The organism is Pseudomonas sp. 2995-1, from assembly GCF_002742505.1.
In the GTDB taxonomy this organism is placed as follows: domain Bacteria; phylum Pseudomonadota; class Gammaproteobacteria; order Pseudomonadales; family Pseudomonadaceae; genus Aquipseudomonas; species Aquipseudomonas sivasensis.
On the sequence record NZ_LJSA01000432.1, the window covers coordinates 115344 to 230686 of the forward strand.

The following is a 115343-nucleotide window of genomic DNA, read 5'->3' on the forward strand; positions in this document are numbered from 1 at the left end:
CCTTCGAGAAAACCAATGGGCGCATACACCGCGGCCAACGTGATGGTCATGGACACCACCGGCAGGGCAATTTCCCGCGCGCCTTCCAGCGCCGCATCCAATGGCGTCTTGCCTTCCTCGATATGCCGGTGGATGTTCTCCACGACCACGATGGCATCGTCCACCACCAGGCCGATGGCCAATACCATCGCCAGCAGCGTCAGCAAGTTGATCGAATAGCCCATCAATTGCATGAAAAACAGCACGCCGATCATCGACAGCGGGATGGTGATCACCGGGATCACCACCGAGCGCAACGCGCCGAGGAACAGGAACACCACCACGATGACGATCAGTACCGCCTCAAACAGGGTCTTGACCACTTCGTTGATGGAGGCCTGGATAAATAGCGTGGCGTCGTAGGCAATTTCTGCCTTGAGGGTAGGCGGCAACTGGGCTTCCAGCTCTGGCATGATCTTGCGCACTTCCTTGATCACCTCCAGCGGGTTGGCGCTGGGGGTAGCCTTGATGCCGATGTACACCGAGGGCGTGCCGCCAAACGAGCTGATGGCGTTGTAGTTTTCCGCGCCCATTTCTACGCGGGCCACGTCCCGCAGCAGCACACGGCTGTCACCGTCGGTTTTAACGGCGATGGCGCCAAAGGCTTCAGCGGACTTGAGGTCGGTGTTGGCGTTGATGCTGGTCACCACGAACTCACCCTTCACCTCGCCGGCGGCGGACAGGAAGTTGTAACGGCGCACGGCGTCGGTGATGTCGCTGGCGCTGAGGCCGAAACCGGCGAGCTTGACCGGGTCCAGCCAGATACGCATGGCGAACACCTGATTGCCGAGGATCTCCGCTTCTGCCATGCCCGGCAGGGTGGCGAGCTTGGGCTGGATGACGCGAGACAAGTAGTCGGTGATCTGCGGGTTGCTCAATTGCTGGCTGGAGAAACTGATGTACATCAGCGCCGAAGCGTCGGCCGCCTCTTTGCTCAACACCGGGTCTTCGGCGTCTTGTGGCAGTTTGTTTTTTACCTCATTGGCTTTGGCCAGCAACTCGGTAAACAAGCGGTCACTGTTGGCGCCGATGCGCGCGTAGATGGAAATCACCGAAAAGTTCTGGCGACTCACCGACGTCATGTAGTCGATGCCCTCGGCGCTGGCCAGGCTTTGCTGCAATGGCTGAGTGATATAGCCCTGGATGGTTTCGGCGTTTGCACCGGGGTAGGCGGTGGTCACCGTTATCAGGGCGTTTTCCATGGTCGGGTATTGGCGCAGCGGTAACTTGCTGTAGGCCTGCAAACCCAGTAGCACGATGAGCAGGCTGACCACCATGGCCAGCACCGGACGGCGGATAAAGGCATCTGTGAACTTCATGGCTCAGTGCCCTGCCGGCAGGTTTTTGTCCGGACTGATGGCGATGGGCGTGCCGTTATCCAGCTTGAGCTGACCGGCGCTGACCACCTGTTCACCGGCGCTCAAGCCCTTGCTCACCAGCACCAGGCCGCCGCGTCGTTCGCCGGTCTCGACAAAGCGTCGCTCGGCGACCAGCAGCGGTTGGCCATTGGCGTCCTTTTCCAGCGCGCCGCTTTCGTTCTTCTTCTCGGCCACGGCGTACACCGAGTTGCCGTAGAGGGTGTAGGTAATTGCGCTTTCCGGCACCACGATCTGTGCGGTGGGGTTGGGCAGCAAGACGTCGAGGCTGGTGAACATGCCGGGCAGCAATGTGTTGTCCGGGTTGGCCAGGGTGGCGCGCACCAGGACATTGCGTGTGCTGTCCTCGACCTTGGGGTTGATCGCGCTGATGCGACCGGGGAATTGCTGCCCGGGGTAGGCTGAGACCTGCACCTGCACGGTTTGGCCGATGGCGACCTTGGGCACCGCGTGCTCGGGGATATAGAAGTCGACATACAGGCTGCTGATGTCCTGCAAGGTGGCGATCACCGTGCCGCTGGCCAGGTAGTCGCCCACGTCCACCTGGCGAATGCCGATGGTGCCGCTGAACGGCGCGACAATATGCTTCTTCGCCAGCGAGGCCTTGAGCTGGTTGACCGTGGCTTTGTTCTTTTGCAGTTGCGCGGACAGGCGGTCGAACTCGCCTTTGGAAATCGCCTGGCTGCCCACCAACTGGCTGCCGCGTCCGTAATCCAACTGGGCCAGGCCTAAGTCGGCCTGAGCGGTTTCCAGCAGCGCGCTTTCTACGGCGCTGTCCAGTTGCACCAGGGGTTGCCCGGCCTTGACCTTCTGCCCGGATTCGAACTGCACGTCTTTGACCGTTCCCGCAATTTCCAGGCTCAGGTTGACGCCTTGCAAAGCCTTGAGCGTGCCCACCGACGGTAGGCGTTGCTGCCATGGCTGTTCGACAGCGGTGGCGACGGCGACACTCACGGGCGGCTTGGGTTTGGAAAAGACCTGGATCTGCTGATAGATGGAAAAGGCTTTATAGCCCGCCAGCAGCAGGACGATTAACAGGACGACACCCAACATGATCAGCATGCGACGGCGCAGCATATTCCGGTTCCTTGGAAAAACTGAGACAGACGAAAACAGACAAGCTCGAAACATTACTCCGAGTGTAGTGGGGATTCCAGACGGTATTTTTGACAGGTCAACGGCCCTGTAATAGCCCGACTTGCCGGCGACTACAGGGGGATGTCAGATCAAGTGGAGATGGTTGTCCCAGAGCCCTGCTGGTAATTCCAGCGGTTTGGCGACCAACTGTTTCTGGCGGCAATCGTAGTAGCGGCAACGGCCTTGGCCGGAGGTGACGACAAACCCATCCTCTACTGCACCGACCCCTGCGCAATCGGGTAACGGACCATCAAGACGCAGTTCGCCGCTGTCCATGTCCCAGATAAAGAAGCGATTGCCACGTGGCGCCGTCAATGCCACCAGGCGCAACTCGCTGTGCACCGCGACGCTGGCGGTGTAATGCCCCATGGCCTGCAATTGCTCGTCTGCCACTGGAAACGCCACGAACGGTTGCCCCGGACGCTTGATCGCCAGCAACTCGGAACGCTCCTGGGACGGCCCCATGAACTGCTGCCCGGTAAGGATGGTGCCATCGCTGGCGATGCCCATATGGCGCACGCTGTTCATCTGCTGGGCCAGGGTTTCCTTGCTGATGAGCGTGCCATCGCGCTGCATCAACACCAGGCTCGGCTCCATGGCATTGAGGTTCATCTCCACGCGGCTTTCGGCTTCGGTGCGAATGCCGCCATTGGCCACGATCAACGTCTCGCCGTCGGGCATCCACGACACCTGGTGCGGGCCAATGCCGTGGGTGGAAAGTTCGCCGCTGTGCACCAGCCGCTCGCCTTCGAACTTATACACACCGAGCAAGCCACGGCCGGGGTCTGACGTATCGTTCTCGGTGGCGTACAGCCAGTCGCCGCTCTTGTGAATCACCGCATGGCCGTAGAAGTGGCGATTGGTGTTCGAGGTGATGGTTTGCAGCAGCGCGCCATCACGCAGGTCGATCAGGTAACTTTCGGTGCCTGGGCGACGGGCGACGAACAGCGCAATCGGCAGTGTCGGGTGGTTGATGATGTCGTGGCAGCGCTGGCCGACCTGAGTGGCAAACACTTGCTTGCCGTCCAAGTGATAACCCACGGCGTAGTGCTTGCCGTCTGCATCATCGCGCGCCGACAGCAGCAGCGGACCCTTGTCTTTCTGCTTGAACAACGTCCAACCACCCAGTGTGAGTGCGCTGAGCAGTACGCTGCCAACCGCCAAAGCCTGTCGCCTGAGCATCATCAGTCACCGTCGTTGGCGTTAAAGCCCAGTTGGATGCCCAGCGCCTTGGCCAGTTCGCCTTCGTGCAGGCGGTGGACGACGTTGAGGCTGTCATAGATGTCGTTGAGTTGCTGGCGACCGGCGTCATCGTTCAACAGTTCGTTGAGGGTGCGCTGGTTGCTGGCGAACAGTTTCAGGGACGCGGCGTAGGCGGCGTCGATTTTGTCGGCCAATGGTTTCTGATCCGACGGCAGCAGGCCACGCAGGCCTTTGTTGTCGACGCCGACCCATACGGTCTGGGCGGCAGCAAGGCTGGCCTCCAGGCTTTGCAGGGACGACTGGCTGCGCCAAGCGTCGGCCTGGAACGGCTGCGGGATGCCCTTGGTCTGGCGGCCCATGGGCGTGCCGAGTTTTTTCTTCAGGCTGTCCAGGGCGGTCACTTGGACGCGCAGCAGGTCGGCGATGGCTTCGTGGGAATCGGCGTAGCGCTGGTTCGGAAACTTGGTCATCTGCGCGAGCATGCCATCGGTGCTGTTCCAGCTGGCTAGGATCTCTTCGGCCAGGGTTTTCTGACGCTCGCCGATGGCCACCAACAGTGGGCAATAACGGGCTTTGTTCGCATCGTCGGCGATGTCGGTCTTGGCGTCGTAGAGGATGTATTCGTAGGCCGACAGGCCTTGCACGACTACGCTGGACTTGGCCAGGGCGGCGCCGTCGATCTGCGGCTGGCTGGTGACCAATTGCTCGACCTGGCGCCCGACCAGGTTTTTCTTGTCCGGCCAGAACTGTATTTGCCATGCACGGTTGCCCTCGGCCAGCGGGCCGATCAGCAGCGGTTGCAACTCGGCCCAGGCTTTTTGCGCATGGATGAAGTCGGCGCGGGCGGTGTCCAGGCTTTCCTTGCCCTGGCAGTAGGCGAGGGCGCTGACGGCCAATTGACGGTCGGCTTCGACCCAGCGGCTGTAGGTCGGCAGGATCACTTGTTTGGCGATCGCTGCAGAGGTCACAGCTTGCGGGTCTTGTGGCGAGCAGGCGCCCAGGGCGAGGGCGGCCAGGCTGGTGAACAACAACTTGGGACGGAACATGTCGAGCTCCCTTCTGTAAGTGGGGCGAAGCTTATAAAGAATTCAGGAACGCCAGCAACGCAGCGCGCTGTTCGGCATTAAAGGACAACACATGCTGCTGCGCCGCTTGTGCCTCACCGCCGTGCCAGAGCACGGCTTCCAGCAGGTTGCGGGCGCGGCCGTCATGCAGAAACTGGGTATGGCCACTTACGGTGTGTGTCAGGCCAATGCCCCACAACGGCGGCGTGCGCCAGTCGCGGCCACCGGCCTTGAATTCGCTGCGGTTGTCGGCCAGGCCATCGCCCATGTCGTGCAGCAGCAAATCGCTATAGGGGCGGATCACTTGGTTGGCCAATTCAGGCTCGGCGGCATTGGCTGAGGTGGTGAACGTCGGCTTGTGGCACCCCTGGCAACCGGCCTGGAAGAACAGGTTTTTCCCGGCCAGGACTTGCGGATCGTTGACCTGGCGGCGCACGGGCACGGCAAGGTTACGGGTGTAGAACAGCACCAGGCGCAGAATGTTATCGCTGACTTCCGGCTCGCCATCGGCGCCATTGCCGTTGGGCGCCTGTTTGCAGGCCACTTGGGCTTCGGTGCAGTCATCGAAGGGTCTCAGGGACGTAGTGAGGCCCATATCACCAGAAAACGCGTGAACATTTTGTTGATTGAGGTTGGGTTGTCCGGCTTTCCAGCCAAAACGCCCGAGCACGGTTTTTTGCTGGGCGTCATCCCACACCTGATTGGCCCGGCCGACGATGGCTTCTTTATCGGCGGTTTTGGGGTCGGTATTGCGCAGGATGTCCGCGTCGCTGATGGCTTCAAGCAGGCCAAGGCCGATCATCGGCGGGGCGATGCGCGCCGAAAAACGGGGGTCGGGGGGCATTGGGCCATAGCCGAGTTGGGTGATCTGCAGGTCCGGCTTGCGCAGTTCGACGACGGTGCCGTCCTTGAAGGTGACGTTGACCGGTGTGTAGTCGACCCGCACTTTGCCTTCCGGAGTGACGCCGGGCACGGCCATGTCCTGCAATTGCCCGCCGTATGTCGGCTCTGGCACCACGCCTGCTTGCTCGATGAGTTTGGCGTAGGGTTGCTGATCCTGAGTTGGCGGGGCGATCGACAGGCGCACCAGCATCGAGACCGCATTGGCTGCGTCGGGCAACGGCGGGTGGCCACGGCCGTCCTTGATGTGGCAGTTCTGGCAAGCGTTGGTGTTGAACAACGGGCCCAGGCCATCACGGGCGGTGGTGGTGGACGGCGCGATCACCCAAGGACTGCGAAAGAAACTGTTGCCGACGCTGAAGTCCAAGCGGCGCGTCGGCGACAAGTTGGCCGACGGCAGGGAAAACGCGTTCTGGTCGCGCTTATTCACCGTCGTCGCGCCGCCTGCCCGCGATTCACCCGGCTCGGCCTTGGTGAACCTGGGGGCGTCATCGCACGCAGTCAGGCCCAAGGCCATGCATACGACGGACAGACGAAGAAGCGAACGGAACATCGAGTTTCCTGAACGAGCGTGAAAAATATGGTCGCAAAGTCTAACAGGGCCGGGGGGAATGAATAAGAGCAATTATCGTTTGGTGGTCGCCGGTTTATTCCCGCTAGAATGACCGCACATTTTTTCTGGAGGTGGCCAATGCAGGCTCTCGACGCTTTGCTCAACCGTGTTTCCGTGCCGCGTTTGCTGGAGCCGGCACCGACCCAGGAGCAGCGCGACGTGCTGTTCGCCGCTGCTATGCGTGCACCCGACCACGGTCAATTGCGCCCTTGGCGTTTCCTCACCGTAGAAGGCGCCGCCCGTGAGCAGATGGGGACGCTGCTGGCCGAGGCTGCACGCCTGCAAGACGCCGACGCCCCGCAAGCCGCCATCGACAAGGCCCAGAACGGCCCATTGCGCGCACCGTTGGTGGTGGTGGTGATCGCCCGTTTGCAGGAGCACTTCAAGGTACCCAAGTCTGAGCAACTGCTGGCGGCGGCCTGTGCGGCCCACGGCATTCTGTTGGCGGCCTATGCCCAGGGGATTGGTGCGGTGTGGCGTACGGGTGAGTTGTCCTACTCGGCCCACGTTGCCAAAGGCCTGGGGCTGACGGCGGATGAGGAAGTGATTGGCTTCCTCTATTTGGGTACCCCGCAGAACCCGCCGCGTACGGCACCGAAGGAAGATGTGGCGGCGTTTGTGCAGGCTTGGACGGGTCTCTAAGCAGTACGCGATCAAAATGTGGGAGGGGGCTTGCCCCCGATAGCGGTGTCTCAGTCAATGAATCTGCTGAATGACACACTGCTATCGGGGGCAGGCCCCCTCCCACATTTCACCTGTGGTGTTTCTTAAACCTTGAACTGATCCATGAGTTTCATCTGCTGGCTGGCCAACGCATTGAGTTGGCTGCTGATAGCCGCCGATTCGGTGGCCTGGCCGGTGAGGGTTTCGGTCACGGTGCGGATCGCCGAGACGTTACGGTTGACCTCTTCGGCCACCGCGCTCTGTTGTTCGGCGGCGCTGGCGATTTGCAGGTTCATGTCGCTGATCACCGTCACGGCGTCGCTGATCTTGCCCAAGGCCTGCACGGCCTGATGGATCTGTCCGGCATTGCTCTGGGCCTGGTTTTGGCTTGAGTGCATCGTCGCGACCACGCCACGGGTGCCGCTCTGGATGCGTTCGATCACCAGGCGGATCTCCTCCACGGAATCCTGGGTGCGCTTGGCCAAGTTACGGACTTCGTCGGCCACCACCGCAAAGCCGCGGCCGCTTTCGCCCGCGCGTGCCGCTTCAATCGCCGCGTTCAGCGCCAGCAGGTTGGTCTGTTCGGCAATGCTGCGGATCACTTCCAGCACCGAACCGATTTGCTCGCTGTTGACTGCCAGGGCTTCGACTTCGCCCACGGCCCTGCTGACTTCTTCGGCGAGGATCGTGATATCCCGCGTACTCTTTTCAATGATCTGCATGCCTTCGCGCGCCGACTGATCGGCACCGCGTGCCGCGCTGGCGGCATTCGAGGCGCTGTTGGCGACGTCATGGGCGGTGGCGCTCATTTCGTTGGACGCCGTGGCCACTTGGTCGATTTCACGGAACTGCACCTGCATGCCTTCGCTGGTCTGGCGGGCGATGGCCGAGGACTGGTCCGCCGTGCCGCGGGCCTCGGTGATGCTTTGCTTGATCTGGGCGATAGTCGGTTGCAGCTTGTCGAGGAAGCGGTTGAACCAGTTCACCAGTTCGCCCAGTTCATCCTTTTTACTGTAGGCCAAGCGTTGGGTGAGGTCGCCGTCGCCGCTGGCGATGTCCTTGAGCATCGCGGCCACGCTGTTGATCGGGCGGGTTACGCCGGTGGCGGTCAGCCAGATCAGCAGCAAACCCAGGAGCCCGGCGGCAGCGCCCACCAGCAAGGCCTTGAGGGTGCCGGTCGCCTGGGCTTTGTCGAGGACCTCCTGCAGTTTTACGGTGTCGGCCAGCATCACGTGTTTGGGCAGTTTAATCACCACCCCCCAGGCTTTGGCATCGGCGATCGGCTTGACTGCGTAGACCGCACGAATCGTATCGCCCTGCTCAAGATTGACGTGGCTGTCATTGGCCAGCAGTTGCACGATCTCATTGCCCTCGGCGCCCAGCGTATCGATCAGATTTTTGCCGACCCGCGCAGGCTCGCCGCTGTAGGCGGCAATCAGACCGGTGCTGGAGATAACCTCCAGGTGCGCGGCGCCATCGAACAGCGTCTTTTGGGCCGCATCAGCCAGGGTTTGCAGGCTGTTGAGCGCAATGTCCACACCCACCACACCAATCACTTTTCCATCCACCAGCAGCGGTTGGGAAATGGTGGTCATCAGTACCGGTTTGCCGGCCACAGTGTCTTCGTACGGATCCAAGAGGCAGGTGCTGCGGGTGTCACGCGGGCAGGTGTACCAGATGTTGTAGGGTGTGCCGTTTAGGTTGGGGGTGGTCTTGGTCAGGTCTTCCTCGACCATGATGGTGTTCAGGCCTTCACCCCCGGCACGGCTCCAGTAGCTGGAAAAGCGGCCTTTTTCATTGGAGACGCGGGCCTTGTCGTTGATGAATTCGCTGTCCTTACCGTCCAAGCCATCGGGCTCGAACGACAGCCAGATTCCGAGCACCTTGTTGTTGCGTTCAAAGGCGGTTTTCAGGCTCTGATTGAGTTCTTCGCGAAGGGCTGCGGGCTCCAGAGCACGTTTGGCGGCGAGGTTGCGCAAGTCTTTGACTTGGTCGGCCAGGGCGGTGACCGCGGTTAGATTTTCGCCGAAGGTTTTCTGCAACTGCACCGCTTGTTCAGCGGCCCTTGCCTGCAACAGGCTTTGCACGCTGCTGGTGAGCATGCGTGAACTTGAATCGCTGATCAGATGGTCGTTCTGGTCCGTTTCGTACAGATTGATGCTCACGATCAGCGTAATCACCCCCAGCAGGCAAAGGCCGGACAGCAGCACGATTTTCAAGCGGATAGAGAGGGTGTCGAACATAGGTTCACTCACGAATGGTCTTGTTGGAATGCACAGCACGGCCAAGTCCATTCAGCGCTATATCCGGAGCATCGGCGCGGTAGGGGCTTTCATGAGCAGAAGGCGATGGGCGGTAGGAAAACGCCTACAGGTAGGGTTATACGGGCTGTGCGAGCCGTTCGGGGCGTGACCAGATCCACAGATTGCCCAGGCTCATCCCGGCAATCGCCAGGTAGATGGGCCAGCCATGGTCGAGCATCACCAGCATCAGGATCGCGCACAACAGCATGCTCACGGTGGCGCTGACTTTGGCCCGGCGCGCGATGATCTTGCCGTTGCGCCAGTTGAACAGGATCGGCCCAAACAGGCGGTGGTTTTCCAGCCAGGCGCTGAGGCGTGGCGAGCTTTTGGTCGCGGCCCAGGCGGCCAGCAGGATGAACTCGGTGGTGGGCAAACCGGGTATCACAATCGCCACCAGCCCGATGCCCAGGCTGACATAGGCCAGCAGGCCGAACAGGATCTGTGCGATTTTCGAGGTGGATTGGGTTTTGCCAGTCATGGTGAAGCTTTTCTTGGGGAAGGTTACAAAAAAGTCCGAACTTAAATGCGATCAAAATGTGGGAGGGGGCTTGCCCCCGATGGCGGTGGGTCAGTTACCTATTTGTTGGCTGATGCACCGCTATCGGGGGCAAACCCCCTCCCACATTGGGTTGCATTTCAATTTGCGGGATCAGGCCAGTTCAGGGGCGCTAGCGTACGCCTGTTCCAGCAACACGGTGAAGCGCACAAACGCATCCACCGCGCCTTTTTCTACTGCGGCCTCTTCCTCGGGGCTGAATTGCAGGCCGTCGAGGGTGCGGGTGAAGCGCTTCCAGCCTTCGGCACGACCGCCGGCTGGCTCACCCAAGTGGCGGGCCCCAAAGGTTTCGCTCAAGCCGAGGCCTACGGCGCGCTTGATCAGGAACGCGGCGCCCAACTTGGAGCCTTCCGAGACGAACAGCCAGCCCAGGGCTTCTGCTTTGCTCGGGTTGCTCACTGCACCGGCCACCGCAGCCGGCACTTCGGTGTCCAGGTCGGCGAGGTCCAGCTTGACGGCTTCGGCGCGGCAGCGTGCGGCGAGGTCAGGCACGATCTTGATCAGTTCGGCGTCGTTGTACAGGGCCACCAGTTCCGACTGGAACAGGTACTGCGCCACCACGAAACGGGCAAAGTTGGCCTGGGTTTCGAACGGGGCATGAGCCTTCACCAGTGCATCCAGCTTGGTGTGCGGCTCGTTGGTGATCTGGTTCAGGCGCTGGGAGCGCAGGCTTGGACGTTCTGCGTTAGGAGAAGCGGTCATGAAAAAGTCCTTGAGAAGGGGAGCGCCTTGGTGCCCGAAAGAGAGCGGTTATCAACTAGACGAACAAGAAGACGCGGCACAGTAAAAAATCCTCACCTCGTCGTTGATATTTCGACGAGGTGAGAAGGGCTTGGTCAGATATCCCAGATCACGTTAATCGCAAAGTTGCGGCCGGGCTGGGTCAGGCGGTCGAGGTTGGCCGGGCCGGTTACCGCGGCTTCGCCGACGCTGTCGTAGCTGCGTACGTCATCCCAGTTCCAGTACTTCTTGTCGGTGAGGTTGTAGAGGCCGCCGTTGATGGTCACGTCGTTGGTGACTTTGTAGTAGGCGGTCAGGTCGACAACGCCGAAGCCGGGGGTTTTGAATGGGCCGCTGGTGTCGCCGTCCGGCGCGTGGAAGGTGGAGCTGTCTACGCGATTCTGCTTCTTCACCAGGGTCCAGCTCAGCAGGCCGCCGTAATTGTCCTGGTCGTAGCCCAGGCCGAACACGCCCTTGAGCGGGTTGACGCTGTTCAGCGGTTCGCCGTTTTGGTCGTTGCGACCGTAGGCATAGGAGACCGCACCCTGGGTGTATAGGCCTTGTGGGGCACCGAATGCATCCAGGTTCAGGCGGCCCTTGGCTTCGGCGCCCTTGACGCTGGCGCGCTTGATATTGACGGCTTGGAACTGCTCGGCAGTGCCGCCGACCACGACGTTGTCTTCGTCGATAAAGTCGCGGTATTTGTTATAGAACACCGCCACCTCGAAGGAACCCTCGTCGAACTTGCCGCGAATCCCGGTTTCGATGCCTTTGCTGGTCTCCGGCTTGAGGTCCGGATTGGGTTCGACGGTGTAGCCCAGGTTCAAGTTTTCAAAGCGGCCGTACAGCGACTTGGCGGACGGCGTGCGGAAACCTTCGGCGTATTGGCCGAACCAGGTGTATTGGTCCGTCAGCGCGTAGGTCAGGCCAAACTTGGGCGTCACGCGGTGCCAGGTTTTCTTCTTGTCGCTCACCGTTTCCGCACCTGTCGGGTTGACGGTGTTGAGGAATTCCTGGGTCAGCTTGGGTTTGAGCTGGGTGTAGTCATAGCGCACGGCGGGGAGGAAGGTCCATTTGTCCCAAGTGATCTGGTCCTGTGCGAACAGCGAATAGGTGTTGATGGTCGGGTCGGGGAAGTCGCTGGCCTTCTTCACGCTATCGGAGGCCATCGGGCTGGGCGCGCCGATGGCGGTGCAACCGCTGCCGACGGCCACGCAGGTGGCGCTGCCCTCGCGCGAGCCGGTGACTTTCTGCTGCTTGAGGGTGGTGCCGTAGGTCACTTGGTGATCGGTTTCACCAAGGCTGAACGCTTTGTCCAACTGTGCATCGAAAACCCACTGTTTTTCCTGGTAGAGCGTGTCGCGTGTGCGCAGGACGCGACGACCGGATTGATAGATTTCGGCGGTGGTCTGGTCGGTCTTGGCGATCTGGTAATTGACGCTGGTCTTGATGCGGTCGGCAATCGGCGACTCAAGGGCGAAGCTGTTTTCCAGGCCGAAACGTTCACGGGTGATGGTGTCGTTACCACGACGATCACGGTAGAGGTTGAAGCCTCGGCCGCCGATGAACGGGCCGCCCACCGCGTTCTTCAGGTTGACGTCGCGATCATCCTTGTACTTCTCGTACGTCAGACCCAGGCGGTTGTCATCGCCATAGTTCCAGCCGAGCTTCGCCAGGATGTTAGTGGTGCGCGCTTCTTCCGGGTTGGCGCCTGTGCGATCCAGGCCGGTGGCGTTGTTGCCGTCGTAGGACTCAGTTTCGTGACCGTTGCGCTGGCTCAGGTGCAGCAAACCGTCGAAGTCTTGAACGCGGCCGGCGAAGGTGCCAGAGGTCAGCCAACTTTCGTCGGCGGAGCTGTAGCCGGTCTTCAGGCGGGCGCCGAAGTCTTGGCCTGGCTTGATGATGTCAACCGGGTCGAGGGTGAAGTAACTGACGGCGCCGCCGATGGCGCTGCTGCCGTAGAGGGCCGACGCCGGCCCGCGCAGGATTTCCACGCGCTTTACGATTTCCGGGTCGACGTAGTTGCGGCGGGTCTTGGCGTAGGGACCGTTGAAGAAGTTGCCCGGCACTTCCACACCGTCCACTTGGGTAAGGATACGGTCGCCATCGATGCCTCGAATGTTGAAGCCGGCGTTACCTGCGCGGGTGCCTGCGCCGCCTACCGAGACGCCGGGCTCGTAGCGCACCAGTTCCCGGATGTTGTTGACGTTCTGGCGGTCCAGTTCCTCACGCTCATGCACGCTGACGGTGCTCGGCACGCTGTTCACATCCTGCGCGTTACGGGTTGCGCTGATGGTCACCTGTTGCAGATTGAGGGTGCTGCCCGCTGCGCGCTTTTCCAGCACGATGTTGTTATTGCCCAGTTTGCGGTAGCTCAGGTTGGTCCCCACCAACAGCCGGTCTAACGCTTTTTCTGGCGACAACGGGCCGCGTGCGCCAGGAGACGACACGCCCTGGCCCAGCTCTGCGGGCAGGCCGACTTGCCAGCCGGTCACGGCGGTAAAGGCGTTGAGCGCCGAGACCAGCGGCTGCTGTTCGATGCTGAAGGTGTAGTTGCCCTGGCTGCGCGAAACCGGTTCGGCAGCGGTGGCGGCCATGGCCGGCGCGCCGGCCAGCAGGATGGCGGCAGTCAACAAGGACAGGACGGGCGAAGAAGACCGGCGGTTGAAACGAGAGGACATCGAAAGCGCTCCGGGGGACGAATCTTATAGTTGCGAACCGAATCAAATAGGAATCAGTTGCATTGGCTAAGACGAGACGTACCGCCGAAGGTTATCGAGTAAAAATAATTCTCATTTAGTTCAGGATGACCAGCGCCGGGTATTCCGAGAGCTTGGCAGAGGTGATGTGCGCCAGTGAGCGCACGACGTCCAGGGGTTGATCGAGCCGGTAATTGCCGGTGACCGCGACGCTGGCGAGTTGGTCGTTGGTGTTGACGATCCAGCCGGGGTAATAGCGGCGCAACTCGGCGAGCACTTCGCTCATCGGGCAGTTTTCAAAAATCAGCCGGCCTTGCACCCAGGCCAGGTCCTTATTGGCGTCCAGCTTGGCCGGTTGGCCGAAGCCTTTGGGGCCGATGCGGATACTTTCGCCGGCGCGCAGGCGTACGCGGGCATCGTCGAAAGTGTTGCTGAGGTCGACATCACCGCGCTGCACTTGCACCTGGGCCTCCCCATTGAGGTAGCGCACGGCGAAGGCGGTGTCGCGCACGCTGGCGCGCACCGGGCCGGCGTCGATTTCCAGGGGCTGGCCATGGTTGGGCACAACCTCGAAAAAAGCCTCGCCCTGGTACAGGCGGGCGATGCGCTGGTGGTCCTTGATGCTGCTGGAGAACGCCGAGTTGGTGTTCAGCAATACTTTCGAGCCGTCGTCCAATTGCAGACGTTGTCGTTCGCCCACCACGGTGAGGTGGTCGGCCTGCAGGCGCACCGGCAGGTTGCTGAAGCTGAACAGCCCGATCAGCAACACCGCGGCGGTGGCGAGCGGTTTCCAATGGGGTTTGATTCGGCGCCAGGCGCTGGGCTTGCGCGGCGCGGCCAGGGCCACCGCGGCGCTGTGAACCGGCGCGCCACCCCAGGCGGCCTGGGCCTTGGCGAAGGCGTTGACGTGGGCCGGGTCGCGGGCCATCCAGGCTTCAAACTCGGCCTGCTGCCCAGCTTGCGGGCACTGCAAGGCAATCAGCCAATCCAGGGCCTGGTCCATAGCCGTGTCTTGCAGCACCTCATGAGCCAGCTCATGAGGGCGCAGTTTATTGGGGTCCGTCACGGTGTTCCTCGGGTCTTCGCCACGTTCTATTCATTATTCCTACAGCTCGGGTCGACATTTCTGTCGCGTGCAGCTTAAGGCCGATCCAGCCGGTCGGCCACACCTACGCAGATGGCCATGATCAATTTCAGTTCCTTTTGCACCGTGCTCAGGGACACGTCCAACTGATCGGCAATCTCCTGGTAGCTGCACCCGTGCAGGCGGCTGAGGATGAAAATCTGCTGCTGGCGGGCACTCAATTGGCCCAGGCTGACGCTCAGGTGTTCAAGCAGTTGCTCGGCCTGAGTCGCATCTTCGGGGGTGCTGATAGGGGCGGCGACGCTTTGCAGGATGTCCAGCGGGACATCTTCCTGCAGCGTGCGGGCCTGGATTCTGCGTGAGCGCAGGTGGTCCAGCGCGAGGTTACGTGCGGTTTGATAAACGAAGGGTTCAAGGTGATCGATCGGCCGCTCGCTGAGGGCCCGTGTGACGCGCAGGTAGGTTTCCTGCAGCAGGTCCTCGGCGGTGCTGTGGTTATTCACCATCCGCTGCAAGGTGCGTAGCAGAATCACCCGTTGGGTGAGAAAGACTTGGTTGAAGCGAGATTGGCTCACAGTGATACCAGACCGATTTGCAGCAAATGATAATGCTTATCATCAACTCAAATGGCAAGTGGCTATTTCTCTGGGCCTACTTAGAACAATGTGGGAGGGGGCTTGCCCCCGATAGCGGTGTGTCAGTCAACACATTCCTGACTGATACACCGCCATCGGGAGCAAGTCGAATCGCCCCTCCCAAAGCATCGCATTATTCGGCGTTACACAATGCCAGGCAGTTATCCAGCATACGGTTGGAGAAGCCCCACTCGTTGTCGTACCAGGCCAGTACTTTGAGCAACTTGCCGCTGACCTTGGTGTGATTGGCGTCGAAGATCGACGACAGCGGGTTGTGGTTGAAGTCACTGGAAACCAGCGGAAGGGTGTTGTAACCGAGGATCTTCGAGTGCTGGCTGGCTTCCTTGAGCAGCGCGTTGACCTCTTCGGCAGTGGCTTCTTTCTTCAGCGTTACGGTGAGGTCTACCAGGGACACGTTGATTACCGGCACGCGCACGGCCATGCCGGTCAGCTTGCCCGCCAGTTCCGGCAGCACCAGGCCCACCGCTTCGGCAGCGCCGGTCTTGCTTGGGATCATGTTCTGGGTGGCGGAGCGCGCGCGGTACGGGTCGGTGTGGTAGACGTCGGTCAGGTTCTGGTCGTTGGTGTAGGCGTGGATGGTGGTCATCAGGCCACTCTCGATGCCCAGCTCGCGGTGCAGCACCTGGGCGACCGGCGCCAGGCAGTTGGTGGTGCACGAGGCGTTGGAGATGATCTGGTGGGACTGACGCAGAATGTCGTGGTTCACGCCATACACCACAGTGGCGTCCGCGCCTTTGGCCGGTGCCGAGATGATCACCTTGCGTGCGCCGGCGGTAATATGGGCGGCGGCCTTGTCACGGTCGGTGAACAGACCGGTGCATTCGAATACCACGTCAATCTTGTGTGCAGCCCATGGCAGGTCAGCCGGGTTGCGAATGGCACTCACGGCAATCCGGTCACCGTTGACGGTCAGGCTTTCCTGATCGTGGGCGACCTCTGCGTCGAATGTGCCATGTACGGTGTCGTATTTGAGCAGGTGGGCATTGATCGAGCTGTCGCCCAGATCGTTGATGGCGACGATCTGCAAATCCTGGCGGTAGCCTTGGGTATACAGTGCGCGCAGGACATTACGGCCAATACGGCCAAAACCATTGATTGCGATACGAAGAGTCATTGGAGAGTGCCTGTCGTCGATTTGTTGTAAGAATTACAAGATTATTCGCATAAAAATAGAAAACAAGCCTTTTTAGTGGCAATATTTTGTTCAATCTACAACGAGTGACCTGAATCAACTGGTCCGATGATTCAAACGACACCCTGCCATCCCATGCGCTGCGGGCGTTTGATCAGCATAGACACTCAGGTCGCCACATCCGTTAGCCTGGAGTTCTACACATGCATCCCCGCGTTCTTGAGGTCACCGAACGGCTTATCGCCCGCAGCCGCGCCACCCGCGAGGCTTACCTTGCGCTCATTCGCGGCGCCGCCAGCGACGGTCCGATGCGCGGCAAGCTGCAATGCGCCAACTTTGCCCACGGCGTGGCCGGTTGCGGCACCGAAGACAAAAACAGCCTGCGCATGATGAATGCCGCCAACGTGGCAATTGTTTCCTCATATAACGACATGCTGTCGGCGCACCAGCCGTACGAACATTTCCCTGAACAAATAAAGAAAGCTCTGCGTGAAGTCGGCTCGGTCGGCCAGTTCGCTGGTGGTACGCCTGCAATGTGCGACGGTGTGACCCAGGGCGAGCCAGGGATGGAGCTGAGCCTGCTCAGTCGTGAAGTCATTGCCATGTCCACGGCGGTGGCGCTGTCCCACAACATGTTCGACGCCGCACTGATGCTGGGCATCTGCGACAAGATCGTCCCCGGCCTGATGATGGGCGCGCTGCGCTACGGTCACCTGCCGATGATCTTCGTACCGGGCGGCCCAATGCCGTCGGGTATCTCCAACAAGCAGAAAGCCGACGTGCGCCAGCGCTACGCCGAAGGCAAGGCCACTCGCGAAGAGCTGCTGGAATCGGAGATGAAGTCCTACCACAGCCCCGGCACCTGCACCTTCTACGGCACTGCCAACACCAATCAACTGTTGATGGAAGTGATGGGCCTGCACTTGCCGGGCGCTTCATTCGTCAACCCGTACACGCCGCTGCGTGACGCGCTGACCCGTGAAGCCGCGCATCAGGTTACGCGCCTGACCAAGGCCAACGGCAACTTCACGCCGATCGGCGAGATCGTCGACGAGAAATCCATCGTCAACTCCATCGTCGCCCTCAACGCGACCGGCGGGTCCACCAACCACACCCTGCACATGCCGGCCATCGCCATGTCGGCAGGCATCATCCTCACCTGGGACGATATGGCTGACCTCTCCGAGGTGGTGCCGACCCTGTCCCACGTGTATCCAAACGGCAAGGCCGATATCAATCACTTCCAGGCGGCGGGCGGCATGTCGTTCCTGATCCGTGAGCTGCTGGAAGCGGGCCTGCTCCACGAAGACGTCAACACCGTGGCCGGCAAGGGCCTGAGCCGATACATCCAGGAACCGTTCCTGGTCGACGGCGAGCTGGTTTGGCGTGACGGTCCTATCGAAAGCCTCGACGAAACCATTCTGCGCCCCGTGGCCCGTGCGTTCTCGCCGGAAGGTGGTCTGCGCGTGATGGAAGGCAACCTCGGCCGCGGTGTGATGAAAGTCTCTGCGGTAGCCCCAGAGCACCAGATCGTCGAAGCGCCGGCGGTGGTGTTCCAGGATCAGCAGGATCTGGCCGATGCGTTCAAGGCTGGTCAGTTGGAAAAAGATTTCGTCGCGGTGATGCGCTTCCAGGGCCCGCGCTCCAACGGCATGCCCGAGCTGCACAAGATGACGCCGTTCCTGGGTGTGCTGCAGGACCGTGGTTTCAAGGTGGCATTGGTGACAGACGGGCGTATGTCCGGCGCGTCGGGTAAGATTCCCGCCGCGATTCACGTCAACCCCGAAGCCCAGAGCGGCGGGCCGCTGGCGCGAGTGCGCGATGGCGATATCATTCGTGTGGATGGCGTTACCGGCACCTTGGAGCTTAAGGTGGACGCCGAAGAATTTGCAGCGCGCACGCCTGCCACGGGCCTTCTGGGCAATAACGTGGGGGCCGGCCGCGAGCTGTTTGGATTTATGCGCTTGGCCGCAAGCTCCGCAGAGCAGGGCGCCAGCGCCTTTACCTCTGCCTTGGAGACGCTTAAGTGAAGTTAGCGCTGGTCGGTGATATCGGGGGTACCAACGCCCGTTTTGCAGTGTGGCGGGATTCGGCACTGCATTCGATTCGGGTGCATGCCACGGCGGATTACCCAACCCCTGAAGAGGCGATCAAGGTCTATCTGAAGGAAGAGGGCCTGGAAATCGGGGACATCGGCGCGGTGTGCCTGTCGGTGGCCGGGCCGGTGAGTGGCGATGAATTCAAATTCACCAACAATCACTGGCGCCTGAGCAAGACGGCGTTCTGCAAGACCTTGCAGGTGGATGAACTGCTGCTGGTCAATGACTTCTCCGCCATGGCCCTGGGGATGACCCGCCTGCAACCCGACGAATTTCGCGTGGTTTGTGAGGGCACGCCGGAGCCGTTGCGCCCGGCGGTGGTGATCGGGCCTGGCACTGGCCTGGGCGTCGGCACACTGCTGGATCTCGGCGCAGGTCGTTACGCGGCGTTGCCGGGGGAGGGCGGCCACGTCGACCTGCCCCTGAGCAGCCCTCGGGAAACCCAGTTGTGGCAACACATTTACAACGAGATTGGCCACGTCAGCGCTGAAACGGCGTTGAGCGGTGGCGGCTTGCCGCGTCTGTACCGCGCGATTTGTGCGGTGGACGGTCACGCGCCTGTGCTCGACACGCCCGAGGCCATCACGGCTGCAGGCTTGGCCGGCGACCCGGTGGCGATGGAAGTGTTGGAGCAGTTCAGCGTCTGGCTGGGCCGAGTGGCGGGCAACAATGTGCTGACCACCGGTGGACGCGGTGGTGTGTATATCGTGGGTGGGGTGATTCCGCGGTTTGCCGACTTTTTCATCAACAGCGGCTTTGCCAAGAGTTTCAGCGACAAAGGCTGCATGAGCGACTACTTCAAAGGTATTCCGGTGTGGTTGGTGACCGCGCCGTATTCCGGGTTGACCGGGGCGGGTGTGGCGTTAGAGCAGGCATTTGCTTAGGCAGTGACCTGCCCCCGATGAGGCCATAAAGAACACCCCATAACAACAAGGAGGACCCCGTGAGCGTAATCAGTAAATCGATTCTCCTCGTCGACGACGACCAGGAAATCCGCGAATTGCTGCAAACCTACCTCAGTCGCGCCGGTTTCCAGGTGCGTGGCGTGCCGGATGGCGCGGGGTTCCGCCAGGCGATGAACGAGGCGCCGTGCGACCTGGTCATCCTCGATGTGATGTTGCCGGACGAAGATGGCTTCAGCCTCTGCCGTTGGATCCGCCAGCACCCGCGCCAGGCGCAGGTGCCGATCATTATGCTTACCGCCAGTTCTGACGAAGCCGACCGCGTGATCGGCCTGGAACTGGGCGCCGATGACTATATCGGCAAGCCGTTCAGCCCTCGCGAGTTGCAGGCGCGGATCAAGGCTCTGTTGCGGCGCTGCCAGTTTGGCCAGGAGCGCAGTGGGAGTGGCGATGTGCTGGTGTTCGATGAATGGCGCCTGGACATGATCAGCCATCGGCTGTTCCACGTGGACGGCGAGGAAGTGATTCTCTCCGGTGCCGACTTCGCACTGCTCAAGTTGTTTCTCGACCATCCGCAACAAATTCTCGATCGCGACACTATCGGCAACGCCACCCGTGGCCGCGACCTGATGCCGCTGGACCGCATCGTCGACATGGCGGTCAGCCGCCTGCGCCAACGCCTGCGCGACACCGAAAAGCCCCCGAGGCTGATCCGCACCGTACGTGGCAGCGGTTATCAACTGGCAGCCAGCGTGGTTGCCGGCAATGTCCACTGAACCGGTGACCGAACGCCGGCGCCGCTTCCCGGTACCGCGCTCGCTGCTGGGGCGCATGCTGCTGCTGACCTTGCTTGCGGTGTTGTTCGCCCAGGCGTTGTCCAGCGTGATTTGGGTTTCGCAGTTGCGTGCTACCCAGCTTGAGGGCCTGGTCACCAGCGCTCGCAGCCTGGCCCATTCGATGACCGCCAGTGTGAGTTACTTCCGTTCGTTGCCGGTGGCCTATCGTCCGCTGGTTCTCGACCAATTGCGTAGCATGGGCGGCACCCGGTTTGTAGTCACCCTTAATGACCGTCCGCTGGACATGCAGGTATTGCCCGAAACCCCACGCAAGCAGGCGGTGCTGGTGGCCGTGGACGAAGTGCTGCGCCAGACCCTGGGCGCCGACGTGCACATCTCGGTGGAATTCGTCAGCGCCGAAGACCTGCGCATCTTCAACGCCGGCCTCAAGCTCGATGAGTTGCCGCGCTCTTGGGCCCATTACGCCCTGACCCTGGAACCGGTAAACCCGCCGGTGCTGGTGACCCAGATCCAACTCGCCCCCGGCGAATGGCTGTACATCGCCTCGTTGCTGCCTGAGCCCTACACCAGCCTTGAAGAACAGGGCCTACCGTCCCAGCAGGTGTGGTTTATCGTGTTGACCAGCGGTTTTCTGCTGTTGTTCATTGGCCTGCTGGTGCACTGGCAAAGCCGCCCCCTCAAGCGCTTGGCGCGGGCGGCGCGAGACATGTCTCTCGGCGCCGATGTGGAGCCGGTGGCCGAAGGCGGCGGCAGTGAAGTGGTGGAAGTGGGCCGCGCGTTTAATGCCATGCGCGAGCGCATCAGCCGCTATTTGACCGAGCGCAGCCAACTGTTCAGCGCGATTTCCCACGACCTGCGCACACCGATCACCCGCCTGCGTCTGCGTGTGGAACTGCTCGAAGACGAAAACCTGCAAACCAAATTCGGCCGTGACCTGGATGAATTGGAGTTGCTGGTGAAGGGCGCGCTGCAATGTGTGAAAGACACCGATATCCACGAGAACATCCAGCCGGTCGATCTCAACCATGTGCTCGAATGCCTGGTAGAGCCTTATGTGGCGCCAAACGGTAACGGCCGTGTGACCCTGGATGGCGCTGCATTGGCGACCTATCCGGGCAAGCCGCTGGCGCTCAAGCGGTGTATCGGCAACCTGATCGATAACGCGTTGAAGTACGGGCAGAACGCGCATTTGCATATCGAGGATGATGGTGCGCAGTTTGTCCTGCACGTCGACGATGAAGGTCCCGGCGTTCCGGAGCAGCGTTTGGAACAGGTATTCGAGCCGCACTTCCGCCTGTCCGGGCAGCAGCAGGGCTATGGGTTGGGCCTGGGGATTGCGCGCAATATTGCCCACAGCCATGGCGGTGAAGTGAGTTTGCAGAATTTGCGGGAGGGGGGCTTACGGGTGACCCTGCAACTACCGCGCACCCTGGATTGAATGCTCGCGGCCCCATGTGAGAGGGGGCTTTCCCCCGATGGCAGTGTCTCAGTCTGGTATCTAAAGCAGACCCACCGCTATCGGGAGCAAGCCCCCTCCCACATTTTGATCTTCATTCGGTCAGATGCTTTGGCGCAGGCGGGCCAGATCCCGCAGCGGCGGCGCCCCAAACAATCGGCTGTATTCCCGACTGAACTGCGACGGGCTTTCATACCCCACCCGATAGCCCGCCGCTGATGCTTCCAGCCCTTCGGCGATCATCAATCTGCGTGCTTCCTGCAAGCGCAACTGCTTCTGGTACTGCAAGGGGCTCATGGCGGTGATTGCCTTGAAGCGGTGGTGCAATGTCGAAACGCTCAGGTTCACTTCCTTGGCCAGATCATCAATGCGAAGCGGTTGTTCGTAGTTGCCATTGAGCCACTTGATCGCTTGGCTCACCCGATGGCTCTGGCTGTTGGCCACGGCAATTTCATACAGGCGATAACCCTGCGGCCCACGTAGCAAGCGGTAAAGAATTTCCCGGTTGATCAGTGGGGCCAGCATGGCGATGTCTTTGGGCGTATCCAGCAAGCGCGCCAGGCGCAGCACCGCGTCGAGCAATTGGTTGTCAATCCGGTCCACGTACATGCCGCGTGATGTCGGGCGTGTGGGTACGCCCATGGGGCCGGCTTCAGCGATCAGGGCGGTCAGCTGCGCCGGGTCGATATTGATCCGCACCGACAGGTTCGGATCGTCGGGCGTGGCGTCGATGATCCGCCCGGCCACCGGCATCGCCACCGAGAACACCAGGTAATTGAGCGGGTCGTAGGCAAAGATTTCATCCGCCAGGCGCACTTCCTTGCTGCCGTTGGCAAGGATGCACAGCGCGGGTTCCACCAGCACCGGCATAAAGTCGCGTGGCGTGTTGTGGCGGTTCAGGTAGAGCGACGTGATCGCGGTACCGTAGGAGCCATCTTCCCAAGTATGCCTGTGCACGATACTGGCCAGTTCGGCACGCTGCTTTTCCATCTCGGCATCGAGAGGAATGGACTGATATTCGGGCAACGACATGAAGCGTCCTCTGCAGGCGGCTTTGATGGGGTCAGCTTAGCGGCGGCTTTTCAAATAGTGTTAGGTCGATTCTGCACAATCCTTGCCTGATCCTGCGGCGTATCGCCAATCAGGCAAGCGTGAGGCCTGTCATCTCCCTGAAATACTGCGTTTGTGCATGGCGCAAAACCAGTGAGCCGAGTACCCGGTTTACGCTTCTCGCAGGATTGTGCAATAAGCCGGCAGGAATCGACTAACCGCGCCTACCTGCGCGCCGTTATCTTTGATCCTGTGGCAGCACACCCTCACCGTGTTTGCCGAGCATCACTTCTCAACGGGAGAGTCGAACATGTCCACCCCCATTCCCGCGAGCCATATGGCCTTTATCCGCGCCCGCACCGGGTGCAGCACCGAACTCGGTGCACGCTTGAGCAGTTTGATCGAACCGGGTCGCCAGGCTCAGGGTTGTCTGCAATTCTCGTTGCAGCATTCCCAGGTCGATCCCGATGTGTGGTTGGTCTCGGGTTTCTGGAGCAGCGAGCAGGCGATGAGTGCCTACTTCAGCTCGCCGGCCCTGATGATCTTTACCGAGCTGTTGAACGACATGGTGGTGCGCAGCATGGATTTCCAAACCTTCACCGACGCATCCGCCACCAACGCCTATGGCGAGTACCTGCAACTCGCTGGGTGAACAGGTTTAGAATGGCCGCCTTTCCATTGGCCAGGACCTGCAACATGGCACGTAAACAATTTACCCACCACGAAGCCGTATCCGCCGTAGTACCGGGTGAAGGGGGCTACAGCGCCGCCGTCGCCGTCAAGGCACTGGATGGTATGGGGGCACCGAAGTTTCACAAGATCCTGGATGGACAGACGTTCAAGACCGCCTCCGACGCCGATGATGCAGCCACCGTGCAGCTTGAGCGGTTGATCGGTGTGGATGAAGAGGGGCAGCTGACCTGGGCGAGCGCCGCCATCTGAACAACGCCGACAATCTAATGTGGGAGGGGGCTTGCCCCCGATAGCAGTGTGTCAGTCAACAAAGATGTTGAATGTGCCATTGCCATCGGGGCACGCCCCCTCCCACATTTTTGTTGTATTTCAGTCAGGGTTTGCTGGCGCCTGGGCGATACATCTTGAACAGCGCCTCCGGCCCCAGCTGGAAGTAATCCGCCGGGCCGCCACCACGCAGGATCGGCTCGGCGGCGGCGGTGTCGTAGATGCCATCCTTGAGCAGCCACTTGGCAATGTGCACCGCGACCACCTCGCCCAGCACCAGCCAGCTCGGCACCAACCCTTTGTCGGCGCGTTGCAGCTGGATAATCTGCGTCACCTTGCATTCGAATGACACCGGGCTTTCGCCCACCCGTGGCACGGCGATGATTTTCGAGGCCACGGGCGTCAGGCCGGACAACTCGAACTCATTCACCTCCGGCGAGACCGCCGCGCAACTCTGGTTCATCTGCTCGGCCAGCGGGCGGGTAGCCAGGTTCCACACGAACTCGCCGGTCTGTTCGATATTGTTCAGGCTGTCTTTGCGCCCGACACTGGAAAACCCAATGATCGGCGGAATGTAGTTGAACGCATTGAAGAAGCTGTAGGGCGCCAGGTTCAGGCGGCCTGCGCTGTCGTGCGACGAGATCCAGCCGATTGGCCGTGGACCAACGATGGCGTTGAACGGGTCATGTGGCAGGCCGTGGCCGTTGGCGGGTTCGTAGAAATGGATATCGTCAGACATGAGCCGGGGTTCCTGCTACGCAATTCTGGGAGGCGCTCATAGTGCAACCCGTGGCAGCGAATTTCCATCAAGCCATGGAATTTTCATTCATCGCCCACCTATTTTTCACAGCGGCCCGTTCAGTCTGCGCACAAGGTCGACACCCCTATAAGTCGGCCATCGAAAGACTGAGCTTCGGAGCCTTCTACCTTATGAATAAACTTCCTCAGATCACCCTGGCGTTCTGGGTCATGAAAATCTGCGCAACCACCTTGGGCGAAACCGCCGGGGACTTGTTGTCGATGACCCTGAATGTCGGTTATGCGATCAGTTCGATGATTTTGATCAGCGTGTTCCTGGTCACCCTGGTGACGCAACTCTGGTCCAAAACCTACAACCCGGTGCTGTACTGGATCGTGATTTTGTCCACCAGCACTGCGGGTACCACGATGTCCGACTTCATGGACCGTACCCTGGGGCTGGGTTACGCCACGGGGTCGATGATCCTGATTGTGATCCTGATGATCATTTTTGCGCTGTGGCACCTCAGCGGTGACTCGCTGAACGTGAACAAGGTGCAGACCTTCCGGGGTGAGTTGTTCTATTGGATGGCGATCCTGTTCTCCAACACACTGGGCACCGCATTGGGCGACTTCCTGGCGGATGATTCGGGTCTCGGCTTCGCCGGTGGTGCCTTGTTGATTGGCTCGACCATCGCTGCGGTGGTGGCGCTCAAGTACTTCACCCAAATCTCGTCGGTGTTGTTGTTCTGGGTGGCGTTTGTGTTGACCCGGCCGTTTGGTGCAACCCTGGGCGACTTCCTGACCAAGCCCCATGAAAAGGGCGGATTGGATTTCGGCACCATTGGATCATCGGCGGTATTGGCGGCGGTGCTGGTGGTGATGATTGCCGGAGCGTCCTATGCGCAGCGGCGGTATGGGCGCAACGAGGTGGCGGAACTGTCCTGATTAACCCAGCGATGTAAAACCAATGTGGGAGGGGGCTTGCCCCCTCCCACATGTTTAGTCCGTGGTAATCCGCGAATGTTTGCGGGTGTCTTTCATGGTCACGTAGACCATCAGCGACACCGCGATACACGCAGTCACGTACCAGTAGTAGCCGGTTTCCATCCCGATGCTCTTGAACCACAGCGCGATGTATTCAGCTGTACCGCCGAAGATCGACACGGTCAGTGCATACGGCAGGCCCACGCCCAGGGCACGGATTTCGGTCGGGAACAGTTCGGCCTTCACCACCGCGTTGATCGAGGTGTAGCCACTGACGATGATCAGCGCGGCCATGATCAGGAAGAACGCGCCCCACCAGGACTGGATGGTGTGCAGGGTGGTGAGGATAGGCACGGTGAACAGGGTGCCGAGGATGCCGAAGGCGATCAGGATAGGACGACGGCCGACCTTGTCGGACAGCCCGCCGATGATGGGCTGCAGGCACATGAACAGAAACAGCGTTGCCGCCGAGATGGTGGTGGAGTCGGAGATGCTCATCCCGACGGTGTTCACCAGGTATTTCTGCATGTAGGTGGTGTAGGTGTAGAACGCCAGGGTGCCGCCCATGGTCAGGCCGACCACGGTCATCAGTTCCTTGGGGTGACGCATCAAGGTGCGCATTGCGCTTTCCTTGGCTTTTTCTTTCTTGGTGAAGGACTCGGTTTCTTCCATGCCACGACGTAGGTACAGCGCGACGACTGCGCACAGGGCGCCGATGGCGAACGGGATACGCCAGCCCCACGCGTACAGTTGCTCGGTGGTGAGTACCTGTTGCAGCACGATCAGCACCGCCAGGGCGATGAGCTGACCGGAGATCAGGGTTACGTACTGGAAACTGGAGTAGAAGCCGCGACGTTCCTTGGTCGCCATCTCGCTGAGGTAGGTGGCGGAGGTGCCGTATTCGCCGCCGACTGATAGCCCCTGCAGCAAACGGGCAAACACCAGCAGGATGGGCGCACCGATACCAATGGATTCATAGCCCGGGCTCAGGGCAATCAGCAGCGAGCCGAAGCACATCAGGTAGACCGAGGCCATCAGGGCTTTTTTACGCCCGACCTTGTCGGCGTACAGGCCCATCAGCCAGCCACCGATCGGGCGCATCAGGAAGCCCACGGCGAAGATCGCGGCGGTGTTGAGCAGTTGGGCGGTGGTGTCGCCTTTCGGGAAGAAGGCTTTGGCGAAGTACAGCGAGAAAGCGGCGTAGACGTACCAGTCGTACCACTCGACCATGTTGCCGACCGATCCGCTGAAGATCGATTTGATGCGGCTGGAGGTGGTGCGTTCTTTTGCCGGCGCTGCCGCCGACCCCAGAGGCAGGGAGTTGGAGTTATCCATTGAAGGATCCTTCATCTAGTTGTTTTTATGGAGCGGCGCGAGCGCTGCCTGGCTGGGCTATAGCAGGAGCTGTGCCAGGTAGATGAAGGCCCGATCTAGAAGGGTTTGCAGATTTTTTTGAGCGGAAACTTGCTGAAGATTCGGGGCCAATGAGCGGAAATCCGCTCATTCGTCCTTGAGGAACATGTCCCGTGCAAGGCCATGGCGCTGCATCTTTTCATTGAACGTCCGGCGGGGCAGTTGCAGCTCCGTCAACACCGCCTTGATATCGCCCTTGTGCCGGGTCAAAGCGGCCTTCAGGCAATGGGCTTCGAAGGCTTCCTGCTGCGCAGCCAGTGATTGCCCGGCCTCGATGCCCTCCGGCTCCGGCTCGCCAAGGCCTAATACCTGGCGCTCGGCGACGTTGGCCAGTTCACGCACATTGCCGGGCCAGTCATGGCTGAGCAGGCGCCCCAAGGCTGGGCCGCTCAACGGCTCGGGCGTGCGGCCTAAGCGTTCGGCAGCGCTGTGGGCAAAGTGCTCGTACAGCAGCGGAATATCTTCACGACGCTCGCGCAAGGGCGGCAGGCGCAATTGTGCGACGGTGAGGCGATAGGCCAAGTCTTCGCGAAAGCGTCCGGCGCGGGCCTCTTCGAGCAGGTCAGGCTTGGTCGCGGCAATGATGCGCAAGTCCACATGGATGCTCTGGTTAGAGCCCAGTCGTTCCAGTTTCTGCTCTTGCAATACCCGCAACAGTTTCACTTGTTGGGCCAAGGGCATGCTTTCGATTTCATCCAGGAACAGCGTGCCGCCGTGAGCGTACTCCAGCTTGCCGATGCGCTTGCCCTGGGCGCCGGTGAACGCGCCGCTTTCGTGGCCAAACAACTCGGCTTCAAACAACTGCTCGGGAATTGCCGCGCAATTGAGCGCCACAAACGGCTTCTTGGCCCGAGGGCCGAAATCATGCAGGCAGCGCGCGACCAGTTCTTTACCGCTGCCGGTCTCGCCACGGATCAACACGTTGACCGGCAAGCTGGCCAAGTCGAGCACCTGGCGGCGCAGGTTCTGCAACCCGCGGGACACGCCGAGCAGGCTGGATTCGAGCTGCGAGCGGTGATCGGCCTGTTGATGCAGGCGACGGTTTTCCAGGATCAGCCCGCGTTTGTCCAATGCACGTCGCAGGCTGTTGAGCAGGGCCTCGGGGCTGAAGGGTTTTTCCAGGAAGTCGTAGGCGCCGTCGCGCATGGCTTCGACGGCCATCGGCACGTCGCCGTGACCAGTGAGCAATATCACCGGCAAGTCGGCGTCGCGGCGCTGTACTTCGGCGAGCAATTCCAGGCCGCTGAGACCAGGCATGCGCACGTCGCTCAGGATCACACCGGGAAAGTCTTTGGGCAGGTGCGCCAGGCATTCCTCGGCGCGGCTGAACAACTGCACCTCAAACCCTGAGAGGCTTAACCACTGCTCCACGGCCGTGCGAATGCTGGCTTCGTCATCGACCACAATCACCGCATTTAGCATAGGTCCGGCGTCTCCAGCGCGATGGGCAAGGTCAGGGTGAAAGTCGCGCCGTCGCCCTGGTTATCGGCGATCAGGCGTCCGCCCAGTTCGTGCACGATAGCGAAGGACACCGCCAGCCCTAAACCGAGGCCGTCACCCACCGGCTTGGTGGTGAAGAACGGATCGAACACGTTGTTCAGGTGTTCTTCGGGGATCCCGCCGCCGCTGTCGCTGACGGTCAAAAGCCAAAGCTGTTGGTCGGCGTGCAGGCGGATCTCAAGGCGCTTGCGCGGTTTGTCGGCCATGGCGTCGAGGGCGTTGCGCAGCAGGTTGATCAGTACTTGTTCCAGGCGGATGGCATCGCCGCGCACCCAAGCCGGGCGTGTCAGGTCCAGCACGACGCCAATGGCTTCATCGCGCAGGCGCGCGTCGAGCAGATGCAGGGACTGGTCGACCACCGTGGCCAGGTCCAGGCGTTCGCGCAGGCCACTAGGACTTTTGCGAGCGAAGGTCTTGAGATGGCCGGTGAGTGCGGCCATGCGCGTGAGCATGTCGTCCAGCGGCGTGAGCGCCTTGTAGGCGTCGTCCACACGGCCGTGATCCAGCAACAGGCGCAGGGTAGCAAGCTGCATGCGCTGGGCCGTGAGTGGCTGGTTGATTTCGTGGGCGAGGGCGGCGGACATCTGCCCCAGCGCCGCCAGCTTGGCCGATTGCACCAAACCATCCTGGGCGGTGCGCAGGGCCTGGGTGCGTTCTTCCACCAGTTGCTCCAGCTCTTCACGGCTGCGCTGGCGCAAGCGGGCCAGGCGCCAGCGTTGGCTCAGGAACAGCGCGAGGAACACCAGTGCCAGCCAGGAACCGGCGGCGGCCAGTCCCGCGTTGCGTTGGTCTTCAAAAGGAAATTGCGGTTTGCGCAGCAGGTGCAGGGTCCAGCCTTCTGCCTTCAATGGCAGGGATTCCCAGATGTATTGGGCGCTGCCGTCGGGGCCGTTGACGCGCATCAGGTGACTGTTTTCGTCGAAGCGCTGCAGGGTGTCGGTTTCCAGCGCCAGCAGTTGTTTCTTGTCGTACTGGCGGGTGGCCTTGAGCTCAGCGAGGTCATTGGCCGATAGCGGCCGCAGGTTCCGATAGCGCCAGCCAGGCTGGTTGGCAATGAACACGATGCCACGCGCATCGCTGACCAGCAGCAAGTCATTCCCCTGGGCCCATTCTTGCTCAAGCTCAGGGAACTCCAGCTTCACCACCATGGCGCCAAGGAACTGCTCGTGTTCATCGAGCACCGCGCTGGAAAGGAAGTAACCCGGAATCCCGGTGGTCACTCCCACCGCGTAAAAGCGCCCGGTGCCCTGGCTTTTGGTCTGGCTGAAATACGGCCGAAATGCATAGTTGTGCCCGACGTAACTGCTCGGCAGCGCCCAGTTGCTGGCAGCCACGGCCAGGCCGGTGCGGTCCATCAATTCCAGGGTGGACGACTGCGCGGCGCCATTGATGCGTTCGAGCTTGCGGTTAAGCGCGTCTTGGGTAGCGGTGTCCAACGGGCCCTTTAACGCGCTGATCATTTCCGAGTCCAGTGCGAGCACGGCGGGCAGGGCGCGGTAGCGTTCGATCAGGGTGTGCAGCGAGTTGGCATATAACGCGAGCTGTTGGTTGGCGCGGGCGGCCTCATCCACGAGGGCCTGGCGTTCGGCCTGGCGCGTGGCCAATGCAGCGGCCAGCACCGCACCAGCGATGATCAACAGGGCGTAGAAGGTCAGGCGCAGGGGGCGAGGGATCGCGATCATACGGTGATGAGCAGGCACGGTAAGGGGCAAGCACCATACCACGCGCCATAAAAAAGGCGACTGGGCCATGGGGCCGCAGTCGCCTTTATCCTTGAGGGAAAGTGCTTACTGCACTTCTACCGCCAGGCTTTCACTGATCTTTTGCTGCCAGATGGCAGGACCGGTGATGTGCACGGATTCGCCTTTGCTATCGACTGCAACGGTGACCGGCATGTCTTTGACGTCGAACTCGTAGATCGCTTCCATACCCAGTTCGGCGAACGCGACAACCCGCGACTTCTTGATAGCTTGCGCCACCAGGTAAGCAGCGCCGCCCACGGCCATCAGGTACACGGCCTTGTGGTCCTTGATCGCGTCGATGGCGGTCGGGCCGCGCTCGGATTTGCCGATCATGCCCAAAAGGCCGGTTTGCTCAAGGATCTGGCGGGTGAACTTGTCCATCCGCGTCGCGGTGGTCGGGCCAGCCGGGCCAACCACTTCTTCGCGCACCGGATCAACCGGGCCGACGTAGTAGATGAAGCGACCCTTGAGGTCTACCGGCAGGGTTTCGCCCTTGTTCAGCATCTCGACCATGCGCTTGTGCGCAGCGTCGCGGCCAGTGAGCATCTTGCCGTTGAGCAACACGGTTTCGCCCGGTTTCCAGCTCTGGACTTCTTCCGGGGTCAGGGTGTCGAGGTTGACGCGACGAGCCGACGGGCCGGCTTCCCAGACGATTTCCGGGTAGGCGTCCAGCGGTGGCGCTTCCAGCGACGCCGGGCCCGAGCCGTCGAGCACAAAGTGTGCGTGACGGGTGGCGGCGCAGTTGGGGATCATGCACACCGGCAGGGAGGCGGCGTGGGTCGGGTAGTCCATGATCTTCACGTCGAGCACGGTGGTCAGGCCACCCAGGCCCTGAGCGCCAATGCCCAGTTGGTTGACCTTCTCGAACAGCTCCAGGCGCATCTCTTCGATACGGTTGGACGGGCCGCGCTTTTTCAGCTCGTGGATGTCGATGGACTCCATCAACACTTCTTTGGCCATCACTGCGGCTTTCTCGGCGGTGCCGCCGATGCCGATGCCGAGCATGCCCGGCGGGCACCAGCCGGCGCCCATGGTCGGAACGGTCTTGAGCACCCAGTCGACGATCGAGTCGGATGGGTTGAGCATGGCCATTTTTGACTTGTTCTCGGAACCACCACCTTTGGCCGCCACGTCCACTTCCACGGTGTTACCCGGGACGATGGAGTAGTGGATCACGGCCGGGGTGTTGTCCTTGGTGTTTTTACGTGCACCGGCCGGGTCGGCCAGGATGGATGCGCGCAGGACGTTTTCCGGCAGATTGTAGGCGCGACGCACGCCTTCGTTGATCATGTCGTCCAGGCCCATGGTGGCGCCATCCCAACGTACGTCCATGCCCACGCGCACGAACACGGTGACGATACCGGTGTCCTGGCAGATCGGGCGATGGCCGGTGGCGCACATGCGCGAGTTGATCAGGATCTGCGCCATGGAGTCACGGGCTGCCGGCGATTCTTCGCGCAGGTAGGCCTCGTGCATCGCCTGGATGAAGTCAACGGGGTGGTAGTAGGAAATGAATTGCAGGGCGTCGGCAACGCTCTGAATCAGGTCGTCTTGCTTGATCACGGTCATGAGTCGCGCTCCTCTATAAGGGAACATTCAATAAAGGTGGGCTCAGTGGGGTACATCGGTCGGCTGAGCCCACCTTTCCAAGGCACGCCAAAGTGGTGCAGGCGCGACGCTAAAAAGGCGCGGCAGTATAACCCGACGCGGTGGCCGATACACCCGACTATGGTCAAACTGTCGCAGGCATGATTCCCTGTGCGCCTCCCCTGTAATTGAGTCCTTATATGCCTGAACTGTACGTCGGCGAACGCCATTGGTCGGTAACTGCCGGCAGCAATCTGCTGGATGCCTTGAACCAGGCGGGTGTGGCCGTGCCCTACAGTTGCCGGGCGGGCAGTTGCCATGCGTGTTTGGTGCGCTGCCGGGGCGAGGTCGAGGACAAGCAGCCCGATGCCCTGAGCCCCGCGCAACGCCAGGACGGTTGGCGGTTGGCCTGCCAGTGCCAAGTGACGGGCGATCTGCAGGTCGAGGCGTTTGACCCGCTGCGTGACGGTTTGGCCGCCCTGGTGGTGGGTGCTGATTGGCTGAACTCGAATGTAGTGCGCCTGCGCCTGCAACCTGAGCGCGGTCTCCGTTATCGGGCTGGACAGCACCTGGTGCTGTGGGCAGGGCACGTCGCGCGGCCTTACTCCCTGGCGAGCCTGCCCCAGGAAGATGCATTTCTGGAGTTTCATATCGATTGTCGGCAGCCCGGTGAATTCAGTGATCTTGCCCGGCAGTTGCAGGTCGGGGATCAACTGCGCCTGGGCGAGCTACGCGGCGGCGCTTTGCAATACGATCCCGACTGGCAATCCCGGCCGCTTTGGCTGCTTGCCTCCGGCACTGGCCTCGGCCCGTTGTGGGGCGTATTGCGCGAGGCTTTGCGCCAGGATCACCAAGGCGCCATTCGTGTGATTCACCTGGCCCATGATGCCGACGGCCATTATCTGGCTGAACCCCTGATGGCGCTGGGTGCATGTCATCCGAACCTTACGGTGGAACTGTGGACCGCGGCCGAGTCGGCCCAGGCATTGGCGCAACTGCGGCTTGTTTCCCGGCAAACGCTCGCCTTACTCTGCGGACACCCCGCCAGTGTCGAGGCGTTTTCCAAGCGCCTGTTTCTGGCGGGACTGCCGCGTAATCAACTGCTGGCCGATGTGTTCCTGCCCCGTGGTTGAGCGCTGAACTCTACAGCCGCGAGACTCACCATGACCGACGCCATCCTGCTGCACCGCGAGCGCGGGTTGCTGACCCTGCAGCTCAACCGCCCGGATAAGAGAAACGCCCTGACCCGCGCCATGTACACGCAACTGGCCGAGGCGCTGGAGCAGGCGGATGCCGACTCAGCGATCAGCGCCGTGCTGATCCAGGGCAGCAGCGAGTGTTTTACCGCCGGTAATGACATCGGCGATTTTCTTGAACAGCCGCCCAGTGATCTCGACAGCCCAGCGTTTCATTTTATGAAAAGCCTACTCAACTGCCGTAAGCCGGTGATCGCGGCAGTGGCGGGAGTCGCGGTGGGGATTGGCACAACCCTCCTGCTGCACTGTGACCTTGTTTACATCAGTCGTGATGCGCGCTTGCGTATGCCGTTCGTCAACCTGGGGCTGTGCCCGGAGTTTGGTTCGAGCCTGATCCTGCCGCGTTTGCTTGGGCATGCGAAGGCAGCTGAACTTTTGCTATTGGGCGAGGGGTTTACCGGGGAGCAGGCTGCCGCCTGGGGCATCGCCACTGAGGCGTTGGGCAGTGGTGAAGCGGCGTTGGCCAAGGCGCGGGAAATGGCTGAGCGTTTTGAAATCCTGGCGCCGGGGGCGGTGCAGGTGACCAAGCAATTGATGAAAAGTGTGGACCGTGATCAGTTACGCCAGGTCATCGAGGAGGAGGGCGCGTTGTTCGTCCAGCGCTTGAAGTCACCGGAGGCGATTGCGGCGTTATCGGGGTTTATCGCAAAACGCTAACCCACATGAAAAGCAAAAAACCCCGCCATTCGCATGGCAGGGTTTTTGTTTTCAGCGTGTCACTTAGACCATTGGGTCGCCAACGTGCAGGATCTTCATGCCGTTGGTGCCGCCGATGGTGTGGTAGCTGTCGCCCTTGGTCAGGATGACCCAGTCGCCTTTCTCCACGACGCCACGCTTGATCAGTTCGTCGATGGCCGCTTGGCTGACTTCATGGGGCGGCAACGACGCCGGGTCGAACGGAACGGTGTACACGCCACGGAACATGGCCGCGCGGGCCTGGGTTTCGCGGTGAGGGGAGAACGCGTAGATCGGAACCGAGGAACGAATGCGCGACATGATCAACGGCGTGTAGCCACTTTCGGTCAAGGCGATGATCGCTTTGACGCCCGGGAAGTGGTTGGCGGTGTACATGGCTGCCAGGGCGATGCTCTGGTCGCAGCTTTCGAAGACCTTGCCGATACGATGGCTGGAGGTCTTGCTGGTCGGGTGCTTTTCGGCGCCGACACAGATGCGCGCCATGGCCTGCACAGCTTCCAGCGGGTACGGGCCGGCGGCACTTTCAGCCGAGAGCATCACGGCGTCGGTGTAGTCGAGCACGGCGTTGGCCACGTCGGATACTTCGGCGCGGGTCGGCATCGGGTTTTGGATCATCGACTCCATCATCTGGGTCGCGACGATCACCGCTTTGTTGTGGCGGCGTGCGTGCAGGATGATCTTCTTCTGGATACCGATCAGCTCGGCGTCACCGATTTCCACACCCAGGTCACCACGGGCAACCATCACGGCGTCGGACGCTTTGATCAGACCGTCGAGAGTTTCGTCGTCGGCCACGGCTTCGGCGCGTTCGATCTTCGCCACCAACCAGGCAGTACCGCCGGCTTCGTCGCGCAGTTTGCGGGCGTATTCCATATCAGCGGCGTCGCGCGGAAAGGACACGGCCAGGTAGTCCACTTCCATTTCAGCAGCGAGCTTGATATCGGCCTTGTCTTTTTCAGTCAGGGCCGGGGCAGTCAGGCCACCGCCGCGACGATTGATGCCTTTGTGATCGGACAGCGGACCGCCGATGATCACGGTGCAGTTCAGTTCGGTCGGGGTGGCGGTGTCGACACGCATTACCACGCGGCCGTCATCCAGCAGCAACTCGTCACCGACGCCACAGTCCTTGACGAGGTCCGGGTAGTCGATACCCACGACGTCCTGGTTGCCTTCGGTCAGCGGGTGGCTGGTGGAGAAGGTGAATTTGTCACCGATCTTCAGCTCGATACGCTTGTTGGTGAACTTGGCAATACGGATTTTCGGGCCTTGCAGGTCACCCAGCAGTGCGACGAAGCGGCCGTGCTTGGCGGCCAGGTCACGCACCAGCTTGGCGCGAGCCTTGTGCTCGTCCGGGGTGCCGTGGGAGAAGTTCAGACGGGCAACGTCCAAACCAGCCAGAATCAGCTGTTCGAGGACTTCCGGCGAGTTACTGGCCGGGCCAAGGGTGGCGACGATTTTGGTACGACGGACGGACATGCACAGACTCCTGAGTTCAAGCGCTGAGGAAGGCTACTATGCTCTTTGGTTGTAGTCATTGTTCGTTTGCACTACTTATCGCCGATTCACTTGTTTTCGCGCCGATTGAATAGATGAACATCTTTGAAGATTTTGGACGAGGGGTCGATACACTGCACAAGACAGGAGAACCTTCATGCGAATTTTGCTCATTGCTGCCCTGGCCGTCAGTGTTGTCGGCTGCACCCGCTGGTCGATGGACCACCATTTGAACAACGCCTACCGCGCTTACAAGGTCGGTGACTGCGAGCGTGTCACCTTGGAATTGTCCCAGGTCGACCGCGAGAGCCGCACCCGGCGTTATGTACAGCCAGAGGTCTCGATGTTGCGCGGGCAATGTCTGGAACGACAGAAACTGTTTGTCGACGCGGTGCAAACCTACCAATTCATCATTAATCAGTACCCGTCGAGCGAATACGCCTACCGAGCACGCGCAAGGTTGGACACCCTGCAACAACTGGGTCACTACCGCGGCGTGAGTGTTGCACAGCCGCGTCCAGCCTCATTGTGATGAGATTCGCTACTTTATAACTGGCCTCTTGCCAGTCTTGGGCTATTCTTTGGACGTTCGTTTGTATAGGTTTCTATTCAAATGGAGGCAGGGCCCGGATTCGGCAGCTGTCTAGTGACAGAGCGTTGTCTTTTGTCATACCGAGATCCAGGGAGAGCGAGCAATTACGCTCGTTCCGAATCACTGGACCGGCCACAACCATGGCCACTGCATGGCGATCTCACCATGTTTACCGACCGACGGATTGAGCGGCATCAACTACGTTATTTCCTCCAGGTGTTTAACCGTGTTACCGACAAGCCCATCGGCTATTTGGGCAACGTCTCTTGCGACGGGCTGATGTTGATCAGCGAGTTGCCCATGATGGTCGATGCTGATTTCGAGCTGCGCCTGAAAATTCCCGGGGCTGACGACACCTTCCATGCCGTTGACCTCACGGCAACCTGCCTGTGGAGCCGTGAAGATATCAACCCGCAGCGTTACGACTCCGGGTTCAGCGTGCTTCAGGCTCCAGCGGAATATGGGCAACTGATCAAGTTGTTGTTGCGGTACTTCAGCTTTGACTCATTGCAGGCTTCAGCCTAAGAAGCAGCGAGCGGTCGACGCGGCTGGGGTGTTGCTGTCCAGCCGTAGTTGTACGCTTTTTTCAGAACACTCCCGCTTTCTTCCAATCCAGATAGCGTGTCACCAAGGCTGCTCCCATGTCTGATGGCAACGTATCCAACACCGACAGGCCGTGGGCGTTCAAGCGGTCGTGCAGTTCATTCCGGGTATTGAGGTAGTCGACAGTGCCGCTGTAGGCCAGGGCTTCGGGCAAGGTTTGCACAGGGGACTGGCGCAGTAGATCGAGCACTTCCTCTCGCATGCTGGCCACCATTACCCGATGTTGGCGACTGATGCGCTTGACGGCGCAGAGTAGCGCTTCATCGTCCTCGTCTCGCAGATTACTGACCACAATCACCAATGCCCGACGCTTTTGCCTAGAGAGCAGTTGACTGGCCGCCGCCTCGTAGTCGGCAGTTCGACGGGTGGTATCCAGGTCATATACCGCATTGAGCAGCAGGTTCAACTGACTGCTCCCTTTGACAGGCGCCAAGTAGCGTGGCTGGTCAGAAGCAAAGGTGCACAACCCCACGGCATCGCCCTGGCGCAAGGCCACGTAACTGAGCAGCAGGCAGGCATTGAGTGCGTGGTCGAAATGGGACAGCTCATCATCCTGGCTGCGCATGCGTCGGCCGCAATCGAGCATGAACACGATCTGCTGGTCGCGCTCGTCCTGATACTCCCTTGCGATGGGGGTACGTTGCCGCGCCGTGGCTTTCCAGTCGATCTGCCGCAGGCTGTCGCCCTCACGAAACTCGCGCAGCTGATGAAACTCCAGCCCCAAACCGCGACGCTGACGTTGACGCACTCCCAGTTGACTCAACCAGTTATCCACCCCCAGCAGTTGTGCCCCGTACAGGCGAGCGAAGTCTGGGTAGACGCGGGTGGCATCCTCGACTTCGATGAAGCGCCTGGCGGACCAGAGCCCCAATGGGCTGGGCAGATGGATTTCGCAGCGGCTGAACGTGAAATGCCCTCGCCGCAGGGGGCGCAGGCGATAGCCCAGTTCACTGCGTGCACCGGGGCGCAACTCAATGGATTGGGGCATGTTCTCCATGCTCAACCCATCGGGGACGTGATCGAACACCTGAACCGTCAGCGCCTGCGAGGAGTCGTGTTCCAGGGCCAGACGTACGTCGCCCCAGCGACCCAGCGCCAGGCTGCCGGGCATATGCCGATGCACGCGAGGCGACGGTCGACGGCGCAGTCGCGCGGCGTCCAGCAAGGCCAGCAGCAACAGCGCCAGGAGCAAGCCCCACGCCACTGAGTGCAAGGTGGCGGGCACCTTGAACTGCAAGGCTGTTGTAGTGCCTAGCAGGATGCTTAAGCCCAGCAGTACGCCAAGCCAAACTGATAACAGGCGGGTCGGTTTCATGGGCGATTCATTGCCGGGGAGCTGCAATCTGGTCGAGTAACTGTTTGAGTACCTGGTCGACCTCCAGCCCGTCGATGTCCAGTTCTGCCGCTATACGTACGCGATGACGGAGTACTGCAAGAGCGCAGCTCTTGACGTCATCCGGCGTAACGAACTGGCCCCCGCGCAACAATGCTCGAGCGCGGGCGCCGCGGATCAGTGCGATGGAAGCTCGCGGGCCTGCGCCGATGGCGAGACCTGGCCAACTGCGGGTGGCTCGTGCCAGGCGCACGGCATAGTCGAGTACGTGTTCATCCAGGGCTAGCTCACTGGCGATCTGTTGCAGTTGCAGCACATCTTCGGCCTGTAGCACGGTGCGCAACGGTTGCACATCCAGCATGTCGGCCCGTGAAGAGCGTGTCACTTCGCGCACCATATCCAGTTCCTGCTGCGCGTCGGGATAGTCCATGCGTACCTTGAGCATGAACCGGTCCAGCTCGGCTTCTGGCAGGGGGTAGGTGCCTTCCTGCTCGATAGGGTTCTGGGTGGCCAGCACCATGAAGGGTTGCCCGATGGGCAGCGCTTCACCTTCGAGGGTTACTTGTCGTTCCTGCATGGCTTCGAGCAGGGCGGCCTGGGTCTTGGCCGGGGCGCGGTTGATTTCGTCGGCCAGCAGCAGGTGGGTGAATACCGGTCCCTTGCGCAGCTTGAATTGCTCGGTGTGCAGATCGTACACGGCATGGCCAGTGACATCGCTGGGCATCAGGTCAGGGGTGAACTGAATCCGCGCGAAGTCGCCGTCAAAGCAGCGGGCCAAGGCGCGTACCAGCAAGGTCTTGCCCAGCCCGGGTACACCTTCAAGCAATACGTGGCCGCCGGCGATCAGTGCAGTCAGCACATCATCGATCACCTGATCCTGCCCGATCACCGCCTTGCGCAGTTCCATGCGCAAGGCCTGGGCTTGCTGGCTGGCGTGCTGTAAGGCTTCACCGGACAGGGTGTTAGCGCTGGGAAATTCGCTCATAGGGCATTCCTGAGAGTTTGCAGGCATGCCACCTGCCGGCTGAAATCGGCGCTGGAAAGCCGTTTTGCCGGGAGTGGGCCGAGGGCCTGGCTGATGACGTGAGAGGGTTGGCGCGTAAGGTGTTCCAGTACCCGCCATTGTTCTGAGTTGTCGAGATGTTCGAAGCCTGGATGGCGGCGTCGGGCCGCACGTAGGATGTCGTGCTGCAAAGCCTTCAGTAGCGTGCCTTGGCCGCTGCGGCGCAGCAGGAAGTCGGCGCTGGCTTTCAGGTGTTCGTGCAACTGCCGGCGCGCCTTCGAGGCGGGGGCTTGGATCGGGCCCTGGCGCATACCCGCCTGCCAGAGTACGAGGGTTATCAGCGCAATGAGTGCTACCACCGCCTGGGGGAAATATCGCAACAGCAGGGTGAACAGATCATCCACGTCGCTGTTGAACAACAAAGTCACGGCAGTCCCCTGGTTCAGGTGCCACAGCAGCCAGGCATTGTCGTGTTTGCCGATATCGGGTGTTTTCCACAGTTCGCTGTCGGTGATTACCGTAACGCGGCCTTGCCCGAGGTTAAGTTGCATCAGGTGGCTAGACCTGGCGCTATTGGCTGAAAATTGTGCCATGTGCTTGGGGTCGATGAGGTTGAAGTCAGTGTCGAAGCTGAAGTAGGCCGGAGCGGTGTCATTGTCGACATAGAGCTTGGTCAGGTCTGGCGTTTTGTTTTTACGGGCCGGTGCGGGTTCTTCGGGGTCGTCACTCAGCGTCTGGTGGATATGCAGGCGATCTAGCAACAGGTCGCCGCTCTTGCCGGTCTCTTCATCCCACAGCGCTTCGGCCACTAACAATAGATGTCCGCCGGATTTGGCCCAATCCAGCAGTTGCCCTACCTGGCGTGGCGACATGTTGCTACGTTCGCCCAGTAACAACAGGCTATTGCCGGCGGCGGGCAGGGTGGCCAAGCGTTCGAGGCTATTGGCATGTGCCACGGCCAGGCCTTGCTGGCGCAGAAAATATTCGGCAGCCAGATAGGGGTTGGCAAGGGCTTCCGGGGCGGGGCCGCGGTCCACCACTTTTTCATAGGGGGTCGCTTTGCTCCAGGCGTAAAATCCGCCCGCAGTAAGCAGGCATGCCAGGAGCAATCCTATCCCTAATAAAAAACGGTTCATCGGGCGCCCTCCGAGCTGAACAGGGCACGCCAATCGCTGCATAATTTTTGCTGTGCTGAGGCGGGTGGGAGTTGATGGCCGTAGGCTAGGTTTTGCCAGTGCCGAGTCAACTCTTCACTGAACGCCAGCAGTTGCGGTTGCTGCAGCAGGTAAACGCGTTGCAGCACCTGGCCTTCAGTGTCGGCGTTTTTAAGTGGCAGGTTGAAGTCATGCAACAAGCGGCTCAGAAGACCACGATACAAAAGACCCAGGGCTTCCCGTGGTTGGCTAGGCCAGAGTTGTTCTGCAGTGCTGGCGATGTCCGTGGGCAAGGTCTCGGTGCCCAATTCGAGGCCGAAAAGTTGTGCGGGCACTGGCCTGGCTGCTTTGGGGCCGCGTGGTCCGCGCCGGGTGACAAAGGTGCGTAGCCAGTCACGATAGCGCCACACCAACAGGGCCAGGCCGCCGATAAGTACGCTCCACAGCAGCACTTCCAGGCCTTGGGCCACATGCTTGAAAGTATCGCTGTTGAGGTTATCCAAGAGTGTCTGCAGCCACGCCGGAAGTTTGCCGTCACCGTGTGCCTTGTTTTTAACGGCGGGCTTTTCCTCACCAAAGCGATAGCGGGTGACGGTTTCCGGGTTTTTGAACGGGGGCTTTTCCAGCAGCGAATGGATTGACTGGCTTGCGCTTTCAGGGCTCAGCGGTTTGCTTTCATCAGCCATGGCGGGTGGGGTGTATGGCAGTAATGTCAGCCCTAACGCCAGTAATAAAAGTGACGCCACATTGCTCAGGCGCTGGCGTAGGCGGCGGAATACCAGTTCCAGGTCCCAGGCTTCCAGCACGGTGCGACGATTGAGATAAAGGCTGAAGCCACAGGCGACATAGACGGGCTCCCAAAACACCAGAATCAAGGCGTAGAACGCGTTGCCCAGATGCTCCAGCCACACCGCTTCGGAGCCGGTCGCCAGCGCCAACCGCTGCCAATCCCAATCCAGTTCAAGTTGTTGCGGGATGAGTAGATAGAACAGCGCCATGCAGCCAAACCATAGGCCGATTTCCAGATGCACCCCGACAGTGGTTAACCAGCGAGCGGCGCCGGCGTTGCGCTGCAGCAGTACACCCAGGCGTTGCTGACGCGCCTGGCCGTCCATGCCTTCAACCTGACTGACCGGCATCACAAAACTGCGGCTGAGGCTGAGTCTGCGCCAGGTCAGGCTGGCCAGCAGTTGGCTGTTAAGCAGTTTTGGCCATTGGCGCACAGCCTGCTTGAGGCTAGGCGCTTCGCCGAACAGGGCTGTGGAGAGGATATATAAAGGTAAGCGGTCGAAAGCCGGTTTCAACCACCAGAACAGGAACATGGCCATGGAGGGGTAATTCCATAGCAGTGCGGTGAGCAACGCAAAAACCGGAAGGGTCACCAGCGCCCAGCTCCCCATCAACAGCAAGCGATGTTCCTGGGCCATTAATACGCCAAGATCCATGGCCTCCCAGGCGGTGCGTGGGCGAATCACTACGCTGGCATCACTCAGACGCATGGCGAGCCCTTCCGGCAAAGGTCAGGTAAGCGCCCACCAACAGCCACAGTGCAGCGCCCACCAGGTATTTGATCCAAGGGGCTACCTGGGTGGTGGAAGACCAGTAGGCTTCGATAAAGGCTGCGATCAGTAGAAACACCATGACGCCGCACAGGAGTTGCACGCTCTCGCGAGCGGCAAGTCGCAAGGATTCGCTTCGTGTCAGTTGCCCAGGTGCAATCAGCGCCCAGCCCAGTTGCAAGCCTGCGGCGCCAGCGAGGGCGATAGCCGTCAACTCAAAGGCACCATGGCCGATGACAAATGACCAGAAGGTCTGCCCATAGCCGATTTCAGTCAGGTGCCCGGAAATCGCGCCGATGATCAGCCCGTTGAATATCAGGAAAAACACACTGCCCAAGCCGAACAGCAACCCGGCGGCGAATGTCTGGAAGGCGATGCCGATGTTGTGCATCACGTAGTAGCCAAACATCATCCAGTCTTCGCTCGATGCTCGCTCGGCGGCTCGACCCAAGCGGCTGGCATCGGGGTCATACATGCCCTGCATCTCCGCCACTTGCTGGGGGCTGACAATGCTGTAGATCAGGTCGGGAAACAGATAGACCAGCAAGGCAATGCTCAGCAGGCTGCCAAAGAACAGCAGGCTGGCAATCAACACGAAGCGCCACTGTTCCCGCACCTGTCGCGGAAAGTCGGCCAGCACAAAGCTCAGCACTTTCGCCGCCAATTGGCTGCGGTGGCGATAGAGTTGTTGATGTCCGCGCAACGCCAGTTGTTGCAGCGGGTCCACCAGGTAACTGCTGTAACCGCGCTCCTGGGCCAGGGCCAGGTGCTGGCATAGACGCCGGTATTGGTGAGGGAAATCGGCCATGTCACCGGCCTTGGCCTTGCCTTGTTCCAACTGTTTCAGTTGTTCGGCAAAGGCTTGCCATTGCGGTTGGTAACGGCTTTCGAAGAGGCTCTGTTTCATGTTGGCCCCAACAGGCCACGGGCCAAGCCATTGAGTTGCTCCACGGCACGGGCGGGGGAGACTTGAAGCGGCGTTGCGAGGATGGAAGCGAGTTCGTGTACCCGCTCGGCGGAGAGTTCGCCTTGGCGTTCCGCGAAACCCAGGATCGCCCGCTGTTCACTCAGGTCCAGGGCAAACGGTAAGCGCAGTGCTACAGCTTGAGGCACCTGGGGGCGTTTCAGGGGCTGTTCTCGGTAGATCACCAGGGTGCCGGCGGCCAGGTCACCAAGGCGTTTGAAGTGAGGGTGTTGCAGGCAACTGATCGCGCCAAGAAAGTAGCCGAACGGCAGCATGTCGACAAACCGCAGCAGGTTGCGGATCAGCGAGGCTGACCAACTGATGGGCGTGCCGTCGTCCTGCACGACCCGCAAGCCCATAACCTGTTTACCCGGTGAGCAGCCCTGATTGAGCACCTCGAACAGCACCATGTACCACCAACTGACCAGGAACAGCAGCAGCGAGCCCAGGCCGATACCAATATTGCCGAGCAGGGCCAGTGGCACCAGAAGTACGCCCATTATCACTGCGCGGGCGACGAGGTCGAAGGCAAATGCCAGCGCCCGTGGCACCAAGCCGGCGGGGCGCAGTGGCAGGTCGATTCCTTCTGGGGTCTCGATCTGGTAGCGGGTATCCAATGGGATTGATGGCATCGCGATCCTTGGCAGTGCAGAGCGGCTGGGTGGCACGGATGCTAACAGCGTCGGCGATGGAAGCAACTATTCAAGGTTTTGCTGGATGTTTGTACAGGTTATTTGGTGCTGGCCCCGAACAGGGCTCAACGCCTAGACTTTGTGGATCTTCAGCACAGGAATAGCCCGTGACCTCCATTTTCTGGTACGACTACGAAACCACCGGCATCAACCCGCGTAGCGATCGACCGCTCCAGGTAGCTGGCATTCGTACGGATCTCGAACTGAACGAGGTCGGCCCACCGGTCAACATTTACTGCCAGCCCAGCGACGATATTCTGCCCCATCCCGCCGCCTGTGCCATTACCGGGATCACCCCTGCCATTCTGGCCGAAAAGGGCCTGGCCGAGGCTGATTTCATGACTCGCGTACATGCCGAACTGGCGGCTCCGGGGACGTGCGGTGCCGGCTATAACACGTTGCGGTTTGACGATGAAATGACGCGCTACAGCCTGTATCGCAATTTTTTCGACCCTTATGCGCGCGAATGGCAGGGCGGTAATAGTCGTTGGGACTTGATCGACGTGGTTCGCACCGCTTATGCCCTGCGCCCGGAAGGTATCGAGTGGCCGCAGCAGGACGGGCGCGTGACCCTCAAGCTTGAACGTCTGACTGCCGCCAATGGTATCTACCATGGTCAGGCCCACGATGCGTTATCCGACGTGCGCGCCACAATCGCCCTGGCTCGATTGGTGCGCGAGAAACAGCCCAAGCTTTATGATTGGCTGTTTCAACTACGCAGCAAACAACGGGTAATGGACCAAGTGCGATTGCTGCAACCGATGGTGCATATCTCCGGGCGGTTTTCCGCCGAACGTCATTACCTGGGCATTGTGCTGCCCCTGGCCTGGCACCCGCGCAACCGCAACGCGCTGATTGTCTGCGACCTTGGGCTCGATCCTCAGGGGCTGCTGGATATGGATGCCGACATTTTGCGTCGACGCTTGTACACCCGCCGTGATGAGCTCGCAGAAGGTGAGTTGCCGGTGCCGCTCAAACTGGTGCATATCAACCGCTGCCCCGTGGTTGCGCCCTTGAACGTACTGCGGGTCGAAGATCGTGAGCGCCTGCAATTGGACATGAGTGTTTTCCAGTCACGGGCTCTGCGGCTAACTGACGCACAGGAACTTTGGCTCGATAAATTGGCAGTTATTTACGGCGAGGAAGATTTTGCACCGAGTGTCGATCCCGAACAGCAGCTTTACGAGGGTTTTATCGGGGATCGTGATCGACGGTTATGTGAGCAAATTCGCGCGGCTGAACCTGCGCAATTAGCTCGTCAGCAGTGGCCTTTTGATGATCACCGTCTGCCTGAATTATTGTTTCGCTACCGGGCGCGCAACTTCCCCGATACGTTGAACAGCGAAGAGCTACAACGCTGGAAATTTTTCTGTCAGCAACGTTTGTCAAATTCCGAATTTGGCGCACCGAATACCCTTGAGGCATTTAATCAAGCGCGACTGGAGTTGATGGTTAGTGCGACGCCGTTTCAGCAGCAGGTGCTGGAGCAATGGCAGGAATATGCCGACTCTTTAGCTGCTCGTATGAATCAGTGACAGAGGTTTGTAAAAAATACGATCAATAAAAAACGCCAGCATGCTGGCGTTTTTAATGGGTCGCGCATCAGGCGCAGACCTGGTGAAGCTTAGCCCAGCAGGGTAGCCCAACCTTCAACCACGTCACCGCCCCACTTGGCTTTCCACTCTTTCAGAGTTTTGTGGTTGCCACCTTTGGTTTCAATCACTTCGCCGTTGTGCGGGTTTTTGTATTGTTTGACTTTGCGAGCACGTTTGGTGCCGGTAGTTTTCACAGCGCCACGTGGAGCTTTAACTTTCGACTCTGGGTCCAGCAGCGCGATGATGTCACGCAGGGATTTGGAGTACTCACCCATGAGGGTGCGCAGTTTGCCTTCGAATTCCAGCTCGGTTTTCAGTTTGTCGTCTTGGGACAGGTTCTTCAAACGAGCTTGCAGCTCTTTGATAGCTTCTTCGGTGGCGCGGTATTCGTTGATCAGAGACATGTGGACTACCTTATGTAGAACGCTGATTGACAGGGATAGTGGCCTAATAATAGTCAGGCGATTTGCTCAAGTAAACATTTAAGACTGCATTTAGGTAAATTACTTTGAATGTTTGTGAATGCGCTATGCAATCGAGTTAATTAAGTAGGTGATGCACCTGAAGATAATGCCGTTAATTTTTTGTATAACTGCGTCAGCCTGCGCTGTTCGTTCATATAGGGGTGGTAAAACCATACGCTATTAAGGGATGTGCCTCGGGGGCGGATCAGAATAAGGCTCATTGAATACTGCAGTTTTTCTGCACAATCGCTAGAATGGCGGCCTTTGCGAAGTTCTGGAGTTTCCCCCTAATGCGCACTTTTCGGCTGGTGATTGCTTGCCCGGACCGGGTCGGCATCGTTGCCAAGGTCAGTAATTTTCTGGCCTCCCATAACGGCTGGATTACTGAGGCGAGCCATCACTCGGACAATCTCAGCGGTTGGTTCTTCATGCGTCACGAAATTCGTGCCGACACACTGCCCTTTGGCCTTGAGGCTTTTCGCGAGGCATTTGCGCCAATCGCTGAAGAGTTCTCGATGACTTGGCATATCACCGACACCGAGCAGAAGAAGCGCGTGGTGTTGATGGCAAGCCGCGAATCTCACTGCCTGGCCGACTTGCTGCACCGCTGGCACAGTGACGAACTGGACTGCGAGATCGCGTGCGTAATCTCAAACCATGACGACCTGCGCAGCATGGTCGAGTGGCATGGCATCCCTTACTACCATGTGCCGGTCAACCCTCAGGACAAGGAGCCTGCATTCGCCGAGGTTTCTCGCCTGGTGAAGCAGCATGAGGCTGACGTGGTGGTGCTGGCGCGCTACATGCAGATCCTGCCGCCGGAACTGTGCCGCGAATACGCCGGCAAGGTGATCAACATTCACCATAGCTTCCTGCCGTCCTTTGTGGGGGCCAAGCCTTACCATCAGGCGTCTCTGCGTGGCGTGAAGTTGATTGGTGCAACTTGCCATTACGTCACCGAAGAGCTGGATGCCGGCCCGATCATCGAGCAGGACGTAGTGCGTGTCAGCCATAGCGACAGCATCGAGGACATGGTGCGCTTCGGTCGCGATGTCGAGAAGATGGTGCTGGCCCGTGGCCTGCGTTACCACCTGGAAGACCGCGTGCTGGTGCACGGCAACAAGACCGTCGTGTTCTGATCAAGCCGTTTTGATTGAAGAAAAAAGGGCCTGGGCGTTAAATCGTTGCAGGCCCTTTTTCTTTGTCTGTCGTTGAGGATTGACCGATGAGTGACCCACTGGAAAAAGCCACCTCCAAAGCACCATCGACACTAGGTGAGGGGTGCTTGAGCCGTTACGACCCGGAGGATCTGGACAGTGAGGACGGCACCGAATTTCCCGGTGCCGCCGAGTTATGGGAACGCGAGCAGGCCAAGTCAGATCCCGCCGCAAAATAAAGCGAATCAGATCCGGAAGCTGCCCACCAATTGTTTCAACCGTGCCGCCTGCTGTTCCAAGTCGGAGCACGCGCGCAGGGTCGACTGCAGGTTTTCCACGCCTTCCTGATTGAGGGTGTTGATTTCAGTGATGTCCATGTTGATCGACTCCACGACCGAGGTCTGCTCCTCAGTGGCAGTCGCCACCGACTGGTTCATGCCGTCGATTTCCCCAATACGTTGGGTGACGCTGTTAAGACGCTCACCGGCCAGGTTAGCGATTTCCACGCTGTCATGACTGTGTCGCTGGCTTTCGCTCATGGTGCTGACCGACTCCCGGGCGCCGACTTGAAGTTCCTCAATCATCTTTTGTACTTGTTGCGCCGATTCCTGGGTGCGGTGTGCCAGGTTGCGCACTTCGTCGGCGACGACTGCAAACCCGCGTCCTGCTTCACCGGCACGTGCCGCTTCAATCGCAGCGTTCAGCGCCAGCAGGTTGGTTTGCTGGGAAATGCTGGTGATCACTTCGAGAATCTGGCCGATGTTCACGGTCTTGCTGTTAAGCGCTTCTATATTGCTGCTGGAGGCGCTGATCATCGCGGACAACTCAGTCATCGCCTTGATATTGCGCTCAACCACCTGTTGACCGTCTTCGGCCAAATGCCGCGCATCGCTGGCCTGGTTGGAGGCTTGCGCGGCATTACGCGCGATTTCCTGAGCTGCGGCGCCCAGTTCATTGATGGCAGCAGCCACGCTGTTGGTGCGGTTGGCCTGTTCGTCGGAGTTGACCATCGACGAGTTGGATGCGCTGACAACCCGCAGTGCTACTTCATTCACCTGCTCGGTGGCCGAGGACACTTCGCGGATGGACGTGTGAATACGCTCCACGAAGCTGTTGAACGCATTACCCAGGATGCCGAACTCATCGTGGTTCTGGATGGTCAGGCGACGCGTCAGGTCACCTTCGCCGTCGGCGATGTCCTGCATGGCGCGGGTCATCACATGCAGCGGTTGCAGCAGGACGCGAATCAGCATGCCCAGCAGGGCAATGATGATCACTACGGCAATGATCGTGGCGATCACCGCTGAGGTGCGAAATTCGCTGAGCATGGCGAAGGATTTGTCTTTATCCACCGAAATACCCAGGTACCAGTTCACCGACGGCAGCCCTTTGATCGGTGTGAAGGTCACGATGTTGTCCTTGCCATTGGCTTGAACTTCACTGAAGTCGCCGCTGATCTTCGGCGTGTTTTTTGGATACATGTCGGCCAGGGTTTTCATCACCAGGCTTTTGTCCGGGTGTACCAGCACTTTGCCGTCGGCGCTGACCAGGAACGCGTAGCCCATGCCACCGAAGTTCAGCGCGCCAATGTTATCCACCAGGGTTTGCAGGCTCAGGTCGCCGCCCACCACGCCAATGCTCTGGCCGCCTTTGGCGCTGGGGGTGGCGATGGAAATGATCAATTGACCTGTAGCGGCGTCGATATACGGCTCGGTCAGGGTCGAGCCGTTGCTGCTCTGGGCGCCCTTGTACCAGGGGCGAACACGTGGGTCGAAGCCATCCGGCATCTTGGTGTCGGGGCGGATGGTGAAGGCCCCTTTGCTGTCACCAACGTAGGTTGCCATGAAGGACGACGTCAGGGTTTTCTGTTCCAGCAGGCTGGCAACGGTCGAAGGCTCAGGGTTGATAGCGATGTTTTGTGCAGCGTTTTCCACCAGCGCAATACGCCCGGTGAGCCAGGTTTGAATGTTGCTTGCGGTGACATCGCCCATTTCGTGCAGGTAGCTGTTGAGGTCTTCACGAATGGCGTTACGTTGCAGGTAGTCGTTGTAGAGGGTGAATAGAGCGAAGGCCGCGATGACGATAAGGGAGGCTGCAAGCAGGATCTTGTGGCTGAAACGCAGATTTTTATTCATAGCTTGAAGGGTCCGCTAAGGTCTTAATATCCAAAGCGCGTCCTTGTGGAACACGCGGAAGGGTAGCGTAAAAAAAGTTTGATATTTCCGTTGGTCCCTGTAGGAGATATCTGAGCGATTTTTAGACTTTATGGGTCTCACATCTCTCTTATCGACCTGGCGGCACTAAAGATTAACCATGGGTGACGAAATGCCTGACTCCACACAACTTCTTATCGGTGCCGGTCTTGATGGCCTGCCAATTGCCCAGGCCATGCGCCTTGCCAACCGCCACGGGTTGATCGCAGGCGCCACGGGCACAGGCAAGACCGTCACGTTGCAACGCCTGGCCGAAGCCTTCAGTGATGCGGGCGTCGCGGTATTTGCGGCTGATATCAAAGGCGACCTCTGTGGCCTGGGTGCCGCCGCCAACCCTCAGGGCAAGGTGGCCGAGCGCATTGCCGGGATGCCTTTCCTTAATTACACGGCCAAGGCTTACCCCGTCACGCTGTGGGATATCCATGGGCAGTCCGGTCATCCGTTGCGCACCACCATCAGTGAGATGGGGCCGTTGTTGCTTGGCAGTTTGTTGGAGCTGACTGACAGCCAGCAGTCGGCCCTTTATGCCGCATTCAAGGTGGCGGATCGCGAAGGCCTATTGCTGCTGGATCTCAAGGATCTCAAGGCACTTCTCAATCACCTTCGCTACCACCCGGAACTGCTTGGCGAAGACGCGGCGCTGATGACCACAGGCTCCAGTCAGGCGCTGTTGCGGCGCTTGGCTGTCTTGGAACAGCAGGGTGCCGAGGCGTTGTTTGGTGAGCCGGCCTTGCAGCTTGAAGACATCTTGCAGCCCACAGGCGATGGGCGCGGACGTATTCACTTGTTGGACGCTAGCCGCCTAGTGCATGAAGCGCCGAAGGTGTATGCGACCTTCCTGTTGTGGCTGTTGGCAGAATTGTTCGAACAACTTCCGGAGCGCGGTGATGCGGACAAACCGCTGCTGGCGCTGTTCTTCGACGAAGCGCATCTCTTGTTTGCCGACACTCCCAAGGCTTTGCAAGATCGCTTGGAGCAAGTGGTGCGGCTGATTCGTTCCAAGGGGGTGGGGGTGTATTTCGTCACTCAATCGCCGGGCGACTTGCCGGATACCGTGCTGGCGCAACTCGGTTTACGGGTGCAGCACGGCCTGCGGGCGTTCACCACGAAAGAGCAGAAATCCTTGCGGGCGGTAGCGGACGGCTTCCGCCCCAACCCGACATTCGATGCGTTATCGGTTTTGACTGAGCTGGGCACCGGTGAGGCATTGGTGGGTACGCTGCAGGAAAAAGGCACGCCGGAGGTCGTTCAGCGCGTATTGGTCGCGCCGCCGCAATCGCGCATCGGGCCGCTCAGTGCGGCAGAGCGTGCCGCATTGGTGGCCACTTCACCGTTGCAGGGTCGCTATGACAAGCCGATTGATCGGGAGTCCGCCTATGAAGTGTTGATGGCGCGCAAGGAGCTTGGGCCTAACGAAGAGCCCCGGCAGGGCGCCGAGGAGCCCAGCTTCACGGACAAAGCTGGGGCGTTCCTTGGAACAACCGCAGGCAAGGCGCTGAAGTCAGCGATGCAGCAGGCGGCCAACCAGATGGGGCGTCAATTGGTGCGTGGTTTGTTGGGGTCTTTGCTGGGCGGCAGTAAGCGCAAGTAGTGCCTCAGGCCTTGGGCTTGCCATGGGCGGCCAAGCGCTCAAGCGCGGCGCGCAAGCCTGGATCGTTGATGCCGTCGGCCGTGGCCTGAATCGTCTCGGCCGCATGCTCCGACAGGTCCAGAGTGTGCCCGACTGCGCCTTGCTGCACGGTCGGTGGCTGTACCTTGAACTGGATACGCGTCAAGCTGGCGAACTCATCGAATGCCATCAATTGACGCTGCAGGCGTTTTTGCTGATAGCGTAAACGGGTCGCCCAATGACCGTCGGTGACAATCAATAGCAAATTACCTTCACGCCACGACGCCACGTGGCAATGCTCGCGGGCGGCGGGTTGTAGTTGGCTTTCGAGCAGGCGTTGCAAATGGCCCAAGCGTTGTGCATGGCCAAAGATGGCTTTCAGCGGCTTGGCTTCGCGAAGCAACACGCTGGGCGCGCGGGCTGTAAGAGGGCGAAATGCCATGATTGGACACCTTAAGTAACAGAGCGGCCATCTTAGCAGAATGCGTCTGCGCGGCCCCTGACAATGCATTGCCGGGCGGTTTCCCAGGAAATCAATCGGCTCCATGGGTTGAAGTTCGCGCAAAAGCCCTTATTTTAAACAAGCCCTCTCACAGCACCATGCCAGCATCGGGGAACAACGCCACTTTCCTCACCCACGATTCCGGGTAGAATGCGCGTTCGCATGCGGCCGTGAGGGCTGCTCGGGCCACTCACGGTGCGCCCTCCATCCCTATGTGTGGAAGAACCTGCCGATATGTTTGCGCCTTTGTTAAAGAAACTTTTTGGAAGCAAGAATGAGCGCGAAGTCAAACGCATGCTCAAGACGGTGCAGCTGGTCAATGCCTTCGAAGAGCAGATGGTTGCCCTGTCGGACGAGCAATTGCGCGCCAAGACCCAAGAGTTCAAGGCCCGCATAGCCAAAGGTGAAACCCTCGACAAGCTGCTTCCCGAAGCCTTTGCGGTTGCCCGTGAAGCCGGTAAGCGTGTCATGGGCATGCGCCACTTCGACGTCCAGTTGATCGGCGGCATGACCTTGCATGAAGGCATGATTGCCGAAATGCGTACCGGTGAAGGCAAGACCCTGGTAGCTACTCTGGGTGTTTACCTCAACGCACTGTCCGGCAAGGGCGTGCACGTTGTGACGGTGAACGACTACCTGGCTCGCCGGGACGCCAACTGGATGCGCCCGCTGTATGAATATCTCGGCCTGACCGTCGGCGTAGTAACGCCGTTCCAGCCGCCGGAAGAGAAGCGCGCTGCTTACGCGTGCGACATTACCTACGGCACCAACAACGAATTCGGTTTCGACTACCTGCGCGACAACATGGCGTTCAGCATGGATGAAAAATTCCAGCGTGAACTCAACTTTGCCGTGATCGACGAAGTCGACTCCATTCTCATCGACGAAGCCCGTACCCCACTGATCATCTCCGGCCAGGCCGAAGACAGCTCGCGCCTGTACACCGAGATCAACAAGTTGATCCCGCGTCTGGAGCAGCACATCGAAGAAGTGGAAGGCGTTGTGACCAAAGAAGGTCACTTCTCCATCGACGAGAAGACCCGCCAGGTCGAACTCAACGAAGCCGGTCACCAGTTCGTCGAAGACATGCTGACCCAGATCGGCCTGCTGGCTGAGGGCGAGAGCCTGTACTCGGCGCACAACCTGGGCCTGTTGACCCACGTGTATGCGGGCCTGCGCGCCCACAAGCTGTTCCATCGCAACGTCGAATACATCGTGCAAGATGGCCAAGTGGTATTGGTTGACGAACACACCGGCCGTACCATGCCGGGTCGTCGTCTGTCCGAAGGCCTGCACCAGGCCATCGAAGCCAAGGAAATGCTCAACATTCAGGCCGAAAGCCAGACGTTGGCTTCCACCACCTTCCAGAACTACTTCCGTCTGTATAACAAACTGTCCGGCATGACCGGTACTGCGGACACCGAAGCGTTCGAATTCCACCAGATCTACAACCTGGCTGTGATGGTGATCCCACCGAACAAGCCGCTGGCGCGTAAAGATTTCAATGACCTGGTGTTCCTGACCGCCGAAGAGAAGTACGCGGCGATCATCAACGACATCAAGGACGGCATGGCCCAGGGCCGCCCGATTCTGGTGGGTACCGCCACCATCGAGACTTCCGAGCACGTGTCTAACCTGCTCAACAAGGAAGGTATCGAGCACAAGGTTCTTAACGCCAAGTTCCACGAAAAAGAAGCTGAGATCATTGCCCAGGCCGGTCGCCCAGGCGCACTGACTATCGCCACCAACATGGCCGGTCGTGGTACTGACATCCTGTTGGGCGGTAACTGGGAAGTGGAAGTCGCCTCCCTGGACAACCCTACCCCTGAGCAGATCGCCCAGATCAAGGCTGACTGGCAGAAGCGCCACCAGGCCGTGCTCGAATCCGGTGGTTTGCAGGTGATCGCGTCCGAGCGTCACGAATCGCGCCGTATCGACAACCAACTGCGTGGTCGTGCCGGCCGTCAGGGTGACGCCGGTTCCAGCCGCTTCTACCTGTCTCTGGAAGACAGCCTGATGCGCATCTTCGCCTCGGATCGGGTGAAGAACTTCATGAAAGCCTTGGGTATGCAGTCCGGTGAAGCGATCGAGCACCGTATGGTGACCAACGCCATCGAGAAGGCCCAGCGCAAGGTTGAAGGCCGTAACTTCGATATTCGTAAGCAACTGCTTGAGTTCGATGACGTCAACAACGAACAGCGTAAAGTGATTTATCACATGCGTAACACGTTGCTGGCCGCTGACAACATTGGCGAGACCATCGCCGATTTCCGTCAGGACGTGCTCAACGCGACCGTCAGTGCACACATCCCGCCACAGTCCCTGCCAGAGCAGTGGGATGTTGCTGGCCTGGAAGCCGCGTTGAAGAGCGACTTCGGTGTCGACTTGCCGGTCCAGCAATGGCTCGACGAAGACGATCACCTGTACGAAGAGACGCTGCGCGAGAAGCTGATGGCCGAGCTGCTGGCCGCGTACAACGAGAAAGAAGAGCAGGCGAGTGCCGAAGCACTGCGCACCTTCGAGAAACAAATCGTACTGCGCGTGCTGGACGACCTGTGGAAAGACCACCTGTCGACCATGGACCACCTGCGTCACGGCATCCACCTGCGTGGTTACGCCCAGAAGAACCCGAAGCAAGAGTACAAGCGCGAGTCTTTCACGCTGTTCTCCGAGTTGCTGGATTCGATCAAGCGCGATTCGATTCGCGTGCTGTCCCACGTTCAGGTGCGCCGCGAAGACCCGATCGAGGAAGAAGCTCGCCTGCGTCAGGAGGCCGAGGCACTGGCTGCGCGCATGCAGTTCCAGCACGACGAAGCGCCGGGTCTGGAAGCGCCTGAGGTGTTGGGCGAAGAGGTCGATGTGGCCTTGGCTCAGGCGCCGGTTCGCAATGACCAGAAGCTGGGCCGCAACGAACTGTGCTACTGCGGTTCGGGCAAGAAATTCAAACACTGCCACGGCCAGATCGAATAAGATTTTCGCCTGACGCTGCAATACCTAGCGCCGCGACCGGCCTCTGCCGTCGCGGCGTTTTGCCATTAATTTCACCGTCGATCACGACGGCACAGACATCATTTATCTTTAAGGAGCGCGTTCATGGCTGTTGGTCTTGGTCCTTTGCCCACATTGCACCCGGTTGCCGGTTTTGAGCTCGGTATCGCGTCGGCCGGCATCAAGCGCCCGGGGCGCAAGGATGTGGTGGTGATGCGCTGTGCCGAAGGTTCGACCGTCGCCGGTGTTTTCACCCTCAACGCCTTCTGTGCCGCTCCGGTGATCCTGGCCAAGCAGCGCGTTGCCGGCTCCATCCGTTACCTGCTGACTAACACTGGCAATGCCAACGCAGGCACCGGTGAGCCTGGTCTGGTCGCTGCGGCGCGTACCTGCGCCAAGCTGGCCCAGTTGACTGGCGTGGATGCCAGCCAAGTGTTGCCTTACTCCACCGGTGTCATCGGCGAGCCGCTGCCGGTTGAGAAAATCGAAGGCGCCTTGCAGGCCGCGTTGGACGACCTGTCTGTGGATAACTGGGCGGCCGCTGCCACTGGCATCATGACCACGGACACTCTGCCGAAAGGCGCGAGCCGTCAGTTCGTGCACGACGGCGTGACCGTCACCGTGACCGGTATCAGTAAAGGCGCGGGCATGATCCGCCCGAACATGGCAACCATGCTCGGCTACATTGCTACCGACGCCAAAGTTTCCCGCGACGTGCTGCACAGCCTGATCCTCGACGGCGCCAACAAGTCGTTCAACCGCATTACCATCGATGGCGATACCTCGACCAACGATTGCTGCATGCTGATCGCTACCGGCAAAGCTGATCTGCCGGAAATTACCGAGGCCAGCGGCCCGCTGTTCGCGGCATTGAAGCAGGCTGTGTTCGAAGTGTGCATGGACGTGGCCCAGGCCATCGTGCGTGACGGCGAAGGCGCCACCAAGTTCGTGACGGTTGAAGTCAACGGCGGCGGCAATCACCAGGAATGCCTGGATGTCGGCTACACCGTGGCCCACTCGCCGCTGATCAAGACGGCACTGTTCGCCTCCGACCCCAACTGGGGCCGCATCCTCGCCGCCGTTGGCCGTGCTGGTGTGCCGGATCTGGACGTGAGCAAGATCGACGTGTTCCTCGGTGACGTGTGCATCGCCAGCCGTGGCGCTCGTGCCGAGAGCTATACCGAAGCACAGGGCTCGGCGGTGATGCAGCAGGAAGAAATCACCATCCGCATCGAGTTGGGCCGCGGCGATTGCAGCGAAACCATCTGGACCACCGACCTGTCCCACGAGTACGTGAAGATCAACGCGGAATACCGTACCTGATAGAAGAGGATAACCGCGGTGAAACGAGTGCATGTAGCAGCAGCGGTGATCCGCGGTGTCGACGGCAGGATCCTGCTGGCGCGCCGCACGGATACTCAGCATCAGGGCGGTCTCTGGGAGTTTCCCGGTGGCAAGGTGGAGGCCGGTGAGTCGGTCGCCTCGGCCCTGTCCCGTGAATTACAGGAAGAACTGGGTATCCAGGTCGCCACGGCTCGGCCGTTGATCAAGGTGCAGCATGACTACCCGGACAAGCAGGTCTTGCTGGATGTCTGGGAAGTCTCGGCTTTTACCGGCGAGCCCCACGGTGTCGAAGGGCAACCCCTGGAATGGGTGGCGCCTCGGGATTTGCTCAACTACGAGTTCCCGGCCGCTAACGCTCCAATCGTTGCCGCCGCGCGCTTGCCTGCCGATTACCTGATCACCCCCGGCGAACTCGAAACCCCGACGCTGTTACGCGGGATTCAGAAGGCTGTCGCGGGCGGCATCAAGCTGGTCCAACTGCGTGCGCCGAACGGTTACGATCCCAAATACCGCGACCTCGCGGTAGATGCGGTGGGTCTGTGCGCTGGCAAGGCGCAGTTGATGCTTAAAGGACCGTTTGAATGGCTGGGGGATTTTCCTGCCGCCGGTTGGCACATGACCTCGGCGCAACTGCGCAAATACGCGAGCAAGGGCCGGCCGCTGCCGAAAGACCGTTGGTTGGCTGCTTCCTGCCACAACGCTGAAGAACTGGCGCTGGCAGAAATGATGGACGTGGATTTTGTCACGCTGTCGCCGGTGCAGCCGACCCAGACCCACCCTGATGCCCAGCCTTTGGGTTGGGAGCAGGCGGCAGAGTTGATCCGTGGGTTCAGCAAACCGGTGTTTCTGTTGGGCGGGGTTGGACCTGCTGATCGGGAGCAGGCTTGGGAAGCTGGGGCTCAGGGTGTGGCGGGTATCAGGGCGTTCTGGCCACAAGTTTGAAGCTGCTCTGGCGGGCCTCATCGGGTGCGACGATTCGACTTGCCCCCGATCAGGCCCTGCCAGTCAGCGAATCATGATCAGTGTGGCTTAGCCGCCGCCTGCCACAAAATCTCCGCAATCCCCTGGCGCCTGGCAATCACCCGCGCCGCCACAAACAGCAAATCCGACAGCCGATTGATATACGCCAACCCCACTCCCTCTAACGGCTCCACCGCGTTGAGGTGCTGACAGCGCCGCTCCGCACTGCGCGCCAGGCTGCGACACACATGGGCCTGGGCGATCAACGCCGAGCCACCGGGCAGGATGAAGTTTTCCAGCGGCCCGACCTCTTCATTCCAGCGATCAATCGCGGCCTCCAGCCGATCCACTTCCGCTGCGTTCAGCGCCTTGTACACCGGCATCGCCAGCTCACCGCCGAGGTCGAATAATCGATGTTGGCATGGGGTCAGTACCTCGATCACATCTTTGAGTTCCGGATGCTTGCCACTCTGCTCTTCCAGGCCCGCCAGTAATAATCCCAGTTGGCTGTTCAGCGAATCGACTTCACCGATGGCCTCAACTCGCGGGTGGTCCTTGGATACACGGCGACCGTCGCCGAGGCCGGTTTCGCCTGTGTCTCCAGTACGGGTGTAAATCTTCGACAGGCGAAAGCCCATGATCAGTGCTCCAGTTGGGTCAGTTCATTGGGCGGCAGTTGGCTGCCCGCCAAGGGTAAGCGCAGGGTAAAGCAGGTGCCTTGACCGAGGGTGGAATGCACCTCCATCTGCCCTTTGTGGTTGTTGGTGACGATGAAGTAAGAAACCGAAAGCCCAAGCCCAGTGCCCTGGCCGATCTCTTTGGTGGTGAAGAACGGCTCAAAAGTGCGTTTACGTACGTTCTCACTCATGCCGATACCGTTGTCTTCCACCTGAATCTCTGCCCACGGCGGGTTAAGACGTGTGCGCAGGATGATGCGCCCCGGTTCGCGATCGTCTTCACGCAGATGAATGGCCTGGGCTGCGTTTTTCAGCAGGTTGAGCAGTACTTGTTCCAGCTCGTTGGCAGTGCCGGGCACCGGGCCCAATTGGGGGTCGAACTGACGAATGATCGCCTGGCCCTTGAAGTCGAAACCGATGGCCAGATCGAAGTCGTTACCGGCAATTTCCACGGCCTGGTCGATCAGCGCCGGCAGGTCGCAAGGCGCCATCTGCCGATTACTGCGGCGGCTGAAACTGAGCATGTGAGTGACGATCTTGGCCGCTCGCGCACCGGCTTGCTGGATGCCATCCAGCAGTTGTGGCACCTCACGGCCTTCCAGGTAGCGGTTGATCTTTTCCAGTTCGATACCTGCCTGCTCGGCGAATTCCAGGTTTTTGGGTAGGTCGGACGACAGCCGGCGCCGGATGTTCTGCACGTTATGCAGGATCGCCCCCAGCGGATTGTTGATCTCGTGAGCCATACCGGCGGCAAGCCCACCGACCGAGAGCATTTTTTCCGACTGCACCATCATTTCTTCCAGGGACAGGCGCTGAGTGATGTCGTCGATACGGATCACCACGCCCCGCCCGGCTCCGCCCATCAGAGGGTAGAAGGTCAGGGCGTAATGCTTGGGTTCATCATCCTTGATCCAGGTGACACGCTCGATGCGTTCTACCGTGTGCTGCTCCACCGTAGCCTTGATCTGCGGCAGGTACGGCTTGAGCGGTTGAAAAGCGAGGTAGATCGGCTGATTCAGCGCTTCATCCAGACGCGTACCGGAAAGCGCGCTGGCCTCCTGGTTCCACTGGGTGACGTAGAGTTGTTCGTCCAGGGCGATCAACGCCGAGGGCATCGAGTCGATGATGCTGTTCAGGTAGTTTTGAAAACCGGTGAGTTTTTTCTCGATCTTGCTGCGAACCTGGACTTCCAGCTCCAACTTTCGGTTGGTATGGCGTGTTTCTTCGGCCAAGCCTTGAGCTTGGTCATAAGCGGCCTGGGAGTCGTCCCTTGCGCGCTTGAGCTGCTGTTCGCGAGCTTCGATACGCGAGAGCATAGTGTTGAAAGCTTCGGCCAGGCTGCCGATTTCATCGCGGTTACCACGGCCGGCGCGCAGGGCGTAGTTCTCTTCGCGGGTTACTTGGCGCGACAGTTCTTCCAATTCGTGGATCGGCCGGGTAATCAGGCGCTTGATCTGCCGGGCGATGATCAGCCATAGCAGCACACTGAAAATCAGGATACCCAGGCTGGCCGTCAGCGTGCCGGTGTAGAAGGCCACCGGCAGTTCGCTGCTGGCCACCAGCAGCAAATGCCCGGAAGGCTGGCCTGCCCGGGGCAGGGTGATGATCTGGTTACTGCGAAACTCGGTAACACGCCACGCCTCGATATGCCGATAGTTGTCCGGCAAGTGCAGGCGATCACCGTGTTGCATCTGCGCCAGGCGGTTGCCTTCGCCGTCATACAGGGCGGCGGCGCGTAATGGCGAATAGCTGGTCAGCTCACTGAGTAGGGCATCGGCTTGGGCGGGGGATTCGAGCGCTTCGGCGGCGAGGCCCGGGTTGGACACCAGGCGACCGATGGCCTGCAAGGCCTGAGGTGCCATGCTTTCCTGGGAAATCCAGTACGCGGCGCTGATAAAGGTCAGGTTGGCCACCAGCAATACGGTGGTCAACAACACCAACAGGGCGGCCAGCAGTTTCTGCCCAACCGGTAGATTTTCGAGGCGCTGGCGCAGCGGCATCAGGGTTATCCCAGGTGATAGACAGGCGGGCAGGGTAGCGCGTGGTTCAGTCGCGGGGCAATCCGCGTGCAACTAACTGATCAATCAAACGCACCTGCAACTGCTGCAAATGCGGCAGGTTCAATTGGTGGCGTGCGGCCGCCTGGCAAGCATAGCCCAACAGGTAACTGATTTCGGTGCGGCGGGCGTTGGCGACGTCCTGGTACATGGAGGAGTAGTTAGCGGCTGTGGCGTGGATCACCCGTTCCACTTCGTGTTGCAGGTCCAGCGCGGCGTCGGGTTGGCCGCAACATTCCAGCAGCTCACCGAGTTCAGCGCACAGGGTTGCCACTTCGCATTGATGGGTTTGCAGTTCGCCGTTGCGGCACTGGTAAAGCACGGTCAGCGGGTTGATCGCGCAATTGAGCGCTAGCTTGCGCCATAGCCGGGTCAGAATGTCGGTGCTCCATTCGTGGGGGATGCCGGCGGCGTGCAGGTCGTTCAGCCACAGCGGTGGGGCAGGGTGGGCTGCATCCCCCAGCCAGGTGTAGCCGTGGCCTGCAAACACCACGCGCCAATCGCCGTCGCGAAACGCGCCTTCGGTGCTGGAGGCGAAGATGCAGCGTGCTTGGGGTAACTGAGCAACCACTGCGTCCTGGCTGCCAAGGCCGTTTTGCAAAAGGACCAGCTCGGCGTGTGGGGACAGGCGATGCTGCAAATGTGCGACGGCGCTTTGGGCGTCGTAGGCTTTGCACGCTACCAGCAGGCGATGAATCGGCTCGGGGTTGTCAGGCGTTTCGCCAATCACCGGATAAGTCTTTTCTATACCGTGTTCGACCAACGTCAGCCCCTTACCGGCCTGATAGCTGGCAAGGCGCGCCTTATCGCGCAGGATCATCCTCACGGGCAGGCCGGCGCGAGCCAAGCGCGTGGCCCAGAGTGTGCCCAGGCTGCCGGCGCCGAGAATATGCCAGGTGGTCGACATCAGTTTGTGCTCCGTAGGGTCGCCTGCGGTGAACGGGGCGAAAGAACCGCTATAATGCCCCTGCATTTTAGCTCGGGCGCGCTCCATCTCTACTGAACCCGCCCCTTATATTGGAGAAATCACATGCCTTCGTTCGACGTGGTATCTGAACTGGACAAACACGAAGTCACCAACGCCGTCGAGAACGCCGTCAAGGAGCTGGACCGTCGCTATGACCTGAAGGGCAAGGGCAGCTTCGAGTTCAAGGAAAAGGAACTGACCGTCAACCTGACCGCTGAAGCCGATTTCCAGCTGGAAGCGATGATCGAGATCCTCAAGCTGTCGTTGGTCAAGCGCAAGATCGATGCACAGTGCCTTGAAATCAAGGACGCCTACGCTTCCGGCAAGCTGATGAAGCAGGAAGCAGTGTTAAAGGAAGGCATCGACAAGGAGCTGGCGAAGAAGATCGTCGCCCATATCAAGGACGCCAAGCTGAAAGTCCAGGCGGCCATCCAGGGTGAGCAGGTTCGCGTCACTGGCAAGAAACGTGATGACCTGCAAGAGGCCATCGCTGCCCTGCGCGCCAAAACCTTCGACATGCCGCTGCAGTTCAATAACTTCCGCGACTGATGGCATTTTGGGGAACCAGCGGGCGATTTTGACGTCCCACGCCCCATAACCTGTGCCTGCACTTGAGCCCTACGGGGCTCATTTGCGTTTTTAGGCCGTCAATAAAGCCGCACATCCGCCAAACAGGAGACGATAGATGGATTTCAATGCTGAAGTGGATCACCTGATCAAGACCTCACAGTCGTGGATCCCGATGATCATGGAATACGGCAGCCGAGTACTACTGGCAGTGATCACCCTGGCCATTGGCTGGTGGCTGATCAACGTATTGACCCACCGTGTAGGTCGCTTGCTGGCTCTGCGTAACGCGGACCTGGCACTGCAACACTTCATCACCAGCCTGGCGAACATTGCGCTGAAGGTCATGCTGATTGTCAGCGTGGCCTCGATGATCGGCGTGGCGACTACCTCGTTCGTGGCGGCCATCGGTGCCGCGACCCTGGCCATTGGCCTGGCATTGCAGGGCAGCCTGGCCAACTTCGCCGGTGGCGTGCTGATTCTGTTGTTCCGCCCATTCCGCATTGGTGACTGGATCGAAGCCCAAGGCACCTCGGGCACTGTCGACAGCATCCAGATCTTCCACACCGTGCTGCGCACTGGCGACAACAAGACCGTGATCGTACCTAACGGCATCCTGTCCAACGGCATCATCACCAACACCAACCGTCAGCCGACCCGCAAGGTGGTGTTTGATGTAGGCGTGGATTATGACGCCGACCTGCAAAAAGCCCGTGACGTGCTTCTGGAACTGTCAAAAGATCCCCGCGTACTGACTGATCCTGCCGCGGTGGCGGTGGTCTCTACATTGGGCGATAGCTCCATCACGGTTTCCCTGCGTTGCTGGACCAAAACCCCGGATTATTGGGATGTAGTCTTCATGCTCAATGAACTGGCGCGTGATCGTTTAAAGGCGGCGGGGATTGATATTCCGTTTCCGCAACGTGTTATTCGTGTGGTTCAGGAAGCAGCTGTGTAATCAGTTGCTTTATTAACTTGGCCGCTTGGTCAGCTATTGCTGTTAAAGACAAGGGGCTTCATGCCCCTTGTTTTTTTGTCACTCCCCTTTGGCAACTATCAAGTTTTAATCGGCGCCGAGTAACACAACTAGTAAGCCTAGGTTTCTTAGTTAGCTTGCTATGTAAAATTGAAGCGCTTTTTGTAGGTCATAAAAAAACCGGCGACCTGATTAAGGGCGCCGGTTTTTATTAGCGTTACGCGTTAGCGCAATCAGCTGACCACTGAAATTACAAGATGCTCAGTGGGTATTCTACGATCACACGGGTGTCGACTAGGTTGTCGTAGTTGGTCGCGCGGTAATCGCTGTTGGTGCCGCTGTAGATTGCGTTACGAACGCGGAAGGACAGACCTTTGGCCGGACCTTCTTGCAGTACGTACTTGGCTTCCACGTCCCACTCGTGCTCTTTACCATCGCTGGAATCTGCAACGGTAACGTTGCTACCGCGAGTGTAACGGGTCATGAAGCTCAGACCTGGCACGCCGAACGAGGCCATGTTCAGGTCGTAGCGAGCCTGCCAGGACTTCTCGTCTTCGCCAACGAAGTCGGAGATTTGCACGGAGTTGGCCAGGTAAACGGTACCGCCACCGTCGACACCGTAGTTGTAACCGGTTTTACCAGAGGACTGCTGGTAAGCCAGGGTGAACTTGTGTGCGTCGATGCTATACGCAGCTGCCAGGCTCCAGACGCGGTTGTCCAGGTCGCCGTTCAGCTTTTTGCCGTCGTCCTTGCTGCGGTAGCCGTTGAAGTCGAAACTCAACGATTGCTTGTCGCTCAGCGGCAGGGTGTAGAAGACGTTGACGTACTGCTTCTTCCAGTAGTCTTCAACATCGGAGGCGTGGAACGCGAAAATGAAGTTCTCAAGGCCCGAGTAGGTAAAGCCAGCGATATTCGCTGCACTCAGCCCTGGGTTTTGCTTGCCGGTAACACGGCTGCGACCGTTGATGCTGTCACGGCCCATGCCGGTTTGCGCGCTCAGTGCGGTGAAGCGGCCAGCGGTCAATTCCAGACCTTTGATCTCGTTGCTGGTGATCAAGGTGCCGGTGGCGACTTCAGGCAGCAGACGGCCGTCGTCGGTAGTGAAAACCGGGCTGGATACGAACTGGTTGCCATATTTCAGCACGGTGTCGGAGATGCGGAGTTTCGCTGCCCCAGCCACTTTGGACTGAGTGGATTCTGGCTCGCCAGCGCCATTGGTTGCGAACAGACCGTTACCGGCACGGCCCGCACCGCCATCAAGCTTATAGCTGCCCATGGCCATGGCATCGACGCCGAAGCCGACGGTGCCTTGGGTGAAGCCGGATTGGTAGGTGAGCAACTCGCTGATACCGGTGTCTTGACGGTAGCCGCTGACTTTGTCGTCGGTGCCGGTGGTGTAGGTACCGTTACCACGACGCACGTTACCCACGCCGTCCTTGTAGTCACGGTTCATGTACATTGCACGGGTTTTCGCGGTCAGGGTGCTATCTTCGATAAAGCCCTTTGCGTCGTCCTGAGAGGACGCGATTGCGAACTGCGAGGTGCCTGCAGAAACAGCCAGGGCGATCATGCTCCACTTCATCACGCGCATCGTGATTTGCTCCTTTGGTTTTCGGAAGAGTACTGCCGTCCCACCTGTATTTTTATCTGGGCGGCTCTTTCTTTTTTGTGTCGGCGCAAAGTTATATCACGCAGACTCTAATGACGATACTTACCAAACTTTCCTTTCAGCTTCTTTACGAGGCTGTCGTAAATTGCTAGCTCCATGTCGCAAATTCACAGTCCTGAATGTTACGGGACTGACAACTTCAATGCTGTTTTCAGACCTCTTTCGAAGTTTGAAACCTTCCTTGGGGCGCATCGAAACGCTGCTGTTCTTTTATCGCGAAACACCTGCTTCCAAACGGGTGTCGTTGCCGACGATGTGAGTGTGAATGCAACAAGCGCGCCCAAACCGGTAACCGAATGTCATTTTTTCGTGAAAAGCGTGGTGGGCGTGTAAAAACCTCATAAGTACGGGGTTTTTACGCCGTTTTGTTTGGGCTTGACGTGCATGGGTTACGCCTCTTCGGTGGTACTAAAACACTGTGCCAGAGAAAAACGTTACCGGTTCACCCTACAAGTGGGTAGTCGGCGGATCCCTTTGATGCACAAGTGGGTCATTTTGGTGCGCCCTTGAAAGGCCCGGATTAGCGTAGCTCAAATATTTGCCTGCCTCTTAAGAGTGCAGGTTTTTATCGGTTTGCGTTACGTTGCTGCCATTCGCCGTGAAGCCTGGCGCGTTCAAAGGTATGCTGGCGCCTGAAACTGACCTGCCGAACGGAGTGCCCGTGGTGTTCGCCTTAGATCAACGTTTGCAACAAGACACACTGGTCATCGGGGACTTCCCGCTGTGCCGCCTGCTGCTGTCCAATGATTCGAACTACCCCTGGTTCATCCTAGTGCCGCGTATCAACGGTATCAGCGAAGTGTTTCAGCTGGATGTCGCAGATCAACATACCCTGTGGCAAGAGACCACGGCCTTGGCGCAGTGGCTGAACGAAGGGTTGGCCGCCGACAAGATGAACATTGGCGCGCTGGGCAACGTCGTCAGCCAATTGCATGTGCATGTGATCGTACGCAAGCGTGATGACGCTGCCTGGCCTGCTCCAGTGTGGGGCAAGCATCCGGCCCAGCCGTACACTGAAGAGCAACTGGCCGCCATTCGTTCGCGTCTGCGCGAGCTGCTGCCCGCCGACTTTATCTTTACCCAGGGCTGAACCATGGATCTGCAAGACCGCGTCACTGAACTGGAAAGCCGCCTGGCCTTCCAGGACGACACCATCGAAACCCTGAATGACATCCTGGTCACCCAGCAGCGGGCCGTCGAACGGCTGCAGTTGCAGATGACCGCGCTGCTTAAGCGCCAGGAAGAAATGGGCGGGCAATTCGAGTCATCTGAAGAAGAAGCGCCGCCGCCTCACTACTGATCGACAGGCAATAAAAAAACCGCGACCCAGCCAGGCTGGATCGCGGTTTTTTTTGCTGCGACGGCTGGAATCAGCGACGCGGCAATGCAGCGATCACGTCTTCGGCTTGTAGGCCTTTGTCGCGATTCATCACGGAAAACTCCACGCGCTGGCCTTCAACCAGAACACGATGGCCTTCGCCGCGAATGGCCCGGAAGTGGACGAAGATATCGTCGCCCGAATCACGGGAAATAAAGCCGAAGCCTTTGGATGTGTTGAACCACTTGACGGTACCGGTATCCCGATTGGTCATGTCGTAGTTTTGCGACGCGGCCGCGGGGGACGAGCGGTAGAAGCTGATAGCCAGGTGAAGAGCGATGGCGACCACAGCAATTACCAGGCTGAGCAGGATGGCCGGATGGCCGCCGACTTCAGGCATGGGTGCCAGGAGGGTGAGGGTTTGTACGACAACGGTCAGTACCAGCAGCGCGCTGACCAGGTTTTGCAGTTGATGGCGCGTGCCTTTGTTCCAGTAAGGGATTACTGGGGCGAGCGTCAGGTTAAGAAGGCCGAACAAGGCCAGGTACAAAGCGTCATGTTGTTGCAGGTAGGGCAGGCTTTCAGGCTGCAGGCTCGGGATAAAGGACAGCAGCAACGCTGCAACGCCCGTTAGCAGGTGGACGATTTTCAACATTTTGATTAACTCACGTTAAGACGGATCACAAGGAAGAGCTGACTGGCACGGTTCGCTTCTGAACAATGGGAGGCGTTGGGCACGTGCACGGGTATCAGCCTATGCCGCTCGCCGTGAAAAAACGGCGGCGACACGCTGCCTATTTAACAGCAAAGGCTGTGCCTACTCAAATCAAGCATTTTCGTGCTTTGCAGGGTGCGGGGCATTTCTGCGTGAAACGCTGGTCCTAGACAGGTGCAGGTGTTTTTTGGGCGTTTGGCGGGAATTTTCCTGCGTGGCTCAAATGACTTGGTTGCCGCCGAAGAGGGCGTAAAGCGCAGGACCATTTGCCGCACCGTGTCCTTGGCGGGCTGCGCGTCAGCAGCACTCTTGCTACAGTGGTCCTGCACCTGATCAATGAATGCTTGTCAATTGAAGGGGATAAACATGGCAATCGATATCGGTATCAGTGAAGAAGATCGTAAATCCATCGTCGATGGGCTATCACGACTGCTTTCCGATACCTATGTACTGTACCTGAAGACCCACAACTTCCATTGGAACGTCACGGGCCCCATGTTTCGGACGCTGCACTTGATGTTCGAAGAGCAGTACAACGAGCTGGCGCTGGCGGTTGACTCTATTGCCGAGCGTATCCGTGCCCTGGGTTTTCCGGCGCCGGGTGCCTATTCGATCTATGCCCGTCTGTCTTCCATCAAGGAAGAAGAGGGCGTACCCAGCGCAGAAGAGATGATCAAGCAGTTGGTGGCGGGCCAGGAAGCTGTCACACGGACCGCGCGGGGTATTTTCCCGCTGCTTGATAAAGTCAGCGATGAGCCGACTGCAGACTTGTTGACTCAGCGCATGCAGGTTCACGAGAAAACCGCGTGGATGCTGCGCTCCCTGCTCGAAAATCAGTAATCGTTGACCCGGAGTGGCGCCATCGCGGCGCCACTTGCTTGTTTCCACGCATTTCCTGGCGTTGTCCTACGCCTTTCAACGTCCCGTCTTCTGGATGCCTGCCTCATCCTGCTGTTTTATAGGGTCACTGCCCAATGGGAGGACCCGTGGGCTGCTGTTTGGCAATGGAGTGTCAGGTGTATGTCACGTGGAGTGGATATTGGAGTAATGGAAACCGGTGGTTTTCATAAGATAAACGTCGACCCCTTCGCCAAGGGGTTCGATATGGGGCTGGCCAAGCCAATGTCCCGATCGGTACGGCTCAATGGGTTTTCCACTTGTCTGCGGCTTGAGCAGATCTATTGGAACATCCTCACGGAAATAGCCAGGATCAATGCCTGCTCAGTCAGTGCGCTGCTGTCCTATGTCGATCGGGAAGTGCACTTGCGGTATGGAGGTGTGAAGAACTTCAGTGGCTTGGTCAGGGTTGTGTGCGTGGTTCATCTATTAAAAGGCCGTGTTGCCTCGCCAAACCCTGAGTGATCGGTCGGCTTTGGGGCCGGTCCGCCGTCGAAGTGGACCAGGCTCCGGGCAGAAAGCCGGCTGCGCTGCCTCGATTTACCAGATATAATCTCGCGCTTTGCTGCTGCCGGGGCTTTCTCCCTCTGCTCTACTCCAAGAGCGGGCGCGGCACAGTAACGATCGATCGCCGAGACATCGCCATGCCCATGTACGACTATCAATGTGCTTCCTGTGGACATCAGTTGGAAGCCATCCAGAAGATCAGCGCCGCGCCGTTGGTCGATTGCCCGGCCTGCCAGGCACCCGAGCTCAAGAAGATGTTGTCCATGCCAGGCTTCCGCCTGAGCGGCAGCGGCTGGTACGAGACCGATTTCAAGACCGGCTCGAAGAAGAATCTGGCCGGCGGCGACAAAGCAGACTGAGTTGAACTCCACGCGCAGGCTACTGCATTATCCGTCCCCTGCTTAACTGTGCGGTGACGAGGCAAGCCTCCACCGAATTTCGAATTACGAGAAGTGAAACCACGACCATGATGCGCAGCCACTATTGCGGCCAACTGAACGAGACCCTGGAAGGTCAGGAAATTACCCTTTGCGGATGGGTTCACCGTCGCCGCGACCACGGCGGGGTGATCTTCCTCGATATCCGTGATCGTGATGGTCTGGCCCAAGTGGTATTTGACCCGGACCGCGCCGAGAGCTTCGCCGCCGCTGACCGTGTGCGCAGCGAATACGTCGTGAAGATCACCGGCAAGGTTCGCCTGCGTCCGGCCGGTGCCGTGAACGCGAACATGGCGTCCGGTGCGATCGAAGTGCTGGGTTATGAGCTGGAAGTGCTGAACGAGTCGGAAACTCCGCCGTTTCCACTGAATGAATATTCCGACGTCGGCGAAGAAACCCGCCTGCGCTACCGCTTCCTCGACTTGCGTCGTCCGGAAATGGCCGAGAAGCTGCGTCTGCGTTCGCGCATGACCACCAGCATCCGCCGCTTCCTCGACGAAAACGGCTTCCTTGACGTAGAAACGCCGATCCTTACCCGGGCCACCCCGGAAGGCGCGCGTGACTACCTGGTGCCTAGCCGTACCCACGCCGGTTCGTTCTTCGCTCTGCCGCAATCGCCGCAGTTGTTCAAGCAACTGCTGATGGTGGCCGGCTTCGACCGTTACTACCAGATCGCCAAGTGCTTCCGCGACGAAGACCTGCGCGCCGACCGCCAGCCGGAATTCACCCAGATCGACATCGAGACCAGTTTCCTCGATGAAAAAGAGATCATGGGCCTGACCGAGCAGATGATCCGCAACCTGTTCAAGGAAGTGCTGGACCTGGAGTTCGGCGAATTCCCGCACATGACCTTCGAAGAAGCCATGCGCCGCTACGGCTCCGACAAGCCAGACCTGCGTAACCCGTTGGAACTGGTGGACGTTGCCGACCAACTGAAAGAAGTTGATTTCAAAGTTTTCAGCGGCCCGGCCAACGACCCTAAATGCCGCATCGCGGCCCTGCGCGTGCCTGGCGGCGCGAGCATGCCGCGCAAGCAGATCGACGACTACACCAAGTTTGTCGGCATCTACGGTGCCAAGGGCCTGGCGTACATCAAGGTCAACGAGCGCGCCAACGGTGTTGACGGTCTGCAATCGCCGATCGTGAAAAACATTCCGCTGGACAACCTCAACGCGATTCTTGATCGCGTGGGCGCGGTCGACGGCGACATCGTGTTCTTCGGTGCAGACAAAGCCAAGATCGTCAGCGAAGCCTTGGGTGCGCTGCGCATCAAGCTGGGCCACGACCTGGACCTGCTGACTTGCAAGTGGGCACCGATGTGGGTTGTCGACTTCCCGATGTTCGAAGAGAACGACGACGGCAGCTTCAGCGCCTTGCACCATCCGTTCACCGCGCCGAAGTGCTCGCCTGAGGAATTGGAAGCCAACCCGGCTGGCGCACTGTCCCGTGCCTACGACATGGTGCTCAACGGCACCGAACTGGGTGGCGGTTCGATCCGTATCCATCGCAAAGAGATGCAACAAGCGGTATTCCGCCTGTTGGGCATCAACGAAGCGGAGCAGGAAGAGAAGTTCGGCTTCCTTCTCGACGCCCTGAAGTACGGCGCGCCGCCTCACGGTGGCCTGGCGTTCGGTCTCGACCGTCTGGTGATGCTGATGACCGGTGCCCAGTCGATCCGTGAAGTGATCGCCTTCCCGAAAACCCAGAGTGCTGCGGACGTCATGACCCAGGCTCCGGGTGTGGTGGATGCCAAGGCGTTGCGCGAACTGCACATCCGTCTGCGCGAGACGCCAAAGGCTGAGTAAGGCTGCTGCGTGAAAGCGCTATAGGGTTTTACGCAGTCAAAAAGGCGCATCTTCGGATGCGCCTTTGCGTTAAAGAGCTGTATCCCGCCTGGGGCGGGGTTGATCAAGGTTTCTAGAGAATTTCGGAGTTGTGTTATGGCTGGCCATTCCAAGTGGGCGAACATCAAGCACCGCAAAGAGCGTCAGGATGCCAAGAAAGGCAAGATTTTCACCAAGTGGATTCGCGAGCTGACCGTCGCTGCCCGTCAAGGCGGTGGTGATCCGGGCTCCAACCCGCGTCTGCGCCTGGCACTGGACAAAGCGCTCGGCGCCAACATGAGCCGCGACATTATCGACCGCGCTGTGGCCCGTGGTGCCGGCGCTGCCGATACCGACGACATGGTTGAGCTGACCTACGAAGGCTATGGCCCAGGCGGCGTGGCGGTGATGGTCGAGTGCATGACCGATAACCGCAACCGCACAGCCGCCGCTGTGCGTCACGCGTTCAGCAAGTGTGGCGGCAACCTCGGGACTGACGGTTCGGTGGCCTATCTGTTCGAGCGCAAGGGCCAGATTTCCTTTGCGCCTGGCACGGATGAAGATGCGCTGATGGAAGCCGCGATGGAAGCGGATGCCGACGACGTGGTGACCAACGAAGACGGTTCCATCGATGTATTCACCTCGTTTGCCAGCTTCTATGCCGTGCGCAACGCCCTAGAAGCTGCTGGTTTCAAAGGCACCGACGCGGAAATCGTGATGCTGCCGACCACCAGCGCCGAGTTGGACTTGGATGGCGCGCAGAAGGTGCTGAAGCTGCTGGATATGCTGGAAGACCTGGATGATGTGCAAAACGTGTATTCCAACGCCGACATCCCGGAATCCGTGGCCGAACAGCTAGGCTGAGGAATGACGTAGATCCAAATGTGGGAGGGGGCTTGCTCCCGATGGCGGTCGTCCAGTTAGACATAAGCTGACTGACACGCAGCTATCGGGAGCAAGCCCCCTCCCACATTGGAACTACGGTGTATCAAAAAATGTGTTTATCCAACCTGCAGGCGTTATGACTTTAATCCTAGGTATCGACCCCGGTTCGCGCATCACCGGCTTTGGTGTGGTGCAACACACCCCGCGCGGCTGCGTCTATGTCGCCTCGGGCTGCATCCGCACCGGCGCGGGCGAGTTAGCCGAGCGCCTGCAGATTGTTTATCGCGGCGTGCGCGAAGTGATCCAGACCTACGGGCCAGTGACCATGGGCATCGAAAAGGTGTTCATGGCAAAAAACGCTGACTCGGCGTTGAAGCTCGGCCAGGCCCGTGGCGCTGCCATCGTCGCCGGCGCCGAAGAGAGCCTGGAAATCGCGGAATACACTGCTACTCAGGTCAAGCAGGCCGTGGTCGGCACCGGCGCCGCTAATAAAGAGCAGGTTCAGATGATGGTCATGCACATGCTCAAGCTCACCTCAAAACCGCAGATTGATGCCTCTGACGCCCTGGCTATTGCCATTTGCCATGCACACACTCGTTCCAGCCTGCTGCCCCACGGGTTGGGCACAGCACGCAGTCGTGGCGGGCGGCTGCGTCTCTGATAGCATCAGCGCAATCGAAATTTGCGGTCAGGCCTCGATCTGACCCCCACGCTTTAAGGATTTGAACCGTGATTGGACGCTTGCGCGGCACCCTGGCTGAGAAACAGCCGCCGCATCTGATTCTGGATGTAAACGGGTTGGGGTATGAACTCGAAGTGCCCATGACCACACTCTATCGCCTACCGTCGGTCGGTGAGCCGATAACGCTGCACACCCATTTGGTGGTGCGCGAAGACGCGCAACTACTCTATGGTTTCATCGGCAAGCGTGACCGAGACTTTTTTCGCGAACTGATTCGCCTCAATGGCGTAGGGCCGAAACTGGCGCTGGCCTTGATGTCGAGCCTGGAAGTAGACGAGTTGGTGCGTGCCGTTTCGGCCCAGGACACCTCGGCTTTGACCAAGGTACCGGGTGTGGGCAAGAAAACCGCCGAGCGCCTGTTGGTCGAGCTCAAAGACCGCTTCAAGGCCTGGGAGGTTGTGCCGAGCATGTTCGCCCTGGTGCCGAACCAGCCGGATATGCCGGCGGGCCAAGTAGCGAGCGCCGAAAGCGATGCGGTCAGCGCGCTTATCTCTCTGGGCTATAAGCCGCAGGAGGCAAGCAAGGCGGTGTCGGCGATTAAAGACAAGAACCTGAGCAGCGAAGACATGATCCGCCGAGCCCTGAAGGGAATGATTTAAGTGATTGAAGCTGATCGTCTGATTGCGGCCACTGGCCCGCGCGACCGTGAAGAAGTTCAGGACCGGGCCATCCGCCCCCTGAGCCTGGCCGACTACATCGGCCAGCCCACCGTGCGTGAGCAAATGGAGTTGTTTATCCAGGCCGCGCGCGGGCGCAGTGAGTCCCTGGATCACACATTGATTTTCGGTCCACCGGGGCTGGGTAAAACCACCCTGGCCAATATCATTGCGCAGGAAATGGGGGTGTCGATCAAATCCACCTCCGGCCCGGTGTTGGAGCGTCCGGGTGATCTTGCGGCGCTGCTCACCAACCTTGAACCTCACGACGTACTGTTTATCGACGAGATTCACCGGTTGTCGCCCATCGTTGAGGAAGTGCTGTACCCGGCGATGGAGGACTTTCAGCTCGACATCATGATCGGCGAAGGTCCGGCGGCGCGCTCGATCAAGCTCGACCTGCCACCGTTCACCCTGGTGGGGGCGACGACTCGTGCGGGCATGCTCACCAACCCATTGCGAGACCGTTTCGGCATTGTTCAACGTCTTGAGTTCTATAGCACGGCGGATCTGGCGACCATCGTCAGCCGTTCGGCGAGCATCCTTGGCTTGCCCTTGGACCCGGAAGGCGCGTTTGAGATTGCGCGTCGTGCCCGTGGCACGCCACGGATCGCCAACCGATTGCTGCGTCGTGTGCGCGATTTTGCTGAAGTGCGGGCCAAGGGGCATATCACCAAGGCAGTGGCTGACTTGGCGCTGAACTTGCTGGACGTGGACGAGCATGGTTTCGATCACCAGGATCGACGTCTACTCTTGACCATGATCGAGAAATTCCACGGCGGCCCGGTGGGCGTTGACAGCCTGGCTGCGGCCATCAGTGAAGAGCGGCATACCATTGAGGATGTTCTTGAGCCATACCTGATCCAGCAGGGCTACATCATGCGTACGCCAAGGGGGCGGGTGGTGACGCGTCACGCTTATCTGCACTTTGGGTTAAACATTCCGTCACGATTGGGTGAGATGCCCGTGGTAGACGAATTCCTCGATGCAGTGGACGATTAAAAGCTTCATGGGAGTCGATTTATTCGATGTTTGTGCTGTCCCAGTGTCTGGCGTCGTCATTCAGTCACTGCAAATGTTTCAAAGAATGAAAAAACAGTTGCCCAGCCGGATTGGCAACCTCAGGAGTAAGCACTAGAGTATGCGCGCGCAAAACGGGGATCAGTCGTTCGCACATCGCTGTCGCGTTTATTACGAGGACACCGATGCCGGCGGCATCGTTTATTACGTCAATTACCTCAAGTTCATGGAGCGGGCTCGAACCGAGCGGCTACGGGAGCTGGGCTTTGCCCAATCCCAGCTGGCAGGGGAGGACCTGTTATTCGTCGTGCATTCCAGCGAGGCGCGTTACCACGCGCCGGCGCGACTGGACGACGAGCTTCTGGTTAGCGCTGAAGTAATCGAATTGAACCGTGCCAGCCTGCGTTTCAAGCAGCAGGTCAGGCGGGCAACGGATGCAACGCTGCTCTGTGAGGGGCAGTTCCTGGTGGCGTGTGTACGCACCAACAGTTTGAAACCTCGGGCCATTCCCGAAACTCTACGTGCGGCCTTTGCCGCCGTGAGCGGCGCGGGTAAACAATCAAAGCAGGAGATTTAGCGTGGAACCTACCGTCGTCGACCATTCCTCCATGTGGAGCCTGGTCAGCAATGCCAGTGTTGTGGTTCAACTGGTGATGCTGATCCTGGTAGCCGCATCGGTTACCTCTTGGGTCATGATTTTTCAGCGCAGCAACCTGCTGCGTGCCGGTCGACGTGCCCTGGAGAGCTTTGAAGAGCGCTTCTGGTCGGGTATCGACCTGTCCAAGCTCTACCGCCAGGCCGGCAGCAACCCGGACCCGGATTCGGGTGTGGAGCAAATCTTCCGTGCCGGCTTCAAGGAATTCTCGCGTCTGCGTCAGCAGCCGGGTGTTGATCCGGAAGCAGTGATGGAAGGTGTGGCTCGTGCCATGCGCGTCGCCATTTCCCGTGAAGAAGAGAAGCTGGAGCAGAGCCTGCCGTTTCTCGCCACCGTTGGTTCCGTCAGCCCGTACATCGGCCTGTTCGGTACCGTGTGGGGGATCATGAACTCCTTCCGAGGCCTGGCCCAGGCCCAGCAAGCTACCCTGGCCACAGTGGCCCCAGGTATCGCCGAAGCTCTGATCGCTACCGCGATCGGCCTGTTCGCCGCTATCCCCGCTGTTATCGCCTACAACCGTTTTGCCGCGCGCGGCGAGAACCTGATTGGCCGTTACTACACCTTCGCCGATGAATTCCAGGCGATCCTGCACCGTAAAGTGCACACCAGCGAAGAATAAGCAGGTACTCCCCGATGGCTTTAATCACTCGAGCTCGAACCAAGCGCAAGCCGGTCGCCGAGATGAACGTAGTGCCTTACATCGACGTGATGCTGGTGCTGCTGGTGATCTTCATGGTGACCGCGCCGATGCTCAACCAGGGTGTGAAGGTTGATCTGCCCAAGGTTTCCAGCGAAGCCTTGCCTCAGGACAACAATACCCAGGTCTTGACCATCTCGATCAAGGCTGACAAGACCTATTACTGGAACCTTGGCAGCGAAGTCGACACCCAGAAGCAGCAAGACAAGGCTCTGACCCTGCCGGCGATGACTGATGCTGTGACCAAGATCATTCGCTCCGGCAACGAAGGCGGCAAGCACACCCAGGTCTTCATTCGCGGCGACAAGTCGGTCGACTACGGCTCCGTCATGGGCGCCATGGGCGGGCTGCAGAAGGCCGGCGTCGGTAACGTTGGCTTGATTACCGAGGCGCCCTGATGCAGCAACAGCGAGAGCCGTCCGCCTCGGAAAGCTACTTCTGGCCTAGCGTCTGGGCAATTGCCCTGCACGTCCTGGTGTTTGGCATGTTGTTCGTCAGCTTTGCCATGACCCCGGACTTGCCGCCAGCCAAGCCGATCGTGCAGGCGACCCTGTATCAGCTGAAATCGAAAAGTCAGGCCACCACCCAGACCAATCAGAAGATTGCGGGTGAGGCCCAGAAGTCGGCTGCGCGCCAGACTGAAGTCGAACAGATGGAACAGAAGAAGGTCGAGCAGGAAGCGGTGAAGGCTGCTGCGGAACAAAAGAAAGAAGAGGCGGCTCAAAAGGCCGAGGAATCGAAAAAGGCTGACGAAGCGAAGAAGGCCGACGAGGCGAAAAAGGCTGATGAAGCCAAGAAGTCCGAGAAAGCTGCCGAAGCTAAAAAGGCTGAAGAGAAACAATTGGCTGATATAGCCAAGAAGAAATCTGAAGAAGAAGCGAAAAAAGCTGCCGAAGAAGAGGCCAAGAAAAAGGCCGCTGAAGAGGCCAAGAAAAAGATAGTCGAAGACGCGAAGAAGAAAGCCGCCGAAGACGCCAAGAAAAAAGCTGAAGCAGACGAGGCGAAGAAGAAGATCGCCGACGACGCGAAGAAGAAAGCTGCCGCCGACGCCACCAAGAAAAAGGCCCAGGAAGCAGCGCGTAAATCCGCCGAAGAGAAAAAGGCCCAGGCCTTGGCAGATTTGCTCTCCGACACGCCGCAGCGTCAGCAAGCCTTGGCCGATGAGCGTGGTGATGAAGTCGCGGGCAGTTTCGACGACCTGATTCGGGCACGGGCAGCAGAAGGCTGGACACGTCCACCTTCGGCGCGCAAAGGCATGACAGTAGTGCTGCAGATCGGCATGTTGCCGGACGGTACGGTGACTTCGGTCAGCGTGGCCAAGTCCAGTGGTGATGGTTCGTTCGACAGTTCGGCGGTTGCCGCAGTCAAGAACATTGGCCGGTTGACCGAGATGCAGGGAATGAAACCAAGCGACTTCGCTCCCTATCGTTCATTCAAGATGACATTCACACCTGAGGATCTAGCCTTGTGAGAAACCTTCTTCGAGGAATGCTTGTCGTTATTTGCTGTATGGCAGGGATAGCGGCGGCGGATGAAAAGAACATCCTGGTAACCAGCGGTAGCGACCGGGCCACCCCGATCGCTGTTGTACCGTTCGGTTGGCAGGGCGGCAGTGTGCTGCCGGACGACATGGCCCAGATCGTCAGCGACGACCTGCGCAACTCCGGTTACTACGCGCCGATTCCGAAAGGCAACATGATCAGCCAGCCGAACCAGGCCAGCGAAGTCGTGTTCCGTGACTGGAAAGCCGTTGGCGCCCAGTACCTGATGGTCGGCAACATCGTGCCGGCCGGCGGTCGCCTGCAAATCCAATACACCTTGTTCAACGTGGCCACCGAGCAACAGGTCCTGACCGGCAGCGTTTCGGGCACCACCGAACAACTGCGGGACATGGCCCACTACATCTCGGACCAGTCGTTTGAAAAACTCACCGGTATCAAAGGGGCGTTCTCAACCCGCCTGCTTTACGTAACGGCTGAGCGTTTCTCTGTAGATAACACCCGCTACACTCTGCAGCGCTCGGACTACGACGGCGCACGTGCCGTGACGTTGCTGCAATCGCGTGAGCCAATCCTGTCGCCGCGCTTTGCGCCGGACGGCAAGCGCATTGCCTACGTGTCGTTCGAACAGAAGCGTCCGCGCATTTTCGTCCAGCACATCGATACTGGTCGTCGTGAGCAGATCACCAACTTCGAAGGCCTCAACGGTGCGCCAGCCTGGTCGCCGGATGGTTCGCGCCTGGCATTCGTGCTGTCTAAAGACGGCAACCCGGATATCTACGTGATGAACATGGCTTCGCGCCAGATCAATCGTGTTACCAGTGGCCCGGGTATCAATACTGAACCGTTCTGGGGCAAGGATGGTTCGACCATCTATTTCACCTCTGACCGGGGCGGCAAGCCACAAATCTACAAATCGAGCATTAGTGGTGGCGGCGCGGAACGAGTGACCTTTATTGGTAACTACAACGCTAACCCTAAGCTTTCGGCTGATGAAAAGACGTTGGTGATGATTCACCGTCAGGATGGCTTCACTAATTTCCGGGTTGCGGCCCAGGATTTGCAGCGTGGAACCGTAAAAATCCTCACAGATACCAACCTTGATGAGTCAGCTACTGTTGCGCCCAACGGCACCATGGTAATCTACGCCACCCGCCAGCAGGGCCGGGGAGTCTTGATGCTCGTGTCCATTAATGGACGCGTGAGGCTCCCGCTTCCTACCGCTCAAGGCGAAGTCAGAGAACCGTCCTGGTCCCCTTACCTGAACTGACGCGGCGCTACAAAAAGAAGTACTTAACACACTGGGGTTCATTAGGAGTTTCACGATGGAAATGCTGAAGTTTGGTAAGTTTGCTGCTCTGGCTCTGGCTCTGTCCGTAGCCGTTGGTTGCTCGTCTAAAGGCGGCGACAATGCCGGTGAAGGCGCAGCTGTTGATCCAAACGCTGGTTACGGCGCTAACACTGGTGCAGTTGACGGCTCCCTGAGCGAAGAAGCTGCTCTGCGCGCTATCACCACTTTCTACTTCGAATACGACAGTTCGGACCTGAAACCAGAAGCCATGCGCGCTCTGGACGTTCACGCGAAGGACCTGAAAGCTAACGGCGCTCGCGTTGTTCTGGAAGGTAACACCGACGAACGTGGTACTCGTGAGTACAACATGGCACTGGGCGAGCGTCGTGCGAAAGCCGTTCAGCGCTACCTGGTACTGCAAGGTGTTGCTCCAGGCCAACTGGAACTGGTTTCCTACGGTAAAGAGCGTCCAGTTGCTACTGGCCACGACGAGCAGTCCTGGGCTCAAAACCGTCGCGTCGAACTGCGTAAGTAATTCGTCATGCGAACGTGCCGTCGTGCTCTAACTGTATTGGCTCTCAGCTTCGCACCGCTTGCGGTGTGGGCTGCGGTTCCTGTGGAAGATAGCAACTCTGGCTATAACAATAGCGGGAGCAGCTATCCGCCAGCAGGTTATGGCACGAACGGCGCCTATGCTGGGGGGGCGGCTACGTCCGCCCCTTCGGCACAGGGCGAACTGTTCAACCAGCTGCAACGCATGCAGGATCAATTGGCGCAGCAACAAGGCACCATTGAAGTTCTGCAGAATGAAGTGCGTCAGCTGAAGCAAGAAGGCCTGGAGCGTTACCAGGATCTTGATCGACGCATAGGAGCCGGCGTTACACCTGCCGCTACTCCTGATAATTCTTCTGCCGGTGGCGCGCCAAGCGCCGCTGCCGGTGGTGCAGCAGTAGGGGCCGCGGCCGCGAGCCAAGCCCCTGCCGCCAGCAGTGAACCGGGTGATCCTGCGAAGGAAAAGCTGTATTACGATGCAGCCTTCGACCTGATCAAAGCCAAGGATTTCGATAAGGCCAGCCAGGCGTTTACCGCCTTCCTGCGCAAATACCCAAACAGCCAGTACGCGGGCAACGCCCAGTACTGGTTGGGCGAGGTGAACCTGGCAAAGGGTGATTTGCAGGGGGCGGGCCAGGCATTTGCCAAGGTCAGCCAGCTGTACCCCAAGCACGCCAAGGTGCCGGATTCGCTGTACAAACTCGCTGACGTAGAGCGCCGCCTGGGTCATACCGACAAGGTCAAAGGCATTCTGCAGCAGGTCGTTGCCCAATATCCGGGCACTTCTGCTGCACAGTTGGCTCAACGGGATCTGCAACGCTTGTAAGCGATGCTGTCCGTTTAGAAGAAACCCGCGCCTGGCGCGGGTTTTTTCGTTAGAATCCACGCCCTTTTATGACACCCGCTTCCTGGGGCCTACGCGTTGGCGGGGTTTCTTGAAGTGCCTGACGGAGGCGGACAGCCTGTTTAGCTGTTACGCCCGTGGCGACTATGCAAGACACATTACGCATCACCGAAGTTTTTTACTCGTTACAGGGTGAAACGCGCACCGCCGGCCTGCCCACAGTATTTGTGCGCCTGACCGGCTGCCCGTTACGTTGCCAATACTGTGACAGCGCCTATGCCTTCAGTGGCGGCACCGTTCGAACCCTTGAAGACATTCTGGAGCAGGTTGCCGGCTACCGGCCGCGTTACGTCTGTGTGACAGGCGGCGAGCCCCTGGCTCAGCCCAACGCCATTCCTTTGCTCAAGCAGTTGTGTGATGCCGGTTACGAAGTCTCCCTGGAAACCAGCGGTGCTTTGGATATCTCCGCGGTAGACCCGCGTGTGAGCCGAGTGCTAGACCTCAAAACCCCAGGCTCCAAGGAAGCGCACCGCAACCTTTACGAGAACATCGAACTGCTGACGCCCAACGATCAGGTCAAGTTTGTCATCTGTTCTCGTGAGGATTACGACTGGGCTAACTCCAAGTTAATCCAGTACGGCCTCGAACGCCGTGCCGGTGAAGTGCTGTTCTCCCCCAGCCACCATGACCTCAACGCACGCGATCTGGCCGACTGGGTGGTTGCCGATAACTTGCCCGTACGCCTGCAATTGCAGCTGCATAAATACCTGTGGAACGACGAGCCGGGGCGCTGAGATGACTGATCAAAAGCGCGCAGTCATTCTGCTATCCGGTGGTCTCGACTCCGCCACATTGGTGGCCATGGTGCGAGCGCAAGGCTATAGCTGTTACACCATGAGCTTCGATTATGGCCAGCGTCACCGCGCCGAGTTGAACGCGGCTGCGTGCGTCGCCCGCGACCTCGGTGTGATCGAGCACAAGGTGGTTGGCCTGAATCTAGGCGGGATGGGTGGTTCGGCGTTGACCGACAGCGCCATCGACCTGCCAGAAGCACCCTCGGAAGGCATCCCGGTCACTTACGTACCGGCACGCAACACAGTGTTCCTGTCCCTGGCCCTTGGCTGGGCCGAAGTGCTTAACGCCCGCGACATCTTTATCGGCGTCAATGCGCTGGATTATTCCGGTTACCCGGACTGCCGTCCGGAGTTCGTCGAATCCTTCGAGCGCATGGCCAACCTGGCCACCAAGGCCGGTGTAGAGGGGCAGGGGTTTCGTATCCAGGCGCCGCTGCAAAACATGAGCAAGGCCGATATCGTGAAGGCTGGCGTAGGACTTGGCGTCGATTACGCGCTGACTGTTTCCTGCTATCAGGCAGACGAAGGCGGTAGTGCCTGTGGGAAATGTGACAGCTGCCGGCTGCGTGCAGAGGGCTTCAAAATGGCCGGAATTACGGACCCAACGCGTTATTTCTGATTTATTTCAAATAAGGTGTTGAATAATCCTTAGAAATCAGTATTATACGCGCCACCACACAGCGGGTCGTTAGCTCAGTTGGTAGAGCAGTTGGCTTTTAACCAATTGGTCGTAGGTTCGAATCCCACACGACCCACCATTTTTGGCGGTTTAGAAAATCCGGAAGGCCCACGTAAGTGAGGATTTCCGGGTTTTTTTTTGCCTGCGATTTGGAGCTTACCTGCCGGTGCGCAATGCACCAGGCTATACCAGCATTTGGCAAACCTCCCTGTTGACTCTCCCGTTACGGGCACACCCTATTCTGAACGCTCAACTTTCAGGATGAAGTGATGATGAGTAAGCGAGTTCTGGTGATTTTGGGGCATCCCTCAACCGACAGTTTCTGTGGAGCACTGACCGACACTTATGTGGAGGCGGCTACACGTGCGGGGCATGAGGTGCGTCTGTTACGGCTGGATGCGCTGCGCTTCGATCCCGTGCTGCACGATGGCTACAAGCAGGTTCAGCTCTTGGAGCCTGATCTGCTCAAGGCGCAGGCCGATATCACATGGGCTGAGCACCTGGCGTTTGTGTATCCCATCTGGTGGGGGGGGATTCCGGCCTTGATGAAAGGCTTTTTCGATCGGATATTCCTTCCCGGTTTCGCCTTCAAGTACCGCGAAGGCAAAGCCTTTCCCGACAAGCTCTTGAAGGGGCGCACCGCTCACTTGCTGGTCACGATGGATACCCCGCCGTGGTACTACAAATGGTTCTATCGCATGCCGGGGCTGCACCAGATGCGCAAGACCACGTTGGAGTTCTGCGGCATCAAACCGTTGAAGACCCTCACGTTCGGGCCGATCCTCGGTTCCGGCGATTCCCAGCGGCAAGCTTGGCTCAAGCAAGCTCAGGAGATCGCTGCTCGTTGACACACCGCTGTACAGCATCGCCTTGCAACAGGCGATGCCTGCTTCATCTCTGCCACTGCATAGCCTTTTGACACTGCCGGGTTTCAGACGCCGCACACATGTGTGAAGATGCGGCGCGCCAAAGTGCGCACCCCGCGTCTGTGCCATAAAAAAGGACTTTTACATGTATATCGGCAAAGCAGCCCAGCTGTCGGGCACGACAGTCAAGACCATCCGCCACTATGAAGACATTGGTTTGCTGCCACCGCCTGCGCGCGAAGGTAAGTACCGGGTCTATAGCCAGCAAAGCGTTGAACTGCTGACGTTCATCAAATGCGCGCAGCAGCTTGGCTTCAAACTCAAGGAAATGCAGGCGATCCTTCAGGATCACCGCGGCCAGGAGCTGCCGTGGGATTTGGCCAACCAGGCCATTGCGGATAAAAAGCTGGAACTGAAGACTCAGATCGAAGGGTTGCAAAGCATCTACGACGGCCTTGAACAGTTCGAAAGCAGCCTCAAGGACGCCCAGTACCAGTGCCAGTTTGAACATCTGTCCAAAACGGCCTGAACGAACGTGCTGCACAATCTCATGAAGCGGTGTGTGCGCTTCGCAAACGCCGGCAATCCGTGGGTGCTCAATGGATATGGCCGGCGTCGTCCTCTTCAGCGTCTATCCCAAAGCGCCCTGGCGTTCTGGGTGTTCGCGTTCATCTCCCCGTTGCTCGGGCACAATGGCTGCGAAGAACCACGGAGATATCAGCGTTACTAACAAAATGGTCATCACACCGCTGGAGAACAGAGCCAGCGCGACCAGCGTGCCCAAGTCAATGACCGGCTTGTAGGCGGAAAACAGCAGGGCCAGGAAACCTACGGAGAAAATCACCACGTTGACCACCGTCGAACGCCCGACACTGTGCATCGCCGTCAAAATCGCCTCGTCCACGTGGATACCTTCCTGGACCAGCAACTTGATACGCGACAGCAGGTGCACCGCGTAATCCACCACGCCCACTACAAGGAACGTTACCAGTGTCGTGCCAATGTTCAGCTCAATGTTCAGCAGGTACATAAAGCCGTACACCGTCACCGAGGTGGTCAGCAGCGTCAGCATGCCCAGAATCCCCAGCCGGACGGATTTCAACCAGAACATCATCATCAGCGTGACCACCAGCAGCGCGAGCGAGAAGCTCAGGACTTGGCCCTGGGTGATCTCCGCCAGGATGCCGGTCCAGATTTTCGGCGTACCGGCATGGGTCACCTGCAGGTTGGCCGGCTTGTTCACCAACAGCCAGGCGTCCAGGCGATCAAGCATGTCTTTGTAGTCGCTGGCCACCGAAGAGGTCATGGTGTAGAGCGTCAAGGCCTTGGAGTAGTCGGCATTGAGCACGTTCTGCAAGTCTGAGCCGCCGCCGTTCTCGAACATCATGATGTGTTGCTCGATCAGCGAGTTTCCGTCGACTTCAAAGGTTTCCGCCTGCCCCTCATCGTTGACTGACGTCACCTGCTCCACGGCCTGCGGTACTCGCAGGTATTCGGGGTTCATGTCATTGAGCACAAGGTTCATGCGCTTGACGTAGGCCGCCACCGAATAGGTATAGCTGACGTTGGGCTGGGACTTGAGAAAGTGGTCGAGTTTGTCGAGGAACTGCACGGTCTCAGTGGTCAGCGCGCCACGCGGAGTCTTGGTATCGAACGCAATCCAGCCAGGGGAAGTGCCCGCGATCCGTGAGCGGTTGATGAACTCATCGGAAACACGCACCGGGCTGTCTTTCTTGAAGTAAGCGATGCCCGAGTCTTCGATATCGACCATGAAGGTAAACACCGTCATCAGCGCCAACATCGGCAAGCTTACCAACAGCACCGGTTTGCGCCAGCGGATCAGGCGGGCACAAAAAGCCACCAGGTAGCGCGAGATAATCGACTCTTTGTGTACGGTTTTACGCAACGGCTGGTCTTTACCCCAGATGGAAATCCACGCCGGAATCAACAGCAGCGAGATGATCAGCGCGGCCGTCAGCCCGATGGACATGAATACCCCGAAATTGCGGATGCTGACGATGTTGTTGGTGGTGGAGATCATGAACGTGGCGATGGTGGTCACGGTGGTCAACACGACCGGGACCACCATGCGGCGCATAGTCTCGCGGTTGGCCTCGCGGTACGTCTTGCCCGCATTGAGTTGCTCATAGTACTCAGCCATCACGTGTATCGCGTCGGCACAGCAGATCGTGAACAAAAATACCGGCAGCACACTGGTAAGCAGGTCGATGGGCACCTTCAACAATGCCATCAGCCCCAGCGTCCAGATTGTGCAGAAGAGGATATTGAACAGCGGCAGGAACACGCCCAAGGGCTTGCGGAAAAAGAACACCAGCATGGAGGTCACGAGCAGGAACACGATCGGAAACAGCAGCGCCAGGTCGTGATCGATGATCTCTTGTTGGGCGGCGATGAAGATCGGGGTTCCGGCGATGAACACTTCATCGGTGAACTGCGGATGTTTGCTCTGGTAGTCAGCGACGATCTGGCGAACCTGTTGGTAAGCCCGCAGTTGCGCCTGAGCATCGTCTTGCTTGGTGCCTAACTCGGCCACCACCACCGCGACTTTCCTGTCAGGGGAAACCACTCCACCGACCATTTGCTCATTGCCCATGATCTGGGCTTCGACGAGTTGCGGGTCCATGTCCAAGGCGTGCAGTGTCTTGTGAATCCACAGTTCGCCGTCGGCGCTCAGGCTGATGTTTTCCAGGTCGGCCATCGAGGCCATTTCCTGGATCGGATTGATCCGTTCTGCCAGGAAGGCTAGAAACTGCTGATCGCGCTCCTCCCAGCCCTGGCTGCGGGCGTGATCGCGCAGGGCCTTGGCTTGGGCGTAATCGTTCTGGCTGAACCCGTCGCCGAGGATATCGCTGGCCAACAGTTGGGCGCGACTGTCGCTTTCGTGTTTGCCGACAATGCGGCGCAACTCGACCTCATCGTCGGCATTGGCCAGCATCAGCCGGCGAAGGGCCTGGGAGATTTCGAACTGGGCGTTAAGCGACTGAGTGTTAAACACACTGTGCGCATTACTCTGGGCCACCATGACCGAGTCATAGGTGCCGGTGAACTCGTGTTGCAGTTCAATAATGGTTTTTCGCGCAGGATGGCTTTCCTTGAGCAAATAAGGATTGGTGTCCGACATCAGCGAGCCGAGGGCATAGGTGAAGTAGGCCGTGATCGCCACCAGCACAAATACAATCGTGCGCGCATAGCGCTCAACGAAGTTCAGGTATCGTTCCATAGTTCAATCGGTTCCACGAAAGGCAGGCGCAGTATTCAGCGAGCGGAGACGGCAAATTCAGGCAGGTCGCCAGTTTTGAGGCCGCGTTTGATCGCGGTCTGGTTGAACAGCCAGTCGTCCAGTTCGACGTTGTACTGCAACTGGTTGAACTTCAGTTGGGAGCGCGTGCCGGCGATGAAGTCTTCGGTTTCGCTGAGGGTGATGCTGTCGATCTGATCGACTGTCTCGACTTTCAGCGTCCGCATCTGCTTGAACATCACGCCTTTGACGTCGAAGAAATCCTGACGCATGACCAGCCTGTTCTGCTTGTCGATCCAGACCTTGAGTTGGTTGTAGCCGGTTTTGGCCAGGATCTGCGCAGACACCGGCGTGCGCTCGATGACGTAGCATTCACGCCCGTTGATGGTCTCTTCGCCTACCAGTGTCTGGCTGTAGTCGTCGGCCCGGATCTTGTCCAAATCCGCGTAGGAGTAATCACTGCCCATGAATGCGCCACGCTTGTCGGTGGTCGAGATCCGGCGGGTTTGCCGGCTGACCGGCAGGTACATCCATTGGCTGTCCTCGGCACTCAGGGCTTCGTGGGGGTTTTCGATGTGGAAGGCGACATTGCGGACATCGTTGGGGGCCGAGAAGTACATGGTGAACTTGTCACTGTCCGGGTAATCCTTTTGCAGGTAGCTGAACTCGCGCACCCGGCTGTTGCCTTGCTTGTCCAGCAGGATCAGCGAAACCTGCGACATGAAGCTCTTGCCGTCATTGCGGTCACGGGCCTGACGAATGATTTCGTCGGCGTTCGGGTCGGCCAGTGCCCCCATGCTGGTGAGCATCAGGAGGCTGGCGGTCAGGACCTTGAGGGGCGGCAACATAGAAATTTCCTTTTCTTGAAGTGGTTTTTTTATTGAGGTCGGAACGGGGCTCAGAACAGATAACCCGCCGACACACGCAGTTGGTCGCGCTGGCTGTATTGGCCAAACGTGCGGTCTTCTTTGCCAAAAAACACATCCACCTCCAGCCCCAGCTTCAGCCAGTCCACGGGGGTGTACGTGAAGATGCCTTGCAGCAAGGCGTCGTCCTTGGCGGGAGGGGACATCGCCAGTACCAGGCGGGATTTGAGGCGGTCACGCAGGTGGGTGCCTTCGGCGGACAGCGTGAACAGCGGCTCGCGTTTGTCCTGCACCATGCCCTGCTGCCAGTCGAGCAATTGCTGCTCCTGCCATTGCACGGAGATCAGCCAGTTGCGCAGCAGGTAGTCCACGCCCAGCAAGGACTTGACCATCGGGCTCTGGCTGCTGCCGTGGTTACGGTACGGATTGGTGACGTGCCAGCGGTCGAAGTAGGCCACCTCACTGCGCACCACGATGCTGTGGCCTGCGTCGATCGCCAAGCCGGCACCGCCCATGCTGTAGCGGGGGAACTGGCGCTCCAGAACCACGCGCTGATCGTCAGCGATACCTTCGACGGCATACACCGGGTCTTGCTGGCGGGCGTTGAGGGCGACAAAGCTGGCGTCCACCGAACCGATCCTGCCGTTGGCGCTCATGCCATAGGAGAACCCCTTTTGCCCGCTATAGTCCGGCTTTGAACCGACCAGGAACAGGTCCGGGTCCGGTACTGCGAACAACGGAGCGTCGAATTCGCTGCCTTGGGCCGGCGCCTGGTTTTTCAGGAAATCGGTTATCCACAAGGCTTCTACTTCCCACTCGCCCACGGGTTGGGTCAAACGCACCATTGGCACCGCGATGCGGCTGTCTTCAAGCAAGGCCGTCACGCCTTCGCGGTAATCGATAGGGTTGACCTGGTCCAGCACCCGCAACTCATCGGCGCGGCCCCAGACGACTTGCTGCCAACCCACGGTGACCTCACCGTCACCCAGGTAATGGCCCCAATACAGATGCCGCCAGTCGGCACTGAAACGGTAGTCATCCCGTGCCTCCTGGCTATAAGGGTTATGCCCGTCATAGCGCGCGTCGTAGCGTACCCGGCCCTTGGCCTTGTAGTAGCCGCTGTCCCAGTTGTCTTCCAGGTTGGCCTTGAAATACACCGCCTTCTGCGTGACCGGATCATCCCCGTGCAAGCGCAGGGCACTGGCCAATCCCACTTCCGCGTCGGCATGGGTCGGCAGCAGGTCCGCACCCGCCAGGCGTGGCGCCAGCGATATCAGGCCAAGCAACAGGCTGCGTGTGAGCAATGCTGTGTTCATGGCTACATCCCCAACCCGGCGCCGCCGTCGATCATCAGGCTCTGGGCCGTGACGCCGGAGGCCTCCGGGCTGACCAGGTAACGCACCATGGCGGCGACTTCGTCAGCCTGGATGAAACGGCGCAACGGCAGCTTTTTCTTGGCATTGCGCAGGATCTGCTCCTGACTGATTCCGGCAATACTGGCTTGAGTCGCCAATTCGCCTTGAAGCATTGGCGTATCAATCCAGGCTGGCAAAATCGCGTTCACGGTAATCCGGCGCGGTGCCAGGTCCAGCGCCAGTGCTTTTGTCATGCCGATAATGCCGTGCTTGGAGGCGCAGTAAGCGGTGTTGCGGACCTTGCCGATGCGGCCCAGGATCGACGACAAATTGATGATTCGCCCTCGGTCCGCCAGCAGTGGCAGGCACAGCGAAGTGACATAAAAGGTGCCGTTCAGATTGACCGAAATCACCTTGTGCCAGTTGTCCAAGTCCTCCGGTTCGTTCTCGTTGCAGACACCGGCGCTGTTGACCAGGACATCGATGTAACCGAGGCGCACCGACAGGTCGTTGAATAACGCTTGCACGCTCGCAAGGTCGGCGATATCGACGCCATGGGTTTCGATGCTTGCGGCAAATGCCCCGTTGCCGACCCAGCTTTGTAGCTGGGCCAGGTCACGGTCCACCAGGATCAGGCGATGGGCTTCGTCTGTGGCGAAGTGTTCCGCGACTGCGCGGCCGATGCCGTTGGCGGCACCGGAAATTAAAAAAGTTCGAGATGCGCTCATGGCATTTTCAACCCGCCATTGACCGACAACACTTCGCCGGTCATATAGGTGGCGCGGTCGGCCAGGTACAGCACGGCCTCGGCGATATCCCCTGGCACGGCAAAGCGCTTGATCAGCAGACGCGACTGGACCTCCTGCTCGTGGGTTTCGAGCAAGGCGGCGGTCATGTCGGTGCTGACGATCCCCGGCGCCACCGCGTTGACGCGGATATTGCGCGGCGCCAATTCGACCGCCAGGGCACGTGTCAGCGCCTCCACACCTCCCTTGGCGGCGGCGTAGCTGCTTTGGCCTTTGCCAGGCTTTTGCGCCGCCACCGAACTCAGGTTGATGATGCAGCCTTGACGCTGGCGCATCATGCCGGGCACCACCTGTTGGCAGCAGAGCAGTGTGCCGATCAGGTTGGTCTGGATCACCTCACTGATGGCCTCGACCGAGAGCGTTGCCAGCAAACCATCCCGAGTAATCCCGGCGTTGTTGACCAGGAGGTCGATGCGTTCGAAGCGTTGTTCAACCTGTTCGAAAAACGCCTTGATGCTGTGGGCGTCGCTGATGTCGCACTGCGCGGTAAGGCATTCGCCGCCCATCTTTTCGACTTCATCGCGCACCGCCAGGGCCGCCGCTTCGTCGCGCACGTAGTTGAATGCAACCCGGTAGCCGGCCTCGGCCAGTGCCAGGACAACCGCTTTGCCGATGCCGCGACTGCCTCCGGTGACTACCGCTGTTTTAGTGGTCATGGCCGTTCCTTAGAGTGAGTTGTGGGTCTTGAACTGCGCCAGGCCAAAGCCATGGATCGCCGCCAACGCACGAATCTGCTGCACTTGTTCGCGGCTGATGTCGCCGTAGGAGTAATGCTGGGTAATTCCCGCAAGCCCCATCAGCACCGACTCGGCCATGCAGGCATACAACTGGCCCTGTTTCAGGTAGGCCCGCACATTCGGCGCGAGCCCGTCGTCGAACGGCGTCTGGACAATGCCACCGTGCATGTACAGCACGTCGCTGCGCTGGGTGCCGATCGCTTGGTCAACGTTCAGCGGCACGGCGATGTCGCAGATCACGCTGTGTTCGGCGAAATGCCCAGCGTCGAGAAACGGCTGCGCTGCGTTTGCCGCACACAGCACGATGCGTGCGCGCTTGAGGGCTTGCAGGTCATCGGTGACGGTAATGAAGGCGTTGGCCCCCAGGCGTTCTTGCACCAGGCGCGAGACCTGCAGGCCCAACTGCGAGCTGCTGCCGAAGTCCTTTAGCAGCGCGTGAATGCCGTCGATGTCGAGCAGGCGCTGCGCCAGCAAGTCGTCGCTGGCCGTGCCCTTGAGAATCGAGCGGGCCGCGTCGGCGTAAATCAGATGGGCGGTTTTTTCCAGACGGCGCAGCGAGCCATCGCGGCCGCTGCCAATCAGGATCACGTGGTCGACAGCGGCTGACAGCAGCGACGCATAGGTCGACGCCACGTTACCGGCCGCGCCGACCACGGCTGCCGTTTGTGCGTGCAACTCAAGCCCCTGTTGTTTGCAGCCTTGCTCGATGGCCTCAAGGCCCATGCCGATGGTCAAGGCGTTACCGGACGTCAGCGCCATGTCCGGAATTTTCAGGGCCTGGCAGTTGTTGGTCACGATGGAGGTGTACATCCCCAACCCGGCAACGCGGTAGCCATCGGCGCGTGCGTCCAGGATGCGATTGCCGACTTCTTTGCGAATCACATCGAGATCGCCGCTGATGATGTAGTCCGCCATGGCGTTGGAGTCCATGCACAGTGGGTACAACGTGAACTCCACGGCCATGCCCAGCTTCGAGCGGATCACCACCGGGCCCACGGGGGCCGCCCGGCGTTCCGGTGCGGTGCGTTGCATGAACACACATTTTTGTTCGGTGCTCAGTTGGCCGAGTGAGGGATCGACATCACCGAGGATGTCGGCATCGATCAAGTGATTGATAAAGGCCACGCGGGCGACGATGGGGGTGTCCTGCGGGGCGTTGGGCAGGGCGTTGACCTGGAAGCCGGTGTCGCGCGGCGCGACCGCCGGGATCAGGTCATTGCAAATGGTAGCGGCCAACGGGAACGCATCTCCGCGTTGCAGCATGTCGCAGACCTTTTGCAGGGCTTTGATCAGCCCGTCGATCTCGGCGAATGTGATGCAGGCGGGCGGCTCCAGGCGGATCACATTGGAGTTGCTGCCCGAAGGCGCCACGCGCAGGGCTTCAAACTGCAACAGGTAGCCGGCAATCAGGTAACCCAAGGCGTCGTTGTACTGGGCTGAAGCCTGCACCAGCGAGCTGTTGGTGCTTTGGTCGTGCAGCTCAAAGCCCAGCAACAGGCCGCGGCCCCGCACATCGGCGATCACCCCTGGGTAGGCCGCCTTGAGCTCAAGCAGTGAGGCCTTTAGGTATTCGCCCTTGGTGTGCACGTCCTTGAGCATCGCTTGGTCATCGGCAAACAGACGATTGAGCGCCGAGAGGGCGATGTGGCAAGAGGCATCGTCTTCGGCGAAGGTCGAGCTGTGGATATAGCTGAAGTCTTTTTCATAGTGGCTGCTGCGAATCACGGTGGCCGCGATCTTCATCAGGCCACCGCCCAGCGCTTTGGACAGGCAGTAGTAATCGCCTTGCAGATTGAAATGACTGCTGGCCAGGAAGGTGCCGGTCCGTCCGAAGCCCGACTGCACCTCGTCGATAATCAACGGGCACTGCTGTTCGTTACACAGGCGACGCAACGCCCGGTAAAAATCAGTCGAGAATTCGATGATGCCGCCTTCGCCCTGGATCGGCTCCATCAGTACGGCGGTGATCGCGCTGAACGCATCGCGCTTGACCAGCAGTTGATCCCCGCTCCATTGCAGGCTCAGCCAATGTCGGGTGTGGCGCGCGGGCAGCTCCTGAAGTTGATGGGGTTGCTGGGGGTCAATGAACTCCACGTTCAGGCCGAACCGCGCGAACGGCTGGCGATACTGGCGGCCGTACGTCAGTTGCACAGTGTTGACCAGCTTGCCGTGAAAACTACCGCGCAAAGCGACAAAGACCGGCTCGACATGCAATTCGGCGAGGTTGTGCTGGCGCACCGCTTCAACCACCTGGCGCACCGTGGCCGTGTTCAGGTGCGCGGGCAGCAGGCCTGCCGGCAAGTCGAGGTCAGCGACATCCACTTCGCGGTAGGCGCGGTCGCTGGAGGTCAATTGGGCCAGGGTGAAGTCGAGTTCGTCGAACTGGCGTTGCAGGTTTTTCTGACGACGAAACTCGGCATGCTTGACGGCAATTTCGACCGCTTCGGCACCACTGTTGGAAAAGGTCGAAATGTATTGTTCGTTGTTCTTCAGCTCGCGATTGAAGGCTTCGCTCAACGCGCGCGCTAGGGCTCCGGCCGTGCCGCGGATCGACATCTGGGCGTTAAAGGGCACGTCATTGCGCAACAGTGTGCAGAGCTGTTCGACAAACTGCGGGTCGTTGTGACCAAACAACGCCGCGCCATAGCCACCGAGAAAATCCGTCACGGTGACCTCGTCACCCTTGCGGTTGCGGTAGAACAATCGACTGCCCAGTGCGCGTTTGAACTCACACTCAAGCCCCAGGGCCTGGAGCAGATCTACAAACTTTGGGCGAACAAAATCACGGTAATCCATCACATCCATGTCCTATAAAAGAGGAGGGTGTTGTACAAAAAACGTCAGGCGTTATTGGCCTGCTCGCTGTACTTCAATTGGTAACAAGCGCTGAAACCGTTGTCGTCGCGGTTGAGCACCAGGCACTCGGTGAGCGTCGTTGAATAGGGAGCGCCCATCACAAAGGGCAGGTGCGCGGCCACGGGTTGGCTTAGCCCGGCAATCGGTGGCACACGCTGGGCGAGCAGGGCGCAGCGGGCCAGGATCAGGTCCGCCAGGCTGGGAGCCGCACTGAGCAGGCCGGTCACCGGCACGCCACTGGTGATGTGGGCGCCGCCGGTGCGGCCCAGTACGTGGCTCAATTGCCGATCTTTGTCGGGCGTGCCGGTGCCAGTGCACACCAGCAGATCGGTTGGCTGGTCTGGCAGGTTCAGTGCCTCGATAGAGACATGGGCGGTCATTGTTTGCAGGCAGACCTGGGGTTCATCCCCCAGATCCTCGCGACGGCGCAACACCAGGGCTGCCGCGCCTTCACCTGCGATACCGCCCGTGCCTTGCGCGTCGAAAGCTCGCAGGGTCTCCGAGCCGTCCGCACTGATGGTGCCGGCCTGTACCAAGGCGCTGAGTGCCAGGGCATCGAGTTCGCTGCCCGCACCGACAATGATCGCTACATCAATGCGCCCGCTCTGCAACGCGGCACAGGCTTCACGCAAGGCTGCCAGGTTGCCGGAGACGCCCTGCATGTAGGCGTTGCATTCACACTCCAGCTTGAGCGCCAGGCTGGTCACGCCCAGCAGGATATTGCTCAGGCCCTTGAGCACCAGGAACGGATCCTGCGCCCGCTCCTGCAAAATACGTCGGGCCAGCAGGTGCATGTCTGCCCCTTCGCCCTGGCGGCATTCGTGGAGCAATTCGCCGTAGGACGCCAGAGAAGGGTGGGTGTATCCACCCTGGCAGCAATAGAGCCCATAGGTCAGGCCGTCTGCACCGGCTGTCAGGTCGGCATCGGCCAGTGCCTGACGAACCGCGCTGACACCCCAGATGACGGCGGGCGTGCAGTAGCGTTGCAGGTTCTGCGCGAGGTCCTGACGACTGCGTTGATGATCGTCATAGTGGATCTGGCCAAAGGCCGTGACCCGCTCGCTGTGAAACTGCAAGGAACGCAATGGCTTGATCCCGCTGCGCGACTCGCAGGCCGCAGTCCAGAACGCGTCCACGCCCCATCCGCTGGCCAAGACACAGCCGCTGCCGGCGATAGCGATGGGTGTTTGTGCGGCACTCATTGTGCGTGCTCCTGGTATTTGCCCAGCACCAGGCAGGTATTGAGCCCACCGAAGCCGAATGAATTGCTCAGCGCCACGTCAACTCGGCGGTTGACCGTCTGATGGGCGCAGTAGTCCAGATCACAGTCGTCGGCGGCGCTGTGCAGGTTGAGGGTCGGGGTAATCCGGTCGTGCTGGCAGGCCAGTGCGGTGACGATGAACTCGGGTGCGCCAGCGGCCGCGATCAAGTGCCCGAACTGGGACTTGTTGGCGCTGATTGCCAGCCGTCGATAGTGCTCGTCCTGGGCGAATACCGACTTGATGGCCAGGGTTTCGGCGGCATCGTTGAGCGGGGTGGACGTGCCGTGAGCGTTGATCAGGTCCACCTGTTGCGGGCGGATGCCGGCATCGTGCAAGGCGGTCTGCATCGCCAGGGCGGCGCCTCGCCCTTGCGGGTCGGGTGCGGTGACCTTGTAGCCGTCCAGGCTGCTGCCAAACCCCAGCACTTCGGCATACGGCGCGGCGCCACGGGCAAGGGCGCTCTCCAGGGTTTCGAGCACTACAAAACCACCGCCTTCGCCAGCAACCAGGCCGCTGCGATGGCGATCGAATGGACGGCAAAGCCCTTCGCCCCAGCGTTGCTCGCTGCTGGCTGCGCCCAACAGGTAAAGCGCGGTCATGGTGTCCAGGCTCAACACCGAGTCGGCCCCGCCGGCGACAGCGACGTCGACTTCACCCCGGCGGATCATCTGGAAGGCATTCCCGATGGCCTGGGACGCCCCGGCGCAGGCGCTGCTGATGTTGATCACCGGACCTTCGCAACCGCTGTCGTCAGCGATCACCCTGGCCAGCCGGTCGTTGCTCTGGCACAGCGAGTGGGCCGCACTGACCTGGTCAGCCTTGGCCATCAAGTGGCGCCATGCAGGGCAAGCCTGCTGCTCGCCGGACACGGTCAGCAGCATGTCCTGAATGTTGTGGGCCGGTGCGCCGGACGCGCACAGTACGGCCGCATCGCGCAGTTGTGCGGCGCTCAGGCCGCTGTCGGTGATCGCTTGGCTGGCCGCCACCCAACCCAACTGGCTGCGTTTTTCCAGGGGCATCTGCCAGGCGCGATGGCCTTTCAAGTAGTCCGGCAGTTGGCGGGTGTCTACTGGCGCGGCGTAACGCACCGGGAAGCTACCGTCGGCCACGCCTTCGGGTTGCCATGGGCGGATGCAGTGCTCACCGCGCAGCATCTGCGCCCACATTGATTGCCATTCGAAACCGAAACCGGTCACGGCACCCAGGCCGGTTATCACAATCCTTGGTGGGCTCATGCCTGTTTCTCCATGGCTTCTTTGGCCAGTAATACGGCGCCCCAATGGCCCGCACGGCTGTGATTGAGCAGCAATGTGTAGCCATCGCGCTGGTCGTGAAGGGTCAGGGCGATTTCAGTCAACAGGGCGCTTGCTCCCAGGTCGCCGGTCATGGGCCGGGAGCTGTGAAGCGTCGCCTGGGTGTCTGCGAGCAGAAGCGGCAGGAAGGGGGTGTCCGGCGCGGCGACGACGTGTGCTACGTCGCGCAAACCTACTTTCTCTCGGCTTAATGCTTGTTGGATGACCTTGTGCGCCACGGCGTTCGAGCGTTCGGGGCAAGCACTGTAACCACGGGCGAACCCGGCGATGCGCAAGGCGCCGTGGGTTGGCGTGCACGACGTCAGCAACAGGCACGCTGCGCCTTCCCCATAACGATCCGGCGCCGGGAGTGCAGGCTGTTCGGTGCTGTCGCGCAGGTACAGCGCAGGCGAGAGGTTCGGGCTACTGCTGACCACAACCCCGGCGTCGGCCCGGCCACCGGCGATGTGTTCGAACGCCTCAATCAGCGCATCGACTCCCGCATTTCCCTGTGAGCAGAAACCGCCCATCGGGCCACGGCAGTGCAGCGCCTCGGCTACATAGGCCATGACGCTGCTGTTGAGCATCATCAGTGCGTGCAGCGGCGGGGTATAAGCGAAGAGTTGTGCGAGCAGTGCGTCCGGTTGTTCGGCGATGGCCTGCACGGCTTCCCAGCAGGAACTGGGGCCGTCCACTTCCGGAATGGCGGCCATCAGCGCCACGCGCTCGCCAGGCAGGTGCAAGTCATTCAACGCGCCGGCAAGCTGCCCGGCGCAATACAGCAAACGGGCGCCCTGAGGTTCGACGCTGCGTTGAATCTTGCGGTCGAACACCGTGGTGGGCAGTCGCGGTACGGTCACGGGATAGGCCAGGTGGTCCGGGGCAAAATCCAACGGCTGGGCAGCCCGCACCGGGCCATGTAAATCGGCGCACTCAGTGCCTGCGTGGTTGAACACCGACGCAGCGATCAAGTAGACGGGTTTTGTCTGGAGGCTGTTCATTTCATGCATTTCCCAACACCAGCGAACTGTTGACGCCGCCGAAACCGAACGAATTGGACAGCACCACCTTGATGGGCTGTTGCTGGGCTTCGGTCAGGAAGTTCAACTCAGGGAACTCGGCATTTGCCGGGTCATAGTTAAGGGTGGGGAGCAGCACGCCTTGCTGCAGACTCATCAGTGACAGCACCGCCTCAATGGCGCCGCTGGCCGCCAGGGAGTGGCCAATGGCCGATTTGTTGGCGGTGAATGTCATCGTGCTCACGGCGGTGCCGAATACCCGCTCAATCGCCAGGGCTTCACTGCGATCGTTGGCCTGGGTCGAGGTGCCATGGGTATTGACGTGATCGACGGCGTCGCAGTCCAAGCCGGCATTCGCGATGGCGGCTTGCATGCAGTGGGCGTAATGGCTGCCATCGCGGCTGCTGGAGGTGATTTTCTGCGCTTCGCAATAGTTGGCGTAACCCAGGACGCGGCCGATCGGGCTGGCCTTGCGTCGTTCGGCATGTTCCCTGGACTCCAGCACGATCATTGCCGCGCCTTCGCCGAGGACGAAACCGCAGCGGTCGTTCATGAACGGGCGGCTCTGTTGTTCGGCAGTGAGGTCGGCCCGCTGGCAAATGGCACCGAGGCCGTCGAAGCTGTAATAGGACAGTTCATGGGCCATCAACTCAACGGCGCCACAGATGGCCAAGTCGATCTCGCCGCGCTCAATGGCGCGAAACGCACTGCCGATCGCCATGGTGCCGGCCGCGCAGGCATCGGAATGGGTGCTGATATGGTCGCGAATGCCGAGCAGGTTGGCGATGTGCCAAGTCTGCTGATCAATCCGTCGAGCAAACGGGCCGCCCGCCAGTGTGTGCTGATCCAAGTAGCGATCAAGGTCGACGCTGCCGGCGTCGTCCATATAGCGGCTGGCCTCTTGCAGGTCACGGCTCACGCAATGCTTGTTGGCGCCGAGGAACACACCGCTGGCCGCGCGGGAGAAGTCCGCGGGAACCAGGCCGGCCTGCTGGAGCGCTTGCCTGGCAACAAACTCCGCGAGCAGGCACTGACGGGGCAGTGGCGTGGCGCCCACCGCAACCTGAGCGCCAATGGCGTGCCACTGATCGTGATCGATATAACCTGCGGCGTTTACCGCAAAACCCAGCTCGGCAAACACCGGGTGTTGACGAATGCACGACCGCTTGGAGCTGATCTGCGAAAACAACGTTGCAGCGTCCAGTACCGTGGGCGCTACCAGCCCGTAGCCTGTGACTAAAACCTCTCGCGGCCCCATGAAAAACTCCTAGGCCGTTTCTGGCAAACGGGACGCGGCAAACTGCTCTACCAGTTGGCGAGAAATTTCGTCGCCTTCCAGCGGCGTCAGTCGCGCACTGCAACCGCCGCACACTACTTGGCGACGCTCATTGAGACGTGCCTGCTCGGCGTTGCACTCAGGGCAGGTGGCGGGCAAGTGGTCAAACATCCGGTAGCACTGTTCGGCCCAATTGCGCACGGTCGTGGCCGCGAACACATCTGCCGGCTGCATGCCTGGACGCAATTGGCCGGGCGCAAATGCGCTCAGGCTTTGCTCCAGAAGGTCCACGCCGGACTGGGTGATACGGCCTTTTTCGACCAGCTCGCTCACGTCGCCAAACACCGCTACCGCATGGTCCAGCACGCTGGTCTTGGGCAATGTGCAGCCGTAATGGCGACCTAGCTGAAAACTCAGGTCGACGATATCCAGGGAGTCGGCATTGAGGTCCTCGACGATGCTGCTGTGTTCGTTCACCTCTGTGAGGTCCATCACCAACAGCTGCGCGAGGATTTCGCGGGTAGTGGTAATGACGCTGTTCAAGTCCAATGGATTGTTCATCGGCTATCTCCCTATAACGCGTGAATGGGGGCTAAGCAGTGGCGCTGAGGGGCCATTTGCTTGAGGTGATGTGTGAAGGCGGCGCAGCGTAAACCCTCCCCTGAGGGGGAGAGTCAATGTGCCATTACCCTTTTTTGTCGGACAATCGAACGCGTCAAAAGCCAGATTAGGCTTTTGAATCCATTCGATATTCTGTAGCCTTGCGCAGCTTCACTTTTAGCCGTGCTTGATGAACACAATCACTTCGTCCGGCGGCGCCCGAAGGGCTCCAGAGCCGGTGGTACACTCGACTTTCGCGCTACTGCGCCTGCAGGTCTTGCGAACATGACGCAGATATCTGAACGCCTACTGGTTCAAGCCCACCTCGACGCCAAGCAGCCCAAGGCCCTCAGCGCCGATGAAGAGGCGAGCCTGCGTGCCGCCATCGCCGCCGAGCTGAAAGCTCAGGACGCGGTATTGGTTGCCCACTTCTATTGCGATCCGGTGATCCAGGCCCTGGCCGAAGAAACCGGCGGCTGCGTCTCCGACTCCCTGGAAATGGCCCGCTTCGGCGCCGCCCACCCGGCCAAGACCGTACTGGTCGCCGGTGTGCGTTTCATGGGCGAGACCGCCAAGATCCTCACCCCCGAAAAACGCATCCTCATGCCAACCCTGGAAGCCACGTGCTCCCTGGACCTTGGTTGCCCGGTCGATGAATTTTCGGCGTTCTGCGACCAGCATCCCGAGCGCACGGTGGTGGTGTATGCCAACACCTCGGCGGCAGTTAAAGCCCGAGCCGATTGGGTGGTGACCTCCAGTTGCGCGCTGGAAATCGTCGAAAGCCTGATGGACAACGGCGAGACCATCATCTGGGGACCGGACAAGCACCTGGGCACTTACATCCAGCGTCAGACCGGTGCCGACATGCTGCTGTGGGACGGTGCCTGCATCGTCCACGAAGAGTTCAAGTCCAAGCAGCTCGAAGACATGAAGGCGCTATACCCCGATGCAGCGATCCTGGTGCATCCGGAATCGCCGACCGCGGTGATCGAACTGGCGGATGCCGTAGGTTCTACCAGCCAACTGATCGCTGCGGCGCAACGACTGCCGAACAAAACCTTTATCGTCGCCACCGACCGCGGCATCTTCTACAAGATGCAGCAGCTGTGCCCGGACAAGGTTTTCGTCGAAGCGCCCACGGCCGGTAACGGCGCGGCGTGCCGCAGTTGCGCGCATTGCCCGTGGATGGCGATGAACACGCTGGAGCGCACGTTGCAGTGCCTGCGTGAGGGCAGCAACGAGATTTTCGTCGAGCCGTCGGTGATTCCTCACGCTGTTCGACCGCTCAAGCGCATGCTGGATTTCACTCAGGCGGCGCGCCTGAAGCTGGCGGGCAACGCCTGAACCGAGGCGAGCTCGGTTAAAAATGTGAGAGGGGGCTTGCCCCCGATGACGGTGTATCAGTCAATAGAAATATTGAATGTAGAGCCGCTATCGGGGGCAAGCCCCCTCCCACATGTAGATCTTTAATTAAGAAGGGTTTTATTTCTTTTGCTTCGGGATGCGCACTAACTGGGTGTCCGAATAGATGTCATGCCAGCCGCGTTTCTGTTTATCGAACAACGCCCAGATAAACCCCAGCCCCACGCACAACCACGACGCAATCGACACCACAAAGCGCAACAGCGCCTGCCACAGGCTGATGCGCGAGCCATCGGCGTTCTGCACGCGCACGCCCCACACCTGCATGCCCAGGGTCTGCCCAGAATGGGTCCAGAACTTGGCGAAGAAACCGAACAGCACAAAGAACAGAATCGTCGACAGCAGCGGGTCGCCGTCCAGGGCACCGGATTCGGTGAGGGTGCGCATCCTGGCTTCGCCTAGAAATGCCATCCACACCAGCTTGTAGATAAATGCGGTGACGATCAGCAGGGCGGTGCACAACAGGAAGTCATAGAACATCGCTGCCAGGCGACGGCCCAGGCCAACGGCGGGGAATTCGCCTTGGGGGCTCAGCAGGGGTTTGGACATGGCAGGATTCTCTGAGGAAAAAACGCATTTTACGGAATCGCGTCCATAAAAAAGCCCCTGATGTCATATCAGGGGCTTTTTGTCGCAGTAAGGATCAACCTTCTGCTTGTACTTCGTCAGCCTGCATGCCTTTTTGGCCCTGCACCGCAACGAATGTCACTTTCTGGCCTTCTTTGAGGCTCTTGAAACCGTTGCCCTGAATAGCGCGGAAATGCACGAACAGATCCGGACCGCTTTCTGGAGTGATAAAACCAAACCCTTTTTCGTCGTTAAACCACTTGACGGTACCGCTCTGACGATCAGCCATTTTCTTATTTCCTTGACGCTATAAATTAATGACAGCCCCTTTCACATGAAAGAGTACTGGGCTGGGTTGCAGGAAAGTAAGAGACGTCGAACGGGTTGTAGCACAACTACTTCAGCTACTGCCCAGGTCCAGGTTCCAAGCGACCCATGCAAACACAGTGGGCAAACTCTACGCCAACTAATAGAGAAAAAACAAGCCCTGCAAAACCCCATGTTTTGCTCGGCCTCATGACACTTCGTTGAATAATGTAGAGCGGACTTATTCGATAGATTCGCTCACTTGTTATAGCGGTACACCTATAACAATAACTATCGTGAATGCACTGTTTTATGGCGGTTGCGTTACAGATTAGTGCACGTTAACGCAACCGCGTTACTTATAGGAACAGTCAATCAACCACGATAGTAACGCTGTGGCACGAATGGCATTTTACTTACACGAAGCGGCACCTTTTTCCCACGCACCAACGCAGAGACTTCGGTATCCAGTGCAATGAATGCGCTGTCTAGGTAACCCATGGCCAAAGGGCTGCCGAGGCTTGGGCCAAAGCCGCCGCTGCAGACGCTGCCGATCACAGTGCCGTGCTCATCGACAATTTCTGCCCCTTCGCGCACCGGAGTGCGTTCCTGGGGTAACAGGCCGACGCGTTTGCGGCTCACACCGGTCTGCTGCTGGGTGAAGATTCGGTCGGCACCCGGGAAGCCGCCGGCACGTGCGCCATCGGCACGGCGGGCCTTGGAGATGGCCCACAGCAGGCTGGCTTCAATGGGTGTGGTCTCGGTGTTCATGTCGTGGCCGTACAGGCACAGGCCGGCTTCCAGGCGCAGGGAGTCGCGGGCGCCCAGGCCGATGGCCTGTACTTCGCTCTCGGCCAACAGGCTGCGCGCAAGGCTTTCGGCATTGGCCGCAGGCACGGAGATTTCAAAGCCATCTTCACCGGTATAACCGGAGCGGCTGACGTAGCAGTCCACACCCAGCAGGCGCAGGGAAGCGAACTGCATAAAGGTCATCTTGGTCACTTCCGGCGCCAGGCGCGCCAGCACCTTCACCGCTGCGGGGCCTTGCAGGGCAAGCAGGGCGCGTTCTTCGAACAGCGGCTCGATGGTGCACTGATCACCAATGTGTTTGCGCAGGTGCGCCAGGTCCTGGTCCTTGCAGGCGGCGTTGACCACCAGGAACAGTTCGTCGTTGCCCAGGTTGGCGACCATCAGGTCATCCAGGATGCCGCCTTGTTCGTTGGTGAACATTGCGTAGCGCTGCATACCTACCGGCAGGTCGATGATGTCCACGGGCACCAGGGTTTCCAGGGCCTTGGCGGCATTGGCACCGGTCAGGCGGATCTGGCCCATGTGGGACACGTCAAATAACCCGGCGTGTTCACGGGTGTGCAGGTGTTCCTTCATCACACCCAGTGGATATTGCACCGGCATGTCATAGCCGGCGAAGGGCACCATGCGTGCGCCCAGTTCGATGTGCAGGGCGTGCAATGGGGTTTTCAACAGGGTTTCGGTGGACATATTCAGCTCCTGAAAAACGTGCTGCCGCGCCTTTAGGCGTCAGCACTCGATAATGTTGACCGCCAAACCGCCACGGGCGGTTTCCTTGTATTTGCTTTTCATATCGGCACCGGTCTGGCGCATGGTGCGGATGACCTTATCCAGCGAAACGAAATGCTGCCCGTCGCCGCGCAAAGCCATGCGCACCGCATTGATGGCCTTCACTGAGCCCATGGCGTTGCGCTCGATGCACGGCACCTGAACCAGGCCGCCAATCGGATCGCAGGTCAGGCCGAGGTTGTGTTCCATGCCGATCTCGGCAGCGTTCTCCACTTGGGACACGCTGCCGCCCAGCACTTCGCACAGCGCCCCGGCAGCCATGGAACAGGCCACGCCGACTTCGCCCTGACAACCGACTTCGGCGCCGGAGATCGACGCGTTTTCCTTGTACAAAATCCCGATGGCGGCGGCGGTGAGCAGGAAGCGCACCACGCCGTCTTCGTTCGCGCCTGGGATAAAGCGCATGTAGTAATGCAGCACGGCCGGAATGATCCCGGCTGCACCATTGGTGGGCGCCGTGACCACGCGTCCGCCGTTGGCGTTTTCTTCGTTGACCGCCAGCGCGTACAGGTTGACCCAATCGAGCACCGACAACGGATCACGCAGCGCCGATTCCGGGTGCTTGCACAGTTGGCGATGCAGCGCGGCGGCACGGCGTTTGACCTTCAGGCCACCGGGCAAAATCCCTTCATTGCGACAACCGGCGTCAACGCAGTCCTGCATCACCTGCCAGATTTTCAGCAGGCCAGCGCGGGTTTCCGCCTCAGGGCGCCAGGCACTTTCATTGGTCAGCATCACTTGGCTGATGGACAGGCCGTAAGTGGCGCAATGGCCGAGCAAGTCCTTGGCGTGCTTGAAGGGGAATGTCAGTGGCGTGGCATCTTCGACAATCCGGTCGGCACCGGCGGCGTCTTCATCCACTACAAAACCACCGCCGACCGAGTAGTACTCGCGGCTGCGAATCTGGATGTTGGCAGCGTCGAAGGCACGAAAAATCATGCCGTTGGGATGGTAGGCGAGGGGCTTGCGAATCATCGCCAAGTGTTCTTTCTCGTTGAACGCAATGCTGTGTTCGCCGAGCAGGTTCAAGCGGCCATCGCTGCGCATCTGTGCCAGGCGTGCGGCGACGGTTTCAGTGTTCACGGTGTCCGGGTGTTCGCCTTCCAGGCCAAGCAACACAGCCTTGTCGCTGCCGTGACCTTTACCGGTGGCGCCGAGGGAACCATAGAGTTCCACCTTGATGCTGCAGGTGGTGGTCAGCAGGTTGTCACGTTTGAGGCCTTCGACGAATCGAGCGGCGGCGCGCATGGGGCCGACGGTGTGGGAACTGGAGGGGCCGATGCCAATCTTGAACAGGTCGAACACGCTTAAAGACATGAGTGGTTCTCCGGTTTCTTATTATGTTTTGGGTGTGCTCGGTCAGTGTGGGAGGGGGCTTGCTCCCGATGGCAGTGCGTCAGTCAACAGAGATGTTGAATGTAAAACCGCCATCGGGAGCAAGCCCCCTCCCACATTTGATTGAGTTCAGCCTCAGGTTACGCGTAGCTCTCGATTGAAGGGCATGCGCATACGAGATTGCGATCACCAAACACGTTGTCGACCCGACCAACCGGCGGCCAGTACTTGCCTTCGATCAGCGAAGCAACCGGATACACCGCCTGTTCACGGCTGTAGGGGTGGCTCCATTCGCCCACCAGTTCCACCGCAGTGTGCGGAGCGTTCTTGAGTGGGTTGTCGTCCTTGTCCAGTGTGCCGTTTTCCACTGCGCGGATTTCTTCGCGAATGGCGATCATCGCGTCGCAGAAGCGGTCCAGTTCTTCTTTGGATTCACTTTCCGTCGGCTCGATCATCAAGGTGCCGGCCACCGGGAACGACATGGTCGGTGCGTGGAAACCGAAGTCGATCAGGCGCTTGGCCACGTCATCCACGCTGATGCCGCTGCTGTCTTTCAGAGGGCGCAGGTCGAGGATGCATTCATGCGCCACCAGGCCGTTGCTGCCGGTGTAGAGCACGGGGTAGTGCTCTTCCAGGCGGCGGGAGATGTAGTTGGCATTCAGGATCGCCAGTTGCGAAGCGCGCTTCAGGCCCGCGCCGCCCATCATGCTGATGTACATCCAGGTGATCGGCAGAATGCTCGCGCTGCCGAACGGTGCCGCACAGACCGCGCCTTCCTTGCGCTCCATGGCCGCGTGGCCCGGCAGGAATGGCGTGAGGTGGGACTTGACGCCAATCGGGCCAACGCCCGGGCCGCCACCGCCGTGAGGAATGCAGAACGTCTTGTGCAGGTTCAGGTGGGACACGTCGCCGCCGAACTTGCCCGGGGCGCAGAGGCCGACCATCGCGTTCATGTTAGCGCCGTCGATGTACACCTGGCCGCCGTTGTCGTGGATGACGCCGCAAATCTCGCGGATGCCTTCCTCGAACACGCCGTGGGTAGACGGGTAGGTGATCATCAGTGCCGCGAGGTGATCGCGGTGCTCGATGGCCTTGGCGCGCAGGTCTTCAATGTCCACGTTGCCACGTGCGTCGCAGGCGGTCACGACCACGCGCATGCCAGCCATGTTGGCGGTGGCCGGGTTGGTGCCGTGGGCCGAAGACGGGATCAGGCAGATGTCGCGGCGTTCTTCGCCACGGCTCTGGTGATAGGCACGAATGGCCAACAGACCGGCGTATTCGCCTTGGGAACCGGCGTTCGGCTGCAGCGAGATCGCGTCATAGCCGGTGGCCGCGCAGAGCATGGCTTCCAGGTCGGAGGTCAGTTGCAGGTAGCCGGCGCTTTGTGCGGCCGGTGCGAAGGGGTGCAGGGCACCGAATTCGGCCCAGGTCACCGGGATCATTTCGCTGGCGGCGTTGAGCTTCATGGTGCACGAGCCCAGCGGGATCATGGTGCGGTCCAGGGCCAGGTCTTTGTCTGCCAGCTTGCGCAGGTAGCGCATCAACTCGGTTTCGGAGTGATAACGGTTGAACACCGGGTGGCTGAGGATCGGCGACTGGCGCAGCAGCGCGGCCGGCAGGGTGCTCTCAGTTTCCGCGAAGGCTGGCAGGGCCTTGCCGTCGGCGAAGATCGCCCACAGGGTTTCGATATCGGCTGGGGTGGTGGTTTCGTCCACCGACAGGCCAACACGCTCAGCGTCCACCACACGCAGGTTGATGCGCTGGGCGCGGGCCTTATCGTGCAGGGCGGCGGTGTGGGCGCCGGTGTTGAGGGTGAGGGTGTCGAAGAAGTGTTGCTGCTCGACCTTCAGGCCCAGCGCGGTCAAGCCCTTGGCGAGGATCGCGGTCAGTTGGTGAATGCGCTGGGCGATCTGGGTCAGGCCTTTAGGCCCGTGGTACACGGCGTACATGCTGGCGATGTTGGCCAGCAGCACTTGGGCGGTGCAGATGTTGCTGGTGGCCTTCTCGCGGCGGATATGTTGCTCGCGGGTCTGCATGGCCAGGCGCAGGGCCGGCTTGCCGAAGCGGTCAACAGACACACCGACCAGACGGCCCGGCATGTCGCGCTTGAACGCATCCTTGGTGGAGAAGTACGCCGCGTGAGGGCCACCGAAGCCCAGCGGCACGCCGAAGCGTTGCGCGCTGCCGATGGCGACGTCGGCGCCGAATTCGCCCGGAGGGGTCAGCAGGGTCAGGGCCAGCAGATCGGCGGCCACGGCTACCAATGCGTTGGCGGCGTGGAAGCGTTCGGTCAGTTCGCGGTAGTCGAACACGTCACCGTTGCTGGCCGGGTATTGCAGCAGGGCGCCGAAGAACGGGCTGACGTCGGTCAGTTCACGCTCATCGCCCACAACCACATCAATGCCCAGCGGTTCGGCGCGGGTACGCAGCACGTCGAGGGTCTGCGGGTGACTGTGCACCGAGGCGAAGAAGGCGTTGCTGCCTTTGTTCTTGCTCAGGCGTTTGCAGAAAGTCATGGCTTCGGCAGCGGCGGTGGCTTCGTCCAGCAGCGAGGCGTTGGCGATCGGCAGGCCGGTGAGGTCGCTGATCAGGGTCTGGAAGTTCAGCAGCGCTTCCAGGCGGCCTTGGGAAATTTCTGGCTGGTACGGGGTGTAGGCGGTGTACCAGGCGGGGTTTTCCAGCAGGTTGCGCAGGATCGGTGACGGCGTGTGGCAGTTGTAGTAGCCCTGGCCGATGTAGGTCTTGAACAGTTGGTTCTGGCTGGCGATGGCCTTGATCTTCGCCAGGGCCTCGGCTTCGCTCAGGCCGTCTTCCAGGCCGAGCACGCTGGTGCCCTTGATGCTTTCCGGGATCACACTGGCGCTCAGGGCTTCCAGGGAGTCAAAGCCCAGGCTGGCGAGCATGTGCTGCTCATCTTCCTGGCGCGGGCCGATGTGGCGGGCGATGAATTCGTTAGCGGTGCTGAGATTGATCGTCATGGTGCGCTCCTCAGGCTTCAGCGTTGGCTTTGATCAGGCGGTCGTACGCATCCTGATCCAACAGCTTAGCCACTGCGTCGGCATCGGCCGGTTTAAAGCGGAAGAACCAGCCTTCGCCCATCGGATCTTCGTTGACCAGTTCCGGGCTGCCATCGAGCTTGTCGTTCACTTCGAGTACTTCACCGTCCAACGGCATGTACACACCGCTGGCAGCTTTTACCGACTCCACGGTGGACGCTTCGGCGCCCTTGTCATAGGTCTGCAGCTCAGGCAGTTGCACGAAAACCACATCACCCAGCGCGTTCTGCGCAAATGCGGTAATGCCCACGGTGACGCTGCCATCGGCTTCGGCACGCAGCCATTCGTGATCTTCAGTAAAACGCAACTCGCTCATGGAAATTCCTCAGGGCCAGATTCGTCTGGTGGACGGGATTGGAATAATGGGAGTTACTTAGCAAGATCGCGGCCAATGTTATTAATCACTTATAAATCAATAGCTTAATAATTTTGGCTGCGACATTGGCCACGGCGGCTGTAGCGATTTCGATACAGTGCGGTGCGCGAAAAAAAGCCTATGTGGATCAAAGCCTTGCATGGCGCGTAAAAAGCAGGAGTGTAGCGATATCGTTCCACTGTAGCGCTTTCAGTACGGTGAAGGTCGCTTTCAGCCCTTTGTGCAAGATAGATGTACTGCTTTGGGCGTTCCCTGACGCTTTAACGTGCCGTGATCTCGTTATCAGGATGCATCCCATGCGTGCTTCAACTGCAAATTCTCCGGAGCTCACCCAGGCGCGGATGTCCCGCGATTACTTATCCAAAGTGTTTGCCCATCGCTTGAGCCTGACCGCTGTGGCCCAGTCCATGATCCAGGGCTGGCTGGAGGAGCGGTTCGTCGGTGCGCGCCTGCGGGCGCACACTGGTTGGATCGGTGTGATACAGGCTGGCGGTGGTTACACACAGCTCATCACGTTGAGCGATGCGCTGATCAAACGCTGCATGAGCGGCGAAGCGCTGAACTACACGCCAGGCCATCATCAACTGCTGGCTCGCTCGGGCGAGCGGGTGTTCGAGGCGGTGACCGACGCGATCACCGTGGACGACATCGAGCAGATGCTCAACGCCCTGGCCCCCGGTGTGCTGGAGGGGTTTGCCGAACGGTTGGTGGACTACTGGAACGAGCGCGTGTCGGACGGTTCGGCGCACAGTCGCTGGGACGCGGTCGGCCGCCAATTGCGTGCGTGCCTGATGACGGCGCGGCAGAACCCGCCACTAAGCTCGGAGCACGCGCGCGCGCTGCTGGGGCAGGGCGATGAACATACCCAGGTCTGGAGCGACCGCGCGGATCGCGAAGCGTTGGGCCAGCCGCATGTATTGCGGATCTATCAGGTGTTTGCGGTCCAGAACGAACGCCAGGGCGAATGGCTGCCTTTGCTGGTGTTGCAACGTCAGGTGCAGGGCCAGCGTGTCACGCTGCTGTACGTCCCGGCGCTGAACCTGCTGACGCTCGATAACCTCGACGCGTTGGGCAATCTGTTGCCGCGCTATATGAACCACTATTTGCCCGGGGTTCCCGTCCACTGGGTGCTGCGCGAGCCCGAGGGCAACGTGTTCGATGCCCTGGCCCAGACGTTGCTGGAGCGCCAGTTGCGCAGCCTGTATCGGGTCGATTGGTCGGCACTGCCGGAGATTGGCAGCTATGAACAGTTGTTCATTTCACTCACCTCACCGCTGGCCTGGTTCGACCCCGACGCACTGCAGCAACCCCACGAAGAACAGTTGCCGCTCTGGTTGCAACTGGCCGGCAGCTCAGATCGTCTGGTTTATGGCCAGTGGCTTGAGCGCCTGCAGCAAACCACCGGTGGCGCATCATTTCTGGATGGCCTCGACTCAATAGATGTCTACGCGCGCAACGCCCTGCGCCGGCAAATGCGCCTGGACCGCCCCGGCCAGGCGATCATCGATCCGGATGATTACCAACTGACCTTCGAGCGCACCCAGGGCGGCACCGTTGGCTGGACCCAACGCACCGCCAGGACCTTGACCCAATGGTCACTGGAAAACCCCTTCGTCACGGCATACGCCAGCGTGCAGATCAGCCATCAGACCCAGTCGGAAAGCGTACCCGGCTGGCTGACAGCTGCGTACCTCAAGCAACTGATCGAACGCGTGGACGTGGGCAAGCACTATCCGACGCTGCTTGAGCGCGCGTTGATTTCGGACCCGGTGGACTGCCCACGTCGGCGTCGCTTGTTTGTTGATCAGATGACGATCCAACTGCCCATGCGCGCCTTTGAAAACAGCCTGCGCCGGCGCCACGGTTTTACCCGGACCGGCGCCCTGGTGGTGCGCACGATGCTGCAGGAAGACCCGCTCAAGCGTGTGCTCAGTGGCGAGGTGATTGTGGCGCGGCCCCTGGCGTTCCTGCTCCATGCCGGCGGGCGTGCCCACAAGGCGGACAACCTGTTTGTGATCGGCCCGCGCGATAACAGCCCGCTGCCCCACATTCTTTATCGGCCGGATCACGTCGACGCCGTGTTGCAACAATTCCCCAGTCGCCAGGCGCTACTTGATGAAATCGCCCGCGTCGACAGCGATCTGCAGCGCCTGGTGCTGCAACGCTTGCCGGACGCCAGTCGGGCGTTGTTCGGCAATGGCGGTTTTCTGCGGCCCCACGTTCAGCGTTTTCTGCCGGGGGATGAATACGACGCGCAGCCCACTTCAAGCCCGGTCCTGCTCAGTGATGAAGTGATAACCGGTGATTTTCTGGCGGTCGTGTTCGATGAAAACGCCCACAGCCTCTGGCAACTGGCGGTGAAGCAGTCGGCGTCCAACGAGGCGTTGCGCTGGGCCGTGTTCAAGAATGATCTGTGGCAATTGTTCAATGCGCTGCTGCCCATGATTCGCGGGCGGGTGGCGGTCGCGGGCTGGCTGTTTCAAACCTTCAAGACGTTTCGCGCGGTCCTGGCGCTGCCGCCAGACGCCAGCCAGGAAGACGCCGCCGCTGCCCTCACCGAACTGATCGGTAGCCTGGCCGGGTTGCTCCTGAGCCCGGTGGTCAAACTGGATGAACGTTTGGGCCTGAGTGCGAGCAAATCCGTCACCACCGGCACGGTGCACACCACGGACGTCATCCCGGTCGGCCACGTTCGCCAACCAACGTCGACGTTTGCCTGGCCGCGTTCGCTCGCGGATATCACCGCCATGGATTATTCCTGGGCTAATTCACGGCTCAAGCTCAATCCGCAGCAGCAGGCAAAGCTTGAGACCTTCCAGTGGGCGCCTGGTCGGGGAGAGCGTGGGCCCGACAGGCCCGCGGTGTTCTCGGCCGACAGCCCGGTGCGCGGCCAGGTCCAGGTGCTGCGCGACGGTGGCGCTGCGAGCCAGGAAAACTACACGTTGCTCGACAGCAAGGTATACGGCGTGACGGCAGTGGAAGGTGGCTGGCGAATAGCTGATCTCAGGGATCCCCAGCGCCTGGGGCCGTGGCTCAGGAAAAGCCCGGATGACGTATGGAAAGTCGACCTCGGCCTGCGCTTGCTCGGTGGGCAGAAGAGAAGCCCGGCTGCGCGGCGCTATGCGCAAGTCGAGCGCAAGAGTCTCTTGATTAAGGATGAGTACGACGCGGCTGTCGCTGAACTCATAGCGTGCGAACGCAAAGTGAAGGCAGCCGAAAGCCTGTGCGAAAAGGCCCATTCAAGCGCTGAAGGGCAATTTACCGACCAGCACCGGCGCGATGCCAGGATGCGCTTTTTGGCGGAAATGGAAAAACAAGAGGGCGCGCAACAAAAACAACTCAATCTGCTTATCCGCAAGAACAGCATTAAGCCCATGGATGGTTTTGAAAGAGAGCATTGCGCGCAACTGAAGACCATGCTGGAAACCATGCGCCGACGCATGTACGTATTGACCTTCAATCGTCGTGAGGAGCAGTTGCCACCAGCGCGCATAGAGCAAGTGACCGCGCAGTTTGAGGATGCTGACGTGACGGTGTCCCAGGCCGCCGAGCGTGTGCTGAACGAAGAAGCGCATAAGATCGGCGAGTTTCAGCAATCCATGGTTAACCTGAGCTTCTGGGAACGGGTGTTCTACCAGCGTTTGCAGGGTATACCTGGCTATAAATCCTTCGTCGGCGACTTGGCGCCTTCGTCCTATGGTGCGCCGCTCGACTGGAGGACGCTGCAGTTGCAGACCCTCAAACAGATGATCTGGCGTCGACGGCCGACGCCCGAAGAACACGACGATTGCATGCGGGTCAAGGGGGCGATCGACGAGGCGATTCAATCGGCCCAGTCGCAAAAAACCATTGATGAAGCGGGCGTGCTCAGTGTGCAGCAGCGCATTGAAGGTATTCGGGCGATTCTGCACGAGTACGCCAGCACCCTGGCGATACTCGCGGAGTACCGCGAAGCACTGCCGGAGGTGATTCACAGCGACAATGAAGTGCCTGTGGAGTCGACAATCCTCAGTCTGGATCAAGAGTCCCGAATATCGTTGGCCAAACTGCTGCGCGAGCAGGAGAGTAGCCCCCAGGCCACGGCATTGCGACGCCCTGGCGCCGATCAACGGCTGGTCCGTGACTCGAAAAAACGCTACCAACTGGGGCGGGTGCGTGCGCGTACGCCGGATTCGGGTGAAGAGATCGTCGACCTGATCAGCCCGGTTGATCAGCGCGTGGTGGTCAGTTTGCAGGAGCGGGCCGGTTCAACTGAGTTCGAAGCGATTGCCGAGGCGGCGCCTGTTGTGCCGCGTCCTACACGTTCCCTGGAAAACCTCAAGGGCGACGCCCGCCGTTTGTTGCAACGCGAACCCATGGTGCTGCAACAGGCGCGCAACGAGGCGCTCGGCAATACCCCGCCGGAGAACGTTGAGGCGCGGCTGACGCGGCAATCCGCGACCGTCCGGGCGGTTGCCGACAAGTTGCGCAAGGCGCTGCCAGCCGCGCCCGATGTTGTGTCGCAGACGTTGTTGGATGATCTGGAGAAGGTCGCGCGGCGGTACCTGGAACAGGGGCGATTGTTGCGCATCGAGATGATCAAGCGTATGCCGCCCAATGAAAGCGGGATCGCCTGGCTTCATGCTCAAGACCAACTGCAGATCGTGCGCATCGAGGGGCGTATTGCCCTCAAGCGCGTCGATGATTTTTTGCAGGAGTATGTGGTCAAGGACAAGCAGGGCAGGGTGCTGGCGTACGCGCACTTTCATTATTTGACGCCCACCGCAGCGGATGCCGATTTCAAGGCCGGGCATCTGAAACTTCCGGAGCAGCGCTTCACTAGTTTCCGCAGCCTGGCCGACAAGACCGATTCGGATGTGGTCGCGATCTATTACTCGCGCATCAGCGCGCCCATGGCCGAGCGGCTGTTCTTTCGCGCAACTGACTCGGTCAAGCACCGAGGGCGGCGGGCGTTCTGGTGACGATTGGGTTCAGGATTTGCCGGGAATGCCGTACTTGCGCAGGCGATGGGCGATGGCGGTGTGAGAGGTCTGCAGGCGGCTGGCCAGTTGTCGGGTCGAGGGGTAGCTGACGTAGAGCGTCTCCAGCAGGCCGCGTTCGAAGTCCTCGACCGCCTGTTCGAGGCTGTCGACTTCGCCGTCGCTCTGGCGTGCCACTGAGGTGCCGGCGATGTCCAGATCGCCGATGTCCACCAGGCTGCTTTCGCAGATGGCGGCGGCGCGGAAGATCACGTTCTGCAACTGGCGCACATTGCCTGGCCAGCGATTGCCCAACAGCGCCGGGTAGGTGCCTGGCGCCAGGCGGCAGACCGGACGCTGGATCTGCGCGCAGGCTTGCTGCATGAAGTAACGCGCCAGCAACAGAATGTCCTGGCCACGCTCGCGCAGCGGCGGTACTTCGACGTTGAGCACGTTGAGGCGGTAGAACAGGTCTTCGCGGAACGTGCCTTCGGCGACCATTTTTTCCAGGTCGCGGTGGGTGGCGCTGAGGATGCGTAGATTGACCTTCACTTCACGGTCGCCACCCACCCGACGAAAACTGCCGTCATTGAGGAAGCGCAGCAACTTGGCTTGCAGGTACGGTGACATTTCGCCGATTTCATCGAGGAACACCGTGCCCTGGTTGGCCAGCTCCATCAGCCCCGGCTTGCCGCCGCGCTGGGCACCGGTGAAGGCGCCGGGGGCATAACCGAACAGCTCGCTTTCGGCGAGGTTCTCCGGCAGCGCCGCGCAATTCAACGCCAGAAACGGTGCGCTGTGGCGCGTGCTGATAGCGTGGCAGGCGCGCGCCACCAGCTCTTTGCCGGTGCCGGTTTCGCCCTGGATCAACAGTGGCGCATCCAGTGCCGCGACCCGTTGGGCACGTGCCTTGAGGGTGCGGATCGCCGGTGATTCGCCGAGCAGCGCATCAAAGCCCTCGGCGTGGTCGTGGTGCAGCGCCGACAGTTGTTCGCCGATGCGGTTGGGTTGGTACAGCGTGAGCAGGGCGCCGGCGTCGGTGATCGGCGTGGCATCCAGCAGCCAGGTCTGACCGTTGATGCTGATCTCGCGCAAGGGCAGGCGAAAGCCCTGCTCCAGCAAGGTATCGAGCAACGCCATGTCATTGAAAAGCTCGGCGATACTTTCCCCGGCCGGTTCGCGTCCGTACAACGCAATCAGCGCCGGGTTGGCCAGCAGGATCTTGCCCGCACTGTCCAGGGCCAGCACCGGGTCGGTCATCGCTGCCAGCAAAGCATCGAGTTGCAGGTGGCGGCGTTGGCCGGGGAGGATGTCCACCACCCTTACCGCTTGCACGCCCTGAACGCTGAACAGCGCGTCGCGCAACTCTTCCAGTACCTCGGCGCTCAGGGTCGGGGCGTCGATGTAGACGTTGGGCGGCACCATTTCCACCGCATCCAGGTTGAGATTGCGCCCACCGAGCAAGGCCAGGACTTCCTGGGTAATGCCGACGCGGTCGATGAAGCTGACGTGGATACGCATGGGGCGCTAACAATTCTGGGGAGCGGGAGGCGGCAAGTATGCCTTGGCGCGGATGGAGATCAAAATGTGGGAGGGGCGGTGCGACGATTCGACTTGCTCCCGATAGCAGGGTGTCAGTCAGCTTACTTTCAGTTGACACACCGCCATCGGGAGCAAGCCCCCTCCCACATTTGGAGCAGGGTTGTGTCAGTTATTCCAAGTGCTCAGGCTTGATCGGGTCGCCGGATTTCACATCCAACTGATGCCGCACATCCTCGAACATCTGGTCGTACTGCTTGTGCATCGAGCCATTCAACACCGCGATCTTCGGCATCCCGTACTTCTGCGCGATGTTCATCGCGTGCCGCGCGAAGTCGAAGGCCTGGTCCTTGGGTAGATAGAACTCTTCGTTGATGTCCTTACCCTGCACCGAGCCGTGCAGCTTGAACAGCATGCCCGTGCCTTCCTTTGGGTCCTGGCTGACTTCATAGTCAATGCACAGGTTGTAGCTGTAGTCGTCCTTGTTAAGGGCGTGACGTTCGACGTGCAGGTGACCGGGTTCAAAGGTGGCCATAGGCGTATCTCCTCTACTTCACAGATAGGTGATGCCAGGTGTTGCCGTGCTGATGCGCGTGCCGGCGCTGCCCTGGACGATGGCTTCGATGTCCGAGAGTGAACCGATGACCGCAGTTTTGCCAGTCTGACGGGCGAATTCACAGGCGGCCTGCACCTTGGGCCCCATGGAGCCGGCGGCGAAGCCGAGTTTTTCCATGTCATCGGGATGGGCCTGGCCGATGGCCTTTTGCGTCGGTTTGCCAAAGTCGATGAACGCTGCGTTGACGTCGGTGGCGATCACCAGCAGATCGGCGTTCAGTTGCGAGGCCAATAGCGAAGAGCACAGGTCTTTGTCGATGACCGCTTCAATACCTCTGAGCTTGCCGTCTTCACCGTACATGGTCGGGATACCGCCACCGCCGGCGCAAATCACAATGGCGCTTTTTTCCAGCAGCCATTTGATCGGGCGGATTTCAAAGATGCGTTTGGGGCGTGGGCTGGCGACGACGCGGCGATATTTATCGCCATCTGGCGCAATGGCCCAGCCTTTCTCGGCGGCGAGTTTTTCCGCTTCCGCCTTGGAGTACACCGGGCCGATGGGTTTGGTGGGGTTCTGGAAGGCCGGGTCCTTGGCGTCCACTTCCACCTGGGTGAGCAGGGTGGCGAACGGCACTTCAAAGTCCAGCAGGTTGCCCAGTTCCTGTTCGATGATGTAGCCGATCATGCCTTCGGTCTCGGCGCCAAGCACATCCAGCGGGTAAGGAGAGACGCCGGTATAAGCGGCCGCCTGCAACGACAACAGGCCGACTTGCGGGCCATTGCCGTGGGCGATCACCAGCTCGTTGCCGGAGTGAATCTTGGCTATCTGTTCGGTGGCGATGCGGATATTGGCGCGTTGGTTGTCTGCGGTCATGGGTTCACCACGGCGCAGGAGGGCGTTGCCGCCCAGGGCTACGACGATGCGCATAATTCAATCCTTCTATGGGTGTGAACACAGAGGCCAATGTGGGAGGGGGCTTGCTCCCGATAGCGGTATGTCAGGCAACTTATCTGTAGCTGAGCCGCCGCCATCGGGGGCAAGTCGAATAGTGGCACCGCCCCTCCCACACTTAACCCGTGTAGCCTTTAGATATCCGCGAGTGCCGACACCAGGATCGCCTTGATGGTGTGCATGCGGTTTTCCGCTTGCTCAAAGGCGATGTTGGCCGGCGACTCGAAGACGTCCTCGGTCACTTCCACGCCATTGGCCAGGTTCGGATACCGCGCGGCAATGTCCTTGCCGACCTTGGTCTCGCTGTTGTGGAACGCCGGCAGGCAGTGCATGAACTTCACGCGTGGGTTGCCCGAGGCTTTCATCATCTTGGCGTTGACTTGGTACGGCAGCAGTTGCTCGATGCGCTCGTCCCACGCTTCCACCGGCTCGCCCATGGACACCCAGATATCGGTGTGGATGAAGTCCACGCCTTTGACTGCTTCTTTCGGGTCTTCGGTGATGGTGATGCGTGCGCCGCTTTCCTCGGCGAATGCCTGGCACTGTTTGATGAAGTCTTCATGGGGCCACAGGGCTTTCGGCGCGCCGATGCGCACGTCCATGCCGAGCTTGGCGCCGATCATCAGCAGCGAGTTGCCCATGTTGTAACGGGCGTCGCCCAGGTAGGCGTAGCTGATGTCATGCAGCGGCTTGTCGCTGTGCTCGCGCATGGTCAGGGTGTCGGCGATCATTTGGGTCGGGTGGAATTCAGCGGTGAGGCCGTTGAACACCGGAACCCCGGCGAATTTGGCCAGTTCTTCGACGATTTCCTGTTCGAAGCCACGGTATTCAATGGCGTCAAACATGCGGCCCAAAACGCGGGCGGTGTCTTTCATGCTTTCTTTGTGGCCGATTTGCGACGAAACCGGGTCGATATAGGTGACGTGGGCGCCTTGGTCATGGGCCGCCACTTCGAACGCGCAGCGGGTGCGGGTCGACGTTTTTTCGAAGATCAGCGCGATGTTCTTGCCTTTGAGGTGTGGGCGCTCGGTGCCGGTGTATTTGGCGCGCTTGAGGTCGCGGGACAGGTCCAGCAGGTAGTTCAGCTCGCGAGTGGTGTGGTGCATCAGCGAGAGCAGGCTGCGGTTGCGCATATTAAAAGCCATGGTGGATCTCCTTAGGTTTCGGTTATCCCCTCGGCTGCTGCTGGATAAGCAGCGGCCAAGGCCAAAAATTAATAGTCGATAGGGTCGCGGATGATCGGGCAGGTCATGCAGTGGCCGCCGCCACGGCCACGGCCGAGTTCACCGGCGCTGATGGTGATGACCTCCACGCCAGCCTTGCGCAGCAGGGTGTTGGTGTAGGTGTTGCGGTCGTAGCCGATCACCACGCCTGGCTCCAAGGCCACTACGTTGTTGCCGTCGTCCCACTGCTCGCGCTCGGCGGCGAAGCTGTTGCCGCCGGTCTCGACCACGCGCAGGGCCTTGAGGTTGAGCGCGGCGGCAACGGTCTCGAGGAAGTTGGTTTTCTCCCGTTGGATGTCGATGCCGTGGGGCTTGCTGTCGTCAGGGCGCAGGGTGAAGGGCACGATCTGGTTGACCACTTCCGGGAAGATGGTCACCAGGTCGCGGTCGCAGAAGCTGAACACGGTGTCCAGGTGCATCGCCGCGCGGGATTTCGGCAGGCCGGCAACGATCACCCGTTCCACAGCTTTGTTCTTGAACAGGTTGCGCGCCAGTTGGCCAATGGCCTGGTGGGACGAACGCTCGCCCATGCCGATCAAGACCACGCCATTGCCAATGGGCATGACGTCACCGCCTTCCAGTGTGGCGGCACCGTGTTCCTGATCGGGGTCGCCGTACCAGATCTGGAAGTCGGCGTTGGTGAACTCGGGATGGAATTTGTAGATGGCGCTGGCCAGCAGGGTTTCCTGGCGTCGCGCCGGCCAGTACATCGGGTTGAGCGTCACGCCGCCGTAGATCCAGCAGGTGGTGTCGCGGGTGAACTGGGTGTTGGGCAGCGGCGGCAGAATGAAACTGGCGTGGCCGAGGAAGTCGCGGAACATCTCGATGGTCTTGCCACCGAAGCTGCTCGGCAGGTCATCGGCCGACACGCCACCAATCAGGAACTCGGCGATCTTGCGCGGCTCCAGGCTGCGCAACCAGGAGCTGACTTCATCGACCAGGCCCAGGCCCACGGTGTTGGAGGTGATCTTGCGTTCCAGGATCCAGTCCAGGGCTTCGGGGATGGCAACGATATCGGTCAGCAGGTTGTGCATTTCCAGCACATCAATATCCCGCTCGCGCATTTTGGTCACGAAGTCGAAATGGTCGCGCTTGGCCTGGGCCACCCACAACACGTCATCGAACAGCAGTTCATCGCAGTTATTCGGGGTCAGCCGTTGGTGGGCCAAGCCTGGGGAGCACACCATGACTTTGCGCAGTTTGCCGGCTTCGGAATGTACGCCGTACTTCACTTTTTCCGTGGTCATTACAGATCCTCCAAGGAGCAACAGTTACAGAGTCAGGAAGCCGTCGTAGAGGCCATAGGCTGCCACCAGGGCGCCAATGACTACTGCGGCGAAAATCAGCTTCTCGACGTTGGTGAAAATCGGTTTGCCCAGTTCATGCTTAGCCTTGGCGAACAGGGTCGCGCCGGGGGCATAGAGCAGGGCGGACAACAGCAGGTACTTGGTGCCGCCGGCGTAGAGCAGCCAGACCGCGTAGATCAGCGCGACTGCGCCGATGAACAGGTCTTTCTTGCGCTCTTTGAGGGCGTTTTCGTAGGTTTCGCCGCGCACCGCCAACAGCAGCGCGTAGGCCGCCGACCACAGGTAAGGCACCAGGATCATCGAGGTGGCGAGGTAGATCAGCGACAGGTAAGTACTGGCGGAAAACAGCGTGATCACCAGGAACACTTGGACCATGGCGTTGGTCAGCCACAGGGCGTTGACCGGCACATGGTTGGCGTTTTCCTTACGCAGGAACTCCGGCATGGTGTGGTCCTTGGCGGCGGCGAACATGATCTCCGCACACAGCAGCACCCACGACAGCAACGCCCCCAGCAGCGAGATGATCAAGCCGACACTGATCAGCACCGCGCCCCAGTGGCCTACCACATGCTCCAGCACCGCAGCCATTGACGGGTTCTGCAACTTGGCCAGTTCCGGCTGGGTCATGATGCCCAGGGACAGCACGTTCACCAGCATCAGGAACAACAGCACAGTGATAAAGCCGATCACGGTGGCCTTGCCGACGTCGCTGCGTTTTTCCGCACGGGACGAGAAGATGCTCGCGCCTTCGATGCCGATGAACACCCACACGGTGACCAGCATCATGTTGCGCACTTGGTTCATCACGCTGCCCAGGTCTGGGTTTTTTACGCCCCAGATGTCAGCGGTGAAGATGTCCAGCTTGAACGCGAACACGGCGATCAACACGAACAGTACCAGTGGCACCACCTTGGCGACCGTGGTCACTAGGTTGATGAACGCTGCTTCCTTGATCCCGCGCAGCACCAGAAAGTGCACGGCCCACAGCAACACTGACGCGCCAATCACCGCTGCGGGTGTGTTGCCTTCGCCGAAGATCGGGAAGAAGTATCCGAGTGTGCTGAACAGCAATACGAAGTAGCCGACGTTGCCCAGCCAAGCGCTGATCCAGTAGCCCCAGGCTGACGAGAAACCCATGTAGTCGCCGAATCCGGCCTTGGCGTAGGCGTACACGCCGCCATCGAGGTCGGGCTTGCGATTGGCCAGGGTCTGAAACACGAACGCGAGGGTCAACATGCCGATGGCGGTAATCACCCAACCGATCAATACCGCGCCAACATCAGCGCTGGCGGCCATATTTTGCGGCAGGGAAAAGATCCCGCCGCCGATCATTGAGCCCACGACAAGTGCAACCAGTGCACCTAATCGAAGTTTTCCGGGGGATTCAGACATTGCATAACTCCAATGCAGGAGAAG

The 115343-nt window shown here is 59.8% G+C and carries 100 protein-coding genes and 1 tRNA gene (1 of these 101 only partly in view); 45 read left to right on the top strand and 56 right to left on the bottom strand.

Going from position 1 to position 115343, the window contains the following annotated elements; genetic code table 11:
* The 5 genes from AOA61_RS22430 to AOA61_RS22450 all read right to left on the bottom strand — a co-directional run.
* On the bottom strand, positions 1-1358 hold the 5' portion of the coding sequence (locus tag AOA61_RS22430) for a multidrug efflux RND transporter permease subunit (RefSeq protein WP_099602744.1). Its footprint begins 1669 nt before the window's first position; 1358 of the gene's 3027 nt are visible here — the first part of the coding sequence; the start codon lies at positions 1356-1358; its stop codon lies off the left edge, out of view.
* 3 nt (positions 1359-1361) lie between these two features.
* Positions 1362-2492: an efflux RND transporter periplasmic adaptor subunit gene (locus AOA61_RS22435; RefSeq protein ID WP_099602745.1), complete on the bottom strand. Its 1131-nt coding sequence runs from the start codon at positions 2490-2492 to the stop codon at positions 1362-1364.
* A gap of 144 nt (positions 2493-2636) precedes the next feature.
* Positions 2637-3734, bottom strand: a complete 1098-nt coding sequence (locus AOA61_RS22440; RefSeq protein WP_032891083.1) for a DUF1513 domain-containing protein — start codon at positions 3732-3734, stop codon at positions 2637-2639.
* A gap of 2 nt (positions 3735-3736) precedes the next feature.
* Positions 3737-4801, bottom strand: a complete 1065-nt coding sequence (locus AOA61_RS22445) for an imelysin family protein (protein ID WP_032890843.1) — start codon at positions 4799-4801, stop codon at positions 3737-3739.
* A 31-nt stretch (positions 4802-4832) separates the two neighbouring features.
* Positions 4833-6272, bottom strand: coding sequence for a di-heme oxidoredictase family protein (locus AOA61_RS22450; RefSeq protein WP_099602746.1), 1440 nt, complete (start codon positions 6270-6272; stop codon positions 4833-4835).
* A gap of 138 nt (positions 6273-6410) precedes the next feature.
* Here AOA61_RS22450 and AOA61_RS22455 point away from each other — a divergent pair, with 138 nt between their 5' ends.
* A complete protein-coding gene (locus AOA61_RS22455; protein WP_032890847.1) occupies positions 6411-6974 on the top strand; it encodes an NAD(P)H nitroreductase in 564 nt (187 codons plus the stop codon).
* Positions 6975-7099: 125 nt separating this feature from the next.
* On the opposite strand, the gene AOA61_RS22460 is transcribed toward AOA61_RS22455, so the two are convergent.
* The 7 genes from AOA61_RS22460 to gap all read right to left on the bottom strand — a co-directional run bounded on the left by AOA61_RS22460 (position 7100) and on the right by gap (position 16127).
* Positions 7100-9238 carry a methyl-accepting chemotaxis protein gene (locus AOA61_RS22460; RefSeq protein ID WP_099602747.1) on the bottom strand — a complete coding sequence of 713 codons (2139 nt, stop codon included), beginning with the start codon at positions 9236-9238 and terminating at the stop codon, positions 7100-7102.
* Between the two features lie 136 nt (positions 9239-9374).
* Positions 9375-9776 carry a YbaN family protein gene (locus AOA61_RS22465; protein WP_032890851.1) on the bottom strand — a complete coding sequence of 134 codons (402 nt, stop codon included), beginning with the start codon at positions 9774-9776 and terminating at the stop codon, positions 9375-9377.
* Between the two features lie 171 nt (positions 9777-9947).
* Positions 9948-10556 (bottom strand): biliverdin-producing heme oxygenase, encoded by a 609-nt coding sequence (locus tag AOA61_RS22470; RefSeq protein ID WP_099602748.1) that lies wholly within the window; start codon positions 10554-10556, stop codon positions 9948-9950.
* A 134-nt stretch (positions 10557-10690) separates the two neighbouring features.
* Positions 10691-13255, bottom strand: a complete 2565-nt coding sequence (locus tag AOA61_RS22475; RefSeq protein ID WP_099602749.1) for a TonB-dependent receptor — start codon at positions 13253-13255, stop codon at positions 10691-10693.
* Positions 13256-13370: 115 nt separating this feature from the next.
* Positions 13371-14339: a FecR domain-containing protein gene (locus tag AOA61_RS22480; protein WP_099602750.1), complete on the bottom strand. Its 969-nt coding sequence runs from the start codon at positions 14337-14339 to the stop codon at positions 13371-13373.
* A 74-nt stretch (positions 14340-14413) separates the two neighbouring features.
* Positions 14414-14932, bottom strand: coding sequence for an RNA polymerase sigma factor (locus AOA61_RS22485; RefSeq protein WP_032890856.1), 519 nt, complete (start codon positions 14930-14932; stop codon positions 14414-14416).
* 193 nt (positions 14933-15125) lie between these two features.
* Positions 15126-16127: a type I glyceraldehyde-3-phosphate dehydrogenase gene (gap, locus tag AOA61_RS22490; protein WP_032890857.1), complete on the bottom strand. Its 1002-nt coding sequence runs from the start codon at positions 16125-16127 to the stop codon at positions 15126-15128.
* 221 nt (positions 16128-16348) lie between these two features.
* Between gap and edd the strand changes: the two genes are divergently transcribed.
* From edd to AOA61_RS22510, 4 genes are read left to right on the top strand one after another with little or no spacing between them, the layout of a single operon-like run.
* Entirely contained in the window at positions 16349-18175 is a 1827-nt protein-coding gene (edd, locus tag AOA61_RS22495; RefSeq protein WP_032890858.1) for a phosphogluconate dehydratase, read from the top strand.
* Positions 18172-19128 carry a glucokinase gene (locus AOA61_RS22500; protein WP_032890859.1) on the top strand — a complete coding sequence of 319 codons (957 nt, stop codon included), beginning with the start codon at positions 18172-18174 and terminating at the stop codon, positions 19126-19128. The genes edd and AOA61_RS22500 overlap by 4 nt, the downstream gene beginning before the upstream one ends.
* A gap of 59 nt (positions 19129-19187) precedes the next feature.
* Positions 19188-19922: a response regulator gene (locus tag AOA61_RS22505; RefSeq protein WP_032890860.1), complete on the top strand. Its 735-nt coding sequence runs from the start codon at positions 19188-19190 to the stop codon at positions 19920-19922.
* Entirely contained in the window at positions 19912-21381 is a 1470-nt protein-coding gene (locus AOA61_RS22510; protein ID WP_032890861.1) for an ATP-binding protein, read from the top strand. The genes AOA61_RS22505 and AOA61_RS22510 overlap by 11 nt, the downstream gene beginning before the upstream one ends.
* A 120-nt stretch (positions 21382-21501) precedes the next feature.
* Here AOA61_RS22510 and AOA61_RS22515 read toward each other — a convergent pair whose 3' ends face one another.
* Positions 21502-22431, bottom strand: coding sequence for an AraC family transcriptional regulator (locus AOA61_RS22515; RefSeq protein WP_099602751.1), 930 nt, complete (start codon positions 22429-22431; stop codon positions 21502-21504).
* 328 nt (positions 22432-22759) lie between these two features.
* On the opposite strand from AOA61_RS22515, the gene AOA61_RS22520 reads away from it, so the two are divergent.
* Positions 22760-23101, top strand: a complete 342-nt coding sequence (locus AOA61_RS22520) for an antibiotic biosynthesis monooxygenase family protein (RefSeq protein WP_032890863.1) — start codon at positions 22760-22762, stop codon at positions 23099-23101.
* Positions 23102-23145: 44 nt separating this feature from the next.
* Positions 23146-23391, top strand: a complete 246-nt coding sequence (locus AOA61_RS22525; RefSeq protein ID WP_099602752.1) for a hypothetical protein — start codon at positions 23146-23148, stop codon at positions 23389-23391.
* A gap of 124 nt (positions 23392-23515) precedes the next feature.
* Here the strand turns inward: AOA61_RS22525 and AOA61_RS22530 are convergent, their stop codons facing one another.
* Complete coding sequence (locus AOA61_RS22530; RefSeq protein WP_099602753.1) at positions 23516-24148, bottom strand: flavin reductase family protein; 633 nt, start codon at positions 24146-24148, stop codon at positions 23516-23518.
* Between the two features lie 191 nt (positions 24149-24339).
* Between AOA61_RS22530 and AOA61_RS22535 the strand changes: the two genes are divergently transcribed.
* Positions 24340-25095, top strand: a complete 756-nt coding sequence (locus tag AOA61_RS22535) for a membrane protein (protein WP_032890866.1) — start codon at positions 24340-24342, stop codon at positions 25093-25095.
* A 54-nt stretch (positions 25096-25149) separates the two neighbouring features.
* On the opposite strand, the gene AOA61_RS22540 is transcribed toward AOA61_RS22535, so the two are convergent.
* From AOA61_RS22540 to AOA61_RS22555, 4 genes are all read right to left on the bottom strand, one after another.
* Positions 25150-26469, bottom strand: coding sequence for an MFS transporter (locus tag AOA61_RS22540; protein WP_032890867.1), 1320 nt, complete (start codon positions 26467-26469; stop codon positions 25150-25152).
* 165 nt (positions 26470-26634) lie between these two features.
* Positions 26635-27969 (bottom strand): sigma-54 dependent transcriptional regulator, encoded by a 1335-nt coding sequence (locus tag AOA61_RS22545; RefSeq protein ID WP_095185777.1) that lies wholly within the window; start codon positions 27967-27969, stop codon positions 26635-26637.
* Positions 27963-29729, bottom strand: coding sequence for an ATP-binding protein (locus AOA61_RS22550; RefSeq protein ID WP_032890869.1), 1767 nt, complete (start codon positions 29727-29729; stop codon positions 27963-27965). The genes AOA61_RS22545 and AOA61_RS22550 overlap by 7 nt, the downstream gene beginning before the upstream one ends.
* Before the next feature lie 105 nt (positions 29730-29834).
* Positions 29835-31358, bottom strand: a complete 1524-nt coding sequence (locus tag AOA61_RS22555; RefSeq protein ID WP_032890870.1) for a fumarate hydratase — start codon at positions 31356-31358, stop codon at positions 29835-29837.
* A gap of 218 nt (positions 31359-31576) precedes the next feature.
* On the opposite strand from AOA61_RS22555, the gene AOA61_RS22560 reads away from it, so the two are divergent.
* Together AOA61_RS22560 and AOA61_RS22565 are read left to right on the top strand one after the other, a co-directional pair.
* Entirely contained in the window at positions 31577-32509 is a 933-nt protein-coding gene (locus AOA61_RS22560; RefSeq protein ID WP_099602754.1) for an iron-sulfur-binding ferredoxin reductase, read from the top strand.
* Between the two features lie 30 nt (positions 32510-32539).
* Positions 32540-33289: an enoyl-CoA hydratase-related protein gene (locus tag AOA61_RS22565; protein WP_099602755.1), complete on the top strand. Its 750-nt coding sequence runs from the start codon at positions 32540-32542 to the stop codon at positions 33287-33289.
* Between the two features lie 63 nt (positions 33290-33352).
* On the opposite strand, the gene pyk is transcribed toward AOA61_RS22565, so the two are convergent.
* Positions 33353-34804 (bottom strand): pyruvate kinase, encoded by a 1452-nt coding sequence (pyk, locus tag AOA61_RS22570; RefSeq protein WP_032890873.1) that lies wholly within the window; start codon positions 34802-34804, stop codon positions 33353-33355.
* 175 nt (positions 34805-34979) lie between these two features.
* On the opposite strand from pyk, the gene AOA61_RS22575 reads away from it, so the two are divergent.
* Positions 34980-35354: a hypothetical protein gene (locus AOA61_RS22575; RefSeq protein ID WP_032890874.1), complete on the top strand. Its 375-nt coding sequence runs from the start codon at positions 34980-34982 to the stop codon at positions 35352-35354.
* Positions 35355-35579: 225 nt separating this feature from the next.
* Positions 35580-35939, top strand: coding sequence for a PilZ domain-containing protein (locus tag AOA61_RS22580; RefSeq protein WP_095185774.1), 360 nt, complete (start codon positions 35580-35582; stop codon positions 35937-35939).
* Between the two features lie 61 nt (positions 35940-36000).
* Here the strand turns inward: AOA61_RS22580 and AOA61_RS22585 are convergent, their stop codons facing one another.
* Genes AOA61_RS22585 through AOA61_RS22610 form a run of 6 tightly spaced genes read right to left on the bottom strand, consistent with a single transcriptional unit; the run spans position 36001 to position 42662 of the window.
* A complete protein-coding gene (locus AOA61_RS22585) occupies positions 36001-37332 on the bottom strand; it encodes a DUF58 domain-containing protein (protein WP_099602756.1) in 1332 nt (443 codons plus the stop codon).
* A 7-nt stretch (positions 37333-37339) separates the two neighbouring features.
* Complete coding sequence (locus AOA61_RS22590; RefSeq protein ID WP_099602757.1) at positions 37340-38335, bottom strand: MoxR family ATPase; 996 nt, start codon at positions 38333-38335, stop codon at positions 37340-37342.
* Positions 38332-39489 (bottom strand): DUF4350 domain-containing protein, encoded by a 1158-nt coding sequence (locus tag AOA61_RS22595; RefSeq protein ID WP_099602758.1) that lies wholly within the window; start codon positions 39487-39489, stop codon positions 38332-38334. Before AOA61_RS22595 ends, AOA61_RS22590 begins: the two co-directional genes overlap by 4 nt.
* On the bottom strand, positions 39486-41006 hold the full coding sequence (locus AOA61_RS22600; RefSeq protein WP_099602759.1) for a DUF4129 domain-containing protein: 1521 nt from the start codon (positions 41004-41006) through the stop codon (positions 39486-39488). The genes AOA61_RS22595 and AOA61_RS22600 overlap by 4 nt, the downstream gene beginning before the upstream one ends.
* The gene (locus AOA61_RS22605) at positions 40993-41973 is read right to left on the bottom strand and encodes a stage II sporulation protein M (protein WP_099602760.1); all 981 of its coding nucleotides are present in this window, start codon (positions 41971-41973) and stop codon (positions 40993-40995) included. The genes AOA61_RS22600 and AOA61_RS22605 overlap by 14 nt, the downstream gene beginning before the upstream one ends.
* On the bottom strand, positions 41970-42662 hold the full coding sequence (locus tag AOA61_RS22610) for an RDD family protein (protein ID WP_099602761.1): 693 nt from the start codon (positions 42660-42662) through the stop codon (positions 41970-41972). The genes AOA61_RS22605 and AOA61_RS22610 overlap by 4 nt, the downstream gene beginning before the upstream one ends.
* A 167-nt stretch (positions 42663-42829) precedes the next feature.
* On the opposite strand from AOA61_RS22610, the gene sbcB reads away from it, so the two are divergent.
* Positions 42830-44257 carry an exodeoxyribonuclease I gene (gene sbcB / locus AOA61_RS22615; RefSeq protein WP_099602762.1) on the top strand — a complete coding sequence of 476 codons (1428 nt, stop codon included), beginning with the start codon at positions 42830-42832 and terminating at the stop codon, positions 44255-44257.
* Between the two features lie 89 nt (positions 44258-44346).
* On the opposite strand, the gene mvaT is transcribed toward sbcB, so the two are convergent.
* Positions 44347-44721, bottom strand: coding sequence for a histone-like nucleoid-structuring protein MvaT (gene mvaT, locus AOA61_RS22620; RefSeq protein WP_003175830.1), 375 nt, complete (start codon positions 44719-44721; stop codon positions 44347-44349).
* Between the two features lie 350 nt (positions 44722-45071).
* Here mvaT and purU point away from each other — a divergent pair, with 350 nt between their 5' ends.
* Positions 45072-45920 carry a formyltetrahydrofolate deformylase gene (gene purU / locus AOA61_RS22625; RefSeq protein WP_015885632.1) on the top strand — a complete coding sequence of 283 codons (849 nt, stop codon included), beginning with the start codon at positions 45072-45074 and terminating at the stop codon, positions 45918-45920.
* An 86-nt stretch (positions 45921-46006) separates the two neighbouring features.
* On the top strand, positions 46007-46177 hold the full coding sequence (locus AOA61_RS31585) for a hypothetical protein (protein WP_163033193.1): 171 nt from the start codon (positions 46007-46009) through the stop codon (positions 46175-46177).
* Positions 46178-46183: 6 nt separating this feature from the next.
* Here AOA61_RS31585 and AOA61_RS22630 read toward each other — a convergent pair whose 3' ends face one another.
* Positions 46184-48073 (bottom strand): methyl-accepting chemotaxis protein, encoded by a 1890-nt coding sequence (locus AOA61_RS22630; protein WP_032890884.1) that lies wholly within the window; start codon positions 48071-48073, stop codon positions 46184-46186.
* A gap of 190 nt (positions 48074-48263) precedes the next feature.
* Between AOA61_RS22630 and AOA61_RS22635 the strand changes: the two genes are divergently transcribed.
* The gene (locus AOA61_RS22635; protein ID WP_099602809.1) at positions 48264-49742 is read left to right on the top strand and encodes a helicase HerA-like domain-containing protein; all 1479 of its coding nucleotides are present in this window, start codon (positions 48264-48266) and stop codon (positions 49740-49742) included.
* Positions 49743-49746: 4 nt separating this feature from the next.
* On the opposite strand, the gene AOA61_RS22640 is transcribed toward AOA61_RS22635, so the two are convergent.
* On the bottom strand, positions 49747-50202 hold the full coding sequence (locus tag AOA61_RS22640) for a DUF721 domain-containing protein (protein ID WP_032890886.1): 456 nt from the start codon (positions 50200-50202) through the stop codon (positions 49747-49749).
* Positions 50203-50496: 294 nt separating this feature from the next.
* On the opposite strand from AOA61_RS22640, the gene secA reads away from it, so the two are divergent.
* The 3 genes from secA to AOA61_RS22655 all read left to right on the top strand — a co-directional run bounded on the left by secA (position 50497) and on the right by AOA61_RS22655 (position 55536).
* The gene (gene secA, locus AOA61_RS22645; protein WP_032890888.1) at positions 50497-53232 is read left to right on the top strand and encodes a preprotein translocase subunit SecA; all 2736 of its coding nucleotides are present in this window, start codon (positions 50497-50499) and stop codon (positions 53230-53232) included.
* A gap of 123 nt (positions 53233-53355) precedes the next feature.
* Positions 53356-54573, top strand: a complete 1218-nt coding sequence (gene argJ / locus AOA61_RS22650; protein ID WP_032890890.1) for a bifunctional glutamate N-acetyltransferase/amino-acid acetyltransferase ArgJ — start codon at positions 53356-53358, stop codon at positions 54571-54573.
* An 18-nt stretch (positions 54574-54591) separates the two neighbouring features.
* Complete coding sequence (locus AOA61_RS22655) at positions 54592-55536, top strand: Nudix family hydrolase (protein WP_099602763.1); 945 nt, start codon at positions 54592-54594, stop codon at positions 55534-55536.
* Positions 55537-55613: 77 nt separating this feature from the next.
* Here the strand turns inward: AOA61_RS22655 and AOA61_RS22660 are convergent, their stop codons facing one another.
* The 3 genes from AOA61_RS22660 to AOA61_RS22670 are packed head-to-tail and all read right to left on the bottom strand — an operon-like array spanning position 55614 to position 59195.
* The gene (locus AOA61_RS22660) at positions 55614-56192 is read right to left on the bottom strand and encodes a cob(I)yrinic acid a,c-diamide adenosyltransferase (protein ID WP_099602764.1); all 579 of its coding nucleotides are present in this window, start codon (positions 56190-56192) and stop codon (positions 55614-55616) included.
* A 2-nt stretch (positions 56193-56194) separates the two neighbouring features.
* Positions 56195-58231: a HAMP domain-containing sensor histidine kinase gene (locus AOA61_RS22665; protein WP_032890895.1), complete on the bottom strand. Its 2037-nt coding sequence runs from the start codon at positions 58229-58231 to the stop codon at positions 56195-56197.
* A 46-nt stretch (positions 58232-58277) separates the two neighbouring features.
* On the bottom strand, positions 58278-59195 hold the full coding sequence (locus AOA61_RS22670) for a putative 2-dehydropantoate 2-reductase (protein WP_099602810.1): 918 nt from the start codon (positions 59193-59195) through the stop codon (positions 58278-58280).
* Between the two features lie 123 nt (positions 59196-59318).
* Here AOA61_RS22670 and AOA61_RS22675 point away from each other — a divergent pair, with 123 nt between their 5' ends.
* The gene (locus AOA61_RS22675; protein WP_003175814.1) at positions 59319-59804 is read left to right on the top strand and encodes a YajQ family cyclic di-GMP-binding protein; all 486 of its coding nucleotides are present in this window, start codon (positions 59319-59321) and stop codon (positions 59802-59804) included.
* Between the two features lie 136 nt (positions 59805-59940).
* A complete protein-coding gene (locus AOA61_RS22680; protein ID WP_032890899.1) occupies positions 59941-60780 on the top strand; it encodes a mechanosensitive ion channel family protein in 840 nt (279 codons plus the stop codon).
* A gap of 268 nt (positions 60781-61048) precedes the next feature.
* Here the strand turns inward: AOA61_RS22680 and AOA61_RS22685 are convergent, their stop codons facing one another.
* Complete coding sequence (locus AOA61_RS22685) at positions 61049-62389, bottom strand: OprD family porin (RefSeq protein ID WP_032890901.1); 1341 nt, start codon at positions 62387-62389, stop codon at positions 61049-61051.
* A gap of 742 nt (positions 62390-63131) precedes the next feature.
* Here AOA61_RS22685 and AOA61_RS22690 point away from each other — a divergent pair.
* Both AOA61_RS22690 and AOA61_RS22695 read left to right on the top strand, forming a co-directional pair.
* Complete coding sequence (locus tag AOA61_RS22690) at positions 63132-63557, top strand: HIT domain-containing protein (protein WP_099602811.1); 426 nt, start codon at positions 63132-63134, stop codon at positions 63555-63557.
* Positions 63558-63560: 3 nt separating this feature from the next.
* Positions 63561-63767 (top strand): SlyX family protein, encoded by a 207-nt coding sequence (locus AOA61_RS22695; protein ID WP_032890904.1) that lies wholly within the window; start codon positions 63561-63563, stop codon positions 63765-63767.
* Positions 63768-63837: 70 nt separating this feature from the next.
* On the opposite strand, the gene AOA61_RS32510 is transcribed toward AOA61_RS22695, so the two are convergent.
* Positions 63838-64440 (bottom strand): cold-shock protein, encoded by a 603-nt coding sequence (locus AOA61_RS32510; protein WP_032890906.1) that lies wholly within the window; start codon positions 64438-64440, stop codon positions 63838-63840.
* A gap of 426 nt (positions 64441-64866) precedes the next feature.
* On the opposite strand from AOA61_RS32510, the gene AOA61_RS22705 reads away from it, so the two are divergent.
* The 20 genes from AOA61_RS22705 to AOA61_RS22800 all read left to right on the top strand — a co-directional run bounded on the left by AOA61_RS22705 (position 64867) and on the right by AOA61_RS22800 (position 79933).
* On the top strand, positions 64867-65340 hold the full coding sequence (locus tag AOA61_RS22705; RefSeq protein WP_003193874.1) for a Dps family protein: 474 nt from the start codon (positions 64867-64869) through the stop codon (positions 65338-65340).
* 180 nt (positions 65341-65520) lie between these two features.
* Positions 65521-65862, top strand: a complete 342-nt coding sequence (locus AOA61_RS22710) for a ribbon-helix-helix domain-containing protein (protein WP_095185763.1) — start codon at positions 65521-65523, stop codon at positions 65860-65862.
* 179 nt (positions 65863-66041) lie between these two features.
* Complete coding sequence (locus tag AOA61_RS22715; protein ID WP_010208103.1) at positions 66042-66263, top strand: FmdB family zinc ribbon protein; 222 nt, start codon at positions 66042-66044, stop codon at positions 66261-66263.
* A gap of 107 nt (positions 66264-66370) precedes the next feature.
* Positions 66371-68146: an aspartate--tRNA ligase gene (gene aspS, locus AOA61_RS22720; protein ID WP_032890910.1), complete on the top strand. Its 1776-nt coding sequence runs from the start codon at positions 66371-66373 to the stop codon at positions 68144-68146.
* A gap of 135 nt (positions 68147-68281) precedes the next feature.
* Positions 68282-69028 (top strand): YebC/PmpR family DNA-binding transcriptional regulator, encoded by a 747-nt coding sequence (locus AOA61_RS22725; protein ID WP_032890912.1) that lies wholly within the window; start codon positions 68282-68284, stop codon positions 69026-69028.
* A gap of 157 nt (positions 69029-69185) precedes the next feature.
* Positions 69186-69710: a crossover junction endodeoxyribonuclease RuvC gene (gene ruvC, locus AOA61_RS22730; RefSeq protein ID WP_032890913.1), complete on the top strand. Its 525-nt coding sequence runs from the start codon at positions 69186-69188 to the stop codon at positions 69708-69710.
* A gap of 68 nt (positions 69711-69778) precedes the next feature.
* Entirely contained in the window at positions 69779-70390 is a 612-nt protein-coding gene (gene ruvA / locus AOA61_RS22735; RefSeq protein WP_003175802.1) for a Holliday junction branch migration protein RuvA, read from the top strand.
* The gene (gene ruvB / locus AOA61_RS22740; protein ID WP_099602765.1) at positions 70391-71449 is read left to right on the top strand and encodes a Holliday junction branch migration DNA helicase RuvB; all 1059 of its coding nucleotides are present in this window, start codon (positions 70391-70393) and stop codon (positions 71447-71449) included. It abuts the gene before it with no gap.
* 139 nt (positions 71450-71588) lie between these two features.
* Entirely contained in the window at positions 71589-72044 is a 456-nt protein-coding gene (gene ybgC / locus AOA61_RS22745) for a tol-pal system-associated acyl-CoA thioesterase (RefSeq protein WP_032890914.1), read from the top strand.
* 1 nt (position 72045) lies between these two features.
* Positions 72046-72741 carry a protein TolQ gene (gene tolQ, locus AOA61_RS22750; protein ID WP_032890916.1) on the top strand — a complete coding sequence of 232 codons (696 nt, stop codon included), beginning with the start codon at positions 72046-72048 and terminating at the stop codon, positions 72739-72741.
* A gap of 23 nt (positions 72742-72764) precedes the next feature.
* The gene (tolR, locus tag AOA61_RS22755) at positions 72765-73217 is read left to right on the top strand and encodes a protein TolR (protein WP_160384999.1); all 453 of its coding nucleotides are present in this window, start codon (positions 72765-72767) and stop codon (positions 73215-73217) included.
* Complete coding sequence (tolA, locus tag AOA61_RS22760; RefSeq protein WP_032890917.1) at positions 73217-74290, top strand: cell envelope integrity protein TolA; 1074 nt, start codon at positions 73217-73219, stop codon at positions 74288-74290. Before tolR ends, tolA begins: the two co-directional genes overlap by 1 nt.
* 17 nt (positions 74291-74307) lie before the next feature.
* Positions 74308-75588, top strand: coding sequence for a Tol-Pal system beta propeller repeat protein TolB (gene tolB, locus AOA61_RS22765; RefSeq protein ID WP_032890919.1), 1281 nt, complete (start codon positions 74308-74310; stop codon positions 75586-75588).
* A gap of 55 nt (positions 75589-75643) precedes the next feature.
* A complete protein-coding gene (gene pal, locus AOA61_RS22770; RefSeq protein ID WP_003209827.1) occupies positions 75644-76144 on the top strand; it encodes a peptidoglycan-associated lipoprotein Pal in 501 nt (166 codons plus the stop codon).
* A gap of 6 nt (positions 76145-76150) precedes the next feature.
* A complete protein-coding gene (gene ybgF / locus AOA61_RS22775) occupies positions 76151-76987 on the top strand; it encodes a tol-pal system protein YbgF (protein ID WP_032890921.1) in 837 nt (278 codons plus the stop codon).
* 164 nt (positions 76988-77151) lie between these two features.
* On the top strand, positions 77152-77799 hold the full coding sequence (queE, locus tag AOA61_RS22780) for a 7-carboxy-7-deazaguanine synthase QueE (RefSeq protein ID WP_095185762.1): 648 nt from the start codon (positions 77152-77154) through the stop codon (positions 77797-77799).
* A 1-nt stretch (position 77800) separates the two neighbouring features.
* Complete coding sequence (gene queC / locus AOA61_RS22785) at positions 77801-78478, top strand: 7-cyano-7-deazaguanine synthase QueC (RefSeq protein ID WP_099602766.1); 678 nt, start codon at positions 77801-77803, stop codon at positions 78476-78478.
* A gap of 63 nt (positions 78479-78541) precedes the next feature.
* Positions 78542-78617: transfer RNA gene (locus AOA61_RS22790), tRNA-Lys, on the top strand.
* Between the two features lie 190 nt (positions 78618-78807).
* Positions 78808-79386 (top strand): NAD(P)H-dependent oxidoreductase, encoded by a 579-nt coding sequence (locus tag AOA61_RS22795; RefSeq protein ID WP_032890927.1) that lies wholly within the window; start codon positions 78808-78810, stop codon positions 79384-79386.
* Between the two features lie 163 nt (positions 79387-79549).
* Positions 79550-79933: a MerR family transcriptional regulator gene (locus tag AOA61_RS22800; protein WP_032890929.1), complete on the top strand. Its 384-nt coding sequence runs from the start codon at positions 79550-79552 to the stop codon at positions 79931-79933.
* A gap of 102 nt (positions 79934-80035) precedes the next feature.
* Here AOA61_RS22800 and AOA61_RS22805 read toward each other — a convergent pair whose 3' ends face one another.
* From AOA61_RS22805 to AOA61_RS22855, 11 genes are read right to left on the bottom strand one after another with little or no spacing between them, the layout of a single operon-like run.
* A complete protein-coding gene (locus AOA61_RS22805) occupies positions 80036-82645 on the bottom strand; it encodes an RND family transporter (RefSeq protein ID WP_095185760.1) in 2610 nt (869 codons plus the stop codon).
* 35 nt (positions 82646-82680) lie between these two features.
* Entirely contained in the window at positions 82681-83511 is an 831-nt protein-coding gene (locus AOA61_RS22810; protein ID WP_099602767.1) for an outer membrane lipoprotein-sorting protein, read from the bottom strand.
* 50 nt (positions 83512-83561) lie between these two features.
* On the bottom strand, positions 83562-84845 hold the full coding sequence (locus tag AOA61_RS22815) for a DUF1302 family protein (protein ID WP_032890935.1): 1284 nt from the start codon (positions 84843-84845) through the stop codon (positions 83562-83564).
* A gap of 2 nt (positions 84846-84847) precedes the next feature.
* On the bottom strand, positions 84848-85612 hold the full coding sequence (locus AOA61_RS22820) for an SDR family NAD(P)-dependent oxidoreductase (RefSeq protein ID WP_095185758.1): 765 nt from the start codon (positions 85610-85612) through the stop codon (positions 84848-84850).
* Positions 85609-86346, bottom strand: coding sequence for a 3-oxoacyl-ACP reductase family protein (locus AOA61_RS22825; RefSeq protein WP_099602768.1), 738 nt, complete (start codon positions 86344-86346; stop codon positions 85609-85611). Before AOA61_RS22825 ends, AOA61_RS22820 begins: the two co-directional genes overlap by 4 nt.
* A gap of 9 nt (positions 86347-86355) precedes the next feature.
* Positions 86356-89223: an aminotransferase class III-fold pyridoxal phosphate-dependent enzyme gene (locus tag AOA61_RS22830; protein ID WP_099602769.1), complete on the bottom strand. Its 2868-nt coding sequence runs from the start codon at positions 89221-89223 to the stop codon at positions 86356-86358.
* 44 nt (positions 89224-89267) lie between these two features.
* The gene (locus AOA61_RS22835; RefSeq protein WP_099602770.1) at positions 89268-90485 is read right to left on the bottom strand and encodes a beta-ketoacyl synthase N-terminal-like domain-containing protein; all 1218 of its coding nucleotides are present in this window, start codon (positions 90483-90485) and stop codon (positions 89268-89270) included.
* Entirely contained in the window at positions 90482-91780 is a 1299-nt protein-coding gene (locus tag AOA61_RS22840) for a beta-ketoacyl synthase (RefSeq protein ID WP_099602771.1), read from the bottom strand. Before AOA61_RS22840 ends, AOA61_RS22835 begins: the two co-directional genes overlap by 4 nt.
* Positions 91777-92838: a beta-ketoacyl synthase gene (locus AOA61_RS22845; protein WP_233896887.1), complete on the bottom strand. Its 1062-nt coding sequence runs from the start codon at positions 92836-92838 to the stop codon at positions 91777-91779. Before AOA61_RS22845 ends, AOA61_RS22840 begins: the two co-directional genes overlap by 4 nt.
* A gap of 1 nt (position 92839) precedes the next feature.
* Positions 92840-94114, bottom strand: coding sequence for a beta-ketoacyl-[acyl-carrier-protein] synthase family protein (locus AOA61_RS22850; protein WP_099602772.1), 1275 nt, complete (start codon positions 94112-94114; stop codon positions 92840-92842).
* A gap of 9 nt (positions 94115-94123) precedes the next feature.
* Positions 94124-94693 carry an acyl carrier protein gene (locus AOA61_RS22855; protein WP_032890945.1) on the bottom strand — a complete coding sequence of 190 codons (570 nt, stop codon included), beginning with the start codon at positions 94691-94693 and terminating at the stop codon, positions 94124-94126.
* Positions 94694-95017: 324 nt separating this feature from the next.
* On the opposite strand from AOA61_RS22855, the gene nadA reads away from it, so the two are divergent.
* Complete coding sequence (gene nadA / locus AOA61_RS22860; protein ID WP_032890946.1) at positions 95018-96076, top strand: quinolinate synthase NadA; 1059 nt, start codon at positions 95018-95020, stop codon at positions 96074-96076.
* A 138-nt stretch (positions 96077-96214) separates the two neighbouring features.
* Here the strand turns inward: nadA and AOA61_RS22865 are convergent, their stop codons facing one another.
* From AOA61_RS22865 to gcvH, 6 genes are all read right to left on the bottom strand, one after another.
* Entirely contained in the window at positions 96215-96703 is a 489-nt protein-coding gene (locus tag AOA61_RS22865; RefSeq protein ID WP_032890948.1) for an RDD family protein, read from the bottom strand.
* Between the two features lie 94 nt (positions 96704-96797).
* Entirely contained in the window at positions 96798-97010 is a 213-nt protein-coding gene (locus tag AOA61_RS22870) for a cold-shock protein (RefSeq protein ID WP_014339904.1), read from the bottom strand.
* 392 nt (positions 97011-97402) lie between these two features.
* Positions 97403-98527 carry a glycine cleavage system aminomethyltransferase GcvT gene (gene gcvT, locus AOA61_RS22875; RefSeq protein WP_099602773.1) on the bottom strand — a complete coding sequence of 375 codons (1125 nt, stop codon included), beginning with the start codon at positions 98525-98527 and terminating at the stop codon, positions 97403-97405.
* 39 nt (positions 98528-98566) lie between these two features.
* Complete coding sequence (locus AOA61_RS22880; RefSeq protein WP_032890951.1) at positions 98567-99943, bottom strand: L-serine ammonia-lyase; 1377 nt, start codon at positions 99941-99943, stop codon at positions 98567-98569.
* Positions 99944-100101: 158 nt separating this feature from the next.
* A complete protein-coding gene (gene gcvP, locus AOA61_RS22885) occupies positions 100102-102939 on the bottom strand; it encodes an aminomethyl-transferring glycine dehydrogenase (RefSeq protein ID WP_099602774.1) in 2838 nt (945 codons plus the stop codon).
* A 10-nt stretch (positions 102940-102949) separates the two neighbouring features.
* The gene (gene gcvH, locus AOA61_RS22890; protein ID WP_032890954.1) at positions 102950-103333 is read right to left on the bottom strand and encodes a glycine cleavage system protein GcvH; all 384 of its coding nucleotides are present in this window, start codon (positions 103331-103333) and stop codon (positions 102950-102952) included.
* 356 nt (positions 103334-103689) lie between these two features.
* Here gcvH and AOA61_RS22895 point away from each other — a divergent pair, with 356 nt between their 5' ends.
* Positions 103690-108354, top strand: coding sequence for a hypothetical protein (locus AOA61_RS22895; RefSeq protein ID WP_143521239.1), 4665 nt, complete (start codon positions 103690-103692; stop codon positions 108352-108354).
* 9 nt (positions 108355-108363) lie between these two features.
* Here the strand turns inward: AOA61_RS22895 and AOA61_RS22900 are convergent, their stop codons facing one another.
* The 6 genes from AOA61_RS22900 to arcD form a co-directional block, all read right to left on the bottom strand.
* Positions 108364-109872 (bottom strand): sigma-54-dependent transcriptional regulator, encoded by a 1509-nt coding sequence (locus tag AOA61_RS22900; protein WP_099602776.1) that lies wholly within the window; start codon positions 109870-109872, stop codon positions 108364-108366.
* A gap of 190 nt (positions 109873-110062) precedes the next feature.
* The gene (locus tag AOA61_RS22905) at positions 110063-110425 is read right to left on the bottom strand and encodes a DUF5064 family protein (protein ID WP_032890958.1); all 363 of its coding nucleotides are present in this window, start codon (positions 110423-110425) and stop codon (positions 110063-110065) included.
* A gap of 18 nt (positions 110426-110443) precedes the next feature.
* Positions 110444-111373, bottom strand: coding sequence for a carbamate kinase (gene arcC, locus AOA61_RS22910; protein WP_032890960.1), 930 nt, complete (start codon positions 111371-111373; stop codon positions 110444-110446).
* A 158-nt stretch (positions 111374-111531) separates the two neighbouring features.
* The gene (locus tag AOA61_RS22915; RefSeq protein WP_010208131.1) at positions 111532-112542 is read right to left on the bottom strand and encodes an ornithine carbamoyltransferase; all 1011 of its coding nucleotides are present in this window, start codon (positions 112540-112542) and stop codon (positions 111532-111534) included.
* 68 nt (positions 112543-112610) lie between these two features.
* The gene (gene arcA / locus AOA61_RS22920; protein WP_032890964.1) at positions 112611-113867 is read right to left on the bottom strand and encodes an arginine deiminase; all 1257 of its coding nucleotides are present in this window, start codon (positions 113865-113867) and stop codon (positions 112611-112613) included.
* Positions 113868-113891: 24 nt separating this feature from the next.
* A complete protein-coding gene (arcD, locus tag AOA61_RS22925) occupies positions 113892-115319 on the bottom strand; it encodes an arginine-ornithine antiporter (protein ID WP_099602777.1) in 1428 nt (475 codons plus the stop codon).
* Positions 115320-115343 lie beyond the last annotated feature (24 nt).

Bases quoted from the DNA above. Each gene is read 5' to 3' on its own strand.
- AOA61_RS22440 (WP_032891083.1), bottom strand. From the start codon at position 3,734: ATGCTCAGGCGACAGGCTTTGGCGGTTGGCAGCGTACTGCTCAGCGCA.
- AOA61_RS22445 (WP_032890843.1), bottom strand. From the start codon at position 4,801: ATGTTCCGTCCCAAGTTGTTGTTCACCAGCCTGGCCGCCCTCGCCCTG.
- AOA61_RS22575 (WP_032890874.1), top strand. From the start codon at position 34,980: ATGCGAATTTTGCTCATTGCTGCCCTGGCCGTCAGTGTTGTCGGCTGC.
- AOA61_RS22715 (WP_010208103.1), top strand. From the start codon at position 66,042: ATGCCCATGTACGACTATCAATGTGCTTCCTGTGGACATCAGTTGGAA.
- AOA61_RS22455 (WP_032890847.1), top strand. From the start codon at position 6,411: ATGCAGGCTCTCGACGCTTTGCTCAACCGTGTTTCCGTGCCGCGTTTG.
- AOA61_RS22825 (WP_099602768.1), bottom strand. From the start codon at position 86,346: ATGACCACTAAAACAGCGGTAGTCACCGGAGGCAGTCGCGGCATCGGC.
- AOA61_RS22470 (WP_099602748.1), bottom strand. From the start codon at position 10,556: ATGACCGCTTCTCCTAACGCAGAACGTCCAAGCCTGCGCTCCCAGCGC.
- AOA61_RS22585 (WP_099602756.1), bottom strand. From the start codon at position 37,332: ATGAAACCGACCCGCCTGTTATCAGTTTGGCTTGGCGTACTGCTGGGC.
- AOA61_RS22815 (WP_032890935.1), bottom strand. From the start codon at position 84,845: ATGAACACAGCATTGCTCACACGCAGCCTGTTGCTTGGCCTGATATCG.
- arcC (WP_032890960.1), bottom strand. From the start codon at position 111,373: ATGCGCATCGTCGTAGCCCTGGGCGGCAACGCCCTCCTGCGCCGTGGT.
- AOA61_RS22565 (WP_099602755.1), top strand. From the start codon at position 32,540: ATGACCGACGCCATCCTGCTGCACCGCGAGCGCGGGTTGCTGACCCTG.
- AOA61_RS22540 (WP_032890867.1), bottom strand. From the start codon at position 26,469: ATGGATAACTCCAACTCCCTGCCTCTGGGGTCGGCGGCAGCGCCGGCA.
- AOA61_RS22450 (WP_099602746.1), bottom strand. From the start codon at position 6,272: ATGTTCCGTTCGCTTCTTCGTCTGTCCGTCGTATGCATGGCCTTGGGC.
- mvaT (WP_003175830.1), bottom strand. From the start codon at position 44,721: ATGTCTCTGATCAACGAATACCGCGCCACCGAAGAAGCTATCAAAGAG.
- AOA61_RS22660 (WP_099602764.1), bottom strand. From the start codon at position 56,192: ATGGGCTTTCGCCTGTCGAAGATTTACACCCGTACTGGAGACACAGGC.
- AOA61_RS31585 (WP_163033193.1), top strand. From the start codon at position 46,007: ATGAGTGACCCACTGGAAAAAGCCACCTCCAAAGCACCATCGACACTA.
- AOA61_RS22560 (WP_099602754.1), top strand. From the start codon at position 31,577: ATGCCTGAACTGTACGTCGGCGAACGCCATTGGTCGGTAACTGCCGGC.
- argJ (WP_032890890.1), top strand. From the start codon at position 53,356: ATGGCTGTTGGTCTTGGTCCTTTGCCCACATTGCACCCGGTTGCCGGT.
- AOA61_RS22805 (WP_095185760.1), bottom strand. From the start codon at position 82,645: ATGGAACGATACCTGAACTTCGTTGAGCGCTATGCGCGCACGATTGTA.
- AOA61_RS22855 (WP_032890945.1), bottom strand. From the start codon at position 94,693: ATGAACAATCCATTGGACTTGAACAGCGTCATTACCACTACCCGCGAA.
- AOA61_RS22640 (WP_032890886.1), bottom strand. From the start codon at position 50,202: ATGGCATTTCGCCCTCTTACAGCCCGCGCGCCCAGCGTGTTGCTTCGC.
- gcvP (WP_099602774.1), bottom strand. From the start codon at position 102,939: ATGACGATCAATCTCAGCACCGCTAACGAATTCATCGCCCGCCACATC.
- AOA61_RS22800 (WP_032890929.1), top strand. From the start codon at position 79,550: ATGTATATCGGCAAAGCAGCCCAGCTGTCGGGCACGACAGTCAAGACC.
- AOA61_RS22835 (WP_099602770.1), bottom strand. From the start codon at position 90,485: ATGAGTGCCGCACAAACACCCATCGCTATCGCCGGCAGCGGCTGTGTC.
- AOA61_RS22870 (WP_014339904.1), bottom strand. From the start codon at position 97,010: ATGGCTGATCGTCAGAGCGGTACCGTCAAGTGGTTTAACGACGAAAAA.
- pyk (WP_032890873.1), bottom strand. From the start codon at position 34,804: ATGTCCGTCCGTCGTACCAAAATCGTCGCCACCCTTGGCCCGGCCAGT.
- AOA61_RS22695 (WP_032890904.1), top strand. From the start codon at position 63,561: ATGGATCTGCAAGACCGCGTCACTGAACTGGAAAGCCGCCTGGCCTTC.
- gcvT (WP_099602773.1), bottom strand. From the start codon at position 98,527: ATGTCCACCGAAACCCTGTTGAAAACCCCATTGCACGCCCTGCACATC.
- AOA61_RS22600 (WP_099602759.1), bottom strand. From the start codon at position 41,006: ATGCGTCTGAGTGATGCCAGCGTAGTGATTCGCCCACGCACCGCCTGG.
- arcD (WP_099602777.1), bottom strand. From the start codon at position 115,319: ATGTCTGAATCCCCCGGAAAACTTCGATTAGGTGCACTGGTTGCACTT.
- AOA61_RS22830 (WP_099602769.1), bottom strand. From the start codon at position 89,223: ATGGATTACCGTGATTTTGTTCGCCCAAAGTTTGTAGATCTGCTCCAG.
- ybgF (WP_032890921.1), top strand. From the start codon at position 76,151: ATGCGAACGTGCCGTCGTGCTCTAACTGTATTGGCTCTCAGCTTCGCA.
- AOA61_RS22795 (WP_032890927.1), top strand. From the start codon at position 78,808: ATGATGAGTAAGCGAGTTCTGGTGATTTTGGGGCATCCCTCAACCGAC.
- ybgC (WP_032890914.1), top strand. From the start codon at position 71,589: ATGCGCGCGCAAAACGGGGATCAGTCGTTCGCACATCGCTGTCGCGTT.
- AOA61_RS22900 (WP_099602776.1), bottom strand. From the start codon at position 109,872: ATGCGTATCCACGTCAGCTTCATCGACCGCGTCGGCATTACCCAGGAA.
- AOA61_RS22670 (WP_099602810.1), bottom strand. From the start codon at position 59,195: ATGTCGACCACCTGGCATATTCTCGGCGCCGGCAGCCTGGGCACACTC.
- AOA61_RS22905 (WP_032890958.1), bottom strand. From the start codon at position 110,425: ATGGCCACCTTTGAACCCGGTCACCTGCACGTCGAACGTCACGCCCTT.
- AOA61_RS22515 (WP_099602751.1), bottom strand. From the start codon at position 22,431: ATGTCGTTGCCCGAATATCAGTCCATTCCTCTCGATGCCGAGATGGAA.
- AOA61_RS22610 (WP_099602761.1), bottom strand. From the start codon at position 42,662: ATGCCATCAATCCCATTGGATACCCGCTACCAGATCGAGACCCCAGAA.
- tolA (WP_032890917.1), top strand. From the start codon at position 73,217: ATGCAGCAACAGCGAGAGCCGTCCGCCTCGGAAAGCTACTTCTGGCCT.
- AOA61_RS22705 (WP_003193874.1), top strand. From the start codon at position 64,867: ATGGCAATCGATATCGGTATCAGTGAAGAAGATCGTAAATCCATCGTC.
- AOA61_RS22510 (WP_032890861.1), top strand. From the start codon at position 19,912: ATGTCCACTGAACCGGTGACCGAACGCCGGCGCCGCTTCCCGGTACCG.
- AOA61_RS22915 (WP_010208131.1), bottom strand. From the start codon at position 112,542: ATGGCTTTTAATATGCGCAACCGCAGCCTGCTCTCGCTGATGCACCAC.
- AOA61_RS22605 (WP_099602760.1), bottom strand. From the start codon at position 41,973: ATGAAACAGAGCCTCTTCGAAAGCCGTTACCAACCGCAATGGCAAGCC.
- secA (WP_032890888.1), top strand. From the start codon at position 50,497: ATGTTTGCGCCTTTGTTAAAGAAACTTTTTGGAAGCAAGAATGAGCGC.
- gcvH (WP_032890954.1), bottom strand. From the start codon at position 103,333: ATGAGCGAGTTGCGTTTTACTGAAGATCACGAATGGCTGCGTGCCGAA.
- AOA61_RS22460 (WP_099602747.1), bottom strand. From the start codon at position 9,238: ATGTTCGACACCCTCTCTATCCGCTTGAAAATCGTGCTGCTGTCCGGC.
- AOA61_RS22590 (WP_099602757.1), bottom strand. From the start codon at position 38,335: ATGAGCGAATTTCCCAGCGCTAACACCCTGTCCGGTGAAGCCTTACAG.
- ruvC (WP_032890913.1), top strand. From the start codon at position 69,186: ATGACTTTAATCCTAGGTATCGACCCCGGTTCGCGCATCACCGGCTTT.
- AOA61_RS22555 (WP_032890870.1), bottom strand. From the start codon at position 31,358: ATGACCGTGATCAAGCAAGACGACCTGATTCAGAGCGTTGCCGACGCC.
- nadA (WP_032890946.1), top strand. From the start codon at position 95,018: ATGACGCAGATATCTGAACGCCTACTGGTTCAAGCCCACCTCGACGCC.
- AOA61_RS22680 (WP_032890899.1), top strand. From the start codon at position 59,941: ATGGATTTCAATGCTGAAGTGGATCACCTGATCAAGACCTCACAGTCG.
- AOA61_RS22465 (WP_032890851.1), bottom strand. From the start codon at position 9,776: ATGACTGGCAAAACCCAATCCACCTCGAAAATCGCACAGATCCTGTTC.
- purU (WP_015885632.1), top strand. From the start codon at position 45,072: ATGCGCACTTTTCGGCTGGTGATTGCTTGCCCGGACCGGGTCGGCATC.
- tolB (WP_032890919.1), top strand. From the start codon at position 74,308: ATGCTTGTCGTTATTTGCTGTATGGCAGGGATAGCGGCGGCGGATGAA.
- AOA61_RS22525 (WP_099602752.1), top strand. From the start codon at position 23,146: ATGGCACGTAAACAATTTACCCACCACGAAGCCGTATCCGCCGTAGTA.
- AOA61_RS22710 (WP_095185763.1), top strand. From the start codon at position 65,521: ATGTCACGTGGAGTGGATATTGGAGTAATGGAAACCGGTGGTTTTCAT.
- AOA61_RS22580 (WP_095185774.1), top strand. From the start codon at position 35,580: ATGTTTACCGACCGACGGATTGAGCGGCATCAACTACGTTATTTCCTC.
- AOA61_RS22630 (WP_032890884.1), bottom strand. From the start codon at position 48,073: ATGAATAAAAATCTGCGTTTCAGCCACAAGATCCTGCTTGCAGCCTCC.
- edd (WP_032890858.1), top strand. From the start codon at position 16,349: ATGCATCCCCGCGTTCTTGAGGTCACCGAACGGCTTATCGCCCGCAGC.
- AOA61_RS22850 (WP_099602772.1), bottom strand. From the start codon at position 94,114: ATGGGGCCGCGAGAGGTTTTAGTCACAGGCTACGGGCTGGTAGCGCCC.
- AOA61_RS22845 (WP_233896887.1), bottom strand. From the start codon at position 92,838: ATGAACAGCCTCCAGACAAAACCCGTCTACTTGATCGCTGCGTCGGTG.
- AOA61_RS22535 (WP_032890866.1), top strand. From the start codon at position 24,340: ATGAATAAACTTCCTCAGATCACCCTGGCGTTCTGGGTCATGAAAATC.
- queE (WP_095185762.1), top strand. From the start codon at position 77,152: ATGCAAGACACATTACGCATCACCGAAGTTTTTTACTCGTTACAGGGT.
- AOA61_RS22550 (WP_032890869.1), bottom strand. From the start codon at position 29,729: ATGATCGCGATCCCTCGCCCCCTGCGCCTGACCTTCTACGCCCTGTTG.
- AOA61_RS22810 (WP_099602767.1), bottom strand. From the start codon at position 83,511: ATGTTGCCGCCCCTCAAGGTCCTGACCGCCAGCCTCCTGATGCTCACC.
- AOA61_RS22530 (WP_099602753.1), bottom strand. From the start codon at position 24,148: ATGTCTGACGATATCCATTTCTACGAACCCGCCAACGGCCACGGCCTG.
- AOA61_RS22635 (WP_099602809.1), top strand. From the start codon at position 48,264: ATGCCTGACTCCACACAACTTCTTATCGGTGCCGGTCTTGATGGCCTG.
- AOA61_RS22665 (WP_032890895.1), bottom strand. From the start codon at position 58,231: ATGCCGCTGCGCCAGCGCCTCGAAAATCTACCGGTTGGGCAGAAACTG.
- AOA61_RS22545 (WP_095185777.1), bottom strand. From the start codon at position 27,969: ATGCTAAATGCGGTGATTGTGGTCGATGACGAAGCCAGCATTCGCACG.
- AOA61_RS22840 (WP_099602771.1), bottom strand. From the start codon at position 91,780: ATGAGCCCACCAAGGATTGTGATAACCGGCCTGGGTGCCGTGACCGGT.
- AOA61_RS22475 (WP_099602749.1), bottom strand. From the start codon at position 13,255: ATGTCCTCTCGTTTCAACCGCCGGTCTTCTTCGCCCGTCCTGTCCTTG.
- AOA61_RS32510 (WP_032890906.1), bottom strand. From the start codon at position 64,440: ATGTTGAAAATCGTCCACCTGCTAACGGGCGTTGCAGCGTTGCTGCTG.
- AOA61_RS22880 (WP_032890951.1), bottom strand. From the start codon at position 99,943: ATGTCTTTAAGCGTGTTCGACCTGTTCAAGATTGGCATCGGCCCCTCC.
- arcA (WP_032890964.1), bottom strand. From the start codon at position 113,867: ATGACCACGGAAAAAGTGAAGTACGGCGTACATTCCGAAGCCGGCAAA.
- pal (WP_003209827.1), top strand. From the start codon at position 75,644: ATGGAAATGCTGAAGTTTGGTAAGTTTGCTGCTCTGGCTCTGGCTCTG.
- AOA61_RS22820 (WP_095185758.1), bottom strand. From the start codon at position 85,612: ATGAGCGCATCTCGAACTTTTTTAATTTCCGGTGCCGCCAACGGCATC.
- gap (WP_032890857.1), bottom strand. From the start codon at position 16,127: ATGACTCTTCGTATCGCAATCAATGGTTTTGGCCGTATTGGCCGTAAT.
- AOA61_RS22675 (WP_003175814.1), top strand. From the start codon at position 59,319: ATGCCTTCGTTCGACGTGGTATCTGAACTGGACAAACACGAAGTCACC.
- AOA61_RS22865 (WP_032890948.1), bottom strand. From the start codon at position 96,703: ATGTCCAAACCCCTGCTGAGCCCCCAAGGCGAATTCCCCGCCGTTGGC.
- AOA61_RS22685 (WP_032890901.1), bottom strand. From the start codon at position 62,389: ATGCGCGTGATGAAGTGGAGCATGATCGCCCTGGCTGTTTCTGCAGGC.
- AOA61_RS22895 (WP_143521239.1), top strand. From the start codon at position 103,690: ATGCGTGCTTCAACTGCAAATTCTCCGGAGCTCACCCAGGCGCGGATG.
- AOA61_RS22435 (WP_099602745.1), bottom strand. From the start codon at position 2,492: ATGCTGCGCCGTCGCATGCTGATCATGTTGGGTGTCGTCCTGTTAATC.
- aspS (WP_032890910.1), top strand. From the start codon at position 66,371: ATGATGCGCAGCCACTATTGCGGCCAACTGAACGAGACCCTGGAAGGT.
- AOA61_RS22520 (WP_032890863.1), top strand. From the start codon at position 22,760: ATGTCCACCCCCATTCCCGCGAGCCATATGGCCTTTATCCGCGCCCGC.
- AOA61_RS22725 (WP_032890912.1), top strand. From the start codon at position 68,282: ATGGCTGGCCATTCCAAGTGGGCGAACATCAAGCACCGCAAAGAGCGT.
- queC (WP_099602766.1), top strand. From the start codon at position 77,801: ATGACTGATCAAAAGCGCGCAGTCATTCTGCTATCCGGTGGTCTCGAC.
- AOA61_RS22595 (WP_099602758.1), bottom strand. From the start codon at position 39,489: ATGAACCGTTTTTTATTAGGGATAGGATTGCTCCTGGCATGCCTGCTT.